109 protein-coding genes, 1 tRNA gene and 2 pseudogenes (2 of these 112 running past the window's edge) are annotated in these 109,306 nt (G+C 66.8%); 70 read left to right on the forward strand and 42 right to left on the reverse strand.

The window, feature by feature from the left end:
- Nucleotides 1–33: the end of a 3-oxo-tetronate 4-phosphate decarboxylase gene (otnC, locus tag QLQ86_RS06460; RefSeq protein ID WP_282736055.1), read on the forward strand. It extends 615 nt beyond the left edge of the window; only the last 33 of its 648 coding nucleotides appear in the window; its start codon lies off the left edge, out of view; its stop codon occupies nt 31–33.
- A 45-nt stretch (nt 34–78) separates the two neighbouring features.
- Here the strand turns inward: otnC and QLQ86_RS20140 are convergent.
- From QLQ86_RS20140 to QLQ86_RS06475, 5 genes and pseudogenes are all read right to left on the reverse strand, one after another.
- Nucleotides 79–195, reverse strand: a pseudogene (locus QLQ86_RS20140) (hypothetical protein); the annotation flags it as partial.
- Nucleotides 171–356, reverse strand: a complete 186-nt coding sequence (locus QLQ86_RS20145) for a transposase (protein WP_407650050.1) — start codon at nt 354–356, stop codon at nt 171–173. The pseudogene QLQ86_RS20140 and the gene QLQ86_RS20145, both read right to left, overlap by 25 nt.
- 52 nt (nt 357–408) lie before the next feature.
- Nucleotides 409–1,530: an agmatine deiminase gene (gene aguA, locus QLQ86_RS06465; RefSeq protein ID WP_282816286.1), complete on the reverse strand. Its 1,122-nt coding sequence runs from the start codon at nt 1,528–1,530 to the stop codon at nt 409–411.
- 8 nt (nt 1,531–1,538) lie between these two features.
- Complete coding sequence (locus QLQ86_RS06470; protein ID WP_282816287.1) at nt 1,539–2,882, reverse strand: Na+/H+ antiporter NhaC family protein; 1,344 nt, start codon at nt 2,880–2,882, stop codon at nt 1,539–1,541.
- Between the two features lie 77 nt (nt 2,883–2,959).
- Nucleotides 2,960–4,378, reverse strand: a complete 1,419-nt coding sequence (locus tag QLQ86_RS06475; RefSeq protein WP_282816288.1) for an aminotransferase — start codon at nt 4,376–4,378, stop codon at nt 2,960–2,962.
- A 268-nt stretch (nt 4,379–4,646) separates the two neighbouring features.
- On the opposite strand from QLQ86_RS06475, the gene QLQ86_RS06480 reads away from it, so the two are divergent.
- Complete coding sequence (locus QLQ86_RS06480) at nt 4,647–5,885, forward strand: M20 family metallo-hydrolase (RefSeq protein ID WP_282736051.1); 1,239 nt, start codon at nt 4,647–4,649, stop codon at nt 5,883–5,885.
- A gap of 15 nt (nt 5,886–5,900) precedes the next feature.
- Entirely contained in the window at nt 5,901–7,406 is a 1,506-nt protein-coding gene (locus QLQ86_RS06485) for an aldehyde dehydrogenase (protein ID WP_282816289.1), read from the forward strand.
- Nucleotides 7,407–7,578: 172 nt separating this feature from the next.
- On the opposite strand, the gene QLQ86_RS06490 is transcribed toward QLQ86_RS06485, so the two are convergent.
- The 3 genes from QLQ86_RS06490 to QLQ86_RS06500 form a co-directional block, all read right to left on the reverse strand.
- Complete coding sequence (locus tag QLQ86_RS06490; protein WP_282816290.1) at nt 7,579–8,397, reverse strand: helix-turn-helix transcriptional regulator; 819 nt, start codon at nt 8,395–8,397, stop codon at nt 7,579–7,581.
- A 544-nt stretch (nt 8,398–8,941) separates the two neighbouring features.
- Nucleotides 8,942–9,625, reverse strand: coding sequence for a LuxR C-terminal-related transcriptional regulator (locus tag QLQ86_RS06495; RefSeq protein WP_282816291.1), 684 nt, complete (start codon nt 9,623–9,625; stop codon nt 8,942–8,944).
- A 136-nt stretch (nt 9,626–9,761) separates the two neighbouring features.
- Nucleotides 9,762–10,319, reverse strand: a complete 558-nt coding sequence (locus QLQ86_RS06500) for a response regulator (RefSeq protein WP_282816292.1) — start codon at nt 10,317–10,319, stop codon at nt 9,762–9,764.
- A 394-nt stretch (nt 10,320–10,713) separates the two neighbouring features.
- Here QLQ86_RS06500 and QLQ86_RS06505 point away from each other — a divergent pair, with 394 nt between their 5' ends.
- The 3 genes from QLQ86_RS06505 to QLQ86_RS06515 all read left to right on the forward strand — a co-directional run bounded on the left by QLQ86_RS06505 (nt 10,714) and on the right by QLQ86_RS06515 (nt 15,542).
- Nucleotides 10,714–12,549, forward strand: coding sequence for a putative bifunctional diguanylate cyclase/phosphodiesterase (locus QLQ86_RS06505; protein ID WP_282816293.1), 1,836 nt, complete (start codon nt 10,714–10,716; stop codon nt 12,547–12,549).
- 106 nt (nt 12,550–12,655) lie between these two features.
- Nucleotides 12,656–13,633 (forward strand): GGDEF domain-containing protein, encoded by a 978-nt coding sequence (locus QLQ86_RS06510; protein WP_282816294.1) that lies wholly within the window; start codon nt 12,656–12,658, stop codon nt 13,631–13,633.
- A gap of 241 nt (nt 13,634–13,874) precedes the next feature.
- Nucleotides 13,875–15,542, forward strand: coding sequence for a putative bifunctional diguanylate cyclase/phosphodiesterase (locus QLQ86_RS06515; protein WP_282816295.1), 1,668 nt, complete (start codon nt 13,875–13,877; stop codon nt 15,540–15,542).
- A 256-nt stretch (nt 15,543–15,798) separates the two neighbouring features.
- Here QLQ86_RS06515 and QLQ86_RS20095 read toward each other — a convergent pair whose 3' ends face one another.
- The 3 genes and pseudogenes from QLQ86_RS20095 to QLQ86_RS06525 form a co-directional block, all read right to left on the reverse strand.
- Nucleotides 15,799–16,218 (reverse strand): DinB/UmuC family translesion DNA polymerase, encoded by a 420-nt coding sequence (locus QLQ86_RS20095; protein WP_326521270.1) that lies wholly within the window; start codon nt 16,216–16,218, stop codon nt 15,799–15,801.
- Nucleotides 16,219–16,521: 303 nt separating this feature from the next.
- A pseudogene (locus tag QLQ86_RS20100) lies at nt 16,522–16,956 on the reverse strand (Y-family DNA polymerase); the annotation flags it as partial.
- 8 nt (nt 16,957–16,964) lie between these two features.
- Nucleotides 16,965–17,405, reverse strand: a complete 441-nt coding sequence (locus QLQ86_RS06525; protein WP_282816296.1) for a LexA family protein — start codon at nt 17,403–17,405, stop codon at nt 16,965–16,967.
- Nucleotides 17,406–17,560: 155 nt separating this feature from the next.
- On the opposite strand from QLQ86_RS06525, the gene QLQ86_RS06530 reads away from it, so the two are divergent.
- Entirely contained in the window at nt 17,561–17,899 is a 339-nt protein-coding gene (locus QLQ86_RS06530) for a LexA family transcriptional regulator (protein WP_282816297.1), read from the forward strand.
- Nucleotides 17,900–17,929: 30 nt separating this feature from the next.
- Here QLQ86_RS06530 and QLQ86_RS06535 read toward each other — a convergent pair.
- Nucleotides 17,930–18,006: transfer RNA gene (locus tag QLQ86_RS06535), tRNA-Pro, on the reverse strand.
- Between the two features lie 211 nt (nt 18,007–18,217).
- Between QLQ86_RS06535 and QLQ86_RS06540 the strand changes: the two genes are divergently transcribed.
- Both QLQ86_RS06540 and QLQ86_RS06545 read left to right on the forward strand, forming a co-directional pair.
- Nucleotides 18,218–18,595, forward strand: a complete 378-nt coding sequence (locus QLQ86_RS06540; RefSeq protein ID WP_282816298.1) for a CidA/LrgA family protein — start codon at nt 18,218–18,220, stop codon at nt 18,593–18,595.
- Nucleotides 18,592–19,323 (forward strand): LrgB family protein, encoded by a 732-nt coding sequence (locus QLQ86_RS06545; RefSeq protein WP_282736045.1) that lies wholly within the window; start codon nt 18,592–18,594, stop codon nt 19,321–19,323. Before QLQ86_RS06540 ends, QLQ86_RS06545 begins: the two co-directional genes overlap by 4 nt.
- A 34-nt stretch (nt 19,324–19,357) precedes the next feature.
- Here the strand turns inward: QLQ86_RS06545 and QLQ86_RS06550 are convergent, their stop codons facing one another.
- Entirely contained in the window at nt 19,358–19,714 is a 357-nt protein-coding gene (locus QLQ86_RS06550) for a hypothetical protein (RefSeq protein WP_282816299.1), read from the reverse strand.
- Between the two features lie 204 nt (nt 19,715–19,918).
- Between QLQ86_RS06550 and QLQ86_RS06555 the strand changes: the two genes are divergently transcribed.
- From QLQ86_RS06555 to QLQ86_RS06575, 5 genes are all read left to right on the forward strand, one after another.
- Nucleotides 19,919–20,092 (forward strand): DUF2970 domain-containing protein, encoded by a 174-nt coding sequence (locus QLQ86_RS06555; protein ID WP_106230980.1) that lies wholly within the window; start codon nt 19,919–19,921, stop codon nt 20,090–20,092.
- A gap of 120 nt (nt 20,093–20,212) precedes the next feature.
- The gene (gene coxB, locus QLQ86_RS06560; protein ID WP_282736043.1) at nt 20,213–21,340 is read left to right on the forward strand and encodes a cytochrome c oxidase subunit II; all 1,128 of its coding nucleotides are present in this window, start codon (nt 20,213–20,215) and stop codon (nt 21,338–21,340) included.
- A 47-nt stretch (nt 21,341–21,387) separates the two neighbouring features.
- The gene (gene ctaD / locus QLQ86_RS06565) at nt 21,388–23,022 is read left to right on the forward strand and encodes a cytochrome c oxidase subunit I (RefSeq protein ID WP_282736042.1); all 1,635 of its coding nucleotides are present in this window, start codon (nt 21,388–21,390) and stop codon (nt 23,020–23,022) included.
- Between the two features lie 30 nt (nt 23,023–23,052).
- A complete protein-coding gene (locus tag QLQ86_RS06570; RefSeq protein WP_282816300.1) occupies nt 23,053–23,649 on the forward strand; it encodes a cytochrome c oxidase assembly protein in 597 nt (198 codons plus the stop codon).
- Nucleotides 23,646–24,509 carry a cytochrome c oxidase subunit 3 gene (locus QLQ86_RS06575; RefSeq protein WP_282816301.1) on the forward strand — a complete coding sequence of 288 codons (864 nt, stop codon included), beginning with the start codon at nt 23,646–23,648 and terminating at the stop codon, nt 24,507–24,509. Before QLQ86_RS06570 ends, QLQ86_RS06575 begins: the two co-directional genes overlap by 4 nt.
- Nucleotides 24,510–24,534: 25 nt before the next feature.
- Here QLQ86_RS06575 and QLQ86_RS06580 read toward each other — a convergent pair whose 3' ends face one another.
- Complete coding sequence (locus tag QLQ86_RS06580; protein WP_282736039.1) at nt 24,535–24,729, reverse strand: DUF2909 family protein; 195 nt, start codon at nt 24,727–24,729, stop codon at nt 24,535–24,537.
- Between the two features lie 61 nt (nt 24,730–24,790).
- Between QLQ86_RS06580 and QLQ86_RS06585 the strand changes: the two genes are divergently transcribed.
- Genes QLQ86_RS06585 through QLQ86_RS06600 form a run of 4 tightly spaced genes read left to right on the forward strand, consistent with a single transcriptional unit; the run spans nt 24,791 to nt 28,016 of the window.
- Nucleotides 24,791–25,474 carry an SURF1 family protein gene (locus QLQ86_RS06585; RefSeq protein WP_282736038.1) on the forward strand — a complete coding sequence of 228 codons (684 nt, stop codon included), beginning with the start codon at nt 24,791–24,793 and terminating at the stop codon, nt 25,472–25,474.
- Nucleotides 25,471–26,031 carry a hypothetical protein gene (locus QLQ86_RS06590; RefSeq protein WP_282816302.1) on the forward strand — a complete coding sequence of 187 codons (561 nt, stop codon included), beginning with the start codon at nt 25,471–25,473 and terminating at the stop codon, nt 26,029–26,031. Before QLQ86_RS06585 ends, QLQ86_RS06590 begins: the two co-directional genes overlap by 4 nt.
- Complete coding sequence (locus QLQ86_RS06595; protein WP_282816303.1) at nt 26,021–27,103, forward strand: COX15/CtaA family protein; 1,083 nt, start codon at nt 26,021–26,023, stop codon at nt 27,101–27,103. The genes QLQ86_RS06590 and QLQ86_RS06595 overlap by 11 nt, the downstream gene beginning before the upstream one ends.
- Nucleotides 27,096–28,016 (forward strand): heme o synthase, encoded by a 921-nt coding sequence (locus tag QLQ86_RS06600; protein ID WP_282736035.1) that lies wholly within the window; start codon nt 27,096–27,098, stop codon nt 28,014–28,016. The genes QLQ86_RS06595 and QLQ86_RS06600 overlap by 8 nt, the downstream gene beginning before the upstream one ends.
- Before the next feature lie 90 nt (nt 28,017–28,106).
- Here the strand turns inward: QLQ86_RS06600 and QLQ86_RS06605 are convergent, their stop codons facing one another.
- Nucleotides 28,107–29,564, reverse strand: coding sequence for an SLC13 family permease (locus QLQ86_RS06605; RefSeq protein WP_407650053.1), 1,458 nt, complete (start codon nt 29,562–29,564; stop codon nt 28,107–28,109).
- Between the two features lie 180 nt (nt 29,565–29,744).
- Between QLQ86_RS06605 and QLQ86_RS06610 the strand changes: the two genes are divergently transcribed.
- The 9 genes from QLQ86_RS06610 (at nt 29,745) to ihfA (ending at nt 38,595) form a co-directional block, all read left to right on the forward strand.
- Nucleotides 29,745–30,212, forward strand: coding sequence for a DUF2489 domain-containing protein (locus tag QLQ86_RS06610; protein ID WP_282736033.1), 468 nt, complete (start codon nt 29,745–29,747; stop codon nt 30,210–30,212).
- Nucleotides 30,213–30,512: 300 nt separating this feature from the next.
- Nucleotides 30,513–31,328: an OmpA family protein gene (locus QLQ86_RS06615; RefSeq protein ID WP_282736032.1), complete on the forward strand. Its 816-nt coding sequence runs from the start codon at nt 30,513–30,515 to the stop codon at nt 31,326–31,328.
- A gap of 218 nt (nt 31,329–31,546) precedes the next feature.
- Complete coding sequence (thrS, locus tag QLQ86_RS06620) at nt 31,547–33,448, forward strand: threonine--tRNA ligase (RefSeq protein WP_282816305.1); 1,902 nt, start codon at nt 31,547–31,549, stop codon at nt 33,446–33,448.
- A 34-nt stretch (nt 33,449–33,482) separates the two neighbouring features.
- Nucleotides 33,483–34,022, forward strand: coding sequence for a translation initiation factor IF-3 (gene infC, locus QLQ86_RS06625; RefSeq protein ID WP_282736163.1), 540 nt, complete (start codon nt 33,483–33,485; stop codon nt 34,020–34,022).
- Nucleotides 34,023–34,109: 87 nt separating this feature from the next.
- Nucleotides 34,110–34,304, forward strand: coding sequence for a 50S ribosomal protein L35 (gene rpmI / locus QLQ86_RS06630; RefSeq protein ID WP_016854829.1), 195 nt, complete (start codon nt 34,110–34,112; stop codon nt 34,302–34,304).
- A gap of 36 nt (nt 34,305–34,340) precedes the next feature.
- Nucleotides 34,341–34,694, forward strand: a complete 354-nt coding sequence (gene rplT / locus QLQ86_RS06635; RefSeq protein ID WP_021817421.1) for a 50S ribosomal protein L20 — start codon at nt 34,341–34,343, stop codon at nt 34,692–34,694.
- Nucleotides 34,695–34,809: 115 nt separating this feature from the next.
- Nucleotides 34,810–35,829 (forward strand): phenylalanine--tRNA ligase subunit alpha, encoded by a 1,020-nt coding sequence (gene pheS / locus QLQ86_RS06640; protein ID WP_282816306.1) that lies wholly within the window; start codon nt 34,810–34,812, stop codon nt 35,827–35,829.
- Nucleotides 35,830–35,863: 34 nt separating this feature from the next.
- A complete protein-coding gene (gene pheT / locus QLQ86_RS06645; protein ID WP_282816307.1) occupies nt 35,864–38,242 on the forward strand; it encodes a phenylalanine--tRNA ligase subunit beta in 2,379 nt (792 codons plus the stop codon).
- A 50-nt stretch (nt 38,243–38,292) separates the two neighbouring features.
- The gene (gene ihfA / locus QLQ86_RS06650; RefSeq protein WP_282736162.1) at nt 38,293–38,595 is read left to right on the forward strand and encodes an integration host factor subunit alpha; all 303 of its coding nucleotides are present in this window, start codon (nt 38,293–38,295) and stop codon (nt 38,593–38,595) included.
- Between the two features lie 70 nt (nt 38,596–38,665).
- Here the strand turns inward: ihfA and QLQ86_RS06655 are convergent, their stop codons facing one another.
- On the reverse strand, nt 38,666–38,875 hold the full coding sequence (locus tag QLQ86_RS06655; protein ID WP_282816308.1) for a DUF2788 domain-containing protein: 210 nt from the start codon (nt 38,873–38,875) through the stop codon (nt 38,666–38,668).
- 134 nt (nt 38,876–39,009) lie between these two features.
- Here QLQ86_RS06655 and QLQ86_RS06660 point away from each other — a divergent pair, with 134 nt between their 5' ends.
- Both QLQ86_RS06660 and QLQ86_RS06665 read left to right on the forward strand, forming a co-directional pair.
- Complete coding sequence (locus tag QLQ86_RS06660) at nt 39,010–39,474, forward strand: flavodoxin (protein ID WP_282736027.1); 465 nt, start codon at nt 39,010–39,012, stop codon at nt 39,472–39,474.
- A gap of 1 nt (nt 39,475) precedes the next feature.
- Nucleotides 39,476–39,841 carry a hypothetical protein gene (locus QLQ86_RS06665; RefSeq protein WP_282816309.1) on the forward strand — a complete coding sequence of 122 codons (366 nt, stop codon included), beginning with the start codon at nt 39,476–39,478 and terminating at the stop codon, nt 39,839–39,841.
- Nucleotides 39,842–39,995: 154 nt separating this feature from the next.
- On the opposite strand, the gene ppnN is transcribed toward QLQ86_RS06665, so the two are convergent.
- On the reverse strand, nt 39,996–41,357 hold the full coding sequence (gene ppnN, locus QLQ86_RS06670; protein WP_282736025.1) for a nucleotide 5'-monophosphate nucleosidase PpnN: 1,362 nt from the start codon (nt 41,355–41,357) through the stop codon (nt 39,996–39,998).
- A 141-nt stretch (nt 41,358–41,498) separates the two neighbouring features.
- Here ppnN and QLQ86_RS06675 point away from each other — a divergent pair, with 141 nt between their 5' ends.
- Complete coding sequence (locus QLQ86_RS06675) at nt 41,499–42,416, forward strand: LysR family transcriptional regulator (RefSeq protein ID WP_282736024.1); 918 nt, start codon at nt 41,499–41,501, stop codon at nt 42,414–42,416.
- A gap of 74 nt (nt 42,417–42,490) precedes the next feature.
- Here the strand turns inward: QLQ86_RS06675 and gcvP are convergent, their stop codons facing one another.
- Nucleotides 42,491–45,394, reverse strand: coding sequence for an aminomethyl-transferring glycine dehydrogenase (gene gcvP / locus QLQ86_RS06680; protein ID WP_282816310.1), 2,904 nt, complete (start codon nt 45,392–45,394; stop codon nt 42,491–42,493).
- A 146-nt stretch (nt 45,395–45,540) separates the two neighbouring features.
- Nucleotides 45,541–45,933, reverse strand: coding sequence for a glycine cleavage system protein GcvH (gene gcvH / locus QLQ86_RS06685; protein WP_282816311.1), 393 nt, complete (start codon nt 45,931–45,933; stop codon nt 45,541–45,543).
- A gap of 511 nt (nt 45,934–46,444) precedes the next feature.
- On the opposite strand from gcvH, the gene QLQ86_RS06690 reads away from it, so the two are divergent.
- Complete coding sequence (locus QLQ86_RS06690) at nt 46,445–47,851, forward strand: alanine/glycine:cation symporter family protein (RefSeq protein ID WP_282736021.1); 1,407 nt, start codon at nt 46,445–46,447, stop codon at nt 47,849–47,851.
- A gap of 76 nt (nt 47,852–47,927) precedes the next feature.
- Entirely contained in the window at nt 47,928–49,037 is a 1,110-nt protein-coding gene (gcvT, locus tag QLQ86_RS06695) for a glycine cleavage system aminomethyltransferase GcvT (RefSeq protein WP_282816312.1), read from the forward strand.
- Nucleotides 49,038–49,141: 104 nt separating this feature from the next.
- Here gcvT and QLQ86_RS06700 read toward each other — a convergent pair whose 3' ends face one another.
- The 6 genes from QLQ86_RS06700 to QLQ86_RS06725 all read right to left on the reverse strand — a co-directional run bounded on the left by QLQ86_RS06700 (nt 49,142) and on the right by QLQ86_RS06725 (nt 54,372).
- Complete coding sequence (locus QLQ86_RS06700) at nt 49,142–49,771, reverse strand: alpha-ketoglutarate-dependent dioxygenase AlkB family protein (RefSeq protein ID WP_282816313.1); 630 nt, start codon at nt 49,769–49,771, stop codon at nt 49,142–49,144.
- 46 nt (nt 49,772–49,817) lie between these two features.
- Nucleotides 49,818–50,360 (reverse strand): phosphatase PAP2 family protein, encoded by a 543-nt coding sequence (locus QLQ86_RS06705; protein ID WP_282816314.1) that lies wholly within the window; start codon nt 50,358–50,360, stop codon nt 49,818–49,820.
- Complete coding sequence (locus tag QLQ86_RS06710; protein ID WP_282736017.1) at nt 50,332–51,492, reverse strand: glycosyltransferase family 4 protein; 1,161 nt, start codon at nt 51,490–51,492, stop codon at nt 50,332–50,334. Before QLQ86_RS06710 ends, QLQ86_RS06705 begins: the two co-directional genes overlap by 29 nt.
- Nucleotides 51,493–51,631: 139 nt before the next feature.
- Complete coding sequence (locus QLQ86_RS06715; protein WP_282736016.1) at nt 51,632–52,576, reverse strand: M23 family metallopeptidase; 945 nt, start codon at nt 52,574–52,576, stop codon at nt 51,632–51,634.
- A complete protein-coding gene (locus QLQ86_RS06720) occupies nt 52,522–53,394 on the reverse strand; it encodes an acyltransferase (RefSeq protein WP_282816315.1) in 873 nt (290 codons plus the stop codon). The genes QLQ86_RS06715 and QLQ86_RS06720 overlap by 55 nt, the downstream gene beginning before the upstream one ends.
- Before the next feature lie 72 nt (nt 53,395–53,466).
- Nucleotides 53,467–54,372, reverse strand: a complete 906-nt coding sequence (locus QLQ86_RS06725) for a LysR family transcriptional regulator (RefSeq protein ID WP_282736014.1) — start codon at nt 54,370–54,372, stop codon at nt 53,467–53,469.
- A 147-nt stretch (nt 54,373–54,519) separates the two neighbouring features.
- On the opposite strand from QLQ86_RS06725, the gene QLQ86_RS06730 reads away from it, so the two are divergent.
- Nucleotides 54,520–55,221 carry a CoA transferase subunit A gene (locus QLQ86_RS06730; RefSeq protein ID WP_282736013.1) on the forward strand — a complete coding sequence of 234 codons (702 nt, stop codon included), beginning with the start codon at nt 54,520–54,522 and terminating at the stop codon, nt 55,219–55,221.
- A gap of 83 nt (nt 55,222–55,304) precedes the next feature.
- Nucleotides 55,305–55,967 carry a CoA transferase subunit B gene (locus QLQ86_RS06735; protein WP_282736012.1) on the forward strand — a complete coding sequence of 221 codons (663 nt, stop codon included), beginning with the start codon at nt 55,305–55,307 and terminating at the stop codon, nt 55,965–55,967.
- Nucleotides 55,968–56,149: 182 nt separating this feature from the next.
- Here the strand turns inward: QLQ86_RS06735 and QLQ86_RS06740 are convergent, their stop codons facing one another.
- From QLQ86_RS06740 to QLQ86_RS06760, 5 genes are all read right to left on the reverse strand, one after another.
- Nucleotides 56,150–56,917 (reverse strand): VOC family protein, encoded by a 768-nt coding sequence (locus tag QLQ86_RS06740; RefSeq protein WP_282816316.1) that lies wholly within the window; start codon nt 56,915–56,917, stop codon nt 56,150–56,152.
- Between the two features lie 107 nt (nt 56,918–57,024).
- A complete protein-coding gene (locus tag QLQ86_RS06745) occupies nt 57,025–58,182 on the reverse strand; it encodes an acetate/propionate family kinase (RefSeq protein WP_282816317.1) in 1,158 nt (385 codons plus the stop codon).
- Nucleotides 58,179–59,150: a bifunctional enoyl-CoA hydratase/phosphate acetyltransferase gene (locus QLQ86_RS06750; protein WP_282816318.1), complete on the reverse strand. Its 972-nt coding sequence runs from the start codon at nt 59,148–59,150 to the stop codon at nt 58,179–58,181. The genes QLQ86_RS06745 and QLQ86_RS06750 overlap by 4 nt, the downstream gene beginning before the upstream one ends.
- A 106-nt stretch (nt 59,151–59,256) precedes the next feature.
- Complete coding sequence (locus QLQ86_RS06755; protein WP_282736008.1) at nt 59,257–59,526, reverse strand: GrxA family glutaredoxin; 270 nt, start codon at nt 59,524–59,526, stop codon at nt 59,257–59,259.
- Between the two features lie 130 nt (nt 59,527–59,656).
- A complete protein-coding gene (locus QLQ86_RS06760) occupies nt 59,657–60,475 on the reverse strand; it encodes an inositol monophosphatase family protein (RefSeq protein ID WP_282816319.1) in 819 nt (272 codons plus the stop codon).
- Between the two features lie 124 nt (nt 60,476–60,599).
- Between QLQ86_RS06760 and hybE the strand changes: the two genes are divergently transcribed.
- Both hybE and QLQ86_RS06770 read left to right on the forward strand, forming a co-directional pair.
- Nucleotides 60,600–61,031, forward strand: a complete 432-nt coding sequence (gene hybE / locus QLQ86_RS06765) for a [NiFe]-hydrogenase assembly chaperone HybE (protein WP_282816320.1) — start codon at nt 60,600–60,602, stop codon at nt 61,029–61,031.
- A 123-nt stretch (nt 61,032–61,154) separates the two neighbouring features.
- On the forward strand, nt 61,155–61,925 hold the full coding sequence (locus QLQ86_RS06770) for a 3-hydroxybutyrate dehydrogenase (protein WP_282816321.1): 771 nt from the start codon (nt 61,155–61,157) through the stop codon (nt 61,923–61,925).
- Between the two features lie 124 nt (nt 61,926–62,049).
- On the opposite strand, the gene QLQ86_RS06775 is transcribed toward QLQ86_RS06770, so the two are convergent.
- Together QLQ86_RS06775 and QLQ86_RS06780 are read right to left on the reverse strand one after the other, a co-directional pair.
- A complete protein-coding gene (locus tag QLQ86_RS06775; protein WP_282816322.1) occupies nt 62,050–62,589 on the reverse strand; it encodes a response regulator transcription factor in 540 nt (179 codons plus the stop codon).
- 43 nt (nt 62,590–62,632) lie between these two features.
- Nucleotides 62,633–63,904, reverse strand: a complete 1,272-nt coding sequence (locus QLQ86_RS06780; protein WP_282816323.1) for an ATP-binding protein — start codon at nt 63,902–63,904, stop codon at nt 62,633–62,635.
- A 166-nt stretch (nt 63,905–64,070) separates the two neighbouring features.
- Between QLQ86_RS06780 and QLQ86_RS06785 the strand changes: the two genes are divergently transcribed.
- Genes QLQ86_RS06785 through QLQ86_RS06795 form a run of 3 tightly spaced genes read left to right on the forward strand, consistent with a single transcriptional unit; the run spans nt 64,071 to nt 69,809 of the window.
- Nucleotides 64,071–65,309, forward strand: coding sequence for an efflux RND transporter periplasmic adaptor subunit (locus QLQ86_RS06785; RefSeq protein ID WP_282816324.1), 1,239 nt, complete (start codon nt 64,071–64,073; stop codon nt 65,307–65,309).
- Nucleotides 65,306–68,455 (forward strand): efflux RND transporter permease subunit, encoded by a 3,150-nt coding sequence (locus QLQ86_RS06790; protein ID WP_282816325.1) that lies wholly within the window; start codon nt 65,306–65,308, stop codon nt 68,453–68,455. The genes QLQ86_RS06785 and QLQ86_RS06790 overlap by 4 nt, the downstream gene beginning before the upstream one ends.
- Nucleotides 68,456–68,486: 31 nt before the next feature.
- Nucleotides 68,487–69,809: an erythromycin esterase family protein gene (locus tag QLQ86_RS06795; RefSeq protein ID WP_282816326.1), complete on the forward strand. Its 1,323-nt coding sequence runs from the start codon at nt 68,487–68,489 to the stop codon at nt 69,807–69,809.
- A 15-nt stretch (nt 69,810–69,824) separates the two neighbouring features.
- Here the strand turns inward: QLQ86_RS06795 and ftsH are convergent, their stop codons facing one another.
- On the reverse strand, nt 69,825–71,663 hold the full coding sequence (ftsH, locus tag QLQ86_RS06800; protein WP_282816327.1) for an ATP-dependent zinc metalloprotease FtsH: 1,839 nt from the start codon (nt 71,661–71,663) through the stop codon (nt 69,825–69,827).
- A gap of 179 nt (nt 71,664–71,842) precedes the next feature.
- Between ftsH and dkgB the strand changes: the two genes are divergently transcribed.
- The 5 genes from dkgB to QLQ86_RS06825 all read left to right on the forward strand — a co-directional run bounded on the left by dkgB (nt 71,843) and on the right by QLQ86_RS06825 (nt 76,746).
- Nucleotides 71,843–72,652 carry a 2,5-didehydrogluconate reductase DkgB gene (gene dkgB / locus QLQ86_RS06805; protein WP_282816328.1) on the forward strand — a complete coding sequence of 270 codons (810 nt, stop codon included), beginning with the start codon at nt 71,843–71,845 and terminating at the stop codon, nt 72,650–72,652.
- 36 nt (nt 72,653–72,688) lie between these two features.
- The gene (locus QLQ86_RS06810; RefSeq protein ID WP_282816329.1) at nt 72,689–73,354 is read left to right on the forward strand and encodes an SDR family oxidoreductase; all 666 of its coding nucleotides are present in this window, start codon (nt 72,689–72,691) and stop codon (nt 73,352–73,354) included.
- A gap of 295 nt (nt 73,355–73,649) precedes the next feature.
- Complete coding sequence (locus QLQ86_RS06815) at nt 73,650–74,192, forward strand: DUF6647 family protein (RefSeq protein WP_407650060.1); 543 nt, start codon at nt 73,650–73,652, stop codon at nt 74,190–74,192.
- A 115-nt stretch (nt 74,193–74,307) separates the two neighbouring features.
- Nucleotides 74,308–75,897, forward strand: a complete 1,590-nt coding sequence (locus QLQ86_RS06820) for a peptide chain release factor 3 (protein WP_282816331.1) — start codon at nt 74,308–74,310, stop codon at nt 75,895–75,897.
- A 90-nt stretch (nt 75,898–75,987) separates the two neighbouring features.
- On the forward strand, nt 75,988–76,746 hold the full coding sequence (locus QLQ86_RS06825; RefSeq protein ID WP_282816332.1) for a TatD family hydrolase: 759 nt from the start codon (nt 75,988–75,990) through the stop codon (nt 76,744–76,746).
- On the opposite strand, the gene ygfZ is transcribed toward QLQ86_RS06825, so the two are convergent.
- A complete protein-coding gene (gene ygfZ, locus QLQ86_RS06830) occupies nt 76,747–77,784 on the reverse strand; it encodes a CAF17-like 4Fe-4S cluster assembly/insertion protein YgfZ (protein ID WP_282816333.1) in 1,038 nt (345 codons plus the stop codon).
- Nucleotides 77,785–77,929: 145 nt separating this feature from the next.
- On the opposite strand from ygfZ, the gene QLQ86_RS06835 reads away from it, so the two are divergent.
- The 7 genes from QLQ86_RS06835 (at nt 77,930) to QLQ86_RS06865 (ending at nt 85,716) form a co-directional block, all read left to right on the forward strand.
- Nucleotides 77,930–78,127 carry a hypothetical protein gene (locus tag QLQ86_RS06835; RefSeq protein ID WP_282816334.1) on the forward strand — a complete coding sequence of 66 codons (198 nt, stop codon included), beginning with the start codon at nt 77,930–77,932 and terminating at the stop codon, nt 78,125–78,127.
- A complete protein-coding gene (locus QLQ86_RS06840) occupies nt 78,127–78,552 on the forward strand; it encodes an OsmC family protein (RefSeq protein ID WP_282816335.1) in 426 nt (141 codons plus the stop codon). The genes QLQ86_RS06835 and QLQ86_RS06840 overlap by 1 nt, the downstream gene beginning before the upstream one ends.
- A 64-nt stretch (nt 78,553–78,616) precedes the next feature.
- The gene (gene uvrB / locus QLQ86_RS06845) at nt 78,617–80,641 is read left to right on the forward strand and encodes an excinuclease ABC subunit UvrB (RefSeq protein ID WP_282816336.1); all 2,025 of its coding nucleotides are present in this window, start codon (nt 78,617–78,619) and stop codon (nt 80,639–80,641) included.
- Between the two features lie 12 nt (nt 80,642–80,653).
- Nucleotides 80,654–81,478 (forward strand): endonuclease VIII, encoded by an 825-nt coding sequence (gene nei / locus QLQ86_RS06850; protein ID WP_282816337.1) that lies wholly within the window; start codon nt 80,654–80,656, stop codon nt 81,476–81,478.
- Between the two features lie 185 nt (nt 81,479–81,663).
- Nucleotides 81,664–83,169 (forward strand): fumarate hydratase, encoded by a 1,506-nt coding sequence (locus QLQ86_RS06855; protein ID WP_282816338.1) that lies wholly within the window; start codon nt 81,664–81,666, stop codon nt 83,167–83,169.
- A gap of 117 nt (nt 83,170–83,286) precedes the next feature.
- Entirely contained in the window at nt 83,287–84,705 is a 1,419-nt protein-coding gene (gene cls / locus QLQ86_RS06860; RefSeq protein ID WP_282816339.1) for a cardiolipin synthase, read from the forward strand.
- Nucleotides 84,706–84,798: 93 nt separating this feature from the next.
- Nucleotides 84,799–85,716 carry a LysR substrate-binding domain-containing protein gene (locus QLQ86_RS06865; protein WP_282735986.1) on the forward strand — a complete coding sequence of 306 codons (918 nt, stop codon included), beginning with the start codon at nt 84,799–84,801 and terminating at the stop codon, nt 85,714–85,716.
- A gap of 33 nt (nt 85,717–85,749) precedes the next feature.
- Here the strand turns inward: QLQ86_RS06865 and QLQ86_RS06870 are convergent, their stop codons facing one another.
- Nucleotides 85,750–86,841, reverse strand: coding sequence for a bifunctional nicotinamide-nucleotide adenylyltransferase/Nudix hydroxylase (locus QLQ86_RS06870; RefSeq protein WP_282816340.1), 1,092 nt, complete (start codon nt 86,839–86,841; stop codon nt 85,750–85,752).
- Nucleotides 86,842–86,980: 139 nt separating this feature from the next.
- On the opposite strand from QLQ86_RS06870, the gene QLQ86_RS06875 reads away from it, so the two are divergent.
- The gene (locus tag QLQ86_RS06875; protein ID WP_282816341.1) at nt 86,981–87,907 is read left to right on the forward strand and encodes a YihY/virulence factor BrkB family protein; all 927 of its coding nucleotides are present in this window, start codon (nt 86,981–86,983) and stop codon (nt 87,905–87,907) included.
- 83 nt (nt 87,908–87,990) lie between these two features.
- Here QLQ86_RS06875 and QLQ86_RS06880 read toward each other — a convergent pair whose 3' ends face one another.
- Nucleotides 87,991–89,037, reverse strand: a complete 1,047-nt coding sequence (locus QLQ86_RS06880; RefSeq protein ID WP_282816342.1) for a Glu/Leu/Phe/Val family dehydrogenase — start codon at nt 89,035–89,037, stop codon at nt 87,991–87,993.
- 213 nt (nt 89,038–89,250) lie between these two features.
- Between QLQ86_RS06880 and QLQ86_RS06885 the strand changes: the two genes are divergently transcribed.
- Nucleotides 89,251–89,523, forward strand: a complete 273-nt coding sequence (locus QLQ86_RS06885; protein ID WP_282735982.1) for an acylphosphatase — start codon at nt 89,251–89,253, stop codon at nt 89,521–89,523.
- Between the two features lie 56 nt (nt 89,524–89,579).
- On the opposite strand, the gene QLQ86_RS06890 is transcribed toward QLQ86_RS06885, so the two are convergent.
- Genes QLQ86_RS06890 through QLQ86_RS06900 form a run of 3 tightly spaced genes read right to left on the reverse strand, consistent with a single transcriptional unit; the run spans nt 89,580 to nt 92,400 of the window.
- Entirely contained in the window at nt 89,580–90,521 is a 942-nt protein-coding gene (locus QLQ86_RS06890) for a nucleoside hydrolase (RefSeq protein WP_282816343.1), read from the reverse strand.
- Complete coding sequence (locus QLQ86_RS06895; RefSeq protein ID WP_326521268.1) at nt 90,518–91,462, reverse strand: ribokinase; 945 nt, start codon at nt 91,460–91,462, stop codon at nt 90,518–90,520. The genes QLQ86_RS06890 and QLQ86_RS06895 overlap by 4 nt, the downstream gene beginning before the upstream one ends.
- A 2-nt stretch (nt 91,463–91,464) precedes the next feature.
- Complete coding sequence (locus QLQ86_RS06900) at nt 91,465–92,400, reverse strand: D-2-hydroxyacid dehydrogenase (RefSeq protein WP_282735980.1); 936 nt, start codon at nt 92,398–92,400, stop codon at nt 91,465–91,467.
- Nucleotides 92,401–92,612: 212 nt separating this feature from the next.
- Here QLQ86_RS06900 and QLQ86_RS06905 point away from each other — a divergent pair, with 212 nt between their 5' ends.
- From QLQ86_RS06905 to QLQ86_RS06965, 13 genes are all read left to right on the forward strand, one after another.
- Nucleotides 92,613–92,870: an FmdB family zinc ribbon protein gene (locus QLQ86_RS06905; RefSeq protein ID WP_133634210.1), complete on the forward strand. Its 258-nt coding sequence runs from the start codon at nt 92,613–92,615 to the stop codon at nt 92,868–92,870.
- A gap of 50 nt (nt 92,871–92,920) precedes the next feature.
- Nucleotides 92,921–94,702 (forward strand): aspartate--tRNA ligase, encoded by a 1,782-nt coding sequence (aspS, locus tag QLQ86_RS06910; RefSeq protein ID WP_282816344.1) that lies wholly within the window; start codon nt 92,921–92,923, stop codon nt 94,700–94,702.
- Nucleotides 94,703–94,832: 130 nt separating this feature from the next.
- Nucleotides 94,833–95,582, forward strand: a complete 750-nt coding sequence (locus QLQ86_RS06915) for a YebC/PmpR family DNA-binding transcriptional regulator (protein WP_282735978.1) — start codon at nt 94,833–94,835, stop codon at nt 95,580–95,582.
- Between the two features lie 9 nt (nt 95,583–95,591).
- On the forward strand, nt 95,592–96,131 hold the full coding sequence (ruvC, locus tag QLQ86_RS06920) for a crossover junction endodeoxyribonuclease RuvC (protein WP_282736160.1): 540 nt from the start codon (nt 95,592–95,594) through the stop codon (nt 96,129–96,131).
- Nucleotides 96,132–96,271: 140 nt separating this feature from the next.
- A complete protein-coding gene (gene ruvA, locus QLQ86_RS06925) occupies nt 96,272–96,886 on the forward strand; it encodes a Holliday junction branch migration protein RuvA (RefSeq protein ID WP_282735977.1) in 615 nt (204 codons plus the stop codon).
- Between the two features lie 44 nt (nt 96,887–96,930).
- Nucleotides 96,931–97,947, forward strand: a complete 1,017-nt coding sequence (ruvB, locus tag QLQ86_RS06930) for a Holliday junction branch migration DNA helicase RuvB (RefSeq protein ID WP_282735976.1) — start codon at nt 96,931–96,933, stop codon at nt 97,945–97,947.
- A 59-nt stretch (nt 97,948–98,006) separates the two neighbouring features.
- Nucleotides 98,007–98,684 carry a protein TolQ gene (tolQ, locus tag QLQ86_RS06935; protein WP_284047698.1) on the forward strand — a complete coding sequence of 226 codons (678 nt, stop codon included), beginning with the start codon at nt 98,007–98,009 and terminating at the stop codon, nt 98,682–98,684.
- A 13-nt stretch (nt 98,685–98,697) separates the two neighbouring features.
- The gene (gene tolR, locus QLQ86_RS06940) at nt 98,698–99,138 is read left to right on the forward strand and encodes a protein TolR (RefSeq protein WP_282735975.1); all 441 of its coding nucleotides are present in this window, start codon (nt 98,698–98,700) and stop codon (nt 99,136–99,138) included.
- A 9-nt stretch (nt 99,139–99,147) separates the two neighbouring features.
- The gene (tolA, locus tag QLQ86_RS06945) at nt 99,148–100,296 is read left to right on the forward strand and encodes a cell envelope integrity protein TolA (RefSeq protein ID WP_282735974.1); all 1,149 of its coding nucleotides are present in this window, start codon (nt 99,148–99,150) and stop codon (nt 100,294–100,296) included.
- Nucleotides 100,296–101,585, forward strand: a complete 1,290-nt coding sequence (tolB, locus tag QLQ86_RS06950) for a Tol-Pal system beta propeller repeat protein TolB (protein ID WP_282816345.1) — start codon at nt 100,296–100,298, stop codon at nt 101,583–101,585. The genes tolA and tolB overlap by 1 nt, the downstream gene beginning before the upstream one ends.
- A 23-nt stretch (nt 101,586–101,608) precedes the next feature.
- Nucleotides 101,609–102,145, forward strand: a complete 537-nt coding sequence (gene pal, locus QLQ86_RS06955) for a peptidoglycan-associated lipoprotein Pal (RefSeq protein ID WP_282735972.1) — start codon at nt 101,609–101,611, stop codon at nt 102,143–102,145.
- A 29-nt stretch (nt 102,146–102,174) separates the two neighbouring features.
- A complete protein-coding gene (gene ybgF, locus QLQ86_RS06960) occupies nt 102,175–102,954 on the forward strand; it encodes a tol-pal system protein YbgF (protein WP_282816346.1) in 780 nt (259 codons plus the stop codon).
- 17 nt (nt 102,955–102,971) lie between these two features.
- Nucleotides 102,972–103,736, forward strand: a complete 765-nt coding sequence (locus tag QLQ86_RS06965) for a YciK family oxidoreductase (RefSeq protein ID WP_282735970.1) — start codon at nt 102,972–102,974, stop codon at nt 103,734–103,736.
- A 30-nt stretch (nt 103,737–103,766) separates the two neighbouring features.
- On the opposite strand, the gene QLQ86_RS06970 is transcribed toward QLQ86_RS06965, so the two are convergent.
- Both QLQ86_RS06970 and ubiG read right to left on the reverse strand, forming a co-directional pair.
- Nucleotides 103,767–104,441: an HAD-IA family hydrolase gene (locus tag QLQ86_RS06970; protein WP_282735969.1), complete on the reverse strand. Its 675-nt coding sequence runs from the start codon at nt 104,439–104,441 to the stop codon at nt 103,767–103,769.
- A complete protein-coding gene (gene ubiG / locus QLQ86_RS06975) occupies nt 104,441–105,166 on the reverse strand; it encodes a bifunctional 2-polyprenyl-6-hydroxyphenol methylase/3-demethylubiquinol 3-O-methyltransferase UbiG (RefSeq protein WP_282735968.1) in 726 nt (241 codons plus the stop codon). Before ubiG ends, QLQ86_RS06970 begins: the two co-directional genes overlap by 1 nt.
- 142 nt (nt 105,167–105,308) lie before the next feature.
- On the opposite strand from ubiG, the gene galU reads away from it, so the two are divergent.
- Nucleotides 105,309–106,199: a UTP--glucose-1-phosphate uridylyltransferase GalU gene (galU, locus tag QLQ86_RS06980; protein WP_282735967.1), complete on the forward strand. Its 891-nt coding sequence runs from the start codon at nt 105,309–105,311 to the stop codon at nt 106,197–106,199.
- 5 nt (nt 106,200–106,204) lie between these two features.
- On the forward strand, nt 106,205–107,494 hold the full coding sequence (locus tag QLQ86_RS06985; RefSeq protein WP_282816347.1) for a nucleotide sugar dehydrogenase: 1,290 nt from the start codon (nt 106,205–106,207) through the stop codon (nt 107,492–107,494).
- Between the two features lie 115 nt (nt 107,495–107,609).
- Here QLQ86_RS06985 and QLQ86_RS06990 read toward each other — a convergent pair whose 3' ends face one another.
- Nucleotides 107,610–108,188, reverse strand: a complete 579-nt coding sequence (locus QLQ86_RS06990; RefSeq protein WP_133634177.1) for a superoxide dismutase — start codon at nt 108,186–108,188, stop codon at nt 107,610–107,612.
- Between the two features lie 233 nt (nt 108,189–108,421).
- On the opposite strand from QLQ86_RS06990, the gene QLQ86_RS06995 reads away from it, so the two are divergent.
- Together QLQ86_RS06995 and tamA are read left to right on the forward strand one after the other, a co-directional pair.
- Nucleotides 108,422–109,264, forward strand: coding sequence for a coiled-coil domain-containing protein (locus QLQ86_RS06995; protein WP_282816348.1), 843 nt, complete (start codon nt 108,422–108,424; stop codon nt 109,262–109,264).
- Nucleotides 109,265–109,291: 27 nt separating this feature from the next.
- A protein-coding gene (gene tamA / locus QLQ86_RS07000) for an autotransporter assembly complex protein TamA (RefSeq protein WP_282816349.1) crosses the window boundary here: on the forward strand, nt 109,292–109,306 show its beginning. The gene runs 1,839 nt beyond the window's last position; only the first 15 of its 1,854 coding nucleotides appear in the window; the start codon lies at nt 109,292–109,294; its stop codon lies beyond the right edge, outside the window.

The raw sequence follows: 109,306 nt of genomic DNA on the forward strand, positions 1-109,306 counted from the left end.
GCCGATCTGGAAGCGCGCTTCCCTCGCAATTGAGCAAATCAGCCGCACATCCTGCGCATCGACGCGAAGCGTGATGCGCTAGTCAAGCGGCTGCCCGAGCTTGCGAGGATCGTCCTGGTTTTCTATGTAGCGCAGCAGCGTCTCGATGTTGTGCCGGCCGCCAACGCTGATCAGGGCATAAGCCCGATTCCAGAAGTAGGGCTTCCAATCTCAGCGGCCAACTCTCTGCGCATCCGGCGGGCTGTGACGGACTTTAGGTTCTTGACCAGGTCGGAAAGCTTCACGGTCGGAGGAATCTCGAATAGCAGATGCACATGGCCAGCTTCGCCGCCAAATTCAACCAGCTCACCCCCCACCGGACCAGCAGGTCACGCAGCATCCCCTCCAGTCGCTCCAGCATCGCTCCCCTCAGGGCCGCGGCTGCTGCTGGGTGATGCAGTGGATATTGCCGCCACCGAGCAAGATCTCCCGAGCCGGCACTCCGATCACCCTCTTGTCGGGGAAGAGCCCTTGCAGGATCTCACGGGCTTGTTCGTCATGGGCGGCGTCCAAGAAGGGCATCACCACTACTGAGTTGCCGATATAGAAATTGACATAGGAGCCCGCCATGCGATCACCTGGCTGGCGCGGATGAGAGCTGCTCAGGCGGTCCAGGCCGCTGGCCTCGTCCTCGGCGATATAGAGGGGGGCAGGCTGGGGCAGCTTGTGCACGGCCAGTGGCCTACCCCTAGCGTCGCGGGCAGCCTCCAGCACCTTCAGGGCTTCTCTTGTGATGGTGTATTGGGGATCCGTCTCGTCGTCGCACCACGTCAGGGCTACTTGGCCTGGGGCGACGAAGCAGCAGAGGTTGTCCACGTGGCCATCGGTCTCGTCCAAGTGGCAGCCTCGAGGCAGCCAGATCACCTTCTCCACGCCGAGGTAGTCCCAGAGCAAAGCTTCCATCGTGGCGCGGTCCAGTTCCGGGTTGCGGTTAGCGTTGAGTAGGCACTCCTCGGTGGTGATCAAGGTGCCCTCGCCATCCACATGGAATGCGCCGCCCTCGATCACCGCCGGCGCTACGAAGCGCGGGATGCCCAGCATCTCGGCGATCTTGGTGCGGATGCGCTTGTCCTTGTCCCAGGGAAAGTAGAGGCCCCCCTCGAGGCCGCCCCAAGCGTTAAAGACCCAGTCCACCATGGCCAGGCGGCCGTCGGGGTGGGTCAGGAAGGTGGGGCCCATGTCTCTCATCCAGGCATCGTTGCTGGAAAGCTCTATCACGCGGATATGGTCGGGCAGCTGGTTGCGAGCATTCTCGTACTGTTCGTCGTTGACGCCGACGAACACCGTCTCGCTCTCGGCGATGGCACAGGCTACCTCGGCGAAGGCCAGCTGGGCCGGCTTGGCCCCATAGCGCCAGGTGTCGGGTCGCTGTGGCCAGAGCATCCAGCAAGCGTCGTGGGGGGCAAACTCGGCCGGCATGGCAAAGCCCTGTTCGGCCGGGGTCCCGTGGGAGGCGCCCGCCGGGACGCCCAGATGATCGTGTGTTGTCATGGCATCTCTCACAGGTGGCCGACTATCAGGAATACAACAGTGGCAATGGCTGCGGCAATCAGCACATAGGGCAACTGGGTCAGGGCGTGGGCCATGGGAGTGCAGCCGCTGCCCTGGGCGGACAGCACAGTGGAGTCACCGTAGAAGCAGGCGTGGCTGCCGAATGCGCTGGCGGAGATCAGCGCACCGATCACCAGGGGCATATGGGCATCCATGCTCGACGCCAGCGGCAGCACGATGGGCATTGCCACGGCGAACAGTCCCCAGAAGGACCCGGTAGCAAAGGCCAAGAAGGCCATGGTCACGAAGACCACCGCCGGCAGCATCCCCGGGCTCATTAGCGGCTGCACCGTGGTGATCACGAAGTCGGTCAGCCCCAGCACGTCGTTGACTTCCTTGAGGGTGAATCCGGCCACCAGGGTGCCGAGCGGCATGATCATGGCCTTGAAGCCATCGAGGGCGGTATCGAAGGTATCGTGAAAGCTCAGCAGCCGCTGGATGCCGATCAGCACCAGGGTAACTGCGAGGGCGACGATCACGCCGCGCAGGATGTCGATATCGAAGTACCAGGTGAAGAAGATCAGGCTGGCGATGGGCAACAGGAAATTTAGCAGGTGCGGGCGTGGCTGGTTCTCGTCTACCTCCAGCGCGTCGTCGTCGACGCCCGCTGGCATCAATTGGCCGCCGGCGGCACGGGCCTCGGCGGCCTTCATCGGCCCGATGTCGGGAATCAAGCCAACCGCCACCAGCGGGACGATGGCCGCGGCCACCCAGGCATAGAACATGTAGGGAATGGCCGATATGTACAGGCCCATGCCATTGCCGGTCACGTCGTTTTCCTCCAGCAGGCCACCGAAGAACACCGCCCAGGTGGAGAAGGGTACCAGGATGCACACCGGAGCCGCCGTGGAGTCTACGATGTAGGCCAGTTTTTCCCGGGAGATGTTGAAGCGGTCGGTGATCTTCTTCATCGAGGCGCTGATGGTCAGGGCATTCAAGTAATCGTCGACGAAAATGATCAGGCCCAGGAACCAGGTGGTCAGCAGGCTCTGGTGCTTGGTGTGGATGCGCCGGGTCATGGTGTCGCCGAAGCTGAGCACTCCGCCGGTCTTCACCAGCAGGGCGATCAGGCTTCCGAACAGGCCGCAGACCAGAATTATCCAGGTGACGGTATCGTTGCCCAGCACGCCGAGCAGGATGTCAGATCCTTGGGTGATCACGGTGGTCGGGTCGATCATCAGCAGGCCGACCAGGGTGCCGGCCAGCAGCGATTCAATGGTACGTCGTGTCAGGATGGCCATGCCCAGCACCACCAGGGTGGGGAGCAAGCTCCAGGCGCCGAAGATTTCCATGGTTCGTCTCTAGTTGTCGTTGTCGGGTAAGCGGGATGGGAAAGGGCGGCGTCCCCGCCGGGACGCCGCGACGGCGGTCAGAGGTAGCCGTCCTCGCGCAGAGAGGCTGTGGCAGCCGTCAGCGCCTCGTCGAGGATCGCGACCACCCGGTCGACGGTTTCGCGGGTCCAGATCAGCGGCGGCGAGACGATGTTCAGATGGCCCACCGGACGGATGATCAAGCCGCGTTTCTGAGCCTCGAAGGCGATCCGGTCCCCGACCCGCGCCTCTACTGGCAGCAGCTCCTTGGTGGCCTTGTCGGCCACATTCTCCAGGCACATCATGAAGTGGCTGCCGCGCACGTCACCCACTGTGGTGTGGTGCGACAGGGTCCGGAGCTGTTCCTCGAGGTAGGGCCCCACCTCGCGGACATTCTTGCAGATCCCCTCGCGCTCGATGATCTCGATGTTCTTGAGGGCAGCGGCACAGCTCACCGGATGGCCTGAGTAGGTGAAGCCGGTGCTCAGCACGCCCCCCTTGCGTTGAGGCGTGCCCAGCACCTCGTAGATTTCGTCGGAGATCAGGGTCGCGCCCAGTGGGGCATAGCCCGAGGACAGTCCCTTGGCGCAGTTGATGATGTCAGGCCGGGTCTCGAACACCGCCTCGGAGGCGAAGAAGTGCCCCAGGCGACCGAAGCCGGTGACCACCTCGTCGGCGATGAACAGGATGTTGTTGGCGCGGCAGACCGCCTGCATGCGTGCATGATATCCCCTTGGCGCCACCAGCACTCCGCCGGCGCCCATGATCGGCTCGGCGATGAAGGCGGCAATATTCTCTGCCCCGATGCGCTCGATCGCCTCCTCGAATTCTGCCACCAGGTGGTCGCAGTACTCTGCCTCGCTCATGCCTTCGGGGCGGCGATAGCAGTTGGCCTCGCTGAGGTGGGTCACCAGGTGGTCGAGGGTGTCGAAGTCCCAGTTGTTGCTCGCGATGCCGGTCAGGGTGGCGGCCAGGTAGGTGGTGCCATGGTAGGCGTTGTTACGCGAGAGGATGCGTTTCTTTTCCGGCTTGCCCAGGCGGTTGAAGTAGTAGTGCACCAGGCGAATGGTGGCGTCGTTGGCCGCCGAGCCACCACAGCTGTAGAAGACGTGATTGAGATGCTCGGGTGCCAGCTCAGCGAGCTTGGCGGCAAGTTCCGCGGCCGGGGCGTTGGACAGGTTGTTGAAGGTCGAGAAGTAGGCCATGCGAGTGGCCTGATCGGCCATGGCCTGGCCGATTTCGGCACGTCCGTGACCGACGTTGACGCACCATAGCCCGGCGATCCCGTCGATGAAGCGGTTGCCCTTGGCATCCTCGACGTAGATGCCGTCGCTATCGGTGATCAGGTCGCAGCCTTGGTCATGGAAGACGCTGAAGTCGGTGAAGGGGTGGATGAAGTGGTCCTTGTCCTTTCGCCACAGGGCCTTGGCATCGAGTTTGGCGCGGTCGGTCGTCGGACGGGTGCTTGTTGTGGTCATGGCGTTGCCTCCTGTCGTGTGGAGGTCAGCCTAGTCAGAGCCGGGGAGGGCGGAACATATCCTAATTGGGGTATATCGGGGGCTCACCCCTCCCTCATAAGGTGATTCCCAGACACGCAATGCTCCCTATCAACAGGGCTATCGCTTGTGTTGTCGCTTGGTACAGATCCGTCGACAGGTCAACGTCTCACTGTTGACCTGACACCAGTGCCAATCGACGCGTGCAGCGGTGGTTGCCCTGCTCTAACAACGACCGGAGAGGCAAACCATGACGATTTCCATCGACGGCCAGCGGCTGTGGAGCACGCTGATGGCCATGGCCGAAATCGGCCCCACCGCCAATGGCGGCAATTGCCGCCTGGCCCTGACTCCCGAAGACGCTGCCGGCCGACGACTTCTGCTCGATTGGTGCGAGGCGATCGGCTGCACCTGGCGGGTGGATCAAGTCGGTAACCTTTTCATCCGCCGCGAGGGCCGTCATTCGGATCTCGCTCCGGTCGCGACGGGTAGCCATCTGGATACTCAGCCCAAGGGCGGTCGCTTCGATGGCATCCTCGGCGTGCTGGGCGGGCTCGAGGTCTTCCGCTGTCTGCACGACCGGGGCATCGTCACCGAACGTCCCCTCGAACTGGTGGTGTGGACCAACGAGGAGGGTAGCCGCTTTGCGCCGGCGATGGTCGCCTCGGGCACCTACGCCGGTGAGTTCTCCGTCGACGATACCCTGAGTCGCCGTGATGCCGATGGCGTGACGCTAGGCGAGGCGCTGGAGAGCTGTGGCTTCGCCGGCGACATGCCGGTAGGCGAGCCACGGCTGGACGGATTCTTCGAACTGCATATCGAGCAGGGGCCCGTGCTCGAGGAGGCAGGCGAGTCTGTCGGCGTGGTTACCGGCGTCCAGGGCATGCGGTGGTTCGATGTCACCTTTTCCGGCCAGTCGGCCCATGCCGGTCCCACTCCGATGCGGTTGCGTCATGACGCCCTGGCAGCGGCAGCACGGCTGATCGACCGGCTGCAGGTCCACGCCTTGTCCGATACCAGCGGGGCCACTAAGGTCACTTGCGGCTGCCTGGACATCACCGCTGCCTCTCGCAACGTCATCCCGGGGGAGGTGCACCTCACCGTTGACCTGAGGCACGTGGTGGAGGCCGAGCTGGATGCCCTCCAGTCATGGTTCGAGTGCGAGATGGCTGCCGCGGGCGAAGCCTTCGGTGTGGCCGTGTCCCAGCAGCGCATCTGGGCCTCGCCGGTGGTGGAATTCGCCCCCGAGTGTATCGCAGCCGTGGAAGCCGCGACCCAGGCACTGGGTGTGCGCTATCGACGCATGATGAGCGGCGCCGGGCATGACGCCGTTTATGTGTCGCGCGTTGCTCCCACCTCGATGATCTTCATCCCCTGCCGTGACGGCATCAGCCACAACGAGGCTGAGTACGCCACCCCGGAGCACTGCGCCCTGGGCACCCAGGTGCTCTGCGACGCCATGCTGGCGCGTGCCAACCGTCCGACCTGATCACGGGAGCCCGTTATGACCGAACATCGCAAATCTCCTCGGAGCCGTGCCGAATGGCAGGCACTGGCCGACTCGCTGGTCCTCGAGACCCGCGCCTATATCGATGATGCCTTCGTCGATGCCGCCGACGGCGCGACCCTCTCCACCACCAACCCGGCTACCGGCGAGGTTCTCGCCGAGGTGGCGAGCTGCGACGTCGCCGATGCCGAGGCTGCCGTGTCTGCCGCCCGGCAGGCCTTTGATGGCGGCGCCTGGTCGCGGCTGGCACCGGGGCGGCGAAAGAAGGTGCTGCTGCGACTGGCCGACCTGATGGAGGCCAACCGGCACGAGCTGGCACTGCTCGACACCCTGGACATGGGCAAGCCGGTCGGAAGCTCGCTTGGCGATATGTCCGGCGCCGTAGCCTGCCTGCGCCATCACGCCGAGTCCATCGACAAGCTCTACGGCGAGGTCGCCCCCACCGGTGACGACGCTTTGGGCCTGGTGCTACGCGAGCCGCTGGGCGTGGTGGCCTCCATCGTGCCCTGGAACTTCCCGCTGATGATGACTGCCTGGAAGATCGCCCCAGCGCTCGCCGCCGGTAACAGCGTCATCTTGAAGCCCTCGGAGAAGTCGCCGCTTTCCGCGCTGCGCCTGGCCCAGCTGGCCCGTGAGGCGGGGCTGCCCCGCGGCGTCTTCCAGGTGCTGCCGGGCTATGGCCACAGTGTGGGAAAGGCGCTGGCGCTATCGATGGATGTCGACTGCCTGGCCTTCACCGGCTCCACCGGCGTTGGCAAGCAGTTGATGCAGTACGCCGGCCAGTCGAACCTCAAGAAGGTCTTTCTGGAATGCGGTGGCAAGAGCCCCAATATCGTCTTTGCCGATTGCAAGAACCTGGACCGGGTGGCCGAACATGCCGCTGCGGCAATCTTCCACAACCAGGGCGAAGTATGCATCGCCGGCTCGCGGCTGCTGGTCGAGAATACGATCCGTGAAGCCTTCGTGGAGAAAGTGCTGGCCGCCGCCGAGCGCATGCAGCCCGGTGACCCGCTGGACCCTGCCAGTTTCATGGGGGCGATTGTCGACCAAGCTCAGTATGAGCGGGTGCTCGACTATATTCGCCGTGGGGTGGAGGAGGGGGCGACCCTCCGCACCCGCGGCCAGCCACTGGATGGTCCGGGGCTGTTTATTCCGCCGACGGTGTTCGACGATGTCACCGACGCCATGGCCATTGGCCGCGAGGAGATCTTCGGCCCGGTGCTGTCGGTGTTCGGCTTCGACAGCGAGGACGAGGCCGTACGGCTCGCCAACGACAGCGATTACGGTCTGGCGGCCGGGCTGTGGAGCCAGGACATCGACCGCATCATGCGCGTCACTCGTCGGCTGCGCTCGGGCCAGGTGTTCGTCAACAACTGGGCGGACATGGACCAGACGGTGCCCTTTGGCGGCGTCAAGCAGTCGGGCAACGGCCGGGACAAGTCCCACCACTCGTTGGAGGAGTACTCCGATCTCAAGAGCGTTTGGATGACACTCTCGCCCTGAACATTTTCGTTTGTTGCATGCTTCCCTTGTTCAGCTGGCTTCCCCTCGAGGTCGCCAGCTGATTTATCGTGTGCCAGGCATGGCGGGCGATATCTGATTAGCGGTGTTGCCAACAATGGTGCTCGGCGAGGCATGACGCTTCACGATTCGCCGAGGTCGCTTGACAAGCCGCCTACCGCTGGCGTGAGACCAGCGCCACATGATCCAGGAACAGCCGGAACAACTGCGATTGGCTGGAGATGTTGAGGCGCTGGTAAATGTGCTTGCGGTGGACCCTGACGGTCCCGTCGCTGATGTCGAGCTCACGGGCCGCCGACTTGGTGGAGTGCCCCGCCAGCAGATACCGCACGATCTCCCGTTCGCGCTGTGTCAGTGCTTCCTGGCCAAAGCTTTCGAAGGCGGCCTCTACCGGTTCACGCTCTTCCAGGCTTGCCTGGAAGCTATGACCCTGCCATTTCCAGTATTCGCTCAGAAGAGCGTCAATGACAGGTGTGACGTGTCGCAGCGCGAGCATGACGCGCCGTGTCACTCGGGCCCCGTCGCCGCGGAAGCCAAGGGATACGACCATCACCACGTCGCCGTCGACCCGAGCAAAGAGGCCGACCTCGTCAGTGAGGCCAAGGGCGCGGTAGTAGTGGTGGAAGTAGTCGCTGTTCTCGAAACGGTCTGGGGCCAGTTCGCGAAGACGGTGGGCACTGCGATCAAGACCATCGTGGACGGCCATGAAGAAGGGGTCGAGGAGGTACGCCTCGCTCAAGTAGCGCTCGATACCCTGCTCCCGGCGCTCCGGTGGGTAGTTGTCATGGATCAGCAGGGGACGGTGCTGGCCTTTATAGGTATTGATCAGAATGGTGTCAAAGCCTGCCAGCTCGTTGAGAGCCTGCTCTAGCAGAGAGGGAAAACTGCTGCTGCCGGCGTTTCGGATCAGCTGGGCTAGGCGCTGGTGCCAGGCCTGGGAGTCGGCGGTGGCAAAAGGGTCGGGAGAGATCACGTTGATGGGCCCCGGCAGAGCGTCTAGGTATAGGTCTGATCGAGCATACCATGTTCGCTATTCTCCGTGAGTCCGAACAGGGAAGGCAGGAATTCCTTGTTAGCCGGGCATGATCAAGCTGTTACACGATGTGTAGCCGAGCGGGCGCCTATAAAGCCACAGAATGAACGCTTGCAGCGTGGCGTCCCCGTCGAGTGCATCACGATGAACTCCGACTGCAACGGCAGCCAGCAAGAGTTCGACGTCCAGGGGGGGCTTTATCGGCATGCGGGGGTATGTACTACCACCTTGTTCGAGGATTGGCAGCGTCTGGTGAGCGAGGAGGTGCAACCATGTGAGCAAGCCTTGGGACTGATCGCACGGATCCCAAGTACTGGGAATGAACGTCCTGCCCTAGGCCATGATGCTGACATGCGCCTGCTCAACAACGCGCTTCACCCTTGCCAGGCTGTTCTAACGGCAGGCCTGTGGCATTGCCGCATGAGCACCTTTCCCAATGCTAGTCCTTCGACCCAGCGGGACACGGCCTCACTGCTGGCGCACGTCAGTCCGAGTGGTCTCGGTTTCGTGTCAGGGGCAGGAGGCCAAGGCGAATGGCTTCATGCACCAGGCCGGCCGTGTGGCGCACGCCAAGGCGCCGCATGATGTCGGCGCGGTGAGTCTCGACGGTCTTGACACTGACATTGAGCTGCTCGGCAATGGACTTGCTGCGAAAGCCGGTCGCCACCAGCATCAGTACCTCGCGTTGGCGCGATGTCAGAGGATTTTCCTGGCCAACGGCATGACCTGCCACCAAGGAGGTATCGATGAACGGCTCCGGTTCCATGGCCGTAAAGACGAAGCGTTCCCCTTGAGCGGCTTTCTGGATGGCCGTTTCCAGTTCATTGACATCCGCATTCCTGTGCAGAAAGCCACAGACACCCCCGTTCAGGAGGTGATGAATATAGGTGTCACTGGAATAGGCGGAGAGCGCTACCACCCGAATACCGGGACACAGATCGTCGAGACGGGTCAGCAACTCCAGGCTCTTGAACGAAGCGACCGCCGTATCGATCAATGCCACATCGGCCTCATGATGGGCAGCTACGCTCAGGAGTTCATGCTCCGACCCTGCCTCGGCGACCACCACCATGTTATCGAAGCTCTCGATCAGGTAGCGGATCGCAGACCGCACCAGCCGATGTTCATCGACGAGCAGGACCCGGATATTGTCGGTTGGAGGTCTCATGAAAATATGCCAGATCCCTTGACATGGAGAAACACGAGAGGAGACAAGGGCCTCTCGTTAGCACGAATTCTGCTGAGATGGATAGATGTATAAGGTATCGCACAGACTACAAAAGCAGTATACGTAAAAACCCTGATCAGACATCCCCTCTCAATATACCCAGACGCAAAGCGGAATTGATGATGGCATCAACCTGTTCGTGGCCCTGCGCCATGCCCTCATCAGCGGCCACCCGCTTAGAAACATCCTCGGGAGCAGCCCCCTCGGTCAGCTGCCTGATGATCGTTGGACAAAGAAACTTCTTTCCCGTTGCAGCGGCATGGAGGGCCATCTCGAGTTCGGTGGGACCGGCGTCCTGCAGCAGAAAGCCACTGGCACCCGATTCCAGGGCACGCCTCACATCGTGGATCCCGTTACTGACCGACAGGATGACGACGCGTATTGTCGAGCCATTCTCCCGCAACTGTCGAGTTGCTTGGAAGCACGACTCCTGGGGCAACAGCGCATCGACCAGGGCGACATCGATGTGCTGTTGTCGAGCTATCTCCCCCAGGTCATGAAGATGGTCGGTACTGGCAACCACTTGGATATCAGGAAAACTCTCGAGTAATCGACAGAACCCCTCGCGGATCATGCCACTGTTGTTGACGACTAGGACCCTGATCGATTTTTCGGATTCGCCATGTGGAGCCATTCCCTCCCCCTTCTCAGCTGATACCTGTGACGCGGTACGCCCTACCGAAGCCGAGCGACTCCTGTTGATGCCGGGCAGGAAACCATCGATAGCCGCCCTCCGATGATCGTCACCGGTGCTGCAACGCCGCAATCCGTGATCATCAGTATGACTCCCAATATACACAAAAACCCCTAGATAGGCTTTCAGGATACCACTATGACTGGTTAAATAGACCTAGACATCCTGATAAGCCATGAGCAACGCCTTATTCCGGCCACCTGCATTATCCCTCGAATATTGATCGGAAGCACTCGCATTAAAATATATGTAAATCAATCGGTTGAGAGGAAATCGCCTGCCGAGATTTGAGTGATATCCCCCCATATTGGCGTTTTCCCCGCAGGAGAGCCCCATGAATGACATTTCTTCCGGCAGCACCCTCGACATCGACGAGCATACGCGGCTTGCCGAACTCCGTGCCCTCGACATCCTGGACACACCCCCGGAAGAACGCTTCGACCGCTACACCCGCCTGGTGTCCCAGATATTCGATGTCCCTACAGCGTTGATTTCCTTGATCGATGAAGATCGACAGTGGTTCAAGTCGTCTGTGGGTATGGAGGCCTCTGAAACCTCGTACGACCTCTCCTTCTGCGTCCACGCCCTGGGCAAGAGCTATCTGGAGGTTCCTGATGCCCTTCAGGATGACTTCTTCCGCAGCCATAAAGCGGTGGTGTCATCTCCGTATATCCGCTTCTACGCTGGCGTCGTGCTGCATGGTCCGGTGGGTCACCCCATCGGGACTTTGTGCATTACCGACACAAAACCACGCCAGATCAACGATGTAGAGCGATCTTGGCTGAAAAATTTTGGCAAGATCGTCGAGGAGCAGATCCACCTCTATGCCGAACTGGTCAACGTCCGCCGGCACGTCAATCATGTGACCCAACGCAATGTCCGCACGGGACTTCCCAACGAGGTTCTGTTCGGGGACACCCTGGATAACCTGATTCGCCTGGCCGAAACGGAGTCCCACCACCTGGCGGTACTGCACCTGCGCCTCAACAATCTCGACGAGATCAGCCGTATCCATGGGCGTGGCAACCGGGACGCCGTCCTGCAGTCTCTGGCGGATCGTCTGACGGCCCCGGACATCAAGATCCAGGCAGCGGGTCACATGGGAGATGATCGCTTCGCGGCGGTCGTCTCGATGTTCTCGGTGCGTGACCTCTTCAGCGTGATAACGCCCATCGTCAACAAGCTGAACAGGGCGATTGACCTGGAGGGTCATACGCTACGACCGGACATCGATGTCGGCGTCAGCGTCTCCCCCGATGATGGCACCAGTCCCGATGACCTGCTGGAACGGGCCAGGGCCGCCCTCAAGGGCCCCAGTACCCTGGAAGGCATGCATGTCTTCACCCATGAGACCGAGGCCAGTGCCGTACGCCGGCACTGGATAGAACAACGCCTCGAACCGGCCCTGCGGGATGGCAAGCTGATCCAGCACTATCAACCCATCATGCTGGCTGACGGCAGCGACGTGATCGGTTTCGAGGCGCTGGCACGCTGGCACGATGCGGAGCTCGGCCATGTGAGTCCCGGGGAGTTCGTTCCGATTGCCGAACGCAATCCCCGATTGTCACGGCTACTGACGGACTGGTCGCTCCGGGTCGTCTGCCAGAACGCGATGGACTGGCCCCTCAAGCCGGGCGATCCCCCCCTGAGGCTGGCGATCAATATTCCCGCCAACCAGTTCTATCAGCCGAATTTCGTCGACCACGTCCTCCAGACGCTCAAGGAGCACAACCTGGCGCCTGAACGACTGATGCTGGAGCTGACCGAGGAAAGCCTGCTCACCGATATCGATCAGGCGGTCCAGACCATGTGCCGCCTCCAGGGTCACGGCATCGCCCTGGCTCTGGATGACTTCGGCACCGGCTATTCCTCCCTGAACTATCTCAAGCGATTGCCCATCGACACGCTCAAGATCGACAAGAGTTTCATCGATGGGCTGACCCATGACCAGAAGGCCGTCGACCTGGTCACGGGCATCATTCGCATTTCCCACGGACTCGGCCTCAAGGTCGTCGGCGAGGGCGTCGAGTCCGCGGCGCAACATGGCCTACTCCACGAACTGGGCTGCGATGCACTGCAGGGGTACCTGTTCAGCCGCCCAGTCGATGCCGGCAAGATCCAGGGGTTTCTCGACTCCCGGCCAGGGCACAGCAGGTCGGAAAATTGGTGACTGACGACGTGGTGTCGCCTGTCATGACCGATCGGGATGGCTTTCCGCTACAAGAAAGCTTCCCTCCCTGGTGTTTTTCCTTTCCTCAACCCTGGTGGGAGTCGCCATGACTAAACCTTCGTCATCCTCAACAAGCAGAAATAACAGTGCCTCGGGGCGTTCCCAATCCTTCGATGAACCCTCGACACTGGAAGAGTGGCAAGTGCATGCCCGCACGCTCCAGGAGGTCCTGAGAGTCGAGAAGCTTGGCTACTGGAAAAAAACTCTGTCGACGGGCGAAGTATTCTGGTCCGATGTCGTATACGAGCTCTTTGGTGTTGACCCTCTGACCTTTTCCCCCGACAACGGTGCGTTCCTGACCATGGTTCACCCACATGACAGGGAGAGGGTGGAAAAAAGTCTGTACCCCATGCGCCTAACCGGTTTCCATGACATCACGTACCGCATCATTCCCCCTGATGGCAGTGTCCGTTGGTTACGTGAAGTTTCGGACAATACTCCTCCCGACGACCTGGGTATCCTGGTCGGTGTGGTGCGCGATATTACCGAGCACAAGGAACTCGAGGAAAAGCTGAGAACACAGGCCATCACCGATGACATGACCGGCATCTACAACCGACGTTATTTCATGAAGAGGCTCAAGCAAGCCTTCGCCCATTATCAGCGTAGCGATCAAAATGCCGTCGTTCTTCTCCTGGATATTGATCACTTCAAAATGGTCAATGATACCTACGGTCATGCCATGGGAGATCGGGTACTGAAGGAGCTCAGCGCTCTTTTCAAGGCGCGCTTCAGACAAACGGATGTTGTGGGACGCCTGGGCGGCGAGGAATTTTCGGTACTGCTGTTCGATATTTCGGTGGATGATGCTGCCGGGGTGGCGGAAGAGATCCGGGAAGCACTCGCCGAGATGGCCTTCAGCACCGATGCAGGCGAAGTTTTCTACGTATCCGTTACCTGTGGCATTGCCGATTTTGCCGAGGATGACGATACGGAAGGGGGTATCCTGCAGCGAGCCGATGACTCTCTTTACCTCGGCAAACGCCGCGGGCGCAATCAGGTCGTCGTCGAGCATCTCACATGATTCACCTGACCACTAAAATCACGAGACGGCTTCGATCAGTGAGTGCCTGGGTAGATTCCAATGCCTTCAAACGGCAGCACAGAATCCTTACTGCCTACATTCCCTCAATCGCCCACACACGTGTCCTGAGTGCCATATGCGCACGAAAAAAATGGGCGTCGGCTATGCAGCGAGGATTATGGTCAATAACTAACACAGCCTTAAGGCATGCTCTTACTCAGACAAATTGTAGAGATATTATATGAAATCTACAGGCATGAGCTTGAAAGGGTTCCAGTCTCTGGAGTGGGGGCGTCTTCTGGTGAGTCGCCATGCCTTGAAATGTAGCTTAATCGTGCTGCTGCTAGGGATAGGGACCGCTATCGTTTATATAACGGGAGGCACGGCCTTTTCCTACCCCTATCTGATGCTGATTCCAGTGCTGATCGCCGCCTCCTGGTATAGTTTGGCGGGTGGCTTGATTACCGCTCTCGCTGCAGGAATTTTGATGGCATTCATGCCTCTGGATACCATGCTGGGTAGCGATCAAAGTACCTTTAACTATCTTCTTCGTATCGTATTGTATTTGCTTCTGGGTGGTGTCGCTGGCTGGCTCTTTCAGTCGAGGCGCAATGCATTCGCCAGTCATCGAGAGGTTTCCCGTACAGATCTTCATTCTGGACTATTCAATCAGGTCGCACTCAATGAGGATCTTCTAGAGTGTCTATCTCGACCGGAGGTGGCTGCTGGAAAAACCGGCGTGATAAAGGTGAAGATCACTGATATGGCAGACGTTATCGAGGCCCTGGGCCTGAAAGCTGCCGACGACCTGGTGGTTACGCTGAGTCAGAGGCTCAGTGAGGTCCTTCGCAGGGGGAGTCAAACCTACCGTATTAGTCCGGATGAACTGGCTTTGGTCGTGCCAGATATCGAGGCAACTGACCTCGACATCATCAGCCACCGGCTGATGGAGGTCGGTGAAGAAAGTTTCTTGGTTCAAGAGGTGCCGGTTCGTGTGCAATTGGCGATGGGTAGTTCCATCACCTCAGAGGATAAGACGACAGAAGAAATCCTGCGAGAAGCCCGAATCGCGCTGTTGACGTCCGTCCGGAAGCGTCGGGAGTTTACGCATTTCGACCCTGTCCTGGACCAACGATCCCTTGATTCCTTCAAGTTGATCGCCCGGGTACGAGACGGCTTGGCCGCCAGGGAGTTCGAGCTATTCTACCAACCCAAGATACGTCTCGCCGATGGTCAGGTCTGTGGATGCGAAGGATTGATCCGCTGGCGAGGTGATAACGGTAAGTTGATACCGCCCGGCCAGTTTATGCCCAAGGTGGAGAGTACCTCACTAATTGGCCCGCTAACCTATTTCGTGATTCAGGCTGCCGGTGCATTTTCCCGGAATCCTGGCTGTGAGAGCGTAGTCAGTATCAATATATCGGTCCATAATCTCTACGATGAAAAACTTCACGACCTGCTCGTGGATCTCGTCAAGAAGGCCAACGTAAGCCCTGAGCGGCTGGAGGTGGAAATCACCGAGAGTGCATTTGTCGGTGATATTGAGTCCGCTCGCGATGCCATTCAACGCATTCGTGATCTCGGGTTTGGTGTAAGCATTGACGACTTCGGTACTGGCTTTGCCTCGTTCGAGTACTTAAAGCATCTGCCAATTACAGGTCTAAAAATCGATCGTACCTTTGTCGCCAATCTAGGTAGTGATACACAAGCGCGAAAGCTGATGGGGTGCATGATCGATATCGGGCATGCCTTGGGATTGGTTGTAACCGCGGAAGGTGTGGAAACTCTGCAGCAAGAGGCGGTCCTGCGTGAGTTGGGGTGTGATCAAGCTCAGGGTTTTGTTTATTCACCGGCCCTTCCCGCTAAAGAGTACTTTGCATTGTATAAAAATAATAAGCGTTATACTTAGTGCTGAATTGCATTTTGTTTTTTGCTGTTGTGGTTTAGCTGTAGGGTCCCGGAGTGATCAATTATCCGGGGCCCTACACCTATATGGCAGCGCAGAGTGGGGAGATCATTGCCTACCTTCATGGTGGCTACACCCTGACCATCCCGGAGCATTTTTACCTTCGCCGTTCTGGCAACGACGTTACTCTCGTGTCTCCTGAAGAGAACGACATAGTGTGTGCAGAGGTTGAAGAGTGGATACGCTCTAGACTAACCGCTCACGTGAAGGGTTTCACCCAATCAGTGGCCATCAGGCAGTCGCTACGTTCGCGTTCGGCTTGGCGCTGTGGGGTATCCAGCAGCGAGAGCTGCTGCCGGTTAGCGTCGACCAGGTCCAGCAGCATCACCCCAGCTTTCATGAATCGGTACCCGGGGCGGTAGATGGCGGCCAGGCTCTCCTGTGCAGCGGCAAGGATGGATCGGCTGTTGTCGGTGGGGCAGGGCAGCTCGACCACAACGCTCGGGGAGTATTGGGCGAGATCCGCCCGGTGCCGGTTGGTCTTGAGGAACACGTAAACCGCGCGGGCGTGGCTGTCCTGGGCACGGAGTTTCTCAGCGCTGCGCTGGGCATGCTGGCGGATGGCGGCCTGTACCTCGCCCAGTTCGCCGGTGAGGCGGCCGAAGGAGCGCGAGGTCATGATGCGGTCACGCGGCCGGTCGGCATCGTTGAGCTCGATGCAGGGCCTGCCCTGGAGCTCGCGCACGGTTCGCTCGAGGGTGACGGAGTAGCGCCGGCGGATGGCCTTGGGGTCGGCCTGGCGGAGATCCCAGGCGGTCTCGATGCCCTGCAGGGTCAGGCGCTCGACTAGGCGCCGCCCGACGCCCCATACGTCGCCCAGGGCGGTGCGCTGGAGCAGGCAGCGGGTGGCGTCGCTCTCGGCATGTAGCACGCACACGCCCTGGTATTCCGGCAGCTTCTTGGCGGCGCGGTTGGCCAGCTTGGCCAGCGTGCGCGTGGGTGCCACGCCCACGCAGACGGGGATGCCGGTGAACTGGCGCACCTTGTGGTGCAGGGTGCGGCTCAGGGTGAGCGTGGTGGCGTGGTCGAAGCCATCGAAGCGCACGAACATCTCATCGATGGAGTAGGGCTCGACGCCGGCGGAGAACTCCTCGAGGACCTCACGCACCCTGGCGGACATGTCGCCTTAGAGCTCGTAGTTGGAGGAGAGCAGGCGGATCTGCCCGCGCTGCACCAAGGGCTGCAGCTCGAAGGCGGGGGTGCCCATCTCCACGCCCAGGGCCTTGAGCTCGTTGGATCGGGCAATCACGCAGCCGTCGTTGTTGGACATCACCCCCACCGGTACGCCTTCGAGCCGCGGCTGGAAGACCCGCTCGCAGCTCACGTAGAAGTTGTTGCAGTCCACCAGGCCAATCATGGGGCCGCTCACACCGGGTACTCGTGGATGACCGAGCGCACCACGCCCCACACCTGGCAATCCAGGTCGGTGAGGGGAATGGGGGCGTTGCGCGAGTTGCCGGAGCACAGCAACGGCCGGCCCTGGCGTTTCTCGTAGCGTTTCACGATCACTTCGCCATCGACCAGGGCGACCAGGATGTGCCCAGGGCGCGGATCGATGGAGCGATCGACCACCAGGGTGTCGCCATCCTGGATGCCGAAGCCGTCCATGCTGTCGCCCTTCACGCTCATGAAGAAAGTAGCCGAGGGGCGCTTCACCAGCCGCTCGTTGAGGTCCAGCGTGCGGCCGACGTAGTCCTCGGCTGGCGAAGGAAAGCCGGAGATACCGGCACGGATGGTGGTGAGGGGGAAGGGCAGCGGCCGCAGCGGCGGGGCCGGCAGCGGGTAGTGGATCTCGGGATCGCGCATCGGAAGGTCTCTTGCCAAAGACTGTCTATTTGCACAGTATTCGGCAGGCACGCTCTGTAAGGCAAACACTAATGCAACGCGGGAGCGTGGCAACCGGCGGCCAGAGCCCGGCATGGCGGGGCTGAGCGATGAGAGAGCAACAAGGCAGGGACGACATGCGTGTGAACTACCTCGGCCCGCTGTGCGCGGGCATTTCGCACCCCGCGCTGGAGGGCTATGACCTGAAGCGCTTCAAACCCACGTGCTACCTGGTGGAGGTCAGCGAGGAGGCCGGTGTGTTTGGCCCGCTGAGGGAAGGCGACCTGCTGGTGGTGGACGAGCAGAAGCCCGCCCAGCACGCCGACCTGGTAATCGGTGGAGGTGATCGCGAGGGCAGCACAGGTTCTTCATGCACGGGAAGGTGTAGAGCGCTAAGCGTTGCTGGCGGTTTCCGACGCTTGTCACTTATATGTCACCTAGCACCAGGCACAACGAAAAACCGCCACCCGGCATGATCCGTAAATGGCGGTTTCTCTAGATGTTTCTGGTCGGAGCGACAGGATTCGAACCTGCGACCTTTGCAACCCCATTGCAACGCGCTACCAAGCTGCGCCACGCTCCGATGCTGTTTTCGGGATGGCTGGCCTGTGGATCCTGGCCCCCGAGAACGAGGCGTATACTAGCGCGTCGCGGGGCAAATGAAAAGTCCCTTTTGCGCTTCCGTTTCAATTGCTTGGCTGGTTGTCGCGACGAGGCCCCGGATCCCGCCGCTTCTGTCACACTGTCTGCAATGAGAACCTGCTCCCCGGGGAGCTGCCGAGAGGAGGGCGGAGATGCCGTTGATCATGGGAATGAGCATGCTGCTGGCCTGTCAGTTTGCCGGCGAACTGGTGGCCAGGGGGCTCACGCTGCCGATCCCGGGGCCGGTGATCGGCATGGTGATCCTGCTGATGGCATTGATGATCCGCGGCAAGGTGCCGTCGAGCCTGCGCCTGACGGGCGAGGGGCTGCTGCGCTACCTGACGCTGCTGTTCGTGCCCGCCGGGGTGGGGCTGATGGTGCACTTCGAGCTCATCGCTGCCGACCTCTGGCCGATCGTGGTCACCCTGGTGGTATCCACGGCGGTGACCCTGGGCGTGACGGCCTGGGTGCTGGAGCGCCTGCAGCATGGCCATTCCCGGCGTAACGGCCAGCCGGAGGGCAAGGCATGAATGTCGCCACCCTTGACCAGCTGTGGGTCTACCTCTCGGGCAATCCGCTGCTCTCGCTGCTGGCGACCCTGCTGGTCTTTACCCTGGCGGTGAGGGTCAATCGCGCCGTGGGCGGCACCCCGCTGCTGCATCCGGTCACGCTCTCCATCATCATGCTGATCGCCCTGCTGCTGCTGGTGGACATGGACTACCGTACCTACTTCGAGGGGGCCCAGTTCATCCACTTCCTGCTGGGGCCGGCCACGGTGGCCCTGGCGATCCCCCTATATGACCATCGCGAGCGAGTGCGCCGCCTGCTGTGGCCTCTGTTGCTGGCCTGCGGGGCAGGTATCGTCACGGCGGTGGCGTCCACCCTGGGACTGGCCATGCTGCTTGGCGCGCGCACCGAGACACTCTTGTCGCTGGCGCCACGCTCGGTTACCTCGCCGATCGCCATGGGTATCGCCGAGCAGATCGGCGGCATTCCCTCCCTGGCCGCCGGTCTGGTGCTCTTGACCGGCTCGATCGGCTGCGCTCTGGGGCCCTGGATCTTCCGCCTGCTACGAATCAAGGATCCGGTGGTGCAGGGCTTCACCCTGGGGTTGGCGGCCCATGGCTTCGGCACCGCCCACGCCTTCGCTCGCCTGGGAGCCGTGGCCGGTGCCTTCTCTGGCCTGGCCATGGGGCTGACGGGGCTGCTGACAGCCTTCCTGTTGCCCCTGATCACTCGGCTCTTCGGCTTTTCTTGAGCGGGATGGCCGAGAATCACATGGGCGACTCGCCTCAGATCTCTTCCCAGAGACGCTTCCGGAAGTCATGGGAGAGTTCTGCAGCTTTCTGCATCCGTTCCATCTGGGCTTCGGTCACCTCGGTAATAAGCTGCTGGTAGCGCTCCTGCATCTCGGCCGGTGTCTGCGGGGCCTCCCCCTCGAAGGACTGGGCGATCTTCTGGCTGCTCTCGGCGAGTGCCTGCAGGAACTGGGCCTCGAACTGCATGGCGTCGGCCATGCTCTCCATCCAGGCCAGCTGCATGCGCGCCATGGGCGTGGTCCCCTGGGTGAACTGTTTTTGCCACCACTCCATCATCGGCTGGGCCGCGGCCAGAGCGGGGTTGGCCTTGGTGTCTTTGGGCTTGGTCATGGTCGATCTCCTTGGGGTCCCTGGCGGGATGTTGGGTCATGCTCGGCTTTCAGTTTAAGTGTAGAAGATGAACCTGGTTTTGTGCGTTGCAGCGAAGGGGGGCGTCACCCCGGCGCTCGGCGTGGAATGCGTCCACGGGTCAGTCGTGGCGGCATGGTCTAGGGTTGATTGGAAGCTCGACGCCATTGCACGGAGGAGAGACGGATGTGGCAAGCGATCAAGTCGGTGCTGGCGGCCTTCCTGGGGGTGCAGAAGGATGCGCGACGGCGCGAGGATTTCGCGTCCAACCGCCCCGGCACCTTCATCGCTGCGGGGCTGCTCATGGGGGTGGTGTTTGTGGTGCTGGTGGCTCTCGTGGCGGTGCTCGCCGCGCGCTGACCGGCTCAGCGTTGACGATGCCGTTTACCTGCCCCCGGGCGGCCGGGGTGACGAACTGCCGCACTCTTCTATACTGCTGCAAGCGCTCGCTAATACAACAATCACCCTGAGGAGGCGCCGATGCGCACGTTGCTCGTGTGGATGGCGGGGGGGCTGACCTCCGCAGCCCTGACCCCGATCGCGTTGGCCAATGGCTGGAACATGCCGGTCGGTGTCACGGCGCTCAGCCGTGACATCTACTCCCTGCATATGATCATCTTCTGGATCTGCGTGATCATCGGGGTGATTGTCTTCGGTGCGATGTTCTACTCGCTTTTCCGCTATCGACATTCGCGTGGCGCCAAGTCGGCGACCTTCCATGAACATACCAGCGTGGAAGTGATCTGGACGGCGATCCCGTTGCTGATCCTGGTGGCCATGGCGGTGCCTGCCACCGCTACCCTCAAGAACATGTACGACGTCTCCGAGGCCGACCTCGACATCATGGTCACCGGGCAGCAGTGGCGCTGGCGCTACGAGTACCTCGGGGAGGACGTTGCCTTCACCTCCAATCTGGGGACGCCCCGCGAGCAGATCAGCGGCGCCGACGAGAAGGGGGAACACTACCTGCTCGAGGTGGACGAGCCGCTGGTGCTGCCGGTAGGGCAGAAGGTACGCCTCCTGCTGACCTCCGATGACGTCATCCACTCCTGGTGGGTGCCCGAATTGGCGGTCAAGCAGGACGCCATTCCCGGTTTCGTCAACGAGAACTGGGTGCGCATCGAGGAGCCCGGCATCTATCGCGGCCAGTGCGCTGAGCTGTGCGGCAAGGACCATGCCTTCATGCCGGTGGTGGTCGAGGCCGTCGAGCAGGAGCGCTTCGACGAATGGCTGGCCGAGCGCAAGGAGGCCGCCGCCCAGGAGGCCCAGGGCGTCGATCGCGAGTGGGGCATGGACGAGCTGATGGAGCGTGGCGAGCAGGTCTACGGCTCAGTGTGTGCCTCCTGTCACCAGCCGGACGGCAGCGGCAACCCGCCAGCCTTCCCGGCACTGGCCGGCAATCAGCAGATGCTCGATGATCTTGATTGGCACGTCGATACCGTGGTCAACGGTGTGTCGGGGGCGGCGATGCCGGCCTTCCGTAGCACACTGAACCCTGTGGAGATTGCCGCGGTGGTCACCTACGAACGCAATGCCTGGGGCAACGAGTCCGGCGACAGCGTGCAACCGTCGGAAATCGCCGAGCGCCTCGCCGACCAGGGCGAGTGACCGGCCTTTCCGTTTCTCTTTCGTGATTGCCAACAGGGAGATTTCCGATGGCTTCCCACCTGCCTCCCAAGCCCACCCCGCAGCACAGCACGGCCACTGCCGGTGGCATGGCCGAGGCCGGTCATGCCCGCCCCGGTGGGCTGATGCGCTGGCTGCTGACCACCAACCACAAGGAGATCGGTAGCCTCTACCTGATCTTCTCGCTGACCATGTTCTTCATCGGGGGGATCTTCGCCCTGGTGGTGCGCGCCGAGCTGTTCCAGCCCGGCCTGCAGCTGGTCCAGCCCGAGTTCTTCAACCAGATGACCACCATGCATGGCCTGATCATGGTGTTCGGGGCGATCATGCCCGCCTTCGTGGGGTTGGCGAACTGGATGGTGCCGTTGCAGATCGGCGCCCCCGACATGGCCCTGCCCCGCTTGAACAACTTCAGTTTCTGGCTGCTACCGGTGGCCTTCACGCTGCTGCTCAGCACCCTGCTGATGCCGGGCGGCGGGCCCAACTTCGGCTGGACCTTCTATGCGCCGCTCTCCACCACCTACGCACCGCCGTCCACCACCTTCTTCATCCTCTCGCTGCATATCGCCGGGATCAGCTCGATCCTCGGTGCCATCAACATCATCGCCACCATCCTCAATCTGCGCGCGCCGGGAATGCGCATGATGGACATGCCGCTGTTCGTCTGGACCTGGCTGATCACCGCCTTCCTGCTGATCGCTGTGATGCCGGTGCTGGCCGGGGTGATCACCATGATGCTGATGGACATCAACTTCGGCACCAGCTTCTTCAACGCGGCCGGCGGCGGTGATCCGGTACTGTTCCAGCACCTGTTCTGGTTCTTCGGGCATCCCGAGGTCTACATCATGATCCTGCCGGCCTTCGGCATCGTCTCGGCGATCATCCCCACCTTCTCCCGCAAGCGGCTGTTTGGCTATGCCTCCATGGTCTACGCCACGGCGGCGATCGCCATCCTCTCCTTCCTGGTCTGGGCCCACCATATGTTCGTGGTCGGGCTGCCGCTGGTGGCCGAGCTGTTCTTCATGTACACCACCATGCTGATCGCGGTGCCCACCGGGGTGAAGGTCTTCAACTGGGTGGCGACGATGTTCCGCGGCTCCATCAGCTTCGAGCCACCGATGCTGTTCGCACTGGCCTTCGTGGTGCAGTTCACGGTCGGTGGCTTCTCGGGACTGATGCTGGCCATCTCGCCGGCCGACTTCCAGTATCACGACACCTACTTCGTGGTGGCGCACTTCCATTACGTGCTGGTGCCCGGTGCGCTCTTCGCGATCCTTGCCGGGGCCTACTACTGGCTGCCCAAGTGGACCGGCCACTACCCGCACCTGCGGCTCTCCCAGTGGCACTTCTGGCTGTCGGTGATCGGCGTCAACCTGACCTTCTTCCCGATGCACTTCTCTGGGCTCGCCGGCATGCCGCGACGCATCCCCGACTATGCCCTGCAGTTCGCTGACTTCAACGTGGCCTCTAGCCTGGGGGCCTTCCTGTTCGGTGTCTCCCAACTGCTCTTCGTGCTGGTGATCATCAAGTGCGTGCGCGGTGGCGAGAAGGCCCCGGCCAAGGCCTGGGAGGGCGCCGAGGACCTGGAGTGGAGCGTGCCGAGCCCGGCACCGCTGCATACCTTCGAGACGCCCCCGGACTTTCATCCCCATCGGCAGCACTGAGTAGCGTCGACAGCGACGCGGGAGGCAGGCATGGCCAGCCATGACGAACAGACAACGGGCCGGGAAGGGGTGCGCCGGACCGTGACACGCACCCTGGTGGTGCTGGCCGGCATGTTCGCCTTCGCCTTCGCGCTGGTGCCACTCTATGACGTCTTCTGCGAGGTCACCGGCCTCAACGGCAAGACCAGCAACAGTGCCCAGATGCTGGTGCATGAGGAGGTCGACACCTCGCGGATGGTGACGGTGCAGTTCATCACCCGGGCCAGCGCCGGCCTGCCCTGGGAGCTCGACGTCCAGACGCGCCAGGTCCGGGTCCACCCGGGACAGAGCAACGAGGTGTCTTTCACCTTCCGCAACCGGGGGGGCGATGCCAGCGAGGCCAGGGCGGTACCCAGTGTCTCGCCCTCGGAGGCCTCGGTGCACCTGCGCAAGCTCAGCTGCTTCTGCTTCCAGGAGCAGCGCCTGGAGGGCGGTGAGCGCCTGGAGGCTCCGCTGGTGTTCCAGCTGACCCGGGACCTGCCGCCCGACATCAAGACGGTGACCCTAGTCTACACCCTCTATCCCGTGCAGCCGGCGCAGGCAGCGGTGTCGCCCCGCAGGCCGATCAAAGAAGGAGACAGCGCATGAGTGGTGGCAGCTACTATGTTCCCGAGTCCAGCAAGTGGCCGATCCTGGCGTCACTGGCGCTGGGGGCGATGATGATCGGCACCGGCACGGTGCTGGTGCATGGCACGGCCGGCATGCCGGTCATGGCAATCGGGCTGGTCGGCGTGCTCGCGGTGATGGCCCTGTGGTTCCGCGATGTCATCGTCGAGTCGCGGGGCGGGCTCTACGACGACCAGATGGACCGCTCCTTCCGCTGGGGGATGGGCTGGTTCATCTTCTCGGAGGTGATGTTCTTCGCCGCCTTCTTCGGCGCGCTCTTCTATGTGCGGACCTTTGCGCTGCCCTGGCTCGACGGCGAGGGCGCCAAGGGGGTAGCGGCCCTGCTGTGGCCGGACTTCACTGCCAGCTGGCCGTTGCTCAATCCGCCTGACACCTCCATCGAGGGGCCGACGGAGACCTTCAGCCCCTGGCACCTGCCGCTGGTCAATACCCTGATCCTGGTCTCCTCCAGCATCACCCTGACCATCGCTCACGAGGGCATCAAGGAAGGGTTCCGCGACAGTGCCCGCTTCTGGCTCTTGGTGACCGTGCTGCTGGGGCTGTGCTTCATCACCATCCAGGGGGTGGAGTACTACGAGGCCTATGCCCATTACGGCATCACCCTGCAGGCGGGCATCTATGGCGCCACCTTCTTCCTGCTCACCGGCTTCCACGGGCTGCACGTGATCATCGGCACCATCATCCTGGCGGTGATGCTGTGGCGAGTGTTCCGTGGGCACTTCACGGCCGACGACCACTTCGGCTTCGAGGCCGCGGCCTGGTACTGGCACTTCGTCGACGTGGTATGGCTCGGGCTGTTCATCTTCGTCTATGTGTTCTGAACCCCCGGGGCGGCAGGTTCGTGGATCAGCCGCCGAGGCCGCCGAGATAGAAACCGTAGCCGAGAAGGGCGAGCAGGGCGGCGGCCAGGGCCACGCGGACCTTCAGGGAGACCAGCACGCGCCGCGAGCGGCTGCCGTCCCGGACCAGGAAGCCGGCACCCACGGCCAGGCTCGTCACCATGGCCAGAAAGACAAGGGCAATCAATATCTTGAGTAACATTCACGGCTCCAAGAAAGGATCGATATCCGGCGCGAAACGCGGCCCCTCAGCGACGCGTCGGATGGGCTGGTGGGGGTTCTGGTCCTGCCTGGTGGTGCTGGGCCTCGCACTGGGACTATGGCAGTGGGAGCGTGCCGCGGACAAGCGCGACTACCTGGCTCGCCTGGCGGCCGCGCCGCGCATCGAGGCGCCGGCGGCAGCTCCGCCGAGCGGCTCGCAACTGGTCCTGCAGGGCGAATACCTCGCCGAGGAGACCCTGTTCCTCGACAACCGCACCCATGAGGGGCGCCTCGGGGTGGCGCCTCTGACGCCGTTTCGCGACATCAATGGACGCATCTGGCTGGTCCAGCGTGGCTTCCTGTCGACCGGCCCCAGCCGCGCGGCCCCCTCGGTCGAGACCCCCGCCGGCGTGGTCACCCTGGAAGGCCGCTGGCAGACGGCCGGCGAGTCAGCGCCGCTGTTCGGCCCCAACCGGGAGGGCAATCGCCTGCAGCGCATCGACCTCTCGGCCTGGGACCTGGAGCCGACATTCGCCCATCCGGGCTGGCTGCACCTCGAGCAGGGGCCGGGCCATCTCGCGTCCTGGTGGCAGCCCAGCGTGGTGCCGCCGGAGCGCCATCTGGGCTATGCCCTGCAGTGGTGGGGGCTGGCCCTGGCCGCCCTGGTGATCATGCTGGTGGGGGCGCGTCGCCAGGCACGCAGCCCCGAGCCGGTGTCCATCCCGAGCAAGGAGACTCCCCGATGACTCATGCCGGACGTCAACGCCTCAAGCTGTTGGCCTTCTTCGCGATCTTTGGACTGCCGGTGGCAGTGGCCTGGGGCATGGTGGAGTGGCGCATCGGTATTCCCGAGGGACGCACCGCCCATGGCGAGCTTCAACCCTCGTTGCCCGTCCTTTCGCAATGGCCGTTGACGGACGTGGCGAAGCAGGGGGAGAGCGACTGGCTGCTGGCGTTCGACTGCCCAGAGGCGTGTGACGACAATGCCGATCGCTGGTGGCGCCTGCACCGTGCCCTGGGTCGCGAGGCCGACCGGGTCAGCCGCCTGCGCATCGGCGGTGGCGGTGAGCCGCTACCCGGCGCGGCCCTGGCACAGTGGACGGGTGAGGCCGACTGGCGTTCTCCCCATCGCCTCTGGATCCTCGACCCCGAAGGGCGGCCGGTGCTCGGCTATGCTCCGGAGGTCGCCACCGCCGACGTGCTCGATGACCTGCGCCGCCTGTTGCGGATGAACCCCGAGCCGCCCATGGCGCGGTTCGACCAGGCCTCGACCGTGGTGGGGGGCGGCGCCGATGGCCAGTAGTGCGCGTGCAGTAAGCACTGACGGCCGCCATCGATGGCTGGTGGGGCTGAGCCTGGCTGGGGTCGTCTTCACCGCCGTGGTGGTGCTGGTGGGGGCCTGGACGCGGCTGGTGGATGCCGGCCTGGGATGTCCCGACTGGCCAGGGTGCTACGGGGCGCTGGTGGTGCCGGACGCCGAACGGGCCCTTGCTCATTCCCCTGGGGTGCCGCTGGAGTCCACCAAGGCCTGGGTGGAGATGGTGCACCGCTATCTGGCCTCGACCCTGGGGCTGCTGGTCATTGCCCTTGTGCTGCTGGGCGCGCGGTGGCGCCGGGAAGTCGGCTATCCCTGGGCCATCAGCCTGGCGCTGCTGGCGGTGATCCTGCTGCAGGGCGCCTTCGGGGCCTTCACGGTGACCCTCAAGCTATGGCCCCAGGTGGTGACCCTGCACCTGCTGGGTGGCCTGACGGTGTTGGTGCTGTTCCTGTGGCTGCATCTACGCCTGCGCCGTTTCTCGTCCGGCGCGGCCGCCCCCTTTCCACGCCGACGCCTGACGCCGCTGTGGGGGCTGGTCATGCTCCTGCTGGTGGGGCAGCTGGCGCTGGGCGGCTGGACCTCGAGCAACTATGCCGGGATCGCCTGTCAGGGCTTTCCCACCTGCAACGGCCAGTGGTGGCCGGCGATGGACTGGAGCGAGGGCTTCCACCTGACCCAGACGGTGGGCCCCAACTACCTGCACGGCCAGTTGCATGCCGAGGCGCGCAGTGCCATCCAGGTCGGGCACCGGCTCGGCGCGCTGGCCCTGGGGCTGAGCCTGCTGCTGCTCGGCATGCGCCATCTGCGGGCGTCCGGCATGCGTCCCTGGCTGGCGTTGCTGGGCGGGGCCTATGGCGTTCAGGTGGTGATCGGCATCGCCAACGTGCTGGCCTGGCTGCCCCTGTGGCTGGCCCTGCTGCACACCGCCGGGGCGGTGCTGCTGGTCGTGGCCATGACCCTGGCGCTGTGGCACTGGCGCTGGTCGACGGTCCCGACGGCGGTCGAGCCGTCGGGCGCCGGAGAAACTGCAACGAAGGAGGAGTTGGCTCATGTCTGAAGTCATGATGGAGCGTGCGACCGTCGGCCATCTCTCCGGCTGGGGCTGGCGAGACCTCTACACGCTGTGCAAGCCCCGCGTCGTGGCCGTGATGCTGGTCTGCACGCTGGTCGGCATGCTGCTGGCCGCCCCGCTGCCGGACCCCGGGGCCGTGGTGTTCGGCTTGATCGGCATCGGCCTGGCCGCCGGTGGGGCCGCGGCCTTCAACCATGTGGTCGACCGACGCCTGGATGCGCTGATGCTGCGCACCGCCCGCCGGCCGCTGGCCACCCAGCGCATGCCTACGCCGCTGGCCCTGGTCTGGGCGACGCTGCTGTCGGCCTGCGGCATCGGGCTGCTGGCCTGGCAGGTCAACCTGCTGACGGCCTGGCTGACCCTGGGCTCGCTGATCGGCTATGCCCTCATCTACACCGCCTTCCTCAAGCATGCCACGCCGCAGAACATCGTCATCGGCGGGGTGGCGGGGGCCGCGCCGCCGCTGCTGGGCTGGACGGCGGTCACCGGCCAACTGGGCCCCGAGCCGCTGCTGCTGATGCTGATCATCTTCGCCTGGACGCCGCCGCACTTCTGGGCACTGGCCATCCACAAGCGCGACGAGTATGCCCGGGCCGGGGTGCCGATGCTGCCGGTCACCCATGGCGAGGCCTTCACGCGATTGCAGGTGTGGCTCTATGGCTGGCTGACCGTGGCGGTGACCCTGCTGCCCTTCACCATCGGCATGAGCGGGGCGCTCTACCTGGTGGGGGTGATGGCGCTCAACCTGCGCTTCATGGTGTGGAACTGGCGCGTCTGGCGCGGCCATGATCCGCAGGCCCCGCTGGCGGCCTTCTGGTTCTCCATCCGCTACATCCTGGGCGTCTTCGGCGTGCTGCTGCTGGACCACTATGCCGCCGCCTGGATGTTGGCCGCCTGAGGCCTTGCCGGGCGGCCCATCGTCTTTCTTACAATGTCACGTGCCCGGCCGGATGGCCGGGCTCCGCATTAGATGGCCGTCGTCGTCGGATCACCAGAGCGTCATGATCAGGAAGTAGGCCATCAGGGTCACCAGCACCGTGCTGATCAGGTTGAGCACGAAACCGGCACGGATCATCGACTGGATCCGCATGTGACCGGTGGCGAAGACGATCGCGTTGGGGGGCGTGGCCACCGGCATCATGAAGGCGCAGCTGGCGGCGATGGCGGCGGGCACCGTGATCAGCAGTGGCGAGATGTCCAGTGACAGGGCCAGCGCCCCGAGCAGCGGCAGGAAGGCGGCGGCGGTGGCGGTGTTGGAGGTCACCTCGGTGAGGAAGATGATCACCAGCACTACCACGCCGACCATCGCCAACAGCGGGAAGGTGCCGAACACGCCGAGCTGCTGGGCGATCCATTCCGCCAGTCCCGAGCGACTGATGGAGCCGGCCAGGGCCAGGCCACCCCCGAACAGCAGCAGGATGCCCCAGGGCAGCTCGTGCGCCGCGTCCCAGTCCATCAGGCGCTCGCCCGGCTGGCGGCCGGCCGGCACCAGGAAGAGTGAAATGCCCGCGATGATGGCGATGCCCGTGTCGGAGAGCCAGTCGAGCCCTGCGTCATTGAGCAGGGGGCGCAGCATCCAGGCCACCGCGGCGAGCAGGAAGACGACGCCCACGCGTCGCTCTGCCGGGTTGGTCCGGCCGAGCTTGGCCAGTTCGTCGCGGACCATGCCGGCACTGTCCTCGCCGGCATCCAGGGCGAAGTCGCGACGGGTCAGCCACCACCAGGCGCTGACCATCATGGCGGCACTGATCGGCAGGCCGATCATCATCCACTGGGCGAAACCGATGTCGATGCCGCGGTCCTCGGCCAGGTAGCCGGCCAGCAGGGCATTGGGCGGCGTGCCGATCAGGGTGGCCACGCCGCCGATGCTGGCGGAGTAGGCGATGGCCAGCAGCAGGGCCGTGGCGTAGCGGCGTAGCTCTTCGGGGTCGCTGTCGTCCAGCAGGCTGATCACCGACATGCCGATCGGCAGCATCATGATGGCCGTGGCCGTGTTGGACACCCACATGCTGAGGAAGCCCGTGGCCAGCATGAAGCCGCCGATCTGCTGGCGAGGCTTGTGGCCGACGACCCGCAGCACGTGCAGGGCTAGGCGTTTGTGAAGGCTCCAGCGCTGCATGGCGATGCCGAGCAGGAAGCCGCCGAGGAACAGGTAGATGATCGGGTTGGCATAGCTGGCGGCCGTCTCGCTCATGCCGCCGATCCCCAGCGCCGGCACCAGTGCCAGCGGCAGCAGCGAGGTGGCGGGGATCGGGATCGCCTCGGTGGACCACCAGGTGGCCATCAGCAGGGCGAGGCCCAGGCAGGCCCAGGCCGATTCGGCCATGCCGGCCGGGGCGGGCAGCAACAGGGTCATCAGCACCCAGAGGGGCCCCAGCCACAGGCCGATACGCGCGGAGAGGGGAGGCGCCGAGGGCTTGTCTTGAGAGTCGTCGGTGGGGGACATCATCGCTCCTTGCCGGGGTGGGAGGGGAGGAGATAATACGGAGATTGAAGGTGTCGAGCAGGGCCTGGTATGCAACACGACGCCTTCATCTCGGTCACAATCGGCACTGCGGTTAATATAGGGAGGCACCTTGATCGTGTATAATATCTGTACATGCACTGAACCGACGGGGATACGCCCATGAGCTCTACCCTGGCACTGACGCTTCTCGGCCTGGCGCTGGCCATCATCGCCGGCCTCGGGGCTTACGCCTACACCCTCTGGAAGGAGGTGCAGCGGCGCAAGGCCTTCCGCGAGGAGGAACTGCAGCGCGCCCATCGGAACTGCCTGGAGAACCTGGAAATGGTCGCCTCGGCGCTGGTGCAGGAGCAGGTCGATATCACCGAGGGTAGTTGGCGCTGCAAGGTGCTGCTGGAGATCCTCGACCAGAAGCTGACCGAGCGCCCCGACTTTCAGGCCTTCGACGAGGTGCATCGGCGTACCCGCCACCTGCACACCCACTCCGCGCGCCAGGCGCTCAGTCCCCGTGACCGCTTCCGTGAGGATCGCGAGCGCCTGGCCGTGGAGGAAGAGTTCCGCGAGCCGGTGCTCAAGGCCGCGGCGGCAGTGGTGGAATTTCGCCGCGGCTGGCCGGGTAGCCTGCACTGAGCGAAGCTCGCCGTTCGGCCCGGTTCGTCACGAGCCGATATTTCGTGCGCTAGCGCACCATCTTCGATTGCAACCTACGGGCCTCTGCTGCAAGCTTGTCGAGCGTCGTAGATGGCTGATATATGGCTGGAGGCCACGGCCATCGGAGGACCGGACTGGCCGAGAAGGCACTTACGTGCTTTCTTGGTAGGTGCAGGAAGTGGATCGGGGACCGCTTCCCTTGGGTCATTCCTCGGAACCCCGGGTGATGAGGGCATTGCCTGTCACACCGGGATGTAGTCAAGAAGAAGGAGTCTTAACATGAAAAAATCCACGACTGGCTTGTTGCTCGGTTCCGCGCTGGTGGTCGGCCTGTCCGGCTGCGCCAGCTCCGCTTCCCAATCCAGTGACGGTGCGGGCGCGTCGTCCGATCGCGCCTGGTACCAGCATCCGACCGTCTGCGGCCTGGCCGGTGGCCTGATCGGCGGTGGCATCGGCTACGGTACCAGCGGCGAGTCCGACGAGGACCAGGGCGCGGCCATCGGTGCCACGGCGGGTGCCACCATTGGTGCCATGCTGTGTGCCGACACCTCGCCGGCACCGGCGGAACCGGCGCCGCGCGACACCGACGGTGACGGCGTCATCGATGCCGATGACGAGTGCCCGGGAACCCCGGCCGGCGTGGCCGTGGATGCCGTGGGGTGCCCGCTGGACTCCGACAACGACGGCGTGCCGGACTACCAGGACCAGTGTCCGGGAACCCCGGCCGGTGCCGAGGTCAACGCCCTGGGCTGCGAGGAGGACCTGGTCCTGCGTGACGTCAACTTCGAGTTCGACTCCGCCACCCTGACCATGGGTGCCGAGCAGATCCTCGACGACGTCGCCGAGAAGCTGCGCGCCAACGAGAACGTCCGCGTGCGCATCGAGGGTCATACCGACTCCGTGGGTAGCGCTGCCTACAATGAGCAGCTGTCCCAGGAGCGCGCCGATTCCGTCGCCGACTACCTGGCCAGCCAGGGCGTCGATCGGGATCGCATGCAGACCACCGGTTTCGGCGAGTCCCAACCGGTGGCGACCAACGACACCGATGCGGGTCGTGCCGAGAACCGTCGCGTGGAACTGGGCGAGTGGGAGTGATCCTGCCCTGACCCGATCCATGGCCCCGGGCGCGTCCCGGGGCTGACGGCCGAACGAGAGAAGGCGCCTTCGGGCGCCTTCTCTCTTTTCGGGCGCCGCGTTCCGCCATGGCGCCGAAGGGGACGCTTCTGCTAGGCTAGGCGTCGTTTTTCCACGACCATTCTTCTGGCGACACGTGATCCCTGGTATGGATCACCACTGCGCACAAGGAACCCTTCATGCCCATCGTGACCCTGCCTGACGGCAGTCAGAGATCCTTCGACGCCCCCCTTACCGTGATGCAGCTGGCCGAGAGCATCGGCCCCGGTCTCGCCAAGGCCTGTGTGGCCGGCAAGATCGACGGCGTGCAGGTGGACGCCGCCGATGTCATCGACCGCGACGCCGAGGTGGCGATCCTCACCGCCCGCGACCCGGAAGGCCTGGAGGTCATCCGCCACTCCTGCGCCCACCTGATCGGTCATGCCGTCAAGCAACTCTATCCCGATGCCAAGATGGCCATCGGTCCGGTGATCGAGGACGGCTTCTACTACGACGTCGACTTCGGGCGGTCGGTGACCCCCGATGACCTCGAGGCCATCGAGGCCCGCATGAAGGCGCTGATCGACCACGAGTACGACGTGGTGCGCGAGTACGTCGACCGTGACCAGGCGATGCTGACCTTCCTGCATCGCGAGGAGCCCTACAAGCAGGAGATCGTGCGCGAGATCCCCGAGGGAGAGACCATTCGTCTCTACCATCACGAGGAGTACGTGGACATGTGCCGGGGGCCCCACGTGCCCAATACCCGGCACCTGAAGGCGTTCAAGCTGACCAAGCTGGCCGGTGCCTACTGGCGCGGTAACGCCGAGAACCCGATGCTGACGCGGATCTACGGCACGGCCTGGCCCGACAGGAAGCAGCTCAAGGCCTACCTGAAGCGGCTCGAGGAGGCCGAGAAGCGCGACCATCGCAAGCTGGCGAAGAGGATGGACCTCTTCCACCTCCAGGAGGAGGCGCCGGGGATGGTCTTCTGGCACCCCAACGGCTGGACCATCTACCAGGCCCTGGAGCAGTACATGCGCCGGGTCCAGGTCGAGAACGGCTACCAGGAGATCAAGACGCCGCAGATCGTCGATCTCTCGCTGTGGAAGGCCTCCGGTCACTGGGGGCACTACAGCGACATGATGTTCACCACCGAGTCGGAGAAGCGTGACTACGCGGTCAAGCCGATGAACTGCCCCTGCCACGTGCAGGTCTTCAACCAGGGGCTGAAGAGCTACCGTGACCTGCCGCTGCGCCTGGCCGAGTTCGGCAGCTGTCACCGCAACGAGCCCTCCGGCGCGCTGCACGGCCTGATGCGGGTGCGCGGCTTCACCCAGGACGATGCGCACATCTTCTGCACCGAGGGGCAGATCCAGTCCGAGGCCGAGGCCTTCATCGCCCTGACCATGAAGGTCTACCGGGAGCTGGGCTTCGATGACGTGGAGCTCAAGCTCTCCACGCGACCCGACGACGACTTCCTGGGTGAACCGGAGCTCTGGGACCGCGCCGAGGCAGGTCTCGAGGCCGCGCTCGACGCCACCGGCCTCGACTGGGAGCTGCAGCCGGGCGAGGGGGCCTTCTACGGACCCAAGATCGAGTTCTCGCTGCGTGACTGTCTCAACCGGGTCTGGCAGTGCGGGACCCTGCAGCTGGACTTCAACCTGCCGGGGCGGCTGGGGGCGCAGTTCGTCGACGAGGACGGTGTCCGCAAGACGCCGGTGATGCTGCATCGGGCGATCCTCGGTTCCTTCGAGCGCTTCCTCGGTATTCTCATCGAGCACTATGCCGGGGCCATGCCGCTGTGGCTGGCACCCCAGCAGGTGGTGGTCATGACCATCACCGATGCGCAGCGCGACTATGCCATGTCGCTGGTGAAGCGTTTGCAGAAAGTCGGTCTGCGCGTCAAGTCGGACTTGAGGAACGAGAAGATCGGCTTTAAAATCCGCGAGCATACGTTGCAGAAGGTCCCCTATCTCCTGGTGGTGGGAGATAAGGAAGTCGAGTCCGACTCGGTGGCCGTGCGTACGCGCAGTGGCGAGAACCTTGGTACGATGGTGGTGGATGCCTTCATCGACCGTGTTCGGGCCGAGCGGCAATAGCGACATCTTCCCAAGCTGAAGTGGAGACGGAACCATCAAGCGAAGCAACCCAAGAGGGCGTGTTCAAGACAAGCGCCCCCCCATGAACGAGCGGATTACCGAGGATCAGGTTCGCCTGATCGACAGTGACGGCGAGCAGTTGGGCATCGTGCCCACCAGCGAGGCGCTGGAGCGAGCCGAAGCGGCCGGTATGGACCTCGTGCAGATTTCCAACGCCGATCCGATCGTCTGCAAGATCATGGATTACGGCAAGTTCGTCTTCGAGCAGAAGAAGCAGAAGGCTGCTCAGAAGAAGAAGACGAAGCAGATCCAGGTCAAGGAAGTGAAATTCCGGCCTGGCACCGACGAGGGCGACTATCAGGTCAAGATGAAGAACTTGATCCGTTTCCTCGAAGGTGGCGACAAGGGCAAGGTCACGCTGCGCTTCCGCGGTCGCGAGATGGCGCACCAGGACATCGGTCGCAAGCTGATGGAGCGGATCGCCGCCGATCTCGAGGAGATCGGGACCGTGGAGTCCTTCCCCAAGATGGAAGGGCGCCAGATGATCATGATCATTGCCCCCAAGAAGAAGTGATCCGACGGCCAGTCCAACGGGCGGAAGGCGAGAAGGCCTTCCGTCGGCCACGGATTTTCTGAAAAAGCCTCGAGCGGAGTTAACCTCATGCCGAAAATCAAGAGCAACAGCGGCGCTGCCAAGCGCTTCAAGAAGACGGCCAACGGCTTCAAGCACAAGCAGTCGTTCCGCAGCCACATCCTGACCAAGAAGTCCACCAAGCGGAAGCGTCAGCTGCGTGGGATGAAGCAGATCCACGACGCCGACAAGCAGCTCGTGCAGCGCATGCTGCCGAACCTGTAACGCCCGGGTGAACCCCTCTAACGTCAGGAGAAAGCCATGACTCGTGTCAAGCGTGGTGTCGTCGCCCGTCGTCGTCACAAGAAGATTCTCAAGCAGGCCAAGGGCTACTACGGTGCCCGTTCACGCGTCTTCCGCGTGGCCAAGCAGGCCGTCATCAAGGCCGGCCAGTACGCCTACCGTGACCGCCGCCAGCGCAAGCGCCAGTTCCGCGCCCTGTGGATCCAGCGCATCAACGCCGGTGCCCGTCAGCACGGCCTGTCCTACAGCCGCTTCGTCGGTGGCCTGAAGAAGGCCGGTATCGAGATCGACCGCAAGGTGCTGGCCGATCTGGCCGTTCACGAGAAGGCTGCCTTTGCCGCCATCGTCGAGAAGGCCAAGGCTGCCCAGTAAGGGACGTCGACCCTTGGCCGGCCACGGCGCACGCCGAGAGGCCGGACCATGATCGTCGCAGGGGAAGAGCAGCCGCTCTTCCCCTGTTTTTTTGAAAGACTTCGGAGCTCAACGGATGGACCACCTTCCCACTCTGGTTGCCGAGGCTCGCGACGCCATCCACGCCGCCGACAGCCTGGCCGTGCTGGACGAACTGCGCGTCCGCTATCTCGGCAAGAAGGGCGAGATCACCGCGCTGCTCAAGGGGCTCGGCAAGCTGCCTGCCGAGGAGCGCCCGGCCGCGGGCGAGCGCATCAACCAGGCCAAGCAGGCCCTGGGCAAGGAACTGGACGAGCGGCGTCAGGCGCTGGAAAAGGCGGCCCTCGAGGCGCGCCTGGCCGCCGAGCGCCTCGACGTGACCCTGCCGGGGCGCGGTCAGCCCAGCGGTGGCCTGCACCCGGTGACCCTGACCCTGGAGCGCATCGAGGGGCTCTTCACCCGTATCGGCTACGACGTGGCGGTCGGTCCCGAGATCGAGGACGATTACCACAACTTCGAGGCCCTCAATATCCCCGCGCACCACCCCGCAAGGGGCATGGCCGATACCTTCTACTTCGATGCCACCCGGTTGCTGAGGACCCATACCTCGCCGGTGCAGGTACGGACCATGAAGGAGGCCGAGCCGCCGATCCGCATCGTCTGTCCCGGGCGCGTCTACCGCAGCGATTCCGACCTGACCCACACCCCCATGTTCCATCAGGTCGAGGGGTTGCTGGTCGACGAGGACGTCAGCTTCGCCGACCTCAAGGGCACCATCCAGGACTTCCTGCACGCCTTCTTCGAGCGTGATGACCTCTCGGTGCGCTTCCGGCCCTCCTACTTCCCCTTCACCGAGCCCTCGGCGGAGGTCGACATCCAGTGCGTGATGTGTGGTGGCGATGGCTGCCGGGTCTGCTCCCATAGCGGCTGGCTGGAAGTGATGGGCTGCGGGATGGTGCATCCCGAGGTGTTCCGCCACTCCGGCATCGACGCCGAGCGCTACACGGGCTTTGCCTTCGGCATGGGCGCCGAGCGCCTGGCCATGCTGCGCTACGGCGTCAACGACCTGCGGCTGTTCTTCGACAACGACCTGCGCTTCCTGCGCCAGTTCGCCTGATCGACCCCCGGATAAGCAGAACACAGGATACGTCATGAAATTTTCCGAACAGTGGCTGCGTGACTGGGTCTCGCCGGCGCTCTCCACCCAGGCCCTGGCCGACCAGATCACCATGGCCGGCCTGGAAGTCGATGCCGTGGACCCGGTGGCCGCCGCCTTCAGCGAGGTCGTCGTGGCGGAGGTGGTCGGCAAGGAGCCCCATCCCGATGCCGACAAGCTCAATGTCTGCCGGGTCGACGACGGCAGTGGCGAGCCCGTCCAGGTGGTATGCGGGGCGCCCAATGTGGCCGTGGGGCAGAAGGTGCCCTTCGCCCGGGTCGGTGCGGTTCTGCCCGGTGACTTCACGATCAAGCAGGCTCGGCTGCGCGGTGTCGAGTCCCGCGGCATGATCTGCTCGGCCTCCGAGCTGGGCCTCGAGGAGGAGACCTCCGCGGGGATCCTCGTGCTGCCCCCGGGGGCGCCGGTCGGCGAGGGATTCCGTGACTACATGGGCCTGGACGACCACACCATCGAGGTGGACCTGACGCCGAACCGCGGGGACTGCCTTAGCCTCAAGGGGCTGGCCCGCGAGGTCGGGGTGCTCAATCGACTGGCCGTCTCGGGCCCCGACCTGCCCCCCGTGGCGCCCACCGTCGATGAGACCTTCCCGGTGCGGGTCGAGGACGCCGAGCGCTGTCCGCGCTACATCGGCCGCCTCATCAAGGGCGTCGACGTCACCGCCGAGACACCGCTGTGGATGGTCGAACGGCTGCGCCGCAGCGGCATCCGCTCCATCGACCCGGTGGTGGATGTCACCAACTACGTGATGCTCGAACTGGGCCAGCCGCTGCATGCCTTCGATCGCGCCAACCTGCACGGCAGCGTGGTCGTGCGGCTGGCACGGGAGGGGGAGCGCCTGGTGCTGCTCGACGGTCAGGAGATCACCCTGGACGGCTCCACGCTGGTCATCGCTGACGAGCGGGGCCCGCTGGCCATCGCGGGCGTCATGGGTGGCGAGCACTCCGGCGTGACCCCAGAGACCCGCGACATCTTCCTCGAGTCGGCCTTCTTCTCGCCGCTGGCGATCGCCGGCCAGTCGCGCGCCTATGGCCTGCATACCGACGCCTCGCACCGCTTCGAGCGCGGTGTCGACCCCTGCCTGGCCCGCGAGGCCGCCGAGCGGGCCACCGCCCTGCTGCTGGCGATCACCGGTGGCGAGCCGGGGCCGCTGGTCGAGGTGGCGAGCGTTGAACATCTGCCGGACGGCCGTGAGGCGACCCTGCGGGCGTCTCGCCTGGAGCAGGCGCTTGGCAAGTCGCTGCCCCGTGGCGAGGTCACCGAGATCCTCGAGCGCCTCGGCCTGGCGGTCGAGGCCTCCGGGCAGGGCTGGACCGTGCGGGTCCCGAGCTGGCGCTTCGACATCGCCATCGAGGAGGACCTGATCGAGGAGGTGGCGCGCATCCACGGCTACAATCGCCTGCCGGTGCGCCGTCCCCTGGTCCGCCTGGCCCTGCGCCCGGCCCACGAGGCGCACACGCCGCTGGCGCGGCTGCGGCGCCAGATGGTCGCGCGCGGCTACCAGGAGGCCGTGACCTACAGCTTCGTCGCCCCCGAGCTGCAGCAGGCGCTGCATCCCGAGGCGGTATCGCCGACGCTGGCCAACCCCATCTCCAGCGATCTCTCGGTGATGCGCGCGAGCCTCTTTCCCGGCCTGGTGCGGGCCCTGCAGCACAACCTCAACCGCCAGCAGGACCGGGTGCGACTGTTCGAGACCGGCCTCACCTTTCGTGGCGAGCTCGACCACTTGCACCAGACCCCGATGCTCGGCGCGCTGGTCTGCGGTCCTCGCGAGCCGGAGGGCTGGACCGGCGGCAGGGAGCCGGTCGACTTCTTCGACCTCAAGGGGGACCTGGAAAGCCTGCTGGCCCTCGGCGAGCCCCAGGCCTGGCGCTTCGAGCCCGGCGAGCACCCGGCCCTGCATCCCGGCCAGTGCGCCCGCCTCCTGCATCGTGGTGAGGAGGCCGGCTGGATCGGCACCCTGCACCCCGCGGTGCGCGCCAGACTTGGCCTCAAGGTCGACGCGCTGCTCTTCGAGGTGCGCCTCGATGCCCTGACCCAGGGTCGGGTGCCGGCCTTCACGCCGCTCTCACGCCATCCCGAGGTGCGCCGCGACCTGGCCTTCCTGGTCGAGGAGGGGCTGCCGGTGCAGTCGCTGCTCGACACCATCCGGGCCCAGGCCGGCGAGTGGCTGGTGGAGTCTCACCTGTTCGATGTCTACCAGGGCAAGGGGGTGCCGGAAGGCCTCAAGAGCGTGGCCCTGGGCTTGACCTGGCAGCATCCATCGCGCACGCTTAATGACGAGGAAATCAATCAGTTGGTTGATGCCATCGTCGCGGAGTCACGTCAGCATCTGGGGGCGGAGTTGCGCGCATGAGGCCTGGGCGTCTCGTCGATCGGCAGGACCAGCGCCATGAGGACGACAACATGGGTGCGTTGACCAAGGCGGAACTGGCCGAACATCTGCACGCGGAATTGGGCCTCTCCAAGCGCGAGGCGAAGTCCATGGTGGAGGCCTTCTTCGAGGAGATTCGCGGCTGCCTTCGCGAGAACGAGCAGGTCAAGCTCTCGGGCTTCGGCAACTTCGACCTGCGCGACAAGCGTGAACGACCCGGTCGCAACCCCAAGACCGGCGAGGAGATCCCGATCTCGGCGCGGCGGGTGGTCACCTTCCGGCCCGGCCAGAAGCTCAAGAGCCAGGTCGAGGGGTACCGCGGCGAGTCCCACTGACCCCCTTGCCGTCCATCAAGAACGCCACTCCGCGGAGTGGCGTTTTTCGTCGACGGTGCCCGGCGTCTCGTCACACGCCGTTGCCGTTCTCCAGCATCCAGGTGATGACCACCTTCAGGACATAGCCCAGCATCCCGGCACCCAGCACCACGAACAGCATGATGGTGCCGAAGCGGCCGGCCTGGGACTTCTTCGCCAGGTCCCAGATGATGAAGCACATGAAGAGGATCAGGCCGCCGATCATGATCGGGGTGATCCAGGTCTCGAAGGTCTGCTGCATGATGCCTCCGTGCATGCCTCAGGGAAATCCGACCATTATACTCGGGCTTAGGCGGCACTGCAGGCCCCAGGGCGTGGCCCCATGCCGCACCCCCATGTTAATATCCGACCGAAATCCTCAGGTAAATCCATGACATGCCCATGCTCAAGATCTTCGTAGGTACCATGTATGGCGGTGCCCTGGACGTCGCCGAGCAGGTCAAGCCGCTGTTCGAGGAGGCCGGGTACGAGGTGGCCATCTTCGACCAGCCGACCCTCGACGACCTCATCGGCTCGCCCACCGACCTGGCGCTGTTCTGCGTCTCGACCACCGGCAGCGGCGACCTGCCCGGCAACATCGTGCCCTTCGCCCGGGACCTCGAGGAGCAGAGTCCCGGCCTCGCCGGACTCCGTTACGGCCTCATCGCCCTGGGCGACAGCTCCTACGGCGACACCTTCTGTGGCGCGGGGCGCTATCTTGACGAGCTGCTCGAGGGACAGGGGGCGCAGCGCCTCGGTGAGCGCCTCGAGGTGGATGCCATGGAGACCTTCATGGCGGACGACGAGGCCCTGCCCTGGGTCGAACAGTGGATCGATGTCCAGCAGCTGAAGGTGGCCTGACGTGGGGGCGACGCCGACAGCGGAGCGCCTCAGCCTGCTGCTGGGGCTCGGGACGTTGATGCTGGCGACCTTGCCACGCTACCTGGCCGGAGGGCACGAGACACGTCTCTCGCTGATGCTGATGGCGCTGGCGGTGGTGACCGTGGTGAGCGTACTGCAGTGGCGGCTGCTCCCGGGCGAGGCGCGCTCGCGCCTTCCCACGCTGTTGCGTCGACTGGGGCTCTGCCTGGGCGTGGGGCTGATCGTGATGGCTGCCTGGCACGCCCTGACCAGTGACTTCTTCGGCTGGGAACTGCTGCTCTCTCACGGCGCAACGCTGGGGCTGCTGCTGCATGCCCTGGGGCTGTGGGTCAGGGTGCCTCGCTGAACTCGGCCCCAGCTACAAGGTTCAAGGAGCAAGTCACGAGGAAACCCTACAAAGACAGCCTTGTAGCCTGTCGGAGTGTGGGCGCACAGTACTTGCCCCTTGCCCCTTGCCCCTTGCCCCTTGCCCCTTGCCCCTTGTTCCTTGTTCCTTGTTCCTAGCCCAGCGTATAGCAGGGCACGTAGTCCCCGGCGAGCTTCATGCGGCCCTGGTCGACGAAGGAGGCCAGCAGCTCGTCGAGGCGGGCCATCAGCTCCGGTTCGGCGTGCAGGCGGAAGGGGCCATGGGCCTCGATCGCGCGGATACCCTTCTCCTTGACGTTGCCGGCGACGATGCCCGAGAAGGCGCGGCGCAGATTGGCGGCCAGTTCGTGGACCGGCTGCTCCTGGTGGAGTGCCAGGCCGGCCATGGCCTCGTGGGTGGGCTCGAAGGGCTCCTGGAAGTCCCGGGCCACGGTGAGTCGCCAGTTGTAGTAGAAGGCGTCCTGGCGGCTGCGGCGATACTCGGTCACCGCGTCGATGTTCTTGCGCATAGTGCGGGCGACCTCGACGGCGTCGTCGACGACAATGCGGTAGAGCCGGCGCACCTCTTCGCCCAGGGTGTAGACCAGGAACTCGTCGATGCGCCTGAAATAGTCGGCAGAGTCGGCGGGCCCGGTAAGGATCACCGGCAGCGCCATGTCGGCATTGTCCGGGTGCAGCAGGATCCCCAGCAGGTAGAGGATCTCCTCGGCAGTGCCCACGCCGCCCGGGAAGACGATGATGCCGTGGCCCAGGCGCACGAACGCCTCGAGGCGTTTCTCGATGTCGGGCATCACCACCAGCTCGTTGACGATGGGGTTGGGCGCCTCGGCAGCGATGATGCCGGGCTCCGAGACCCCCAGGTAGCGTCCCTGGGTGCGACGCTGCTTGGCATGGGCCACGTTGGCGCCCTTCATGGGTCCCTTCATGGCGCCGGGGCCGCAGCCGGTGCAGATGTCCAGCTCACGAAGCCCCAGGTGGTAGCCGACGGACTTGGTGTAGTCGTACTCCTCGCGGGAGATAGAGTGGCCGCCCCAGCAGACGACCAGGCTGGGGTCGCGTCCCGGCTTGAGGGTCCCGGCCTTGCGCAGGATATGGAAGACCGCGTTGGTGGTGCCCTCGGCGGTCCGCAGGTCGAAACGGTGGCGGGTCTGGATCTCGTTGTAGACGTAGACGATGTCGCGCAGCACCGCGGAGAGGTGCTCGCGGATGCCGCGGATCATCTTGCCGTCGACGAAGGCCTCGGCGGGGGCGTTGGTAATCTTGAGGCGAACCCCGCGGTCCTGCTGCAGCACCTCGATGTCGAAGTCCCGATAGGTCTCGAGCAGGGCCAGGCCATCATCGGTGGGATTGCCGCAGTTGAGTACCGCCAGCGAACAGTTACGCAGCAGCTCGTGCAGGCCGCTCCGGGAGGTATCGTGGAGGCGCTCGACCTCCTGCTGGGAGAGAATCTCGAGGCTGCCTTCCGGCGAGATGGTGGTGGAAATGGTGTCGGGCATGCTTGGCGTTCCCTGTCGTCATGGCGGCATTGCTCGTCCTGCGATGCTACCACGCCGCGCCTCGGCCGGGCATCGCTGCGGCCCCTGCGGCGAACTGGTAGAATCCGTGCTGCCAGGCCATCGCCCGCCACGTGACGCCCCATGTTCAACGCCCGATACTTCCGCACCTTCATCACCCTGGTCGAGACCGGCAGCTTCACGCGCACCGCCCGCCGCCTGGAGATGACCCAGCCCGGGGTCAGCCAGCACGTGCGCAAGCTTGAGGAGTACCTCGGCAAGCCGCTGCTGGATCGCCAGGGGAGGCGTTTCGTACTCACCGAGACCGGCCGGCGGGCCTACGACTACGCGCTCAAGCTGTTCGCCGAGCACGAGCAGTTCCGCCACTCCCTGGACGATGACAGCCTGGACAGCGGCGAGTGCCGCCTCGCCTCGCCGGGGAGCGTCGGCCTGATGCTCTATCCCTTCATCCTCGGCCAGCAGCAGATGCAGCCCGGTCTCACGGTGAGCTACAGCTTCGCCTTCAACGGCGAGATCGTCGCCGACGTGCTGGGAGGCCGTCATGACCTGGGGATCATCACCGAGGCCGTGCGCCATCCCGACCTCGACTGCGAGCCCTGGCACCAGGAGCCGCTCTGCCTGGTGGTGCCGGCGGACTTCGCCGGCAATGGCCTGGCCGACCTGATGGGGATCGGCTTCATCAGCTACTCGGGTGGGGAGGATCACGCCGGGGCCCTGCTGAAGGCCAACTTTCCCGACTTCCGCTCCATGAGCCACTTCCGGCGCCAGGGCTTTACCAACGAGGTGAGCATGGTGCTGGATGCCGTGGCGCGCGGGCTCGGCTTCACCGTGGTCTCCCGAGTGGTGCTGGAGACCTCGCCCTGGCAGCGCCAGGTCAAGGAGCTCTCTCTGAACCAGCCGGTCCACGAGACCCTGCATCTGGTCATGCGTGCCGGCGAGCAGATGCCACGGCGCTACGTGCGGCTGCTCGAGGGCTATCGCGAGCAGCGCCGTCACGAACGCTTCGGTTTCGGCGAGGGGCCGGAACGCCAGGAGGCCTGAACGCAGCAGGCCCCGCTGGGGGCGGGGCCTGTGCAATGCGTTGGTGCATGCGGGCAATGCGGCGTGCCCGTCAGTCACGTCGTTCCGTCGCGGTACTCGTCGATGCTCGGGCAGGAGCAGATCAGCTGCCGGTCGCCGAAGACGTTGTCGACCCGGTTGACCGCCGGCCAGTATTTGGCGGCCTTGACCGCCTCGGAAGGGAAGGCGCCGAGCTCTCTGGAGTAGGGGCGTTCCCAGGCGTCGTCCATCAGGTCGGCCATGGTGTGCGGGGCGTTGACCAGGGGGTTGTCGTCCGCCGGCCAGTCGCCGCGCTGCACGGAGGCGATCTCCTCGCGAATGGCGATCATGGCGTCGCAGAAGCGGTCGATCTCGTAGCGCGACTCCGATTCGGTGGGCTCGATCATCAGCGTGCCGGGTACCGGGAAGGACATGGTCGGGGCGTGGAAGCCGTAGTCCATCAGGCGCTTGGCGATGTCTTCCTCGCTGATGCCCGACTCGGCCTTGAGCGGGCGGATGTCGATGATGCACTCGTGGGCCACGGTACCGTTGCGCCCCTTGTAGAGCACCGGGTAGTGGCGCTCCAGGCGCGCCGCGACGTAGTTGGCGTTGAGGATCGCCAGCTCGGTGGCCTCACGCAGGCCACGGGCCCCCATCATCTTGATGTAGGCCCAGGAGATCGGCAGGATCGAGGCCGAGCCGAAGGGCGCGGCCGAGACCGCCCCACAGCTTGCCTCGACGCCGTCCAGTGGCGTCACCACATGGTTGGAGACGAAGGGGGCCAGGTGGGCCTTGACCCCGATCGGCCCCATCCCCGGGCCGCCGCCGCCGTGGGGAATGCAGAAGGTCTTGTGCAGGTTGAGGTGGCTGACGTCGCCGCCGAAGTCGCCGGGGCGGGTCAGGCCCACCTGGGCATTCATGTTGGCGCCGTCGATGTACACCTGGCCGCCGTGGGCATGCACGAGGTCGCACACCTCGCGCACGCTCTCCTCGAAGACCCCGTGGGTGGAGGGATAGGTGATCATGATCGCCGAGAGGGCGTCACGGTGCTGCTCGGCCTTGGCGCGCAGGTCCTCGAGGTCGATGTTGCCGTCGCTGTCGCACTCCACCACCACCACCTTCATCCGCGCCATGGCGGCGGAGGCCGGGTTGGTGCCGTGGGCGGAGCTCGGGATCAGGCAGACATCGCGGTGCCCCTCGCCCTGGGCAGCCTGATAGCGGCGGATCGCCACCAGGCCGGCGTACTCGCCCTGGGCGCCGGAGTTGGGCTGCATGGAGATATGGTCGTAGCCGGTGACCTCCACCAGGAAGGCGGCCAGCTCGTCGATCATCTGCCGGTAGCCCGCCACCTGGTCACGGGGCGCGAAGGGGTGGATGCGCGCAAACTCCGGCCAGGTGATGGGGATCATCTCGCTGGTCGCGTTGAGCTTCATGGTGCAGGAGCCCAGCGGGATCATGGCGTGGGCCAGCGACAGGTCCTTGTTCTCCAGGCGCTTGAGGTAGCGCAGCATCTCCGTCTCGCTTTGGTAGCGGCGGAAGGTCGGGTGGGTCAGGAAGTCCGACTGGCGACGGCAGGCCGCCGGGATGCCGGTGAGTCCCTCTGCCAGCACCCGGTCGTCGAGCTCGCGCACCGAGAGGCCGTGCTCCTCGCCGAGCAGCACGTCGAACAGCACGTCCACATCATGGGCGGTGGTGGTCTCGTCGAGGCTCAGGCCCACGTCGCCATTGGCGAAGTAGCGCAGGTTGAGGTCGTGGGTCATGGCCCGGCCATGGAGCTTGCCGGCGTCCACGCCGGTCAGGCGCAGTGTGTCGAACCAGCTGTCATGGGCCAGGGAGATGCCCTTGGCCTTGAGCCCCTCGGCGAGGATCGTGGTCAGGCGGTGGATGCGCGAGGCGATGGTGGTGAGCCCCTTGGCGCCATGGTAGACGGCGTAGAAGCCGGCGATGTTGGCCAGCAGCGCCTGAGCGGTGCAGATGTTGGAGGTGGCCTTCTCGCGGCGGATGTGCTGCTCGCGGGTCTGCATGGCCATGCGCAGCGCGGTGTTGCCGCGGCTGTCCCGCGAGACGCCGATGATGCGGCCAGGGATCGAGCGCTTGAGCTTGTCCGTGGTGGCGAAGAAGGCGGCATGCGGGCCACCGTAGCCCATGGGCACGCCGAAGCGCTGCGAGGAGCCCACCACCATGTCGGCGCCGATGGCCCCTGGCTCCTTGAGCAGCACCAGGCCCATGATGTCGGCGACCACGCAGGTCATCACGCCGCGCTCGCGGGCCGCGGTAACCAGCGGCGCCAGGTCACGGACCTGACCGCTGTCACCCGGGTACTGCAGCAGGGCACCGAAGACCTCATGGTCGGCGAGTTCCTCGGCCGGGGCCACCACCAGGTCGAAGCCGAACCAGGCGGCGCGGGTGCGCACCACGTCGAGGGTCTGGGGGAAGACGTCCTCGGCGACGAAGAAGGTGTCGCTCTTGGCCTTCTTGTTGGCGCGTTTGCACAGCGCCATGGCTTCGGCGGCGGCCGTCGCCTCATCGAGCAGCGAGGCGTTGGCCAGTTCCATGCCGGTGAGGTCCATGACCATCTGCTGGAAATTCAGCAGGCCTTCCAGCCGACCCTGGGAGATCTCCGGCTGGTAGGGCGTATAGGCGGTGTACCAGCCGGGGTTCTCCAGCACGTTGCGCTGGATCACGGTCGGCAGATGGGTGTCGTAGTAGCCCTGGCCGATGTAGCTCTTGACGACCCGGTTCTGGCGGGCGAGGCGCTGCAGGTAGTCCAGGGCCTCGGCCTCGCTCTTCGGCGGATCCAGGTCCAGCTCACGCCCCAGCCGGATGCCGGCGGGAACGGTCGCCTCGATCAGCGAGGGCAGGTTCTCCATGCCCAGGGTGGTGAGCATGCCATCCACGTCGGCACCGGCCGGTCCGTTGTGGCGCTGGAGGAAGGCATCGTGAGCGGCCAGATCGGCCAGGCGGCGGTTGTCGAAAGCCATGGAACACCCTGTGTGCGTGACGGGGCCTCGCCCCGGGGATCGTCGAAAGGGGCCGGCCCCGTCAGGGACGAGGCCGGGCGTGGCGCCCGTCGCGTCAGCGGCCGGCACGATCCGGTCGGTCCCGACGGGGGCGCCAGGGGCGAGGATCACTCCTCGGCGGCGGCCACTGCCTGGTAGGCGTCGGCATCGAGCAGGTCGTCGAGGACGCTGGCGTCCTCGAGACGCACCTTCATGATCCAGCCATCCTCGTAGGGCGACTCGTTGACGGTCTCGGGGGCATCCTCGAGCGTCTCGTTGACCTCGAGGATCTCGCCGGCCACCGGGGCGTAGAGGTCGGAAGCGGCCTTGACCGATTCGATGACGCCGAACTCGTCGCCCACGGCCAGGGTACGGCCCACCTCGGGCAGTTCGACGAAGACCACGTCGCCCAGCGCCTCCTGGGCATGGTCGGTGATGCCGATGGTCACGGTGCCGTCGCCATTGTCGAGGACCCATTCATGGCTTTCGGCATAGCGCAGGTTGGCGGGGATAGAGCTCATCGTGATTTCCTATACGAAAAAGGTTTTCGGATCCGCGAATGCTAACGCCATTGGCAGCATTTGGCGAGTCCTCCCGGCGGGTCGGTTCGGCGCCTGGCGCTCCTCGACCCGTTCACAGGTTGGTTCGCCGCAGCCGGTTCGTCCAGTACCGGCCCCGCAGGAGGAACGGCTGCTGTTCGGCGTGGACCAGGACGGCGGGATCCAGGCTGAGAGAGAGGCGGAGGGGTGATGCCAGGCGTCATCCTCTTGCTCCCAGGCGTTGCCGACAGTAGGCTTGCCGCGTTTCCGATCGGAAACAGGCGGCGTCATCCTGCGCGGTGCCGCTGTGGTGTCTCCCCCGGCTCATCGGGCTGGTGCATCAGTGGCATGATCCGCTATCGTGAAGGCGTTCGTCCTGTCGATCTTTCGTCGAAGCCTGGCCCGGCCATGCCATTTCGTCTTTCCCGAGGTCAGGCGAGCCCGGAAGCGCATGGCGGGTCACAACAACAAGCGTGAATTAAGGGAGACTCTCGTGGAAACCTTGAACAGTATCTTCGGTGCCATCAATGGCGTGGTATGGGGGCCATTGATGCTCATCCTGCTGCTGGGGGTGGGCCTCTACCTGCAGCTCGGCCTGAAGCTGATGCCGATCCGCAAGCTCGGCACCGGCTTCAAGCTGATGTGGCAGGGGCGTGACAAGAAACCCGAGCCGGGCAAGAAGGCCGAGAAGCTCGAAGACGGTGAGATCTCGCCCTTCAATGCCTTGATGACGGCGCTCTCCGCCACCATCGGGACCGGCAACATCGCCGGGGTGGCCACCGCCATCGCCCTGGGTGGCCCGGGGGCGGTGTTCTGGATGTGGATCACGGCCCTGGTGGGCATGGCGACGAAGTTCGCCGAGGCGGTGCTGGCGGTGCGTTACCGCGAGACCGACAGCACCGGCTACCATGTCGGCGGCCCGATGTTCTACATCAAGAACGGACTGGGCAAGAAGTGGCTGTGGCTGGGCGGTGCCTTCGCCTTCTTCGGCGCCGTGGCGGCCTTCGGCATCGGTAACACCGTGCAGTCGAACTCCGTGGCGGATGCCCTGGACTCCACCTTCGGCCTGCCGCACTGGATCACCGGGGTGGTGATCATGGTGCTGGCCGGGGCCGTGATCCTCGGCGGCATCAAGCGTATCGCCAAGGTGGCGGGCAAGCTGGTGCCGGTCATGGGCATCCTCTACGTGCTGGCCGGCCTGGTCGTGCTGGCGATCAACGCCGGCCAGATCGGTGAGGCGTTCAGCATGATCTTCTACTACGCCTTCAACCCGCATGCGGCCATGGGCGGCTTCGCCGGCGCGGCGGTGATGGCGGCGATCCGCTTCGGTGTGGCCCGCGGCATCTTCTCCAACGAGGCTGGCCTGGGTAGCGCGCCCATCGCCCACGCCGCGGCCCAGACCAAGAACCCGGTTCGCCAGGGCCTGATCGCCATGCTGGGTACCTTCATCGACACCATCATCGTCTGCTCCATCACCGCGCTGGTCATCCTGACCGCGGGTGTCTGGGAGACCGGGGAGGCCGGGGCGTCGCTGACCGCGCTCTCCTTCGACGAGGCCCTGCCCGGCATGGGCAACCAGATCGTGTCGCTGGCGCTGGCGGTGTTCGCCTTCACCACCATCCTGGGCTGGTCCTTCTACGGGGAGAAGTGCTTCCAGTTCCTGTTCGGTACCCGATCGATCATGCTCTACCGGGTGCTGTTCGTGCTGGCAATCCCGCTGGGTGCCATGGCCCAGCTGGGCTTCATCTGGCTGATGGCCGACACCTTCAATGCCATGATGGCCATCCCCAACCTGATCGCCCTGGCGCTGCTGTCGCCGGTGGTCTTCAAGCTGGCCCGTGACTACTTCGACGGCAAGGAGATCCTGCCGGGCGAGGAACTGGACCACGACAAATCCTGAGGGTGCGTCACGCCGGAGAGGTGTCCCGAGGGGCACCTCTCTTGCGTTGGCCCCCCAAGCCATGAGTGGTGACGACATGAGTGAACTCAAGCATACCCCCCTGCACGCCCTGCACGTGGAACTGGGGGGCAAGATGGTGCCCTTCGCCGGCTACGACATGCCGGTGCAGTATCCGCTGGGGGTCAAGCGCGAGCATGAGCATACCCGCCGCGCCTGTGGGCTCTTCGATGTCTCCCATATGGGGCAGATCCTGCTGCGGGGCCCGCGGCCGGCCGAGGCGCTGGAGACCCTGGTGCCGGCGGACATCGTCGGGCTGGCCGAGGGCATGCAGCGCTACGCGCTGTTCACCGCCGAGGAGGGCGGCATCCTCGATGACCTGATGGTGGTCAATGGCGGGGATCACCTCTACCTGGTGGTCAACGCCGCCTGCCGGGAACAGGACATCGCCCACCTGCGTCGCGGCCTGCCCGACCACGAGGTCGAGGTGGTCGACCGGGGCCTGCTGGCGCTGCAGGGACCGGCGGCGGCGGAGGTGATGCAGCGCCTGTGCCCCGAGGCCTGCGAGATGGTCTTCATGCAGCATGGCCACTTCACCATCGAGGGCATCGACGTCTGGGTCAGCCGCAGCGGCTACACCGGCGAGGACGGCTTCGAGATGTCGGTGGCCGCCGAGCAGACCGAGGCCCTGGCGCGTCGCCTGCTGGGGGAAGAGGAGGTCGAGGCGATCGGCCTGGGGGCCCGTGACTCGCTGCGCCTCGAGGCGGGCCTGTGCCTCTATGGCCACGATATCGACACCGAGACGACGCCGGTGGAAGCGGGACTGATTTGGGCCATCGGCAAGCCTCGCCGGCGCGGGGGCGAGCGTGCCGGTGGTTTCCCCGGCGCCGACCTGATCCTGCATCAGGTGGCCGAGAAGGACCATCGCCGCAAGCGGGTCGGGCTGCTCGGCGAGGGCCGCGCCCCGGTGCGCGAGGGGGCCGAGCTCTATGATGCCGAGGATAACCGGCTGGGTCACGTGACCTCGGGAGGCTTCGGCCCCAGCGTCGGGCGGCCGGTGGCGATGGGCTACGTGGCCATCGAGGCCAGCGAGGTCGGCACCACGGTGTATGCCGAGGTGCGCGGCAAGCGCCTGCCGATGACGGTGACCAGGATGCCCTTCGTCACGCCCGGCTACCATCGGGGTTGATGCCCGCCTTTTTATACCGTTATCTATCGAGCCTCCCTCAGCGGCCATCCCGATCCGGGGTGGCCGTTCTGCCGTAAGGAGCGTCCATCAAGGACGGCAGGGTGTCAGGCAGGCGACGCCGCCAGGTGAACCCGGCGGAAGGTCAGGCTGATACGCAACCCGGGCAACCGGCGCGGCAGCAGGGCATGCTGCAGCCTCTCCTGCACGCCGGCCCCCATCAGCAGCAGGCTGTCATGGGGCAGCCAGACGTTGAAGGCCGCATGCGAGCGATCCTTCCAGCGGAAGCGCAGCGGCCGTTCGCTGCCCAGGCTCACCGCGGCGATCAGCGGGTCCGGGCCAAGCTCGGGTTCGTCGTCGCTGTGCCAGCCCATGCGCTCCTCGCCGCCGGCATAGCGATTGAGCAGCACGCTGTTGAAGCGGGCCGCGAGGCCGGCATCCGCCAGGCGCCGGATCACGGCCGCACGCAGGGTCGAGACCGCGGGATGCCAGGGCTCGGGCAGGAAGTCCCGGCCCGAATAGCGGTAGCGGGCGTCGAGGTCGCCCATCCAGAGCTGGCGGCGCGGGATCGGATGCTCGCGTCCGTAGAGACGCAGGGTAGGTCGCTGCCACGCCAGCGCCTGGTCGAGCTCGTTCAGCAGCCGGGTTGCGGTCGGCTCGCCGAGCAGGCCGGTGAAGAGGGTCAGGGACGGCGAGTCGAGCAGGGGCTCGCCCGGCAGGGTGGGGGGAGAGGTCATGACGTCAGGATGCCAGCCCGAGCCGCTGGCGGCCAATGGTGTCCTGTCAGCCGGCCAGCTGCAGGCTGGCCAGGGCAAAGCCCAGCCCGAGAAGGGCACCGGCCGCCACATCGCTGATGTAGTGCAGCCCCAGGCCCACCCGCGACACGGCAATCAGCAGGGCGACGGGAACCAGCCCCGGTAGCAGCCAGGGGGCATGGGCGGCGGTCAGGGAGCAGAACAGCACCGCATGCATGGTATGGCCGCTGGGAAAGCTGTAGCGGTCCCTTGCGGGCTCGCTGCAGCGGATGATGCCGCTGAAGGTGATGAAGGGGCGCTCGCGACACAGGCGGGTCTTCAGTAGCCGGTAGATCCCGATGGCCAGCAGGGCCGTCGCGGTGTATTGCACCACCCGCTGACCGCCACCGGCGGGGTGGAGCAGCGGCTGGGCGAGGATCAGTCCGACCCAGAGCGGCCAGTCCCCCAGCCTGCTGGCCAGCCGCAGCAGGGCCAGCCAGGGCGGGTGGACGTTGAACCCAGCCAGGCGCTGGCAGAGCTGCCACTCGATGAGGTCGAGACGTTCAAACACGGCAGGAGGCTGCGGCTTCATCGTGGTGCTCCCGTGGTTGGGCCAGGGTGGCGAGGAAGGTATCGGCAATCGCCGACCAGCGGTACCTCAGGGCGCGCTCCCTGGCGGCGCGACCCAGGCGGGCATAGCGGGCAGGCTGCTGGCAGAGGGTCGCGGCGGCTTCCCGGAAGCCGGCCTCGTCGCCCACCGGCAGGCTGATGCCGGTGAGGTCGTCATCTATCAGCTCGGCGCCGGCGGCATGGCGGAAGGCCACCACGGCCAGGCCGCTGGCCATGGCCTCGAGCACCACATTGCCCCAGGTCTCGGAGATCGAGGGAAAGACGAAGAGGTCGGCACTGGCGTAATGGCGTACCAGGCTTTCCCGGTCGATGAAGCCGGTGAAATGGGCCTGGGGCAGGGCACGCTGCAGCGCGGCGCGCCCCGGGCCGTCGCCGACCACCACCAGGCTGATGTCCGGGCGGGCGGCAAGCATCGCCGTGAAGGTGTCGCGCAGCAGGTCGAGGTTCTTCTCCGCGGCGAGGCGTCCCACGTGCAGCGCCACCGGACGATGGGCATCGCTGCCCCAGGCGGCGCGCAGCACCGTGTCACGATGGGCCGGGGAGAAGCGCTCGCCGTCGATGCCACGGGCCATGACCCGCACGTTGGCAAATCCGCGGCCACCCAGCGCCTCGGCCTGGGCACGGGTCGGCACCAGGGTGGCGGCCGTGCGGTTGTGGAAGTGTCTCAGGCGACGCAGCACCAGCGGCGCCAGCCAGGGCAGCCCGTAGTCGCGGCAGTAGTGGTCGAAGTTGGTGTGCCAGCCGCTGACCACCGGTATGCCCAGCCGCTCGGCAGCGCGCAGGGCCGACCAGCCCAGCGGTCCCTGGGTGGCCAGGTAGACGGCCGTCGGGCGCTGTTGTCGCCACAGGCGCTGGATGGCCGCCGTGGCCGGCAGGCCGATACGCACCTGGCGATAGCCGGGCAGGCCCAGCCCGCGCACCCGGAGCTCCGCCTCCATCCCCTCGGTCCGCGGCGCGGACCCGTTTGCCGGCCGGGGCCGGATCAGCTGAAGGGCCACGCCACGTCGACGCAGTTCCATGCCGAGTTGGCCCAGGGTATGGGCGACGCCGTTGATCTCGGGGGACCAGGTTTCACTGACCAGGCAGATGCGCATGGGGTTCCTCGTGCGGTGGCAGGCCCGGAGGGGGCTGACACCGTCGAGGATGCCGGCTGGCCATGACAGCCGCACGACACGGCGATGAAGGCCGGATGACGGCTGCCCGGCAATTCAACGCAGGGCACCGCCGCCTCCGTCAGCGCAGCACCCGCGCCGGGTCGATGGGCTTGCCGCCATGGCGCATGTCGAAGAGCAGCCGCGGACTGCCATCCTGCTGGCCGACCTCGCACACCGGGGTCCCGCGGGTGACCGCGTCGCCGCTGGCCACCAGCGGCCTCGCGCAGAGGGCATAGACGCTCTGCAGGTTGTCGGCATGGTGGACGATCACCACCTGGCCGAGCTGGCGCATGCTGTCGGCGAACCGTACCTCGCCATCGGCCACGGCACGGGCCCGGCTCCCCCGGCCGGTGGCCAGCAGCATGGGCTGCAAGGTGCCACGCCCATCGGTGCCGAAGGCACGCTCGACCCGGTACTCCTCCAGCGGCCAGGGCCAGCCCCGCGAGGAGGCGGACAGCTTCCCGGGGTCCGGCAGGCGCTTGCTCGGCGGCCGGGCGGCCTGGGGCTTGCCTGATGCCTTGCTGCCGGTGCTTCCCCCTGACGTGTCCGTGGCAGCCGCCTGCCGGCCTCCCAGCGGCACCTGGATCAACTGATCGACCCTCAGGCCGGTGGGTGACAGGCCGGGATTGGCCGCCTGGATCCGGTCGGCGCGGCCGCCGAAGCGCCGCGCGATGGCGCTGTAGGTATCCCCCGGGCGTACCCGGTAGCGATAGGGGCCTCCCGACGGGGCCCGCTCGTCACGTCCGGGGACCAGCAGGCGCTGGCCCACGGCCAGGTGCCGGGCATCGACGCCGGGGTTGAAGCGCTCCAGGCGCACCAGGGGCACCTCGGCGCGACGGGCGATCTCGCCCAGGGTGTCGCCGCGCTGGATGGTGACCCACTCGCCGGCGATCTCCTCGACCGGACGCCCCTCGCCACCGCGCCCGGCGCAGCCGGCCAGCAGCAGCGCCAGGGTGACCAGCAGCAGGGTCAGCGCGATGAGTCGAGACGGTGATCCTTGTCCTGCCACAGGGCGTTGAGCCATGACTGGAAGCGTTCCTTGTAGTCCGTGTCGTCGTGATAGTCGCCCTCGAGCATCCAGGCCGGGACCGCCAGGCGGCGGGCCTCCAGCCGCACTCGTCCCTCGCGGCCGCAGAGGAAGCCCCAGAAGCTCGGGTCGGGATTGTCGTAGTGCAGGGTGACATCCAGGATGCCGCCGAGGCGGTCGCCGAGCAGGCTCACCACCTGGGCGATGCCGCCGGCGCGAGGCCTCAGCAGGTGGCGATAGGGAGCGTCCTGGGCGGCATGCTTGGCAGGGGTAAAACGGGTGCCCTCGACGAAGTTGTAGATGGCGATGGGGCGCTCCCGAGCGTGGCGGCACATGCGCTCGGTGGCCTCGCGGTCGCGGCGCGCCAGCTGCGGGTTGCGCTCGCGCTGTTCGCGGGTCAGGCGGCGCAGCATGGGGAACTCCATGGCCCAGAAGGCCAGGCCGACGATGGGGATCCAGATCAGCTGGCGCTTGACGAAGAAGTGAGGCATGGGAATGCGCCGATGCAGGGCGAAGAACAGCAGGAAGATGTCGGTCCAGCTGCGATGGTTCGAGAGCACCAGCCACCACTGGTCGCGGGACAGTCCCTCGGGCAGCGCCATCTCCAGCCGCGGCCTCAGCCAGCGACGCATCCACCAGAGGTTGCTGCCCACCCAGTTGAGCGCGACCCAGTTGAGGGCCGTCAGCACCCGGCGGCGCAGCCGACGCCCCGGGGTCACCAGCTTGATCAGGGTGAGCAGGATCAGCGGAACCCCCCAGGCGAGGGTAGTGAGAGTCAGCAGCAGGATGCTGACGAACCCCCTGAGGGTCGGCATGCCTGTCTCCTCGGCCGGATTGACGAGCTGCCCATGCTAATGGATCGACCGCGGACTGCCCAGCCGCCGGGGTCAACGTCCCACGGTGAGGCGAGGGGTGCGGATGGTCTCGGCGAGCACCTCCTGCAGCGCCAGGGCGGCCACCGACAGCTCGTGGTTGTTCCAGGTCAGCACGCCGACGTCGCGTTCGATCACCGGATCCTCGAGGGGCACGCAGACGGCGCCGAGCTCCTGCATCTGGGCAATGCACAGCGACGGGACCGCGCTGACCCCCAGGCCGCTGGCGACCATGCGCCCTACGGTGGCCAGCTGGTGGCACTCGAAGGCGGCGGGAAGCGTCACGCCGCGACTCTGTAGCTGCTGTTCCAGCAGCCGGCGCACCATGGAGGGGCGCTGCAGAGCGATGAAGTCGCGGGTCATCAGTGTCGCCCAGCCGAGCCGTGCCCGCTCGGCCAGACGCGAATCGGCCGGCACCACTGCAACGAAGCGGTCGCGAAACAGCGGGGTGAAGGTGAGGCTACCGGTGGCCTCCGGCTCGAACACCAGCCCCAGCTCGACCTGGCGGGCACGCACCATCTCGATCACCTGCTCGTTGATGACGTCATGTACCGTGACGTTGACCCTCGGATGACGCTGGCGGAAGACGCGCAGGGCGGGGGGCAGCAGGTTGCTGGCAAAGGAGGGCATGGTGGCCACCGCCAGGCGGCCGAGCTGCAGGGTGAAGCGCTGGCGCAACAGCTCCTCGGTGTTGTCCCATTCGGCGATCAGCCGCTTGGCCAGGGGCACCAGCGACTCGCCTTCCGGGGTGAGCCGTACGCTGCGAGTACTGCGGATCAGCAGGCGACCGCCCAGACTCTCCTCGAGCCCCTTGATCGCCAGGCTCAGGGCGGGCTGGGAGAGATGAAGGTGCTCGCAGGCCTGGGTGAAGCTCAGGGTCCGGGCCACGGCGAGGAAGGCGCGAAGCTGCTTGACGGTCATGGCATGCTACCAAGGTCAAATTTATGAGCAAAACGGATCAATCGATAAATAAAACAAACTTAACAAATATATTGGCAGCGGCAACACTGGCCTGACATTCTGCCCACTCACTCCACAACTCACTCCACAACAACGCGAGGCGCCACTATGGCCGGATTCGACAAGCGTGTGTATTCCTACGAAGAGGCAATGGACGGCATCGAGAGCGGCATGACCGTGATCGCCGGCGGCTTCGGTCTCTGCGGCATCCCCGAGAACCTGATCGCCGAGATCAAGCGTCGCGGCGTCAAGGACCTGACGGTATGGTCCAACAACTGCGGCGTCGACGGCTTCGGCCTGGGCCTGCTGCTCGAGGACAAGCAGATCAGCCGGATCCATGCCTCCTACGTCGGCGAGAATGCGCTCTTCGAGCAGCAGATGCTCAACGATGAGATCGAGGTGGTCCTCACCCCTCAGGGCACCCTGGCGGAGAAGATGCGTGCCGGCGGCGCCGGCATCCCGGCCTTCTATACCGCCACCGGCTACGGCACGCCGATCGGCGAAGGCAAGGAGGTGCGCGAGTTCAACGGTCGCCACTATATCCTCGAGGAGTCAGTGGTAGGGGATTTCGCCATCGTCAAGGGCTGGAAGGCCGACCGCTACGGCAACGTCGTGTATCGCGACACCGCCCAGAACTTCAATCCGATGGCCGCCACCGCGGGCAAGATCACCGTGGTCGAGGTCGAGGAGATCGTCGAGCCCGGCGAGCTCAAGCCCGACCAGATCCACACCCCGGGTATCTATGTCGACCGCCTGATCCAGGGCAGCTTCGAGAAGCGCATCGAGAAGCGCACCGTCCGCAAGGGTTGAACGCCCTTCGCGTCCGTGACGCCCGGCAACCAACGCCGGCGCTTCCTGCAACCGCTTCTCCAACGAACACAAGAGGCAACAAGATGGCACTGACTCGCGAACAGATGGCAATGCGCGTGGCGCGCGAACTCGAGGATGGCTTCTACGTCAACCTGGGCATCGGCATCCCGACCCTGGTGGCCAACTATATCCCCGACGGTATCGACGTGATGCTGCAGTCCGAGAACGGCCTGCTGGGCATGGGGCGCTATCCCTCCGAGGAGGAGGTCGACCCGGACATGATCAACGCCGGCAAGGAGACGGTCACCGCCCGTCCGGGCGCGGCGATCTTTTCGTCGGCGGAATCCTTCGCCATGATCCGCGGCGGCCATGTGGACCTGACCGTGCTGGGCGCCTTCGAGGTGGACCAGAACGGCAACATCGCTTCCTGGATGATCCCCGGCAAGCTGATCAAGGGCATGGGCGGCGCCATGGACCTGGTGGCCGGCGCCGAGAACATCATCTGCACCATGACCCACGCCTCCAAGCACGGCGAGTCCAAGCTGCTCGAATCCTGCAACCTGCCGCTGACTGGCGCGGGCTGCATCAACCGGGTGCTGACCGACCTCGCCTACCTGGAGATCAAGGACGGTGCCTTCCACCTCAAGGAACGGGCGCCGGGGGTCTCCGTGGAGGAGATCGAGTCGCTGACCGCGGGCAAGCTGGTAGTGCCCGACCACGTCCCGGAGATGACCTTCGAGGAGTGATCTCCCCGTTTTTGGCAAGGCCTGCGGCCCGGACTGGAGTCCGGGCCGCTTTCGTCAGGGACATCGAAAAATGGCTGTCGAAAAACTGACCATTCCGAGCCAGGCCCTCTGGCATCCCGCCCGGGCGGCCTTCCCCGGGGATGATGCACAGCGTTATCCACAGAATCTGTGGATGACCGGGGTCAGGAGAGCTCGCAGCGGGTGTGGTGGGGCAGCAGAAGCTCGGCGGCACGCTCCTGGTTGGCGCTGACCTGCTTCTGGACGAGGGCGAGCCCGCCGAGGCCGACGCGATGCTCGTCGCCCTCGGCGAAGGCCAGTCGCCTCGAGCTGGTGGCATAGAAGCGGTAGTCGAGCAGCGGGGAGACGGGGAAGAGGCCGTGATGGCGGTCGCTGCTGCCGGCGAGGCCCGCCTGGCGCAGCTGGCCGTCGAGTTCGATAATGTCGTGCCCCAGACGTTGGCAGTCGAAGCCGGCGTGATGCATCCGCGGCCCCATCACCGAGAGCCAGCCGGCCAGCGGGTGGGCCATGTGGAGGGCCTGATAGGTGTCCCAGTCGGGCATCGGCCAGGGGCGGCCATGGCAGAGCAGCGCCTGGCTGCGGGCCTCGCGGGAGTCGGCATTGCCGACCAGCTGCTGGAGGCGCTCGCGGGGCTGGCGCGACAGGGTGCCGAGCTGGAGCTCGGCGAGCAGTACCCAGGCGCCGTCATCCGGTGCGGTGAGCAGGGTGGCAAGCAGGCCGCGATCGGCCATGGCGTAGCGCTGATGCGGACGATAGCCGTAGCGCACCAGGGTCGGCAGGAGGGCCTCCATGGCCCAGGGGCCATGGTTCAGCGTCAGGATTGCCAGGTACTCCGCCGGCGCTTCCACGGGCCAGAGCCGTAGTCCGCCCACGTCCGGATGCTGGTGGATATAGTCCAGCCATAGCTGCTGGACGAACTCTTCCCGTTGCATCGTGCCTCGTCCCTCTGTCGTGATGCCCTGTGCGCCTGCACGCCGCCAGTATAGGCAGCGGGTCCGGAGCGGCATTCAACGCGGGGAAGACGTTCGTCGTGACGGGATCACCTCGTATCGAGGCAGGCGAGGGTGCCGCGGGCCATCTCGCCCTCCTCGTCGGTGGGGACCACGGCCACGGCCGGGCCCTTCTTGCCATCGATACGCAGGGCGTGGCGGGCATTGGCCGGCGCGTCGAGGTGGATGCCCAGCCAGCCCAGGGCATTCAGGGTGCGGGCGCGGATCTCGGCGGCGTGCTCGCCGATGCCACCGGTGAAGACCAGCGCATCGAGACCACCGAGCAGTGCCACCGAGGCACCGATTTCCTCCAGCAGCCGATCGACGAATAGCGCCACAGCCTCCTCGGCATGGGGCGAGGGGCTTGCCAGCAGGTCGCGCATGTCGGCGGAGATCCCCGAGACGCCGAGCAGGCCGCTGTCGCGGTAGAGCAGCCGCTCCACCTCGGCGACGCTCATGCCCCGCTGCTGCTGCAGGTAGAGCACCACGCCGGGATCGAGGCGGCCGCAGCGGCTGCCCATCATCATGCCGTCGAGCGCCGTGAAACCCATCGACGTCGCCACGCTGCGGCCGTTCTCCAGTGCGCAGAGGCTGCATCCCTGGCCCAGGTGGGCCACCACCACCCGGCCCCGTGCGGCCGCCTCGCCGACCACGGCCGGCAGCTGGCGGGCCACGTGGGCATAGGAGAGGCCGTGGAAGCCGTAGCGTAGTACCCCCTCGTTGGCGAGATGCCGCGGCAGGGCGAAGAGCTGCCGGACTCGCGGCTGGGTGCGGTGGAAGGCGGTGTCGAAGCAAGCCACCTGGGGCAGGCTCGGATGCCGCGCCATCAGGTCGCGAATTATCGCCAGCGACTGGGGCTGGTGCAGGGGTGCCAGGGGCTCCAGGCTTTCCAGGTAGGCCAGGCGGTCGGCATCCAGGCGTACCGGCTCGGTCAGTCGGGTGCCGCCGTGGACCACCCGGTGGCCGACGCCGGCGAGCCCCTCGAGGTCGAAATGGTTGCCCAGCCAGTCGAGCAGCGCCTCGGCCACGCCGGCGTGGCCGCTGTCCGCCGGGGCGAAGCCGTCGGTATCGAGGTCGCCGCTGACCAGCCGCAGTGCCGGAGCGTCGCCGATGCGCTCCACCTCGCCGCGCAGACGGCAGTCCGCCGCTTCGTAGAGCCCGAACTTGAGGGTCGCCGAGCCGGCATTGAGGACCAGGGCTCGGCTCATGGCCCGGCCCCCTCGGCCTGACGGCGCACCAGCAGCTGGGCCAGGGCGGCGGAGGCCAGTCGCGTGTCCACGTCGTCGGCGCGGCTGGTGAGCATGATCGGCACCTGCGCGCCGACCACCAGCCCCGCGGCCTGGGCGCCGGCCAGATGGATCAGCAGCTTGGCGATCATGTTGGCGGCCTCGAGGTCCGGGGCGATCAGGATGTCGGCCTGGCCGGCCACGGGGGAGTCGAGCCCCTTCTGGCGAGCGGCACTCAGCGAGACGGCATTGTCGATGGCCAGTGGGCCGTCGAGCTCGCCGCCCTCGATCTGGCCGCGTTCGGCCATCTTGCACAGTGCCGCGGCCTCGATGGTGGAGGGCAGGGTGGCGCGCACCGTTTCCACTGCCGAGAGCACGGCCACCCGCGGGCGGTCGATGCCGATGGCCCGCGCCAGGTCGATGGCGTTCTGGATGATGTCGGCCTTGGTGGCCAGGTCCGGCGAGATGTGCAGGGCGGCGTCGGAGATCAGCAGCGGGCGCGGATAGCTGGGGACGTCCAGGGCATAGACATGGCTCATCTGGCGTTCGGTGCGCAACCCCGCCTGCCGAGCGACCGCTGCGCTCATCAGCTCATCGGTATGCAGGGCGCCCTTCATCAGCGCCTCCGCTTCCCCGTCGGCGGCGAGGCGCACGGCCCGTTCTGCCGAGGCATGGCTGTGCGGCGTGTCGATCAGCCTCAGCGCGTCGAGGGTCTCGCCCAGCTCCTCGGCGGTGGCCTCGATGCGCGCCCGAGGACCGACCAGCAGGGGCTCGATCAGCCCCTCGCGCCAGGCGGCCAGGGCACCGGCCAGGGACGGCGTGTCGCAGGGGTGGACCACCGCGGTGCGCAGCGGTGAAAGGTCGCGGGTGGCCTCGATCAGCCGGCGGTGCTGGGCGCCGGTCTGGTGCCAGTGGCGGTCGGGGTCGGGGACGGTGAGGGGGCGGTCCATGGGCGGCTCCGGGCAGGGGGACTGCTCCAAGGGTAGCACCGCGGGAAACGGCGACGCCGCGACCCGGGCGAGTGGCGGCGTCAGAGGTGGCCGAGGGGCTGGCGGCTCAGCCGGAGACGGTCAGTAGGGCCTGGTCACGCACGTAGCGGTCGAACTCGGTGAAGCCGCCGACATGGGTCTGGTCGACGAAGATCTGCGGCACGGTGTGCACCGGCTTGCCGATGGTCTTCTCCATGTCGGCCTTGGTGATGCCCTCGGCATGGATGTCGACATAGCGATGACCCTCGATGGCCCCGGTACTCTCGAGCCGGGCCGCGAGGGCCTTGGCACGGTCGCAGAAGGGGCAGGCGGGGCGACCGAAGATGACGATGAACATGCAGCGACTCCTTGCACGGCAGGGTGCGTGAAGAGGGACGGAAAAAAGTGCCGGCCATTGTGACCGAGCAGACGAGATTTCGCCAATAGTCGCCCCCTTGTGGGGTGATGGCGCGCCGCTATCGCGGCGTTCAGCGCTCGACCTCCCCGGTATCGGCCCGGCGCAGCAGGTCGCCGAGTGGGGCATGGAGATCCGGGCTGGTCACCAGCAAGTTCTCCCCGTAGAGGTCCTCGGGAATCCCGGCCGGGCCGGGATAGAGGTGTCCGGTGCGGGCGCCCGCCTCCCGGGCGATCAGCCAGCCGGCGGCGCAATCCCAGGGGGAGACGCTCTCGTAGTAGGCATCCAGTCGGCCGCAGGCCACGTCGCACAGATCCAGGGCCGCCGAGCCGTTGCGGCGCACGTCCTGGCAGTGAGATAGCACGGCGGTGAGGCGACGCATCAGTGGCGGCCGGCTGTCGCGGCGGTAGGGGAAGCCGGTGCCCACCAGGGCGTGGGCCATCTCGCTGGTGCGACTGGCGTGGATCGCCTCGCCGTTGCACCAGGCCCCCTGGCCGTCGAGCGCGGTGAAGGTCTCGCCGAGGAAGGGGGCATGCACCACGCCCAGGCGGGTGCGGCCCCCGCTGGCCCAGCCGATGGACACCGCCACATGGCGCAGCCCATGGGCGAAGTTGACCGTGCCATCGATGGGGTCCACCACCCATAGCGCCCGGGGGCTGGCCAGTACCTCGCGATCCGGGGCCAGTTCCTCGCTGAGGCGCGCCTCCCCGGCGAAGTGCTGCTCGAGGCGCTCGCCGATGCGCGTATCCACCTCGACATCGGTATCGGTGACCAGCTCGTGGCCATGCTTGTAGCGATGGCCGAAGACCTGGCGTTCACGGGCCTCGACGATCATCCGGCCGGCCTCGTGGGCGATGTCGACGGCGATCTCCAGTCGCTGGGCGGGGGTCATGGTGGTTCCTCGGCAGGGGAAGGGCCTGTCATGCTAGCAGCTCGCTACGCCCCTGCCGAATGCCTGGTGCGAAGGCCAGAGAGCGGCGGCTATACTGGCGCCCCCCGCCGCCCTGGAGGACACCATGCAGGCACTGACTGTCGACCAGTATGCCCGGCTTCGCCAGCTGGCCGAGGCCTGGAGCCGCCACCACCTGAAGGCCGCCAAGCGCGATCCCCGCTTCAACCCGCGGCTGGGCGTGGATGCCCTCTGCTTCCAGCCCCATTCGCTTAAGGATGGCCGCAGCGGGCTGCTCGGTGCCCTGGTCACGCCCGTTTCGCTGTCGCTGGCCCTGGTCCTCGACGAACCGGCCGCCCCGCCGAAGACGGAGCACCTGGTGCTGGCCCTTCCCTCCGGGCGCTACCCCTTCGTGCTCGAATCCCTGGGCGAAGCGGACTGGTGGTGGCGCTGCAAGCTGCTCGAGGACCTCTCCGACGTCGGCTCCCTGCAGGAGGGCAGTCGTCTCGCCCAGCAGCTGATGGAGCGGGTCATGACCCCGGCCGCGCCGAACCCGTGAGCGGATGACGCGCTGCGCCATCCGCCTTATGCTGGTGGCGGAGTTCGACAATGCCACCCGGTCCCGAGAGAGGGGCCTGCCCGGCGCCATCCCGGCCCGGATGACTGGACAGAGGAGTCATGCATGACCGCCAACGCTTCCATCCCCCGCGTCGCCCTGGTCACCGGCACCAGCAGCGGCATCGGCGAGGCCGTGGTTCGTCATTTCTGCGAGCAGGGCCATCAGGTGCTGGCCGTGGACTTCAACCCGGCCGGCAAGGAGGTTGCCGAACAGGCGGGCGCCGCCTTCTTCCAGGCCGACCTCACCGACGGCGAGGCCTGCAAGGCGGCGGTGGCCGAGGCGGTCAAGCGCTTCGGACGTGTCGACATCCTGGTCAACAATGCCGGCATCCAGCACGTCTCGCCCATCGAGGAATTCCCGGAGGACAAGTGGCGCCAGATCATCGACCTGATGCTCACCGCGCCCTTCCTGCTCACCCAGGCCGCCTGGCCCTCCATGCGCGAGAACGGCTGGGGCCGCATCGTCAACATCGCCTCGGTCCATGCCCAGGTGGCCTCGCCGGGCAAGTCGGCCTACATCAGCGCCAAGCACGGCATGATCGGCCTGACCAAGACGGCGGCGCTGGAGGGCGGCAGCCAGGGCATCACCGCCAATGCCATCTGCCCCGCCTACGTCAAGACGCCGCTGGTCGATAACCAGATCGCCGACCAGGCGAGGATGCACGGCATGGAGGAGCAGGAGGTGATCGAGAAGATCATGCTCAAGAACGCGGCCGTGAAGCGCCTCATCGAGCCCGCCGAGGTGGCCGAGCTGGTCGGCTACCTGGCCTCCAACCTCGCCGGTGCCGTCACCGGGGCCAGCTGGAACATCGACCTGGGCTGGACGGCCCAATAAGCGCCTTAGGCCAGGTACAAGTGGCAAGGAGAAAGTGACAAGGAACCCCCCTTGGGTTGCCTATAGCTAATTGGCAACGTCCTTGCTCCTTGCTCCTTGCTCCTTGCTCCTTGCTCCTTGCTTTTCATCTCCTCACCGGCCGCTTCTGCAGCTTGCGCTGCAGGGTGCGGCGGTGCATCCCCAGGGCGCGGGCGGTGGCGGAGATGTTGCCGTCGTGCTCCTGCAGCACCTTCTGTATGTGCTCCCAGGTGATGCGGTTGATCGACGGCGGATTGTCGGCCACCTCGGTCTCCGGGTCGCCCTCCGCCCGGGACAGGGCCAGCAGCACCTCGTCGGCATCCGCCGGCTTGCAGAGGTAGTTCACCGCGCCCAGCTTGATCGCCTCCACCGCGGTGGCGATGCTCGAGTAGCCGGTCAGCACCACCACCCGGCAGTCCGGCACGATCTCCAGCAGTTCCGGCAGCAGCTTCAGTCCCGACTCGTGTTCCAGCTTGAGGTCCAGGGTGGCCAGCTGGGGCTGGTGGCGGCGCGCCAGGGAGAGGGCCTGGGCGGCGTCATGGGCCACCAGGACCTCGAAGCCCCGGCGGCTCAGGGCGCGGTCGAGCACGTGGCAGAACATCTCGTCGTCATCGATGATCAGCAGGCGTTCGGCGGTCTCTTGCATGTTGTCCTCGCAGGGGGTCACGGGGTCCGGCAACCATCGGGTGTCAGGCTTCGGGCTGGCTGCGCGGCAGGGTCACCTCGGTCAGGGTGCCGCCCTCCGGGTGATTGTACAGGCTCACGCCGCCCCCGAAGCGGTTGATGGTGGCGTGGGTCAGGAAGAGGCCGATCCCCAGCCCCCTGCTCTTGGTGGAGACGAAGGTCTCGCCCAGCTGGTCGGCGATCGACATCGCCACGCCGGGACCGTGGTCGCGGATGTCGATGATCACCTCGTCGGTGTTCCAGTCGAGCCGGATGGTGACGTCGTCCGGGTTGGCGTCGGCGGCGTTGTTGAGCAGGTTGGTCAGCGCCTGGTCGAGGGTGGCATCCACCGCCAGCCAGGGATGGCCGCGCCGCTCGGCGACCTCCAGGTGGTGGCTGACATCGGGGCGCAGCACCAGCCAGCGCTGGACCACCCCGGCCAGCCAGACCTGGGCGTCGTGGATCTCGGGTTCGGCCATGCGTCGGCGGTCGGCACTCTCCACCAGGTGACGCAGCCGCGACTTGCAGGTATCGACCTGCTGGCGCAGCAGCTCGATGTCCCGGATCAGGGCCGGGTGGTCCCTGGCGTCCTCGCGCATCTCGCTGAGCAGCACCGCCATGGTGGAGAGCGGCGTGCCCAGTTCGTGGGCGGTACCCGCTGCCTGGGTGGCCACGGCCAGCACCTGCTCGTTGCGCAGGGCGGCCTCGCGGGTGCGCGAGAGCGCCTGGTCGCGACTACGCAGGGCGCGGGCCATCTTGTAGATGAAGAAGGTGACGAGTCCTGCCGAGAGCCCGAAGTTGAGCCACATGCCCAGCACGTGAAGGCTGAGGGTCGCCCCGCCGTGGCCTTGGGCGAATTGCGGTACCGGCTGATAGGCCACCATCAGGAAGCTGTAGGCGGCCATGGAGGCGGCGGCGATCACCCAGGCATGCCGCCAGGGGAGGGTCGCCGCGGCGATGGTGACCGGCACCAGGTAGTAGTTGATGAAGGGGTTGTGGGAGCCGCCGGTAAAGTAGAACAGCAGCGTGAGGCCCGTCACGTCGATCAGCAGGTGGACCAGGTACTCGCCGTGGGTCACCGCCCGCGGGCGGCCCATGCGCCACCAGGTGGCGATGTTGATCGCCCCCATGGCGACGATCACCGCGATCACAGCAGGCACCTCCAGCGAGAAGCCCAGCACCTCGATGCCGATGATGATCGCGGCCAGGAAGCCGGTCCAGGTGATGCCGCGCACGATGGTCAGCCGCACCAGGTTGCGGTTGGGTGTGGAGAGCGGCAGGGGCAGGGCGGCTGGCATGGCGACTCCATGAGGTGCGTTGGCCCGATGATACCCGATCCGGGCGACGCCGTGCCCGGGCGTGCCCCCTGAGGCACAGTGTCGCCCGTCGGCCTCGGGCGCCGACAATCGCCTGTCGATGGCGGTATATTGGGGCCTGTTGATATGACCGGTGGACCCCTGCCCGATGCTCAGACGCCTGCTTCCCCTGCTGATCCTGGCCCTCGGTGTGGCGGCCTTCCTGTGGCTGCGGGCCACCCGCCCGGAGAGCGCCAGCGTCACTCCGGAGGAGCGCAGCTGGCGGGTCGAGACCCTGGTGGCCGCGCCCGGCCGCCATGCGCCGGCCCTGCCGCTCTATGGCGAGGTGACGGCCCCCGAGATGCTCACCGTCACCGCGCCGCTGGCCGGGCGGATCGCCGAGCGACCGGTTCGCGAGGGTCAGCGGGTCGCCCGTGGTGAGCTGCTGGTCGCCCTGGACGAGGCCGACGTGCGCCCCCCGCTGGTGCAGGCCGAGGCCGAGGTGGCCGATCGCCGGGCCCAGCTTTCGAGCGAGCGGGTGCGCCATGACAGCGACCTCGCGACCCTGGAGCGCGAGCGAGAGCTGCTCGACACCGCCCGTCGCCAGCTGGAGCGCACTCGCTCCCTGGTGGGGCGCAACCTCGCCTCGCAGTCCGACCTGGATGCGGCCCGCAACGAGCTGGCCCGGGCCCGGGTGACGGTGGCGGCCCGAGAGCGCGCCATCGCCGAGCACCCCGCCCGCCTCGAGGGCCTGGAGGCCGGCCTGGCGCGCGCCTCGGCCGCCCTGGCCGCGGCACGCCGCGATGCCGAGCGCAGCCGCGTCGAGGCGCCCTTCGACGGCATCGTCACGCGCATCCGGGTGGCCCCGGGCGACCAGGTGGCCGCCCGCGGCGAGCTGCTCAGCGTCTACCCCGAGGAGGGGCTGGAGCTGCGGGCGCGCATCCCGCGGCGCCACCAGGCCGAGCTGCTTCACGCCCTGGACGAGGGCCTGCGGCTCGAGGCCACCGGCGAGGGCGGTGCCCGCTTCGCGCTGGTCGGGCTGGCCGGGGAGAGCGACCCCGCGGGCACCGAGGCGATCTTCCGCCTCGCGGCTGGCGGGGCAGGGTTGCGTCCCGGCAGCCTGCTGGCCGTGTCGCTGGCGAGGCCCGCGGTGCCCGACAGCCTGCCCGTCCCCGACAGCGCCCTGTATGGCAACGATGCCCTCTACCTGATGGACGACGAGGGCCGGATGCGGCGCCTGGCGGTGACCCGTCACGGTGAGGTGGTCCGCGACGACGGTGAGCGCTGGGCGCTGGTCAGCGGCGACTCGCTCGGCGAGGGCGACCGGGTGATCACCACCCACCTGCCCAATGCCATCCAGGGCCTGCGGGTCGAGACCGCTGACGCCGGCGACGAGGGCCGGCCATGAGCCGACGGCGCGGGCTGATCGGCTTCTTCGTCCACCACCGGGTCGCCGCCAACCTGGTCATGCTGGTGATGCTGCTCGGCGGGGTGCTGGGCCTGTCACGCATGAACATCCAGTTCTTCCCCTCCTTCGCCCTGGATGTGGTCAGCGTGCGCACGGTATGGAGCGGCGCCTCGGCGGAAGACATCGAGCAGGGCATCACCGTGCCCCTCGAGCAGCGCCTGCGCAGCATCGACGGCCTCTCGCGGATGACCTCCACCTCGGCCCAGGGGGTTTCCAGCATCACCCTGGAGTTCACGGAGGGCAGCGACCCGATCCTGGCCCTGGATGACGTCCGTCAGCAGGTCGACGAGTTCACCAACCTGCCGGCCGACGCCGAGGAGCCGCGGGTCGCCCGGGCCGCCCGCTACGAGCCGGTGGCCCGACTGCTGGTGCATGGCGAGGTGAGCCACGAGGAGCTGCGTCACCTGGCCAATCGCTACGAGGACCAGCTATTGCAGCGGGGCATCGATCGGGTGGAGATCAGCGGCCTGCCCGAGCAGCAGATCAGCATCGAGGTGCCCGCGGAGCGGCTCCAGGGGCTGCAGCTGAGTCTCGCGGAAATAGCCGAGCGGGTCGAGGGCATGTCCCGGGACCTGCCGGCCGGACTGCTCGGCCAGCAGGACAGCACACGCGAGCTGCGTGCCGTTGAGCAGCGTCGAGACGAGCGTGCCTTCGCCGACCTGCCGGTGCTCAGCGGCGAGCGGGTGCAGCTGAGGCTGGGCGACATCGCCACCATTCGCCAGGAGTCCCGCGAGCAGCAGGTGACCCTGAGCCGTGGTGGCCATCCGGCGGTGGAACTGATGCTGCAGCGAAGCGAAGACGGCAATTCCCTGGCCGCCGCCGACGTGCTGGCGAACTGGCTGGCGGAGACCCGTCCCCAGCTGCCGCCCACCGTGGCGCTCGAAGTCCACGACGAGACCTGGCAGCTGATCGCCGACCGTATCGGGTTGCTGATCAGCAACGGTCTCGGTGGCCTGGTGCTGGTCCTGCTGTTGCTCTACTTCTTCCTGCCCGCCCGGGTAGCCCTGTGGGTGGCCATCGGCATCCCCACGGCCTTCATGGCGGCCATGGCAGTGTTCTGGGGGATCGGCGGGTCGATCAACATGATGTCGCTGTTCGCGTTGATCATGGCCCTGGGGGTGATCGTCGATGACGCCATCGTGGTGGGCGAGGACGCCGACGCCCACTTCCGCATGGGCGAGCCTGCCCGTCACGCCTCCGAGGGGGCGGCCAGGCGCATGTTCTGGCCGGTGCTGGCCTCGTCGCTGACCACGGTGGCCGCCTTCATGCCGCTGCTGCTGGTGGGTGGCGTGATCGGTAACATCCTCGGCGACATCCCGGTGATCATGATCTGCGTGCTGATCGCCTCGCTGCTGGAGTGCTTCGTGGTGCTGCCGGCCCACCTGCGCAACGCCTTCGTGCCGGGCCAGACGCGTCGGCGCCACCCGCTGTCGCGGCCTCGGGAGCGCTTCGAGGCGGCCTTCGACCGCTTCCGCGAGGGACCCTTTCGGCGCTTCTCGGCGCTGACCCTGCGCCACCGCGGCGCCACCCTGGCCTCGGCCGCGGCGGTGGTGCTCTTCACCCTGGGCCTGCTGGCCGGCGGGCGTCTGGAGTTCAACTTCTTTCCCACGCCCGAGCCCAACGTGCTCTATGCCAATGCCAGCTTCGTGGCGGGGACCGACAGCGAGCGCGTCGATGAGCTGCTGGCCCGCATGCAGGCGGCGCTGGAGGAGACCGAGCAGGCCCTGGGGGGCAACCTGGTCCAGCACGCCGTGACCCGCCACGGAGCGACGCTCGCCAGCGGCATGCAGGCGCGCAGCGGCGACAACGTAGGCTCGATGATGGTGGAGCTGACCCCCTCGGACGACCGCGAGGTGCGCAATGCCGAGTTCATCCGCGCCTGGCGCTCGCGCCTCGCCGATCCGGCGGGGCTGGAGAACCTGACCATCAACGAGCGCGCCGCGGGCCCGCCGGGCAAGGACGTCAACATCCGTCTGACCGGCGAGGAGGCCGGTGCCCTCAAGGCCGCCGCCGAGTCGCTCTCCCGTTCGCTGCGCGAGCTGCCCGGCGTGCTCGATACCGAGGACGACATGCCCTGGGGGCGTGAGCAGCTGATCTACCGGGTCAACGCCCAGGGCGAGGCCCTGGGGCTGACCACCGCCGATCTCGGCCGGCAGCTCAGGGATGCCTTCGATGGCCGGCTGGTGCAGATCTACCAGGACGGCGCCGACGAGATCGAGGTGCGGGTGCTGCTGCCCCGGGCGCAGCGCGAGCGGCTCTCGACCCTGTCGCGTCTCGCCGTGCGCGTCCCCGACGGACGCTTCGTGCCGCTGGATCAGGTCATGGCCCTGGACCATCGCCAGGGCTTCGAGGCACTGCGCCATGCCGATGGCCGCCTGGCGGTGGAGGTTACCGCCGAGCTCGACACCGAGACGACCTCCGCCGAGCGCGTGCTCGATGCGGTCTCCGCCGAGGTGCTGCCGAGTCTTGCCAGCACGCACCGCCTGCGCTACAGCTTCGAGGGGCGCGCCGCCGACCAGCGCGAGACCTTCGCCGACATGCGCACCGGGCTGATGATTGGCCTGGGGCTGATGTACGTGGTGCTGGCCTGGGTCTTCGCCTCCTGGAGCCTGCCGCTGATCGTCATGACGATCATCCCGCTGGCGCTGGTCGGCGCCCTGCTGGGGCACTGGGTGCTGGGCCTCAACCTGACCATGCTCTCGCTGTTCGGGCTCTTCGGCCTCTCGGGCATCGTGGTCAACAACGCCATCATCCTGGTGGCCTTCTACCGCCACCAGCGTCACCAGGGGCTGGCCATCGAGGCGGCGCTCAACGAGGCGGTGGTGCAGCGCGTGCGCGCCGTGCTGCTCACCTCGCTGACCACCATCGGCGGGCTCACGCCGCTGCTCTTCGAGACCTCGCTGCAGGCGCAGTTCCTGATCCCCATGGCGGTCTCCATCGCCTTCGGCCTGGCCTTCTCGACCCTGCTGGTGCTGGCCGTGATCCCGGTGCTGCTCAGCTACCTGGAGCGACTGCGAGTGCGCCTGGGGCGTACCGGACAGGAACACCTGCCGTCCGGCGCCGCTCGGACTAGACTCCCGGAGTAGGGCTCGATGCGTTCTCCCGGAGGTGCCTGCCATGACGACCCCCCTTGCCTGTGTCCGTGAGCGCGCCCTGCGGCTCGACGGCCGTGCCAGCGACCATGATGCGCTGCTGGAACGGGTCGGTGACCGTCCCTTCGTGCTGCTCGGCGAGGCCTCCCACGGCACGGCCGAGTTCTACCGCCTGCGCGCGGCGATCAGTCGGCGGCTGATCGAGGAGAAGGGCTTCCAGGCGGTGCTGGTGGAGGCCGACTGGCCCGATGCCCTGCGTCTTGACCGCTACGTGCGTGGCGGGAGCGAGGATTCCCTGGACGGGGCCTTCGAGGACTTCCAGCGCTTTCCCCACTGGATGTGGTGCAACCAGGAGGTGCGCGACTTCATCGCCTGGCTGCGTCAGCACAACGCCCGCCAGCCCCTGGCGAAGAAGGCCGGCTTCCACGGGATGGATCTCTACAGCCTGCATCGCTCGGCCGAGGCGGTGATCGACTACCTGGCGCGCGTCGACCCCGAGCAGGCCGAGGTCGCTCGCCGGGGCTATGCCTGTCTCGACCATCGCGGCGATCCGTTCCACTACGGACGCAACGTGGCCTTCGGCCTGAGCCCCTCCTGCGAGCGGGCGGCCGTGGGCCTGCAGGTCCGGCTGATGGAGCGGGCCGCAGCGTACCTCAAGGCGGATGGGCGACGGGCCGTCGACGAGCAGTTCTTCGCCGAGCAGAACGCCCGGGTGGTGGTCAATGCCGAGGCCTACTATCGGGCCATGTTCGGCGCCCGGGTGGATACCTGGAACCTGCGCGATGAGCACATGGCCGAGACCCTCGCCGAACTGCATGGCCACCTGCGTCGTCAGGGGGGAGCGGGCAAGGTGGTGGTGTGGGCCCACAACTCGCACCTGGGTGACGCCCGTGCCACCGAGATGGGCTGGCGCCAGGCGCAGCACAACGTCGGCCAGCTGGCGCGGCAGCGCTTCGGTGCCGAGCGGGTGCTGCTGGTGGGGTTCACCACGCATACCGGCCATGTCACGGCCGCCCGCGACTGGGATGGACCCGCCGAGCATCGCTGGGTACGCCCGTCGCTCGAGGGCAGCGTCGAGCGGCTCTTCCATCGCAGCGGGCTCGACCGCTTCTACCTGCCTCTCTCGCCGACGCGGGCCGAGCCGCTCGAGGAGAGTCTGCTGGAGCGGGCGATCGGGGTGATCTATCGCCCGGAGACGGAGCGGGGCAGCCACTATTTTCGCGCCTGCCTGGCCGAGCAGTTCGATGCCCTCTACCACCTGGACGAGACCACGGCCGTCGAGCCGCTGGCACCGGGATCAAGCTGGCAGCGCGAGGCCATCCCCGACACCTATCCCTTCGGGGTGTGAGGCGCGGCCGCGGCGTCATGGACCGGCGTCGGAGGCGTTCCCGGCGGGGAGGGATGGCTTCATCGGCGGGTACTCGTCGGCGGTGAGCGTCTCGCGCTCGAGCAGCAGGGCGGCGCCCTGGAGCAGGTCCTGGCGGCGCGCGCCGAGGGTCTCGCGGGCCAGGGCATAGGCCTCGTCCACCAGCTGGCGGACCGAGAGGTCGATCTCCCGGGCGGTGGCCTCGGAGTAGTCATGTCGTTGGCTGGTGCCGTAGACATCGCCCAGGAAGGCCTGGCGGTCCTTCTCGTAGACCACCTGGCCGGCCTCGTCCGCCATCCCGAAGCGGGTCGCCATGTCACGCGCGATCTCGGTGACCTTGGCCAGGTCGTCGGCGGCCCCGGTGGAGACCTCGTCGAAGACCAGCCGTTCGGCGGCGCGGCCGCCCATCAGTACGGCCATGCGGTATTTCAGGTCGCTGACGGTCTGCAGGAAACGGTCCTCGGTGGGCCGCTGGATGGTGTAGCCCAGTGCGCCGACGCCGCGGGGGATGATCGACACCTTGTGCACCGGGTCCATGCCCGGCAGGGAGGCGGCCACCAGGGCGTGGCCCATCTCGTGGTGGGCCACCACGGACCGCTCGTGGTCGTTGAGCAGGCGGCTCTTCTTCTCCAGGCCGGCGACGATGCGCTCGATGGCGTTGGTGAAGTCCTCCATGGCCACCTCCTCGCTGTCCCGGCGGGTCGCCAGCAGGGCGGCCTCGTTGACCAGGTTGGCAAGATCGGCCCCGGTGAAGCCGGGGGTCAGCGAGGCGATATGGTCCAGGTCCACGTCGGCCGCCAGCGAGTGGATCTTGCCGATATGCACCTCGAGGATCTGCCGACGGCCCTTGCGCTCGGGGCGGTCGACCAGTACCTGGCGGTCGAAGCGGCCGGCACGCAGCAGGGCGGGGTCGAGGATCTCCGGCCGGTTGGTGGCGGCCAGCAGCACGATGCCCGTGGAAGGGTCGAAACCGTCGAGCTCGGAGAGCAGCTGGTTGAGGGTCTGCTCCTTCTCGTCCTGGCCGCCCATGATGCCCGGCCCCCTGGCGCGGCCCAGGGCATCCAGCTCGTCGATGAAGATGATGCACGGCTTGGCCTTGCCGGCCTGCTCGAAGAGGTCGCGGACCCGCGCGGCGCCGACCCCGACGAACATCTCGACGAACTCCGAGCCGGAGATGGAGAAGAAGGGGACCCCGGCTTCCCCCGCCACGGCCCTGGCCAGGAGGGTCTTGCCGGTACCCGGCGGGCCGACCAGCAGGATGCCCTTGGGAATATGGGCGCCGAGCCGGCCGTAGCGCTCGGGGTCGCGCAGGAAGGCCACTACCTCCTGGAGTTCGTTCTTGGCCTCGTCGACCCCGGCGACATCCTCGAAGGTCACCTTGGTGGCGGTCTCCACGTAGACCTTGGCCTTGGATTTGCCGATGGACATCATCCCGCCGATCCCGCCGCCACCGGTCATCCGGCGGATCAGCAGGGACCAGATCGCGAACAGCAGCACCAGCGGCAGGAACCACGACAGCAGGACGGTCAGGAAGGGACTCTCCGGACGGCCGTTGAAGGTGACGTCGTGCTGCGCCAGCCGGTCGGCCAGATCAGGCGGGACGCGGTTGGTGGTGAAGGCGGTGCGGCCGTCGGGAAGGGGGGCGGTGAAGGTGCCGGTGAGGCGGTCGTCGCCGACCTGCACCTCGGCGATCCGTCCCTCCTCCAGCAGCCGGGTGAATTCCGAGTAGGGGATGGGTTCGGTGGTCTGCCAGTCGCGATAGACGCTCTGGAACGTCAGGAAGAGCATCACGGCGATGATCACGTAGATCACGTTGAAGCGGTGATTGGGTTCCATGCCGATGTCCCGTCCCGTGGCCGTGCCGCAGGGCTTCGCTATGCCCCGATGATGGCCTTCAGTGTAGGTCACGCCCGGCAGCCGGGATGGCCCCGGGCAGGCGGGCCCTTGAAGTCGGCCGTCGAGCGCCGCACCTAGGAGGGAGTCGCACCGACACCATGGCACGAGAAGGAGATCCCATGAGCACCCCGATATTGCCCAATCCCGGCCTCGGTACCTTCCGCCTCAAGGGCGATACCCTGAAGCGGGTGATCCACGATGCCCTGGCACTGGGATTCCGCCACATCGACACCGCCCAGATGTACGACAACGAGCAGGACGTGGGCGAGGCCATCGCCGAGAGCGAGGTGTCGCGCGAGTCGCTCTTCGTCACCACCAAGGTCTGGCACGACCGCCTCGCGCCCGCGTCCCTCAAGGCCAGCGTCCAGGAGAGCCTGGAGAAACTCGGCACCGATTACGTCGACCTGCTGCTGATCCACTGGCCCTCGCCGGACGACGCCGTGCCCATGGCCGACTACCTGACGGCCCTGCGCGAGGTACAGCAGGCCGGCCAGGCGCGTCACATCGGGGTCTCCAACTTCACCATCGCCCAGGTCGACCGGGCCCTCGAGATCCTCGGTCCGGACGCGCTGTTGACCAATCAGGTCGAGGTGCATCCCTTCCTGCAGAACCGTGCGGTAGTGGAGCACTGCCAGGCGCGCGGCCTGACCGTCACCGGGTACATGCCGCTCGCCGTGGGCAAGGTGCTGGAGGACGAGACCCTGAAGGGCATCGCCGAGGCCCATGGCGTCTCGCCGGCCCAGGTGGCTCTGGCCTGGACCCGGTCGCGTGGCGTGGTGACCATCCCGTCGTCCACCCGTCGCGAGCACCTGGCGGGCAACCTGGCGGCCCTCGACCTTAGCCTGGGCGAGGACGAACTCGAGGCGATCGCGGGCCTGGATCGCGGCGAGCGCATCGCCGATCCGGACTTCGCCCCGGCGTGGGACTGATCCCGGCCGGCCCCCAGACCTTCGAGAGGAGATGACATGGCTTCCACCGTACTGATCACCGGCGCCAACCGCGGCGTCGGCCTGGCGCTGGCCCGTCACTATCACCAGGCGGGCTGGCAGGTGATCGGCGTCTGTCGCCACGCTTCCGCCGAGCTCGCCGAGGTGGCGAGCCGGGTCATCGACGGCATCGACGTCACCCGGGAAGCGGACGTCGCCCGACTCGCCGAGGCACTCGCCGGCCGGCCGCTGGACCTGCTGATCAACAATGCCGGGATGCTCCACGACGAGTCGCTGGGGGCGCTCGATTTCGATGCCATCCGGGCGCAGATGGAAATCAATGCCTATGCCCCGCTGCGGGTGACCGAGGTGCTGCTGCCCTGCCTGGGCGAGGGCGCCAAGGTCGCCAACATCACCAGCCGCATGGGCTCCATCGCCGACAACGACTCCGGCGGTCGCTATGGCTACCGCGCCTCCAAGGCGGCGCTGAACGCCTTCGGCAAGTCGCTGGCGGTGGACCTGGCGCCTCGGGGCATTGCCGTGGCCCAGCTGCATCCGGGCTATGTGCAGACGCGCATGGTCAACTTCGGCGGCCTGATCACCCCGGAGGAGGCCGCCGAAGGGATTGCCGAGCGCATCACGGCACTCACCCTGGCGACCAGTGGCGGCTTCTGGCACAGCAACGGCGAGTCGCTGCCCTGGTAGGCGGCCCTGAGGATCATCGATGGAGGATATCGCGGGGCGGTCGTCCAGCGGGCACGGCTGGGCTCTTCGCCAGGCACGCCGCCAGGCGATGAGCCTGGTCGGCCGGTTCGCGATGCGTCATGGGATTTCTCCCCTGCCTGCTGCGGTCAACTAGACTGCAGTGATGTCTCAACGAGGTATCTGCAGGGCGGGCAGACACCGGCGTTTTCCTTCCGGGCCGCAGAGTGTGGGGATGTTACGTTCGTTCACGGCGGCTGTACTGGCGACAGGCTGGCCTCTCGCGGTCGTTGCAGTCATGCCGTCATGGCGAGGCCGGCACACGTGCTGGCTGCTTGTCGCCATGCTGTTGCTGGCGGCTCCTCTCGCGTCATCGGGGTCGCCTGAACTCCCGGAGGGAAGGCCAGCCCCTTCCCTTGAGCCCCTGGTCAGGAACATGAGTGCCTGGCTGGCGGCACGGACGGCTTACCGGGAACCCCCGATACCCGGGATCCTGTTCGAGAGCCAGTCCCGACTTCAGCAGCGATGCTTTCCCGACTTCCCCGAGCCGCTGGCCACCCTGATCAAGGGCGCCTACGCCCCTGCCGAGAAGATCATTTATCTCGATAACGCGTTCGACCGTGACGATCCTGTCGACAGGAGTTATCTGCTTCACGAGCTGACCCACCATTTCCAGGTCCATAACCGGGACGATACCGATGTGCGGACCCCCGGCATCCTCGAGGGGGAAGCCTACCGGCTGCAGCTGCGCTGGCTCGGAGAAGCGGGAGTCTCGGATCCCTTAGGGACACTGGGACTCGATGAAAAGACCCTGCGCATCATCGAACGTTGCCCCCGATAGGGGGCGAGCACTGAACCGTGCCTGCGGTTGGTGCGGGGTGCAGACCCACCGGCTGTCGCGGTATCATGGTTGCCTATTCGAGATCCCATTCGAGTCCTGACCAGGCACCGCATTGATGTCAAACCCCACCCTGGCCCGTGAAGTCGGGCTTCGACGCACCTTTGCGATCATCTCGCACCCGGACGCCGGCAAGACCACCATCACCGAGAAGATGCTGCTGTTCGGCAATGCCATCCAGATGGCCGGCTCGGTGAAGAGCAAGCGCAACGACCGCCACGCCACCTCCGACTGGATGAAGATGGAGCAGGAACGCGGCATCTCGGTGACCACCTCGGTGATGCAGTTCCCCTATGGCGGGCGCATCGTCAACCTGCTCGACACGCCCGGCCACGAGGACTTCTCCGAGGATACCTACCGCACCCTGACCGCGGTGGACTCGGCGCTGATGGTGATCGACGGCGCCAAGGGCGTCGAGGCCCGGACCATCAAGCTGATGGAGGTGTGTCGCCTGCGCACCACGCCGATCCTCACCTTCATCAACAAGATGGACCGCGACGTCCGCGACCCCGTCGAGGTGATGGACGAGGTCGAGGAAGTGCTGAACATCCAGTGTGCCCCCATGACCTGGCCGATCGGCATGGGCCGCCACTTCAAGGGCGTCTATCACCTCCACAATGACGTGATCCACCTCTACACCCAGGGGCAGGGCAGCCAGATCCCCGATGACCGGCGCATCGAGGGGCTCGACAACCCCGAGGTGGACGCCGTGCTCGGCGAGGAGCAGGCCGAGGAGCTGCGCATGGAGGTGGAACTGGTGCGTGGCGCCTCCCATGAGTTCGACCACGAGGCCTACCTGCGCGGCGAGTTGTCGCCGGTCTACTTCGGGACCGCCATGGGCAACTTCGGGGTGCGCGAGATGCTGGACGGCTTCGTCGAGTACGCGCCGCCTCCCCAGCCGCGCGAGACCGATACCCGCACGGTGGAAGCCGAGGACGAGCGTTTCACCGGCTTCGTCTTCAAGATCCAGGCCAACATGGATCCCAACCACCGCGACCGCATCGCCTTCCTGCGGGTCTGCTCGGGCAAGTACGAGAAGCACATGAAGATGCGCCACGTGCGCATCGGCAAGGAGGTCAAGATCGCCGATGCCCTGACCTTCATGGCCTCGGACCGCTCCCAGGTGGAGGAGGCTTGGCCCGGGGACATCATCGGCCTGCACAACCACGGTACCATCCAGATCGGCGATACCTTCACCCAGGGGGAGGACATGCGCTTCACCGGCATTCCGCACTTCGCCCCGGAGCTCTTCAAGCGCGTGCGCCTCAAGGATCCGCTGAAGATGAAGGCGCTGCAGAAGGGGCTGCAGCAGCTTTCCGAGGAGGGGGCCACCCAGGTCTTCATGCCGCTGGACAACAACGACCTGATCCTCGGTGCCGTGGGTACCCTGCAGTTCGACGTCGTCGCCCATCGCCTCAAGGAGGAGTACAAGGTCGACTGTGTCTATGAAGGGGTGAACGTCAACACCGCCCGCTGGATCTACAGCGACGACGCAAAGAAGCTCGAGGAGTTCAAGCGCAAGGCCAGCGCCAACCTGGCCATCGACGGCGGCGGCTACCTGACCTATATCGCCCCCACGCGCGTGAACCTGCAGATGACCCAGGAGCGCTGGCCGGAGATCCGCTTCCAGCCCACCCGGGAGCACTGAAACTCCGGCCTTCGGCCAGCCACAAGCGACAAGGAGCAAGCCACAAGGAACCCCTTGCCCCTTGCCCCTTGCCCCTTGTAGCTTGTGTCCATGCTGATCGATGCCCACTGCCACCTCGACTTTCCCGACTTCGACGCCGACCGCGAGGCGGTGGTCGAGCGGGCCAGGGCGGAGGGTGTGGCGCATTTCGTCGTGCCGGGGACCACCCGGGCCCGCTGGCCCAATGTGCAGGCGCTGGGTGAGCGCGGCGACGTCAGCATCTGTCTGGGGTTGCACCCCTATTTCATGGACACCCATCGCGACGAGGACCTTGAGGCCCTGGCGCAGGCGCTGGAGGCGCATCCGGCGGTAGTGGCAGTGGGCGAGTGCGGCATCGATGCGCGCTTTGCCGAGACCCTGGATGCGCAGTGGCGACTGTTCGATGCCCAGCTTCGCCTGGCCAAGGCGCGGGAGCTGCCGGTAGTGATCCACTGCGTGCACGCCAACGACCAGGTGGCCAAGCGCCTTGGCCAGTTGGACCTCCGCGGCGGCGGGTTGATCCATGCCTTCGCCGGCTCCCCGGAGCAGGCCAGGAAGTTCCTCGACCTGGGGTTCGTCGTCGGCCTGGGCGGCGCCGTTACCTTCGATCGGGCAAAGCGGCTGCACCGCGCGGTGGCCTCGCTGCCCGACGACGGCTATGTGCTGGAGACCGACAGCCCCGACATGCCGCTGGCCGGCCATCGAGGCGAGCGCAACGAGCCGGCACGGGTCGCCGAGGTCTGCCGGGCGGTAGCCAGGCGGCGAGGTCAGGATACCGACAAGGTAGCGACGGACAGTACCGCTAACGCCCGCCGCCTGTTCCGCTGCTGACTAGGTCCTTTCCGCCAGACTCTCCGGGTCCAGGCGCTCGACGGGGTAGGGCAGCTTGAGCAGCTTGAGCTTCTGCCCGGCGCAACGCAGCGGCAGGGCGGGTTCCCGGGTGCTCATTACCGCCAGCACCTCGGCCTCACCGTAGGCGTCCAGTTCGGCGCACAGCACCTCGCCGAGTCGCCGGTCGTCGGCGTCCTCGATGGCGCTGCCGGCCTCCGGCAGCAGCCCGCCGTCGAGCTGGGCACGCACCATCCGCTTCTTGACCTGGCCGCGGAAGTGCGCGCGGGCGACCACTTCCTGGCCGGTATAGCACCCCTTCTTGAAGCTGATGCCGCCCAGCGCCTCCCAGTTGATCATCTGCGGCAGGTAGGTGTCGCGCTGGTCGGCCTCGAGCCAGGCCAGCCCCGCCTGGATGTCGTGCAGCCGCCACACGGCGTTGCCGACCGGCGTGGCGTGCGCCTTCAGCCACTGCCAGGCCCCCTCGGCCCGGTCGGCCGGCAGGCAGACCAGCAGGCGAGGTCGGGGTCCCGGATGCGCCAGCACCTGGAGTTCATCATCACCGGCCTGGTGCCAGGGCCGGGGCGGCAGGACATCGAAGCGCACCTCGGCGAGCGCGGAGGCCTCGCGGCCGATCAGTCCCAGCAGCGCCAGGTCGTCGCGCTCGCGCAGTTCGACCTTGTAGAAGGGGGCGAACTTCTTCAGGTGCTCGGCCAGCGAGGCGACCAGGCTGGCGTGCATCAGCAGGCGGTAGTGCGACGGGGCGACGCGCATCAGCTGGGCGTTGGCCAGCATCCGCCCCTTGGGCGTGCAGAAGCAGGTCAGCGGGGCGAGGCCGCCGTCGGCCAGCGAGACCTGGGCGCTGGTCTGGCCCTGCAGGAAGGTCTCGGCATCGGGACCCTCCACGTCGAGGATGCCGAGATGGGCGAGGGGCGTCATCACGCTGGTATCCAGGGCCAGCCGTGGGGCATCGGGGGTGTCGAACGTCACCCGGTATTCGGCCTCCTGCCGACCGCCTGTGGCAGCGATCCAATCCATCATTTCCGGGCTCCTCTTGGTTCGGCGTCAGGCATGGTCATCTGCACTAGTTGCGGGCGGGAGGGCGACATTGCAAGCGCTGCCCGGCGGCGGGTGGCATGCTAGACTCGGACCTTCCCGCTCATTCATGCCGCGTCAGGAGCCGCCCATGGCCCATCAGTCATTGAGCTTTCAGGGCGTCGAGAACGCCGATCAGGTCAACCGCATCACCACTGCCCTGATGATGCTGGACGGCGTCAACAGTGTCGAGGTTGGCCGCCACGGGGCCGAGGTGGAAGGACACGCCAGGCGTGAGGCGCTGATCAAGGCGGTGCAATCTCTCAACCTGGGTATCGAGGTCAAGTGATGAAGAAGACCATTGAAGTCGTCAGCGAACGCAACCATATCTACCGCCAGCGGGTCGAACTGGACGGCTTCGACGACCTCTACGTCGATGTGCCCGTGGCCTATGGCGGGGAGGGCAGTGCCCCGGATCCCCATGATTACTTCGACCTCTCGCTCGGTGCCTGCAAGGCGATCACTTCCATGATGTATGCCCGGCGCAAGCAGTGGCCGTTGACGGGGATCAGCGTCACGGTCAACCGGGACGACAGCCAGGAGCGCCACGGGACCTACCGGCTCGACGTGGCGATGACCTTTCATGGCATCGACGACCCCGAGCGACTGGTCCGCCTGGAGGAGATCAGCCACAAGTGCCCGATTCACCGGCTGATGACCACGTCCACCGTGGAGGTGACCACCCGCACCGTCGATAGCACCGCCGAGGCCTGACCCCGGCCTGAACTCGTCCCACCCCGGGCGCCAGACAGGCGCCCGCCCCGTCACTGGAGCCGCCATGAGCAAGCCCTTCCGCCTGCAGTCCAAGTTCCAGCCCGCCGGCGACCAGCCCACCGCCATCCGGGAGCTGGTCAGCGGGCTGGAGTCGGGGCTGGCGCACCAGACGCTGCTCGGCGTGACCGGCTCCGGCAAGACCTTCACCATGGCCAACGTGGTCGAGCACCTGCAGCGGCCGACCATCGTCATGGCGCCCAACAAGACCCTGGCGGCACAGCTCTACGGCGAGTTCAAGGCGTTCTTTCCCGACAACGCGGTGGAGTACTTCGTCTCCTACTACGACTACTACCAGCCCGAGGCGTACGTGCCCTCGTCGGACACCTTCATCGAGAAGGATGCCTCGATCAACGACCATATCGAGCAGATGCGCCTCTCGGCGACCAAGGCGCTGCTGGAGCGCCGCGACGCCATCATCGTGGTCTCGGTGTCGGCGATCTATGGCCTGGGGGATCCCGACCAGTACCTGAAGATGCGCCTGCATTTCACCCGCGGCGAGCTGATCGACCAGCGCAAGTTCCTGCGTCGCCTGGCGGAGCTGCAGTACACGCGCAACGACATGGACTTCAGGCGCGGCACCTACCGGGTGCGCGGCGATGTCATCGACATCTTCCCGGCAGACGCCGAGGACGAGGCGGTGCGCGTCGAGCTCTTCGATGACGAGATCGACACCATCAGCCTCTTCGACCCGCTCACCGGCGAGGTGCGGGGCCGGGTGCCGCGCATGACCATCTACCCCAAGTCGCACTACGTCACGCCCCGGGAGACCATCCTCGGCGCCATCGATGCGATCAAGGCGGAACTGGTGGAGCGACTGGACTGGCTGCGCAAGCACGACAGGCTGGTCGAGGCCCAGCGCCTGGAGCAGCGCACCCTCTACGACATCGAGATGATGCTCGAGCTCGGCTACTGCAACGGCATCGAGAACTACTCGCGCTACCTCTCCGGGCGCAACCCGGGCGAGCCGCCGCCGACCTTCTTCGACTACCTGCCCAGTGACGCCCTGCTGTTCATCGACGAGAGCCACGTCAGCGTTCCCCAGGTGGGCGGCATGTACAAGGGCGACCGCTCGCGCAAGGAAACGCTGGTGGAGTACGGCTTCCGGCTGCCCTCGGCGCTGGACAACCGCCCGATGACCTTCCAGGAGTGGGAGCGCATCTGCCCGCAGACCATCTTCGTTTCGGCCACTCCCGGGCCCTACGAGGCCGAGCATGCCGGCCAGGTGGTCGAGCAGGTGGTGCGCCCCACCGGCCTGCTCGACCCCGAGATCGAGGTGCGCCCGGCCTCCACCCAGGTGGACGATCTGCTCTCGGAGATCCGTCTGCGCAGCGAGGTGGGCGAGCGGGTGTTGGTGACCACCCTGACCAAGCGCATGGCCGAGGACCTCACCGAGTACCTGGATGAGCACGACGTGCGGGTACGCTACCTCCACTCCGATATCGACACCGTGGAGCGGGTAGAGATCATCCGTGACCTGCGCCTGGGCAAGTTCGACGTCCTGGTGGGGATCAACCTGCTGCGCGAGGGACTCGACATCCCCGAGGTGTCGCTGGTGGCGATCCTCGATGCAGACAAGGAGGGCTTCCTGCGCAACGAGCGCTCGCTGATCCAGACCATGGGCCGGGCGGCACGCAACGCCCACGGCAAGGCGATCCTCTACGGCGACCGGATCACCGACTCCATGCGCCGCGCCATGGACGAGACCCAGCGCCGCCGCGACAAGCAGGTCGCCCACAACGAGGCCCACGGCATCACGCCGACCACGGTGACGCGCTCGGTGGCCGACATCATGGAGGCCGCCCAGGCCCCGGGGAAGAAGAAGGGACGCAAGGGCGAGCGCAAGGTGGCCGAGCGCGAGGCCCTCTACGACCCTGCGGAGCTGTCACCGAGCGAACTGCTCAAGGAGATCTCGCGAACCGAGGACGGGATGCACGAGGCGGCGCAGAACCTGGCGTTCGAGGAAGCCGCCCGGCTGCGCGACCGCCTGCACGAGCTCAAGGAGCGCCAGCTGCTCCTGGGGTCCGCCTGACGGGCGCCCGCCATGCCCGAAGGCCCCGAGATCCGTCGTGCCGCGGACCGCGTGCATCGCCAGATTGCCGGCCGGCGGCTCGACGATGCCTGGTTCGCCTTTCCCGACTTGGCCGGGCAGGCCGCCTCGCTGATCGGGCGCGAGGTCATCGCCGTGGACAGCTGGGGCAAGGCGCTGCTGACGCGCTTCGACGACAACCGCGTGCTCTACTCCCACAACCAGCTCTACGGGGTCTGGAAGTTGCACGCGGCCGACCGCGAGCCGGACACCAACCGTTCGCTGCGTGTCCGCCTGGTGGCGCAGGGCAGGGCGGCGAGCCTCTTCAGCGCCTCGGACGTCTCCCTATGGGACGGGGAGAGGCTTGGCGACCACCCCTTCCTGTCGCGACTCGGCCCCGACCTGCTGACGCACGGCGTGACGATGGAGCAGGCCAGGGCGAGGCTTCTCGAGGCGCGCTTCCGGCGGCGCGGACTGGGCGGGCTGCTCCTCGACCAGTCGCTATTCGCCGGTATCGGCAACTACCTGCGCGCCGAGATCCTGTTCTTCGCCGGACTGCATTTCACGACCCGGCCGGGGGACCTGGAGGAGGGCGCCCTGACACGCCTGGCGGCCTGCATCCTGGAAGTGACGCGACAGGCCTACGAGCAGGCGGGGGTGACCAATCGGGCCGAGTGGGCCGCCGCCGACCGTGCCCGGGGAGCCAGTCGGCGGCGCTGGCGCTTTGCCGTGTTCGAGCGCGAGGGCCTGCCGTGCCACGCCTGCGGCACGGCCATCGAGCGGGTGATGGTGGCCTCCCGGCGGCTCTACCTTTGTCCATTCTGCCAGCCAGCGGGTTGATCCACCGGATAGTTTTATACCGTTATCTCCCCTCTGTAACTCACTTCCATAGACTCAGACCTTCGGCCATACCAATGTCGACAGCCAAAGGGGTGGGGTATAATGCCCGCCGTTCAAGCCCCGCCGCTGCGCCCTTCGAGCGCCCCGGCGCAGGCATGCCGACAACGCCAAGGAGCTCCTTGCCCATGACCGTGATTCGCCAGGACGACCTGATCCAGAGCGTCGCCGATGCCCTGCAGTACATCTCGTATTACCACCCGAAGGACTTCATCGACGCCATGGCGGCCGCCTACGAGCGCGAGGAGAACCCGGCGGCCAAGGACGCCATCGCCCAGATCCTGATCAACTCGCGGATGTGTGCCTTCGGCAAGCGGCCGATCTGCCAGGATACCGGCATCGTCACCGTCTTCGTGCACGTGGGGATGAACGTGCGTTTCGAGGCCGACAGGAGCCTCGACGACATGATCAACGAGGGCGTACGGCGCGCCTACCAGTTGCCCGACAACGTGCTGCGCGCCTCGGTGCTGGCCGACCCGGACGGCGCCCGCAAGAACACCGGTGACAACACCCCGGCCGTCATCCACCACAAGCTGGTGCCCGGCGACACCGTCGAGGTGCATGTGGCGGCCAAGGGGGGCGGCAGCGAGGCGAAGTCGAAGTTCGCCATGCTCAATCCCTCCGATAGCGTGGTCGACTGGGTGATGGAGCAGCTGCCCAAGATGGGCGCCGGCTGGTGCCCGCCGGGCATGCTCGGCATCGGCATCGGCGGCACCGCCGAGAAGGCCATGGAGATCGCCAAGGAGGCGCTGCTCGACCCCATCGACATCCAGGAGCTCCAGGCTCGCGGTCCCGCCAATCGTGCCGAGGAGCTTCGCCTGGAACTGTTCGACAGGGTCAACCGGAGCGGCATCGGCGCCCAGGGCCTCGGCGGCCTGACCACGGTGCTCGACATCAAGGTCAAGGAGTTCCCGACCCACGCCGCCAACAAGCCGGTGGCGATCATTCCCAACTGTGCCGCCACGCGCCACGCCCACTTCACCCTCGACGGTTCCGGTCCCGCGGCACTGCCGGCGCCGAAGCTCGAGGACTGGCCGGAGATCACCCGCGAGGCCGGTGACAACGTCAAGCGCGTCGACCTCGACAGCGTGACCCCGGAAGAGGTGCGGACCTGGCAGCCCGGCGATACCCTGTTGCTCAACGGCAAGCTGCTCACCGGTCGCGATGCCGCGCACAAGCGCATGGTCGACATGATCGCCAAGGGCGAGCCGCTGCCCGTGGACATGAAGGGACGTTTCATCTATTACGTGGGCCCGGTGGATCCGGTGCGTGACGAGGTCGTCGGGCCGGCTGGCCCGACCACGGCGACCCGCATGGACAAGTTCACCCGCACCATGCTCGAGGAGACCGGCCTGCTGGGCATGGTCGGCAAGGCCGAGCGGGGCGAGGCGGCCATCGAGGCGATCCGCGACAATCAGGCGGTCTACCTGATGGCCGTGGGCGGCTCCGCCTACCTGGTCGCCCAGGCGATCAAGAAGGCCCGCGTGGTCGGCTTCGAGGATCTGGGCATGGAAGCCATCTACGAGTTCGAGGTGGAGGACATGCCGGTGACCGTGGCCGTGGACAGCCAGGGCACCTCGGTGCACCAGACCGGTCCCGCCAAGTGGAAGGAGATCATCGCCGAGCGCGCCTGATCGTCCCGTGCTGACGACGGCCCCGCCATCTGGTGGGGCCGTCGTCGTTGGGGGTATGCTGCAAGTCACTGCTTTCCGGACGGCGCTGCCGTCCTCCCACGGAATGGGGATCCGACCATGACTTCCTGGCTGATCGGCCTGGCGATCTTCCTGACCTACCTGCTGGGCTTCGTCTCGGCGGTGCTGGCCCTGATGTCCAGCCGTACCTCCCAGGGCGCCATTGCCTGGATCATTTCGCTGATCACCATGCCCTACGTGGCGGTGCCAGCCTACTGGATCTTCGGCCGGCCGCGCTTCTATGGCTATGTCTCGGCCCGGGGCGAGCGCGACACCGTGCTGCGCCGCCTGCTGGAACGCTACCGCGACCGCTTCGATCCCTACCTGCCCGAGCCCGGCGATGCGGACATCCGCGCCGTGGAACAGCTGGCGATGATGCCGCTGACCCGGGGCAATCGGGCGGAGCTGCTGATCGACGGCGAGGACACCTTCGACAGCCTCTTCGCCGGGATCGAGGCGGCCGAGGAGTACGTTCTCATCCAGTTCTTCATCGTCCGCGACGATGCCCTGGGCATCGAGCTCAAGCATCGGCTGCAGCGGGCCGCCGAGCGCGACGTGCGCATCTACTTCCTGTATGACGAGATCGGCAGTCGCGGGCTCGGTGATCGCTTCCTCCGCGATCTCGCCGAGGCCGGCGTGGAAGTCAGCGCCTTCCGTTCCTCCCGCGGATTCAAGCATCGCTTCCAGCTCAACTTCCGCAACCACCGCAAGGTGCTGGTGGTCGATGGCCGGGAAGGGTGGCTGGGGGGCTTCAACGTCGGCACCGAGTACCTCGGACAGCACCCTCGCCACGGCCACTGGCGCGATACGCATCTCAAGCTCACCGGCCCCAGCGTGCTGGGGCTGCAGGAGGCCTTCTGGGAGGACTGGCACTGGGCCACCGGCGAGATGATCACCCTGACCTGGACGCCCCGGCCGAGCGGAGACGCCGACCAGAATGTGGTGATCGTGCCCTCCGGGCCGGCGGACTATCAGGAGACGGCGAGCCTGCTGGTGCAGCATGCGATCCACAGCGCCCACGAACGCTTCTGGGTCACCAGCCCCTATTTCGTGCCCGACCAGGGGGTGCAGGATGCCCTGCGCCTGGCGGCGATGCGTGGGGTGGACGTACGCATCATGATGCCCGAACGCCCCGACCATCTGCTGGTCTTCCTCTCGGCCTTCTCCTTCCTGCCCGACATGCTGCGTGCCGGGGTCAGGGTCTACCGATACCAGCCGGGGTTCCTGCACCAGAAGGTGATGCTGATCGACGATGCCGCCGCCAGTGTCGGCACGGTCAACCTGGACAACCGCTCCTTTCGTCTCAACTTCGAGATCACCGCCGTCGTGCCCGACCGGCAGTTCGCCGCCGAGGTGCGTCTGATGCTCGAGCATGACTTCACCAACTGCCGTCGCGTGGCCCTCGAGGAGCTGACCCGCCGTCCCCTGTGGCGCAAGCTGCTGTCCCGGGCGGCCTACCTGCTCTCGCCGATCCAGTAAGGCAGCTTGGGTCCCGGCCGCCGCTGGGGTACATTAGCGGGCTTCGAAGGCTCCCGGGGGGAGTCGTGCACGCAGACATCCTGGGGAGTCCTGGTGAACCTCGAGACCAAGTGGCTGGAAGACTTCGTCGCCCTGGCCAGTACGCGCAGCTTTTCCGCCTCGGCCCGTCAGCGGCATGTCACCCAGCCGGCCTTCAGCCGGCGCATCCGCTCCCTGGAGCAGGCGGTCGGCGTGACCCTGGTCGACCGCTCGACCACCCCGGTGGACCTGACACCCGAGGGGCAGCTGTTCCTGGTCACCGCCCGCAACATCGTCGAGCAGCTCAACGAGAGCCTCGGCCACCTGCGTGGCCTGGCCATGGCCAACGAGGCGCTGGATATCGTCGCCGCCCATTCCCTGGCGCTGAGCTTCTACCCCCAGTGGATCTCCCGCCTGCAGCAGGGCCTCGGCGAGCTGCCGACGCGCCTGGTGGCCATGAACGTGGGCGACGCGATCCATGTGCTGCGCGAGGGCAACTGCGACCTGATGCTCGCCTATTACGACCCCTACGCCAGCATGCAACTCGATGCCGAGGTCTTTCCCTCCTTCTCCATCGGCCAGGTCAAGATGCTGCCGGTCTGCCTGCCCGACGCGCAGGGCAGGCCACGCTTCCCGCTGGAAGGGCAGGAGTCGATTCCCTATCTGGCCTACACCCAGGGCGCCTTCCTGGGGCGCAGCGTGCGCATGCTGCTCAAGAACGACCCCTTGCGCATGCGCCTGAGAACCGTCTACGAGACGGCCATGGCCGAAGGACTCAAGGGCATGGTGATGCAGGGCATGGGCATGGCCTGGATACCCGACTTCTGCATCCGCCAGGAGCTCAAGGATGGGCGCCTGGTGCGGGCCGGTGGCGAGCAGTGGGACGTGCCTCTGGAGATCCGCCTCTATCGTTGCTCGCTGGTGCACAAGCCGGGGGTCGAGAAGCTGTGGCGGCAGATGATGAAGTTGCCCCGCGATTTCCTCCAGGCCTGATGGCGCCGGCTGCCGGCGCGTTGCCATGGCGCATCAGGGACGGTCGAAATCCGCCGGCAGTCCCAGGAAGTCCTGGATGATGAAGAAGTGGTCCTCGAACAGGCCCTCGGGGTCGAGGTCGGCCAGGGGGACCCAGCGCGCATGGTCACCACCCCGGACCGGCTTGAGCTGGGGCAGCTGCTGTTCGGGACGCAGAGCAAAGTAGAAGGCCTCGGCCAGGGTGCGCCCCCGCCAGCTGCGGTGGGGTTCGTCGAACAGCCGCTGGCCGCGCAACGAGCCCTTGAGCACGGCCTCGGGCACCTTGAGGCGCACCCGCTCGCGCAGCTCCCTCAGGCAGGCATCCATCAGGCGTTCATGGGGGCTGATGAAGCCGCCGGGCAGGGCATAGAGCCCCTTGCCGGGCGCGGCCGTACGCCTGACCAGCAGCACATGCCCGGACTGCACCACCACGGCATTCACGGTAACGAAGATCGGCGGGTAGGGGGCCTGGGACCAGGCCTGGCGGTACTGGTCCAGCAGGTGCTGCTCCTCGACCAGCTGCCCGTAGGGCGCCTCCTCCAGGAAGTCGCGTATCCGTGCCACCACCCCGGGGGGCAGGTCGTGGGCGGCGTGCGTGCTCAGGTAATCCTCCGCCGATGAGGCGGAGCGGAACAGTCGATCGCGGATGCGGCTGGCCGAGATGCCTTCCACTAGGGGCACGCTGACCGATTCCCATTGCGGGAACAGCGCAAGGTAGTAGCTGGACTGGCCCCGACTGGCGCCGATCAGGCCGATACGCGGCAGACGGGCGTGCTCGGGGCTGGCGATGTCGCGCACCTTGCGCTGGACGTCGCGCACCCAGACGTCGTTGTTGTAAAGGGCGTCGAGCAGCGGCACGACCTCGAGCCGGGCATTCTCCTCTTCTTCGAAGGCGCTGCGCAGCATGCGCAGGCGCTCCTCGTAGCGCCAGGGATTGCGCAGCGAGCGTGCCTGCCAGGCGGAGCCCACCAGCACGATGACCTGGCGCGCGTGGCGCAGGGCTTCGCGGATCACCGCCAGGTGCCCCAGGTGCGGAGGCTGGAAACGGCCGATGAACACCAGACAATCGAAGTCGGGCGGGCTGTCGGCGTCCGGTCGTGCGGTCATGGGCGCTCCTGGGAAGAGGGGGCGGGATGGGCGGAGCCCATTATGGTCAGGCCCGCCGGCTGCTGCAATTGGGGCCGGTCTCGGCGGGCTGGCTACATTCGGGTATGCTGAAGGAAACGACGGGGACGCGGGGAACGGCATGATCAAGGCGAGCATGACGACCATCAGGCAAGCGGGGCTGTTCTGGTGGCGGGTGGTGCGGGGGGCGGGCAAGCTCTGGCTGGAGCGCAACGCCTTCAGCTATGCCGGCTCGCTGGCCTTCTATACTCTCTTTTCCCTGGCCCCTACGATGATCATCGCCGTCACGGTGATCGGCGTGGTGCTCGGCGAGGAGGCCGCCCATGGACAGATCGTCGCCCAGCTGCAGGGCACCATGGGCCATGACGCCGCTGCCGCCATCGAGCAGGCGGTCGCCCAGTCGCGCATCGAGGAGTCCGGCCTGTTGCCGACGCTGCTCGGGGTGGGAGCCCTGCTGGTCGGTGCCACCACCGTCTTCGCTCAGATGCAGTTCTCGCTGAATACCCTCTGGGGCGTGACGGCTAGGCCCAGCAGCAACAGCGCCCTCAAGTTCCTCAAGAACCGCCTGCTGTCGCTGACCGTGGTGCTCTCCATCGGCTTCATTCTGCTGGTGTCGTTGGTACTCGGGGTGGTGATACGGGCAATGCTGAAGGCGGCCGATGACCTGCTGCCCTTCGTCGGGCTGCTGACCACCGGCGCCGAGTTCCTGGTCTCGCTGGCGGTGATCGCCGCGCTCTTCGCCACCATCTTCAAGGTATTGCCGGACGTGGTGCTGCGCTGGCAGGACGTGCTGGTCGGCGCCGTGGTCACCGCCGTACTGTTCGCGATCGGCCGTTGGGGCATCGCCATCTACCTGGCCTACACGGCCACGGCCTCCACCTACGGCGCCGCCGGGTCGGTGGTGATGATCCTGCTGTGGGTCTACTACAGCTCGCTGATCCTGCTGTTCGGCGCCGCCTTCACCAAGTGCCACCTGCTGGCTTTGGGCAAGGCGGTGGTGCCGCGCAATTCCGCGGTGCTGGTCCGCCACGAGCTGCTGGAGGAGTGAGCGCGCCCCCCCGAGCGCCCCACGCAACGAAGACCGGCGATGGCCGGCCTTCGGGGTCATGACACCAAGCAGGCGAGTCCGCCTCAGCCGGCGGGACGGAAACGCTCCCGGGCCAGATCGTCGGCCACGGTGGCGGGACTCAGGCCCTCGCGGTCGGCGCGAGCGAAGATCTCGTCCAGGGTGGCCCCGATGCCCTCGATATGCGCCATGACGGCATCGCGGCGGTAGTCATCGCGACGCTGCCAGGCGATCTCGATCACACCGCCGGCGTTGGCCACGTAGTCCGGGGTATAGAGGATGCCGCGGGCCATCAGCCGCTCGGCGATCGACGGGGAGGCCAGCTGGTTGTTGGCGGCCCCGCAGACTACCCTGGCCTTCAGGCGGTCGACCACCGCGTCCGAGAGGGCGGCCCCCAGGGCGCAGGGAGCGAACACGTCGACCTCGGCATCGGCGATCGCCGCCGGTGCCACGGCCTCGGCACCGAGCTCCTCGGCGAGCTTGGCCAGGGCGGCGGCATCGACATCGGTCAACACCAGCCGGGCGCCGGCGGCATGGAGGTGGCGTGCCAGGTGGGCGCCGACATTGCCGACCCCCTGCACCGCCACCCGCACCCCCGTCAGGTCATCGCGCCCCAGGCCATGGCGTACGGCGCTCTTGAGGGCACAGTACACCCCCCAGGCCGTGAACGGCGAGGGGTCGCCCGAGGCGGCGCCGTGGCGGGGCAGGCCGCCGACGTGTTCGGTGGCCTCGGCGATGAGCCGCATGTCGGCCTCGCCGGTGCCCGAGTCCTCGGCGGTGATGTAGGCGCCGCCCAGGCCATCGACCAGCCGGCCCATGGCACGCAGCAGTTCGGGCGTCTTGTCACGGCGCGGGTCGGCGATGATCACCGCCTTGCCGCCGCCCAGCGGCAGGTCGGCGAGGGCCGACTTGTAGGTCATGCCGCGGGAGAGGCGAAGAACGTCGGTCAGTGCCTCGGTATCACTGGCATAGGGAAAGATGCGCAGGCCGCCCAGGGCGGGGCCGCGAGCGGTATCGTGGATGGCGATGATGGCGCGCAGGCCGCTCGCCTCGTCGCTGCCGAAGACGATCTGCTGGTGGTGGTCGAACTCGGGGTGGTCGAAGACCGGCATGGCGGAACTCCCTCGTGAGGATGATCATTGTGGTTGTCTCGGCCCGGGTAGGGCGATCCTCGGCCGCGGAGGGCTTGTGGCCGTGTGGCGTCCGGGGATAGTGATAAGACTAGGGCATCGCTCCCCGGACGGGAAGCCCGGGGGCTGGCCCCGCACGTGGCCCGACTGGTAGAAAGGATCGCACCACCGATCGCGACGACAGAGGAGATGGCCATGGACAAGTGCTGCGCGAGAGCGCTGGTGACGGGCAAGGTGCAGGGGGTCTGGTACCGCCGGGCGACCCAGGAGCAGGCCCTCAGGGCCGGCATCACCGGCCATGCGATCAACCTGCCGGACGGGCGGGTCGAGGTGCTGATGTGCGGCAAGCGCGAGGCGGTCAAGCGACTCGCCGAGTGGCTATGGAAGGGGCCGGACGGGGCCCGGGTCACCCATGTGGAGTTCGAGGTGATCGAGACCCACGAGCCGGACGAGTTCCACGTCGGCTAGCGTCATCCCGAACCGGCATGGCCTGTGGCGCGCCGCACCGGTTCGGCCCTCGGACGTCAGGCCAGGGTGTCGGCGATCCAGTCGCTGACGGCTTCGCCGTCGACACCCAGGCACACCTCCACCAGCGGGGTGCGGGACCAGCGCGTCTCGATGAAGCCGCGCCCCTCGGGGGCGAAGATCGTCTGGCCCTCGGCATCACCGGCGGTCGCCACGGTCAGGTGGCCGCGGCTGGTGGTGAAGAGCTCCGGGCGCAGCAGCCAGGCCAGGGCACAGCTGTCGTGGGGACAGCAGCCATCGATGCCCAGGAACTCCCGGTAGAAGTCCCGGTAGAAGCCGTAGCTGCCCGCCAGCACCTTGCCGAGGGCGCCCTGGCCGGCCTCGATGCGCGCCATGTGCTCGCCGGTGAGCACGCAGCGATGGGTGACGTCCAGTCCCACCAGGGTCAGCGGCCAGCCGGCGGTGAGCACCCGGGCGGCGGCGTCCGGGTCATTGAACATGTTGGCCTCGGCCACCGGGGTGACGTTGCCGCTCTCGCGGATCGAGCCGCCCATGATCACCACCCGCTTGACCTTGCCGATGATCGTCGGGTCGAGCTGCAGGGCCGCGGCCAGGTTGCCCACCGGGCCCACTGCCACCAGGGTGACCTCGCCGGGCCGGGCATTCAGGGTGTCGACGATGAACTGCGCTGCGCTGCGGGGATCGGCCTTGCCCTGGACCGGCGGCAGTTCGATATCGCCCAGTCCGTTGGTGCCATGGATATGGGCGGGCGGGGGGTGGCGGGCCTTGACCAGCGGTGCCGCGGCGCCCTGGGCGACGGGGATCTCGCGCCCGGCGAGTTCGGAGAGCAGCAGGGCATTGTGGGTGGCGGTCTCCACGTCGACGTTGCCGTAGGTGGTGGTCAGCCCCAGCAGGTCGATCTCGGGATGGCGCAGCGCGATGGCGATGGCCTGGGCGTCGTCGACCCCCGGGTCGGTGTCGAAGATGATCGGATGGCTCACGGTGCCTCCTCGTCGTGGCGGTGGGGCGCGGGAAGGCCGTCGCGCAGGGCGCGCTCGACCGCCGTCGCCTCGGGAATGCTCTCGGCGGCGCCGGCGATCTGGACGCCCAGGGCGGCGGCGGTGGCGGCGCGCGTCAGGCAGTCGGTCACCGGCCGTCCCTGCTGCAGGGCGGCCAGGTAGTAGCCGATGAAGGTGTCGCCGGCCGCCGTGGTGTCCCGCGGCGTGACAGGCAGGGCCGGCTGGAAGTGGCGTTCGTCGCCGGACTGGTACCAGGCGCCGTCGCCGCCCAGGGTCAGCACCGTCTCGCCGTCGGGCAGGCGGCGAGCAAGGCCGTCCAGCAGGACCTCGGGCGGGGAGGCCTCGTCCAGGCCGGCCAGCCACGCGGCCTCGCCGCGATTGACGAACAGCAGCCGACAGTGGGCCAGGGGCAACTCGAGCACCGCATCGCTCATCGGGGCCGGGTTGAAGGCGACGTTCAGGCCCGCCTCGGCGGCGCGTTCCAGCACCCGGGGCAGGGCATTGCACTCGTTCTGGGCCAGCAGCCAGTCCCCGGGCGAGGCCGCGGCGAAGTGCGCGTCGAGGTCCTGCTCGGTGGTGCCGTGGTTGGCGCCCGGGAAGAGGATGATGGCGTTCTCGCCGCGGTCGTCCACCTGGATGATGGCGTGGCCGCTGGGCTCGTCGACCAGGGCGATCGCCTCTACCTCCACCCCGGCACGGCCCAGCAGGTCACGGGCCCAGGCGTCCTGGCGACCCAGCCGCCCCCAGTGGCGGACCCGCCCGCCGGCGCGTGCCATGGCCAGTGACTGGTTGGCCCCCTTGCCACCCAGGCCGACCCGGTAGTCGCGGCTGGCCAGGGTCTCGCCGGGACGCACCAGATGGGGAACGCGATAGAAGTGGTCGAGATTGATGGAGCCGAAGTTGTGCAGCATGCGGGTCTCCATGCTCAGCCTTCCTGCCAGCCGCGCAGGTTGTCGGCGGTGAGGGCCACGATGCGCTGGCGGGCCTCGGGGGTGATCCAGGCGTTGTGGGGCGTGACGATCAGGTTGAGCGGCTCGCCCAGGGCGTCGAGCAGCGGGTGCCCCTCGCGCGGTGGCTCCACGGGCAGCACGTCGACGCCGAGCCCGCCCAGGCGGCCCCGCCGCAGGGCCTCGAGCGCCGCCTCCTCGTCGATGATCCCGCCCCGGGCGCAGTTGACGAGCAGCACACCGGGCTTGAGGGTGGCCAGCAGGGCGGTATCGACCAGGTGGCGGGTGGCCTCGGTAAGCGGGCAGTGCAGGCTGATCACGTCCGCCTCGGGCGCCAGGTCGTGCAGGCCGGGGCGGCTGTCATGTGCCTCGTTGCCGGGGCGGGCGGCGAAGTCGACGTGCATGCCGAAGGCCTGGGCCAGGCGGGCCACCTTCGAGCCCAGCTCGCCCTGGCCGACGATCACCAGCCGCTTACCTTCCAACTGCAGGGTCGTGTGATCCATCAGGCAGAAGAAGGGGCTTTCGTTCCAGCGCCCCTCGGCCACGTCGCGCTGGTAGAGGGGCAGTCGGGTGGCCAGGGCCAGCATCAGCATCAGGGTGTGCTGGGCCACACTGGCCGTGCCATAGGCCGTGACGTTCTTCACGCTGATGCCCAGGCGTTCGGCCGCAGCCATGTCGATGTTGTTGGTGCCGGTGGCCAGCACGCAGATCAGCTTGAGCGCGGGCAGGGCATCGAGGGTCTGGGCGTCGAGCACCACCTTGTTGACGATGGCCACCTCGGCGCCGGCGAGCCGGTCGGCGGCCTGGTCGCGCGTGCTCTGATCATGCACGTCCAGGGTGTCGAGGTGCTGGCGGATCGGTTCCAGGTCGATGTCGGGCCCCAGGCTGGCGGCGTCGAGGATGACGGCTTTCATGAGATATTCCTTGTCGATGCAGGCGAGTCGGGCAACAGGCCCTGGCAGGGCTGGGCCTTGCCCGGCGCGACAGGCTATAATAGCCGGCTTTCGAGGCAGGCTTGGATTAACCGCGGGCCGGCCCTATATCGCACCACGGTAGCGCGAGGCGGTGGTCCCCCTGCCCGTGCTTGACCCATGGGACATGTCATTACATCGGGAGTGATCAAACCATGCCCATCTACGAATACGAGTGCAAGGCCTGCGGCCACCGCCTGGAGAAGCTTCAGAAGATCAGCGCCGAGCCGCTGAGGGACTGTCCCGCCTGCGAGGCGGCAGAGCTCAATCGCCTGGTTTCCGCGGCCGGGTTCCGGCTGGCCGGCGGCGGCTGGTACGAGACCGACTTCAAGACCGGCAGCAAGAAGAACCTGGCCGGCGGCGAGGGCGGCAAGGCCGACAAGACGCCGAGCAAGGACGGGGCGGCGGCCTGAGTCGCCCGGCCTTGCCTTTCACCATTTCATGCAACAGAACAGGATTTGACATGCGCAGCCATTATTGCGGCCAGCTGAACGAGACCCTGGTGGATCAGACGGTCACCCTGTGCGGCTGGGTCCATCGCCGCCGTGACCATGGGGGCGTGATCTTCCTCGACATGCGCGATCGCGACGGCATCGCCCAGGTCGTGGTCGACCCCGATACCGCCGAGGCCTTCGCCAATGCCGACCGCGCCCGCAGCGAGTATGTGCTGCGCATCGGCGGTCGCGTCAGGCTGCGCCCCGAGGGCACCCAGAACCCCAACATGCCCACCGGCATGATCGAGGTGCTGGCCAAGCAGGTGGAGGTGCTCAACACCGCCGCCACGCCGCCCTTTCAGCTCGACGAGCATGGCAAGGTGGGCGAGGAGGTACGACTCAAGCATCGCTACATCGACCTGCGTCGCCCGGAGATGATCGAGAAGCTGCGCCTGCGCTCGCGCATCTCCCACAGCGTACGCGCCTTCCTCGAGGGCCAGGGCTTCCTGGACATCGAGACCCCGATCCTGACCCGCGCCACCCCCGAGGGGGCCCGCGACTACCTGGTGCCGAGCCGCACCCATCCGGGCAGCTTCTTCGCGCTGCCCCAGTCGCCGCAGCTGTTCAAGCAGTTGTTGATGGTGTCGGGCTTCGACCGCTACTACCAGATCGCCAAGTGCTTCCGCGACGAGGACCTGCGCGCCGACCGCCAGCCCGAGTTCACCCAGATCGACCTCGAGGCCTCCTTCGTCGAGGAGGAGGACATCATGGCGATCACCGAGGCGATGGTCCGCCAGCTGTTCCAGGAGGTGCTCGAGGTCGAGCTGCCCGCCTTCCCGCGCATGCCCTATGCCGAGGCCATGAGCCGCTTCGGCTCCGACAAGCCGGACCTGCGCATCCCGCTCGAGCTCACCGACGTCGATGACCTGATGCAGGACGTCGACTTCAAGGTCTTCTCCGGCCCGGCCAACGCCGATGACGGTCGCGTCGCCGCCCTGAAGGTGACGGGCGGGGCCAGCCTGTCCCGCAAGGAGATCGACGACTACACCCGGTTCGTCGGCATCTACGGTGCTCGCGGGCTGGCCTGGATCAAGGTCAACGAGCGGGCCAAGGGCCTCGAGGGCCTGCAGTCGCCCATCGTCAAGTTCATGGAGGGCGTGGTCGAGCAGCTGCTGGACCGGGTGGGCGCCGAGGACGGCGATATCATCTTCTTCGGTGCCGACAAGGCACGCATCGTCAACGAGGCCCTCGGGGCGCTGCGCGTGCGCCTCGGCGAGGACCTCGACCTCTATACCGCCGACTGGGCCCCGCTGTGGGTGGTCGACTTCCCGATGTTCGAGGAGGACGGCAGCGCCCGCCTGCAGGCCCTGCACCATCCGTTCACCGCTCCCTCCTGCGACGCCGAGACCCTCAAGGCCCACCCGGCCTCCGCGCTCTCGCGGGCCTATGACATGGTGCTCAACGGCACCGAACTTGGCGGCGGCTCGATCCGTATCCACGACCAGGCGATGCAGCAGACCGTCCTCGAGGTGCTGGGCATCGGCGAGGAGGAGGCCCGCGAGAAGTTCGGCTTCCTGCTCGACGCCCTGCAGTACGGCGCGCCGCCCCACGGCGGCCTGGCCTTCGGCCTCGACCGCCTGGTGATGCTGATGAGCGGGGCGAAGACCATCCGCGAGGTGATCGCCTTCCCGAAGACCCAGAGCGCGGCCTGCCTGCTGACCGAGGCGCCGGGCGAGGTCAGCGCCGAGCAGCTCAAGGAGCTCAACATCCGCCTGCGCCAGAAGGCCAAGGCGGAGACCGCCGGCGAGTGACGGCGATTCCGACCCGATGACATCCACCGGCGCCCCAGGGCGCCGGTGGCGTCTGGAAACCTTGAGGAAGGAGGCGCTGTCGCCGAAATGGCCTCGAGCAGAGATAGCGCTACCACAGGAGGTTGTTGCAATGGCAGGCCATAGCAAGTGGGCCAATATCAAACATCGCAAGGCGGCCCAGGACGCCAGGCGCGGCAAGATCTTCAACAAGCTGATCCGTGAGCTGAGCGTGGCGGCACGCCAGGGCGGCGGTGAGCCGGCCGACAACCCGCGACTGCGCGCCGCCATCGACAAGGCGCTGGCCAACAACATGACCAAGGAGACCATCCAGCGTGCGGTGGACCGGGGCGCCGGCAACGCCGACGGCGACGCCATGGAGGAGTGCGTCTACGAGGGCTATGGGCCCGAGGGGGTCGCGGTGATGGTCGAGTGCATGACCGATAACCGCAATCGAACTGTCTCCGAGGTGCGACATGCCTTCGGCAAGCAGGGCGGCAACCTGGGTACCACCGGGTCGGTGGCCTTCATGTTCCACCGTCAGGGGCGCCTGCTGCTGCCCGAGGGGGTCACCGAGGAGGCCGCGATCGAGGCCACCCTGGACGCGGAGCCCGAGGAGATCGAGGTCCGTGACGATGGCCGCCTCGAGGTGGTCACCACGCCCGACTCCTTCGGCCGGGTGAAGGATGCCCTGGTCGCGGCGGGGATCGAGCCCGCGTACAGCGATGTGGGGCTCTATCCGGAAACCACCACGCCCATCGCCGAGGCGGAGCTCGCCAGCAAGGTCCTCAAGCTGCTCGACATGCTCGAGGACCTGGACGATGTCCAGAACGTCACCACCAACGCGGAGTTTGCCGATGATGTCCTCGACCTGCTCGACTGAACCTTGCCGATGCTGATCCTCGGCATCGACCCCGGCTCGCGGATCACCGGCTACGGGGTGCTGGACGTCACCACGCCCACGCCGCGCTATGTGGCCAGCGGCTGCATCCGCATCCAGGCCGACGACCTGGCCCAGCGCCTGGCCCAGGTCTACGCCGGGGTCAGCGAGCTGATCTCGGTGCATGGCCCCGGGGAGTTCGCCATCGAGCAGGTGTTCATGTCGAAGAATGCCGACTCCGCCCTCAAGCTCGGCCAGGCCCGCGGCACGGCCATCGTCTGTGCCGCCAACCATGGCTTGCCGGTCAGCGAGTACGGCCCTCGCCAGATCAAGCAGGCGGTGGCCGGCAGTGGCAGCGCCGACAAGGCCCAGGTGCAGCACATGGTGACGGCGATCCTCGGCCTCTCGGCCACGCCTCAGGCGGATGCCGCCGACGCCCTGGCCATTGCGCTCACCCATGCCCATGCCCGCATGGGGCTGATGCGTGAGGGGAGCTATGGCGGGCATCGCAGCCGTCGCAAGGGAGGCTCCTGGCGTGACTTTCGTCCGTGAGCTGTCGCCGTGAGGCGACGGTGCCAGATTGTCGAACGCTGTTCCCGCGGGCTGGCATGCGGCACGGGCGAACAGTATAGTGGCCCGATGACGGCCCCGCGGGCCGCGATGGACTCCAACCCAAGGGACAGCGAACTTCCATGATAGGACGCCTGCGAGGCACCCTGCTCGAGAAACAGCCCCCCTGGATGGTGGTGGAGGTGGCGGGTGTCGGCTACGAGCTGGAAGCCTCCATGACCACCCTGGTGGCCATGCCCGGCACCGGGGAGCCGGTATCGCTCTATACCCACCTGGTCATCCGGGAGGATGCCCACCTGCTCTACGGCTTCGCCCGGGAGCAGGAGCGTTCCCTCTTCCGTGCCCTGATCAAGGTCAATGGTATCGGCCCCAAGCTGGCACTGGGCATCCTCTCCGGCATGGACGAGGAGGCCTTCGTGCGCTGCGTGATGGACGATGACGTCAAGGCGCTGACCCGGCTGCCCGGGGTGGGCAAGAAGACCGCTGAGCGGTTGATCATCGAGATGCGCGACCGCTTCCCTCACTGGGAGCAGCCGGGCGAGCTGGCCATCGGCACCAGGGATCCGACGGGCAGCGTCTCCTCCGGCGCCGCGGACCCCGTCGCCGATGCCGAGGCGGCCCTGGTCAGCCTCGGCTACAAGCCCACCGAGGCGGCCCGCATGCTGCTCGGCCTAGAGACGTCCGGCTCCACCGAGGCCATGATCAAGGCGGCGCTGACCCGCCGCCTGGCGGGGTGATTCGATGCCGTATCCACGTTTTCACCTGATGCCGGATGGCCGCCATGCTCGAGACTGATCGCCTGATCGCCGCCGACCCCCGCGAGGGGGAGGGCAGCGTCGACCATGCCATCCGTCCCAAGCGGCTCGCCGACTATATCGGCCAGCCGCGGGTGCGCGAGCAGCTCGACATCTTCATCAGCGCCGCCCGCGGACGAGAGGAGAGCCTCGACCACACCCTGGTGTTCGGTCCGCCGGGGCTCGGCAAGACGACGCTCGCCAACATCGTCGCCGCCGAGATGGGGGTGGGGCTCAAGTCCACCTCGGGGCCGGTGCTGGAGCGGGCCGGCGACCTCGCCGCCATGCTCACCAACCTGCAGCCCGGCGATGTGCTGTTCATCGACGAGATCCACCGCCTGTCGCCGGTGGTGGAGGAGATCCTCTACCCCGCCATGGAGGACTTTCAGCTCGACATCGTCATCGGCGAGGGGCCGGCGGCGCGTTCGATCAAGCTCGACCTTCCCCCCTTCACCCTGGTCGGTGCCACCACCCGGGCGGGCCTTCTGACCTCGCCGCTGCGCGACCGCTTCGGCATCGTCCAGCGCCTGGAGTTCTACAGCATCGACGAGCTTACCGAGATCGTCGTGCGCTCTGCCCGGCTGCTGGGGGTCGAGAGCGACCGGGAAGGCGCCCGAGAGGTCGCACGCCGTTCCCGGGGCACCCCGCGCATCGCCAACCGGCTGCTGCGCCGGGTGCGGGACTTCGCCGAGGTGCGCGCCCAGGGGCGCGTGGATGCCGAGATAGCCGACTTGGCCCTGAACATGCTCCACGTCGACCACCACGGTCTCGATCATATGGACCGGCGCCTGCTGCTGGCGATGATCGAGAAGTTCGACGGGGGCCCGGTGGGCATCGACTCCCTGGCCGCGGCGATCGGCGAGGAGCGCGACACCATCGAGGACGTCATCGAACCCTACCTGATCCAGCAGGGCCTGATGATGCGCACCGCGCGTGGTCGGGTGGTGACCCGTCAGGCCTGGGATCACTTCGACATGGCGCCCCACGAGCGGGCGCCCCAATAGCGGACTCCCACTCCCGTGACGACTGACCAAGACCGACGAGGATCCCCGTGAACGACTCCATGTCCATACCCCACCTGATCATGAACGCCAGCGGCGTAGTGCAGATGGTGATGCTGATCCTGGTGATCGGCTCCATCCTCTCCTGGGTGGTGATCTTCCAGCGTACCTTCGTGATGCGCCGGGCACGCAAGGCACACCGTGCCTTCGAGGACCGCTTCTGGTCCGGTGTCGATCTCAACGAGCTCTATCGCGAGACCCCCGCCGAGCAGGAGACCCAGGGGGCCGAGCACGTCTTCCGTGCCGGCTTCCGCGAGTTCAACCGCCTGCTGGCCAAGACCCGCAGCCCCCAGGCGATCCTCGAGGGCGTCCAGCGCAGCATGCGTGTGGCGTGGTCCCGCGAGGAGGACCGCCTCAACCTGCACCTGGTGTTTCTGGCCACGGTCGCCTCGGCCAGTCCCTATATCGGGCTGTTCGGCACCGTCTGGGGCATCATGGGCTCCTTCCAGTCCCTCTCCATGGCCCAGCAGGCGACCCTGGCCACGGTGGCCCCCTGGATCGCCGAGGCCCTGATCGCCACCGCCATGGGGCTGTTCGCGGCGATTCCGGCGGTGATCTTCTACAACCGGCTTTCCGCCGAGTCTGGGCGCCTGCTGGGCAAGTACGAGGACTTCGCCGAGGAGTTCCATTCCATCCTGCACCGCAACCTGCAGGGCCGGACCGACCCCGGCGCCGACTGAGGGAGAGGCCGTCATGCTAGGACCCTTCAATCGTGGCGGGCGCAGCAAGCCCATGGGCGAGATCAACGTCGTGCCCTTCATCGACGTCATGCTGGTGCTGCTGGTGATCTTCATGATCACCGCGCCCATGCTCACCCAGGGCGTGCAGGTCGACCTGCCCCAGGTCAGTTCCGAACCCATCGAGGAGACCGAGGATCGCGAGCCGATCATCGTCTCGGTGGACCGTGACGGCCAGTACTTCATTTCCCTGGGCGAGGACGAGACACCGGTCAGCCTCGACGAGGTGAGCGAACGGGTGATCATCCTGCTGGAACGTCAGCCGGGCACCCCGGTGATGGTGCGCGGCGACCGCAATGTCCCCTACGGCCAGGTGGTGACGCTGATGAGCACCCTGCAGACCGCGGGGGTGACCAATGTCGGGCTGATCTCGGAACCGCCCCCCGGGGACAGTTGAGGAGCCCACATGGCCAGACATGACCGACGCGTGGGCTATGGCCTGCCGCTGGTGCTCGCCATCGCCCTGCACCTGGCGATCCTGGTGGCCAGCGTGATCCGCTTTCCCGAGCGGGAGACCGAGCCACCGAGCACCAATATCGTCCAGGCGACCCTCGTCAGTACCGAGACCACCACCGACCAGGCCCAGCGTGCCGAGGAGGCCCGGGCCCGGGCGGCGGCCCGACAGGCCGAGGAGGAGGCCGCGGCGGCTGCCGAGCAAGAAGAAGCTCGCGAGGCAGAGGCCGAGGCGGTCGAGGCCGCCGAGGAAGCTGCCCGTCAGGCCGAGGAGGCCGAACGTCAGCGTCAGGCGGAAAACGAGGCCCGCGAGGAGGCTCGTCGGGCTGCCGAGGAGGAGGCCGCCCGCCGCACCGAGCAGGCCGAACGGCAAGCCCGCGAACGCGAGCAGCAGGCCGAGCGTCGCCGTCAGGAGGAAGCCGAACGCCAGCGCCAGGCCGAAGAGGAAGCCGAACGCCAGCGCCAGGCCGAGGCGGAAGCCGAACGCCAGCGTCAGGCCGAGGCGGAAGCCGAACGCCAGCGTCAGGCCGAAGAGGAAGCCGAACGCCAGCGCCAGGCCGAGGCAGAAGCCGAGCGTCAGCGCCAGGCCGAGGCGGAAGCCGAACGCCAGCGCCAGGCCGAGGCGGAAGCCGAACGCCAGCGCCAGGCCGAGGCAGAAGCCGAACGCCAGCGCCAGGCCGAAGCGGAAGCCGAACGCCAGCGCCAGGCCGAGGAGCAGGCCCGCCGCGCTGCCGAGGCCGCCAACCAGGGCCTGGATCGTGCCATCGAGGGCGAAGCCGACAACGTGGCCAATGCCCGTCAGGCCACCGAAGCGGCCAACAGCTTCATCAACCTCGTGCGCCGGGCGGTGGAGCAGGCCTGGGTGATTCCGCCCAACGTGCCTGACGGGGCCAGCGCCGAGGTCTCGGTGCGACTGGGCCCCTCAGGTGAGCTGTTCGCGGCTACCATTGGTCAGAGCAGTGGCAACAGTGCCTTCGACCGTTCTGCGGTCCAGGCCGTGGAGGCCGCCGCGCCCTTCGCCGAGCTGCGCCAGTTGCCGGCGTCGGCCCAGCGCGACTACCGTCAATTCAACCTGCGATTCCGACCGGGGGATATCCGCTGATGAACATCCTGAAGACCACCTGGCTGGCCGCCATGCTGATGCTGTTCACCAGCCTGGCGCAGGCCGCCGACCTGACCATCGAGATCACCCGTGGCAGCGACCGCGCCACGCCCATCGCGATCGTGCCCTTCGCCGACGGCGACGACATGCCCCAGGACATTGCGCAGATCGTCTCCGATGACCTGGAGCGAAGCGGCTACTTCGAACCGCTGGAGCGTCGTGCCATGTTCGAGCGCCCCGCCTCGAGCGACGAGGTCCACTACGGCGACTGGCGCGCCCTGGACGTTCGCTACCTGGTGGCGGGGCGAATCAGTCGCGAGGGGGATGAGTATCGCATCCAGTACGAGCTGATGGACGTCAGTGGCGAGAGCCGCATGATCGCCGAGAGCGTGACGGCCGGTCGCCAGGGACTGCGCGATGCCGCGCACTACATCAGCGACCAGATCTTCGAGGAGATCACCGATATCCGGGGGGCCTTCTCGACCCGTATCGCCTACGTGACCTCCAGCGGCGTGGGGGACGAAACCCAGTATGCCCTCCACGTGGCCGATGCCGACGGGCGTAACAGCCAGCAGATCCTCTCGTCCGACGAGCCGATCATGTCGCCGGCCTGGTCGCCGGATGGCGGCAAGCTGGCTTACGTCTCCTTCGAGACCGAGCGCCCGGCGATCTACATCCAGGATCTCGCGTCCGGCCGGCGCGTGCGTGCCACCTCCTTCGAGGGGCTGAACAGTGCTCCGACCTGGTCACCGGATGGTCGCCGACTGGCGATGGCGCTCTCCAAGGATGGCCAGCCCGAGATCTACGTGATGGACATCGGCTCGCGGGACGTGCAGCGCGTCACCAACAACTCCAGCATCGACACCGAGCCCGCCTGGTCGCCGGATGGTCGCAGCCTGCTGTTCACCTCCGACCGCAGCGGGGGCCCGCAGATCTATCGCCTCGACCTGGGCAGCGGCGAGGAGGAGCGCCTCACCTTCACCGGCAACTACAATGCCCGGGCGCGCTTCGCGCCGGACGGCGAGGCGATCTTCCTGATCCACCGGGGCAACAATGGCTACCAGGTGGCGCGTCAGGACCTGGAAAGCGGGCGCCTGGTGGCCCTGAGCGACGCGGGGCAGGCCGAATCCCCCAGTGTCGCGCCCAATGGCACCATGGTAATCTTCGCCACCCAGCAGGGCGGCAACGGGGTGCTGGGCGGGGTCTCCGCCGATGGGCGCGCCTCTTTCCGTCTGCCGGCGGCACAGGGTGATGTCCGCGAACCCGCGTGGTCACCGTTTCTGAACTGATGTATCCAACAAGGAGTTTCACGATGCAGCTCAAGCCCCATGCCAGAATCCTGGCCATCGCCCTGTCCCTGGCCTTCGTGGCCGGCTGTTCCAGCACGGGGGGGGGCCAGGACGGCGACCTGACGGGAAGCGCCGGCGGCGCCGATCGCGACGGCGTGACCACGGACAGCGCCGATGGACGCGGCGTCAGCGGCGAGCGTGCCGGCCAGAGAGCCGATGCCGACGGTCGAATCCCCGAGACCCGCACCATCTACTTCGAGTACGACAGCGATGCCATTCGCAGCGAATTCGAGTCGGTGCTGACCGCCCATGCCCGCTTCCTGCAGAACAACCCCAATGCGAGCGTCGTCCTGCAGGGGCATACCGACGAGCGCGGTACCCGCGAATACAACCTGGCACTGGGTGAGCGTCGCGCCGGCGCCGTCGAGCGCTACCTCAACGTCCAGGGGGTGTCGCCCTCCCAGGTCGAGGTGGTCAGCTATGGCGAGGAGCGACCTGCGGCCCGTGGCCAGAACGAGGATGCCTACGCCCAGAACCGTCGGGTGGTCTTCGCCTACTGAGCGGGACTGACACGACGAGGGAGAGAACGATGAGACACGGTCTGAAGAGACTGTGCGGTGCGGGAGCTTTGCTGCTCCCGCTGACCGTAGCGGCACCGGCCCTGGCCCAGCAGCCGGTCATCGAGGACCTCACCGGGCAATCGGGTTCCGGTGGCTTCTATGACCAGGCGGCCACCCGCGAGGAATCCGGCGGCAGCCTGGTGATCTTCAATCAAGTCCAGCAGCATCAGGAGGAGATCCGCCAGCTGCGTGGGCAGGTGGAGGAGTTGCGTCACCAGCTGGAGCAGTTGCGCCGCCAGACTCGCCAGCAATATCTGGACATCGAGGATCGCCTGATGGCGGCGGGCAGCGGCGTCGACCAGGCCGCCCCCCCGGTGGACGAGGAGAGCGCTCGCCAGGTCGCCGAGACCCCCCCGCCGAGCGGTGACGATCCCGGCGCCCAGTCGGCCTACCAGGCGGCCTTCTCGCACGTTCAGGCCCGCGAGTTCGGCCAGGCCATCGGCGCCTTCGAGTCCTTCGTTGCCGATCATCCCGACAGCCGCCTGACCGCCAACGCCCACTACTGGCTCGGCGAGCTCTACTCGGCCGAGGGGGATCTGGATGCCGCCGATGCCGCCTTCCGGCGCGTCCTGCAGGACTTCCCGGAGAGCAGCAAGGTGCCTGATACCCTCTATAAGCTGGGGCTGCTGGAGGCGCGCCGTGGGCGCCCGGAAGAGAGCCGGGCGCTGCTCGACCGCGTGCGCGAGGAGCATCCCGGCAGCAGCGCCGCCGGGCTGGCCGACGACTTCCTGCGTCAGGCAGGCAACTGAGGGACAGAGGAGACGTGATGACCTGCAAGATCGACTACCAGCCAGCGGCCGACCTGCTCGACGGTCGCATCATCCTGGTGACCGGTGCCGGTGACGGCATCGGTCGGGCCGCGGCCCTGGCCTTCGCCGGCCACGGGGCCACCGTGATCCTGCTGGGACGCACCATTGCCAAGCTGGAGAAGGTCTACGACGAGATCGAGGCCGCCGGGGGGCCCCAGCCGGCCATCTTCCCGCTCAACTTCGAGGGGGCCACGCTCAAGGACTACCATGACATGGCCGAGACTCTCGACAAGGAGTTCGGCCGCCTCGACGGCATCCTGCACAACGCCGGGATCCTCGGGCGCATCACCCCCTTCGAGCAGTACAATCCCGAGCTCTGGGAGCAGGTGATGCAGGTCAACATCAACGGGCCGATCTGGATGACCCAGGCCCTGCTGCCGTTGCTGAAGAGTTCGCCGGACGCCTCGGTGGTGTTCACCTCCTCGAGCGTGGGACGACGTGGCCGGGCCTACTGGGGGGCCTACGCGGTGTCCAAGTTCGCCACCGAAGGCTTCGTCGAGGTGCTGGCCGACGAGGTCGAGCACCTGGGCACCCTGCGCGTCAACAGCCTGAACCCCGGGGCGACGCGAACCGCCATGCGCAAGACCGCCTATCCCGGGGAAGACGAGAGGACGCTGCGCGGCCCCGAGGAGATCATGCCCACCTACCTGTGGCTGATGGGGCCGGAGAGCCGCGGCCACAACGGCGAGAAGTTCGACGCCCAGCCGCCGAAACGCGGGTGACGGCGGTGCCCCGGGTCGCCCGGGGCACGGTTAATCCCCCCGCCCGGCGCCTCGCAGTGCCGCCACCAGCGCCTCGGCGGTATCGAACCACAGGTCGGCCGGCCATCCGCGGTAGTCGTCTCCCTCCTCGATATAGCCATAGCCCACCGCCACCGCGGCCATGCCGGCGGCGCGTGCCGCCTGCATGTCGCGCCGGTGATCGCCGATATACCAGCAGTCTGACGCTGTCGTCTGCAGGCGACGGGCGGCTTCTCTCAGGGGCTCGGGGTCCGGCTTCTTGACCGGCAGATCGTCGGCGCAGAGCAGGGCGCCGGGGACCAGCCCCAGCGCCTCGACCAGCGGCACGGCATAGGCCCGGGGCTTGTTGGTGACGATTCCCCAGGGGCGCTCGTTTCCCTCCCATTCGGCCAGCAGGTGCTCCAACGGGGCAAAGACCCGGCTCTCCTCGGCCACCGCCCGTCCATAGGCTTCGAGCAGGAAGGTGCGCGCCTCGCCATGGCCTTCCGCCTCCTTGGCGAGACCCAGAGCAAGGGTCACCAGGGCACTGCCGCCGTTGGAGACCTGGGCGCGGATCACCGGATAGGGCAGGGCGGGTAGGCCGTGGTGGCGCCTCAGGGCATTGGTGGCCCGCGCCAGGTCCGGCGCGGTGTCCACCAGGGTGCCGTCAAGGTCGAAGAGCAGGGCCCGAGGAGACCGTCCAGCCATCACGTCGCCTCCCGGCGACAGTGCATCAGGTAGTTGACCGAGACATCGCTCGTCGACAGGGCGTAGCGACGGGTCAGCGGATGGAAGACCAGGCCGTTCTGCTCACGCACGTCCAGGCCTGCCTCGCGGCACCAGGCGGCCAGTTCCGAGGGGCGGATGAAGCGGCGGTAGTCGTGGGTGCCGCGCGGCAGCATACGCAGCAGGTACTCGGCGCCGAGCACGGCCAGCGCATAGGCCTTGGGGTTGCGGTTCAGGGTCGAGAAGAACACCTGGCCACCGGGCTTGACCAGGGTGGCGCAGGCGCGCACGACCGAGCCGGGATCCGGCACGTGCTCGAGCATCTCCAGGCAGGTCACCACGTCGAACTCGCCGGGGTGGGCCGCGGCCATCTCCTCGACGCTGACGTGGCGGTAGCCGATGGCCACGCCGCTCTCCTTGGCGTGCTGCCGGGCCACGGCCAGTGGCGCCTCTCCCAGGTCGATGGCGGTGACGTCGGCGCCGCGGTGCGCCATGGCCTCGGCAAGGATGCCGCCGCCGCAGCCCACGTCGAGTACCCGTCGCCCGGCCAGTCCCGCCCGGGCATCGATGAAGTCCAGGCGCAGCGGGTTGATGTCGTGGAGCGGCTTGAACTCGCCCTGCGGATCCCACCAGCGGTCGGCCAGGGCCTCGAACTTGGCGATCTCTGCCTGGTCGACGTTGTCCGCTTCCGGGTGGCTTGCACTCATCTGCTCTCTCCATGGTGTCGCCGACCTGATACTCTGGCAGGCCAGGCTCGGTCCGGTATCATGAAGTATTGTACCCGCTCCCCGGAGGGCATTCCCACGCTTTCCTGGGGGCCACATCCTCAACAGTGACAGGGACCGCACCATGATCAACAAGGCTGTTCTTCCCGTTGCCGGGTTCGGCACGCGCTGTCTCCCGGCCTCCAAGGCCATTCCCAAGGAGATGATCACCATCGTCGACCGGCCGGTGATCCAGTATGTGGTCCAGGAGGCCGTCGCCGCCGGCATTCGCGACATCGTGCTGGTGACCCATGGCACCAAGAGCGCCATCGAGAACCATTTCGACAAGCACTTCGAGCTCGAGGCGAGCCTCGAGGCCAAGGGCAAGATCGAACTGCTGGAGGAACTGCGCTCCATCGTGCCCTCCGACGTCCATATCATCAGCGTGCGCCAGCCCGAGCCGCTGGGCCTGGGACACGCCGTGCTCTGCGCGCGCCCGGTAGTGGGCGACGACGAGCCCTTCGCGGTGCTGCTGCCCGACGTGCTGGTCGACAACGAAGGCCTCGAGCCCAACGACCTGGCCGGCATGATCGCCTCCTTCGAGGCCAGCCATCACAGCCAGCTGATGGTCGAGGAAGTGCCCCACGACATGGTCCACAAGTACGGCATTGTCGATACCGACGGCGAACTCCCCGGCCCCGGCGAGTCAAGACCCATCGCCGGGGTGGTGGAGAAGCCGCCCGTCGACGAGGCGCCCTCGAACCTGGCGGTGATCGGCCGCTATGTGCTGCCGGGTCGTATCTTCTCGCTGCTCGCCGATACGCCGCCGGGTGCCGGCAACGAGATCCAGCTCACCGATGCCATCGAGACGCTGCGTCGCGAGGAGGGGGTGGACGCCTGGCGAATGCGCGGCAAGACCTACGACTGCGGCCACCAGCTGGGTTACCTGGAGGCAATCCTCGCCTATGGTCGCCGCCATGCGCGCTACGGCCAAGGGTTCCGTGAACTGCTGACGCGCTACGCCGGAGAGGAGTGACGCTCATGCGGGTACTGATCCACGGCAGCGAACTGGCCGCCGCCACCGCCGCCGCGGCGCTCTCCTGGGTCGGCCACCGGGTCACCTGGCTGCCTCACGCCTCGGCCGACTGGCCGGCGCTCTCCACCAGCGGCTGGTTGACCAGCGAACCGGAGCTGATGCGACGGCTCGAGGAGGGGCTGAGCCAGGGCAGCCTGCGCCTGGTCGCCGACGAGCAGGATGCCGTGGGTGGCGAGCCCTTCGACGTGTTCTGGCTGGCTGTATCCCCGGACCAGCGCCTGGACGCGGCCGACAGTGTCGAGCGACTGATGACCGGCCTCTGCCCCGGGGCGGTGCTGGTCAACAATTCCACCTTCCCGGTGGGGGAGACCGAGCAGCTGGAATCGCGCATCGACGGCTGTCGGGCGGTGGCCCTGGCCGACCTGCTCGAGGAGGGGCGTGCCTGGGAGGCTTTCACCCGGCCCTCCCGCTGGTTGCTGGGCTGTGACGATGACGGAGCGGAGCGTCAGGTGCGCGAGCTGTTGCGCGCCTTCAACCGCCGCCGCGAGGTGGTCCAGCGCATGCCGCGGCGCGCCGCGGAGCTCACCAAGCTGGCCATCAACGGCATGCTCGCCACGCGCATCAGCTACATGAACGATATCGCCGGGCTGGCCGACAGCCTGGGAGTGGACGTGGAGCATGTCCGACAGGGCATGGGTGCCGACTCGCGCATTGGCTACGAGTACCTTTATCCCGGTTGCGGCTTCGGCGGCCCCAACTTCTCCCGCGACCTGATGCGCCTGGCTGACGTCCAGTCGGCGAGCGGGCGCCACTCGGCGCTGCTCGACCAGGTGCTCGACATCAATGAGCACAAGAAGGAGACGCTGTTCCGCAAGCTCTGGGCGCACTTCCATGGCCGCCTGGAGGGTCGCCGGGTGGCGATCTGGGGAGCGGCCTTCAAGCCCGGCACCGCCCGCATCGACCAGGCGCCGGTGCTCACGCTGCTGCGCGCGCTGTGGGCCCAGGGCGTGCGGGTTCGCCTGCATGACCCGGCGGCGATCCCGGCCGTGCTGGCCGAGGTCGGCGAGCACCCGCTGCTCGAGGTGTTCCGGGGGGATCCCCTGGAGGCCTGCGAGGGGGCCGATGCGCTGATGCTCGTCACCGAGTGGAAGGCCTACTGGAACCCCGACTGGCCGCGGCTGGCCGAGCGGCTCGGCGAGAAGTTGCTGCTCGACGGGCGCAACATCTATGACCCCGCCCATGTCGCCGCGTGCGGCATGCACTATCGGGGGATCGGGCGACGCGCCGACCCCTGAGCCAGCCCTCGCGATCCCGGCCGCGCCCGAGAGGGACCGACCAACGCAATCGGCCCCGCCAACTGGCGGGGCCGATTGCGTTGCGTCAGCCGGTCGGCGCAGAGGCGCCGGGCGATCAGCTGAAGTTCTGGGCGACGAAGTCCCAGTTGAGGACGCTCCAGACGTTCTCGAGGTACTTCGGACGCGCGTTGCGGTAATCGATGTAGTAGGCGTGTTCCCATACATCGATGGTCAGCAGCGGGGTCTGGCCATGGGCGATGGGGGTGTCGGCGTTGCTGGTGTTGACGATGTCGACGCCGCCGTCGTCGGTCTTGATCAGCCAGGTCCAGCCGGAACCGAAGTTGCCCGCGGCCTGGGCGTTGAAGGTTTCCTTGAACTTGTCGAAGGATCCAAACTTGGCATTGATGGCCTCGGCCAGCGCGCCGCTCGGCTCACCGCCACCGTTGGGCGACAGGCAGTGCCAGTAGAAGGTGTGGTTCCAGACCTGGGCCGCCTGGTTGAACAGGCCGCCGGAAGAGGACTTGATGATCTCCTCGAGGGACTTGTTGGCATCGTCGGTGCCGTCGGTCAGCTCGTTGAGCTTGTTCACGTAGGTCTGGTGGTGCTTGCCGTAGTGATACTCGAGGGTCTCGGCGGAGATGTGCGGTTCCAGCGCGTTCTTCTCGTAAGGCAGTGCGGGCAGTTCGAATGCCATCGAATCTCTCCTTGTCGTCAGCGGTGTCGGTACAGCACCCCATGGTGCGGCATCGGAACGTCGGGGTTCAAGGCCCGTCGGCTGGCGTTGACGGGCCCCGTGCGTTCCGATGACAAAAAACCTTACACTATCAGGATGATGTGTCGGTGCTGTCGCGGCATCATAGCACCCGGCCCCGGGGGCGCCAATCGACCGGGCCCCGGCCACCCCGTTCCCCAAAGAAGGAGTTCGCCATGGCAGAGCGCCCGGATGCCCCCCGGTACAGCCGGCCGATCGTACCGGACCCGGATGCCAGCCTGTCGGCGCCACGCAGGCATCAGCCCCCGCCCCCGCGGGTATGGCCGCTGTGGCTGCTGGTGCTGCTGCTCATCGCCGCTTGTGCCGCCCTCGCCTGGGCCGGCTGGCAGGAGCGCACTCGGCTGCAGGCCGAGATCGCCCGGGTCAGCGGCGAGCTCTCCAACGTGCATGCCCGCTTCGACGCGGAAGAGGGGCGGGGGGAGGCCCTCACCATGCTGCAGGACCGTCTGGACGAGCTGGCCAACCTGGAGGCCGAGCTCGACGCGGTCATCGACGAGCGCCTGGCCACGCTCGAGACGCGTCAGGAAGAGCGCCTGGCGCCCCTCGAGGAGGCGATCGATGCCCTCGAGGAACGGCTCGCCCGCCAGGACGACGAGGACGACACCCTGGCCGCGACCCTGGCCGCGACTCGCAGCTCCCTGGATGCCCTGGAGCGCGCGGGCGAGGAGGGGCGCGGCGCGCTGCGCGAGCAACTGGCCGGCCTGGACGCTGACCGCGAGACAGAGATCGAACGACGCGAGACCCTGGCCACGGCCCTGGAGGAGCTGGAGGGGCGTCTCGCCGACCATCGTGATGCCCAGCAGTCGCGCCTTGCGGACCTGGACGAGGCGCTGGCGGACCTGGAGGCCGACGTTGAAGCCCTGGCGGGATCACGCGATGATGCGCAGGAACGGATTGAGACGCTGGGCAACCGGCTTCGGGACATCGAGTCCGGGCTGCGCGAGCTGCGCCAGGCGCAGCTCGCCACGAGCGCCCAGCTCGAGGCCCTGCGCCAGTGACATGTCGCCAGTCAGGAAGCGCTACCAATGGATAATCGCGTG

Source organism: Halomonas rhizosphaerae, assembly GCF_030012485.1.
Classification (GTDB): domain Bacteria; phylum Pseudomonadota; class Gammaproteobacteria; order Pseudomonadales; family Halomonadaceae; genus Halomonas; species Halomonas rhizosphaerae.

What these genes read in the sequence shown, in the direction of transcription:
- QLQ86_RS06610 (WP_282736033.1), top strand. Translation starts at nt 29,745, where the DNA reads ATGAGCTCTACCCTGGCACTGACGCTTCTCGGCCTGGCGCTGGCCATC.
- galU (WP_282735967.1), top strand. Translation starts at nt 105,309, where the DNA reads ATGATCAACAAGGCTGTTCTTCCCGTTGCCGGGTTCGGCACGCGCTGT.
- QLQ86_RS06750 (WP_282816318.1), bottom strand. Translation starts at nt 59,150, where the DNA reads ATGGACCGCCCCCTCACCGTCCCCGACCCCGACCGCCACTGGCACCAG.
- ftsH (WP_282816327.1), bottom strand. Translation starts at nt 71,663, where the DNA reads ATGGAACCCAATCACCGCTTCAACGTGATCTACGTGATCATCGCCGTG.
- QLQ86_RS06840 (WP_282816335.1), top strand. Translation starts at nt 78,127, where the DNA reads ATGAAGAAGACCATTGAAGTCGTCAGCGAACGCAACCATATCTACCGC.
- QLQ86_RS06730 (WP_282736013.1), top strand. Translation starts at nt 54,520, where the DNA reads ATGGCCGGATTCGACAAGCGTGTGTATTCCTACGAAGAGGCAATGGAC.
- QLQ86_RS06875 (WP_282816341.1), top strand. Translation starts at nt 86,981, where the DNA reads ATGATCAAGGCGAGCATGACGACCATCAGGCAAGCGGGGCTGTTCTGG.
- QLQ86_RS06810 (WP_282816329.1), top strand. Translation starts at nt 72,689, where the DNA reads ATGGCTTCCACCGTACTGATCACCGGCGCCAACCGCGGCGTCGGCCTG.
- QLQ86_RS06495 (WP_282816291.1), bottom strand. Translation starts at nt 9,625, where the DNA reads ATGAGACCTCCAACCGACAATATCCGGGTCCTGCTCGTCGATGAACAT.
- ppnN (WP_282736025.1), bottom strand. Translation starts at nt 41,357, where the DNA reads ATGCCCGACACCATTTCCACCACCATCTCGCCGGAAGGCAGCCTCGAG.
- thrS (WP_282816305.1), top strand. Translation starts at nt 31,547, where the DNA reads ATGCCCATCGTGACCCTGCCTGACGGCAGTCAGAGATCCTTCGACGCC.
- coxB (WP_282736043.1), top strand. Translation starts at nt 20,213, where the DNA reads ATGCGCACGTTGCTCGTGTGGATGGCGGGGGGGCTGACCTCCGCAGCC.
- QLQ86_RS06500 (WP_282816292.1), bottom strand. Translation starts at nt 10,319, where the DNA reads ATGGCTCCACATGGCGAATCCGAAAAATCGATCAGGGTCCTAGTCGTC.
- QLQ86_RS06505 (WP_282816293.1), top strand. Translation starts at nt 10,714, where the DNA reads ATGAATGACATTTCTTCCGGCAGCACCCTCGACATCGACGAGCATACG.
- QLQ86_RS06770 (WP_282816321.1), top strand. Translation starts at nt 61,155, where the DNA reads ATGACCGCCAACGCTTCCATCCCCCGCGTCGCCCTGGTCACCGGCACC.
- ygfZ (WP_282816333.1), bottom strand. Translation starts at nt 77,784, where the DNA reads ATGATGGATTGGATCGCTGCCACAGGCGGTCGGCAGGAGGCCGAATAC.
- QLQ86_RS06485 (WP_282816289.1), top strand. Translation starts at nt 5,901, where the DNA reads ATGACCGAACATCGCAAATCTCCTCGGAGCCGTGCCGAATGGCAGGCA.
- QLQ86_RS06600 (WP_282736035.1), top strand. Translation starts at nt 27,096, where the DNA reads ATGTCTGAAGTCATGATGGAGCGTGCGACCGTCGGCCATCTCTCCGGC.
- QLQ86_RS06710 (WP_282736017.1), bottom strand. Translation starts at nt 51,492, where the DNA reads ATGCGCATCTGCCTGGTCAGTGAAACCTGGTCCCCCGAGATCAACGGC.
- QLQ86_RS06615 (WP_282736032.1), top strand. Translation starts at nt 30,513, where the DNA reads ATGAAAAAATCCACGACTGGCTTGTTGCTCGGTTCCGCGCTGGTGGTC.
- ybgF (WP_282816346.1), top strand. Translation starts at nt 102,175, where the DNA reads ATGAGACACGGTCTGAAGAGACTGTGCGGTGCGGGAGCTTTGCTGCTC.
- QLQ86_RS06915 (WP_282735978.1), top strand. Translation starts at nt 94,833, where the DNA reads ATGGCAGGCCATAGCAAGTGGGCCAATATCAAACATCGCAAGGCGGCC.
- QLQ86_RS06655 (WP_282816308.1), bottom strand. Translation starts at nt 38,875, where the DNA reads ATGCAGCAGACCTTCGAGACCTGGATCACCCCGATCATGATCGGCGGC.
- QLQ86_RS06475 (WP_282816288.1), bottom strand. Translation starts at nt 4,378, where the DNA reads ATGACCACAACAAGCACCCGTCCGACGACCGACCGCGCCAAACTCGAT.
- aguA (WP_282816286.1), bottom strand. Translation starts at nt 1,530, where the DNA reads ATGACAACACACGATCATCTGGGCGTCCCGGCGGGCGCCTCCCACGGG.
- QLQ86_RS06540 (WP_282816298.1), top strand. Translation starts at nt 18,218, where the DNA reads ATGCCGTTGATCATGGGAATGAGCATGCTGCTGGCCTGTCAGTTTGCC.
- pheT (WP_282816307.1), top strand. Translation starts at nt 35,864, where the DNA reads ATGAAATTTTCCGAACAGTGGCTGCGTGACTGGGTCTCGCCGGCGCTC.
- QLQ86_RS06740 (WP_282816316.1), bottom strand. Translation starts at nt 56,917, where the DNA reads ATGCAACGGGAAGAGTTCGTCCAGCAGCTATGGCTGGACTATATCCAC.
- QLQ86_RS06780 (WP_282816323.1), bottom strand. Translation starts at nt 63,904, where the DNA reads ATGCCAGCCGCCCTGCCCCTGCCGCTCTCCACACCCAACCGCAACCTG.
- QLQ86_RS06825 (WP_282816332.1), top strand. Translation starts at nt 75,988, where the DNA reads ATGCTGATCGATGCCCACTGCCACCTCGACTTTCCCGACTTCGACGCC.
- QLQ86_RS06705 (WP_282816314.1), bottom strand. Translation starts at nt 50,360, where the DNA reads ATGAAGCCGCAGCCTCCTGCCGTGTTTGAACGTCTCGACCTCATCGAG.
- ihfA (WP_282736162.1), top strand. Translation starts at nt 38,293, where the DNA reads ATGGGTGCGTTGACCAAGGCGGAACTGGCCGAACATCTGCACGCGGAA.
- QLQ86_RS06590 (WP_282816302.1), top strand. Translation starts at nt 25,471, where the DNA reads ATGACTCATGCCGGACGTCAACGCCTCAAGCTGTTGGCCTTCTTCGCG.
- QLQ86_RS06785 (WP_282816324.1), top strand. Translation starts at nt 64,071, where the DNA reads ATGCTCAGACGCCTGCTTCCCCTGCTGATCCTGGCCCTCGGTGTGGCG.
- QLQ86_RS06700 (WP_282816313.1), bottom strand. Translation starts at nt 49,771, where the DNA reads ATGACCTCTCCCCCCACCCTGCCGGGCGAGCCCCTGCTCGACTCGCCG.
- ubiG (WP_282735968.1), bottom strand. Translation starts at nt 105,166, where the DNA reads ATGAGTGCAAGCCACCCGGAAGCGGACAACGTCGACCAGGCAGAGATC.
- gcvP (WP_282816310.1), bottom strand. Translation starts at nt 45,394, where the DNA reads ATGGCTTTCGACAACCGCCGCCTGGCCGATCTGGCCGCTCACGATGCC.
- aspS (WP_282816344.1), top strand. Translation starts at nt 92,921, where the DNA reads ATGCGCAGCCATTATTGCGGCCAGCTGAACGAGACCCTGGTGGATCAG.
- QLQ86_RS06870 (WP_282816340.1), bottom strand. Translation starts at nt 86,841, where the DNA reads ATGACCGCACGACCGGACGCCGACAGCCCGCCCGACTTCGATTGTCTG.
- QLQ86_RS06660 (WP_282736027.1), top strand. Translation starts at nt 39,010, where the DNA reads ATGCCCATGCTCAAGATCTTCGTAGGTACCATGTATGGCGGTGCCCTG.
- QLQ86_RS06900 (WP_282735980.1), bottom strand. Translation starts at nt 92,400, where the DNA reads ATGAAAGCCGTCATCCTCGACGCCGCCAGCCTGGGGCCCGACATCGAC.
- QLQ86_RS06735 (WP_282736012.1), top strand. Translation starts at nt 55,305, where the DNA reads ATGGCACTGACTCGCGAACAGATGGCAATGCGCGTGGCGCGCGAACTC.
- QLQ86_RS06675 (WP_282736024.1), top strand. Translation starts at nt 41,499, where the DNA reads ATGTTCAACGCCCGATACTTCCGCACCTTCATCACCCTGGTCGAGACC.
- QLQ86_RS06720 (WP_282816315.1), bottom strand. Translation starts at nt 53,394, where the DNA reads ATGCCGACCCTCAGGGGGTTCGTCAGCATCCTGCTGCTGACTCTCACT.
- QLQ86_RS06470 (WP_282816287.1), bottom strand. Translation starts at nt 2,882, where the DNA reads ATGGAAATCTTCGGCGCCTGGAGCTTGCTCCCCACCCTGGTGGTGCTG.
- uvrB (WP_282816336.1), top strand. Translation starts at nt 78,617, where the DNA reads ATGAGCAAGCCCTTCCGCCTGCAGTCCAAGTTCCAGCCCGCCGGCGAC.
- QLQ86_RS06585 (WP_282736038.1), top strand. Translation starts at nt 24,791, where the DNA reads ATGGGCTGGTGGGGGTTCTGGTCCTGCCTGGTGGTGCTGGGCCTCGCA.
- dkgB (WP_282816328.1), top strand. Translation starts at nt 71,843, where the DNA reads ATGAGCACCCCGATATTGCCCAATCCCGGCCTCGGTACCTTCCGCCTC.
- QLQ86_RS06760 (WP_282816319.1), bottom strand. Translation starts at nt 60,475, where the DNA reads ATGACCCCCGCCCAGCGACTGGAGATCGCCGTCGACATCGCCCACGAG.
- QLQ86_RS06510 (WP_282816294.1), top strand. Translation starts at nt 12,656, where the DNA reads ATGACTAAACCTTCGTCATCCTCAACAAGCAGAAATAACAGTGCCTCG.
- tolQ (WP_284047698.1), top strand. Translation starts at nt 98,007, where the DNA reads ATGTCCATACCCCACCTGATCATGAACGCCAGCGGCGTAGTGCAGATG.
- QLQ86_RS06885 (WP_282735982.1), top strand. Translation starts at nt 89,251, where the DNA reads ATGGACAAGTGCTGCGCGAGAGCGCTGGTGACGGGCAAGGTGCAGGGG.
- QLQ86_RS06530 (WP_282816297.1), top strand. Translation starts at nt 17,561, where the DNA reads ATGCGTGTGAACTACCTCGGCCCGCTGTGCGCGGGCATTTCGCACCCC.
- tolR (WP_282735975.1), top strand. Translation starts at nt 98,698, where the DNA reads ATGCTAGGACCCTTCAATCGTGGCGGGCGCAGCAAGCCCATGGGCGAG.
- QLQ86_RS06480 (WP_282736051.1), top strand. Translation starts at nt 4,647, where the DNA reads ATGACGATTTCCATCGACGGCCAGCGGCTGTGGAGCACGCTGATGGCC.
- ctaD (WP_282736042.1), top strand. Translation starts at nt 21,388, where the DNA reads ATGGCTTCCCACCTGCCTCCCAAGCCCACCCCGCAGCACAGCACGGCC.
- tolA (WP_282735974.1), top strand. Translation starts at nt 99,148, where the DNA reads ATGGCCAGACATGACCGACGCGTGGGCTATGGCCTGCCGCTGGTGCTC.
- QLQ86_RS06965 (WP_282735970.1), top strand. Translation starts at nt 102,972, where the DNA reads ATGACCTGCAAGATCGACTACCAGCCAGCGGCCGACCTGCTCGACGGT.
- hybE (WP_282816320.1), top strand. Translation starts at nt 60,600, where the DNA reads ATGCAGGCACTGACTGTCGACCAGTATGCCCGGCTTCGCCAGCTGGCC.
- pal (WP_282735972.1), top strand. Translation starts at nt 101,609, where the DNA reads ATGCAGCTCAAGCCCCATGCCAGAATCCTGGCCATCGCCCTGTCCCTG.
- QLQ86_RS06905 (WP_133634210.1), top strand. Translation starts at nt 92,613, where the DNA reads ATGCCCATCTACGAATACGAGTGCAAGGCCTGCGGCCACCGCCTGGAG.
- QLQ86_RS06995 (WP_282816348.1), top strand. Translation starts at nt 108,422, where the DNA reads ATGGCAGAGCGCCCGGATGCCCCCCGGTACAGCCGGCCGATCGTACCG.
- QLQ86_RS06715 (WP_282736016.1), bottom strand. Translation starts at nt 52,576, where the DNA reads ATGGCTCAACGCCCTGTGGCAGGACAAGGATCACCGTCTCGACTCATC.
- QLQ86_RS06595 (WP_282816303.1), top strand. Translation starts at nt 26,021, where the DNA reads ATGGCCAGTAGTGCGCGTGCAGTAAGCACTGACGGCCGCCATCGATGG.
- QLQ86_RS06970 (WP_282735969.1), bottom strand. Translation starts at nt 104,441, where the DNA reads ATGGCTGGACGGTCTCCTCGGGCCCTGCTCTTCGACCTTGACGGCACC.
- QLQ86_RS06725 (WP_282736014.1), bottom strand. Translation starts at nt 54,372, where the DNA reads ATGACCGTCAAGCAGCTTCGCGCCTTCCTCGCCGTGGCCCGGACCCTG.
- QLQ86_RS06515 (WP_282816295.1), top strand. Translation starts at nt 13,875, where the DNA reads ATGAAATCTACAGGCATGAGCTTGAAAGGGTTCCAGTCTCTGGAGTGG.
- QLQ86_RS06580 (WP_282736039.1), bottom strand. Translation starts at nt 24,729, where the DNA reads ATGTTACTCAAGATATTGATTGCCCTTGTCTTTCTGGCCATGGTGACG.
- QLQ86_RS06990 (WP_133634177.1), bottom strand. Translation starts at nt 108,188, where the DNA reads ATGGCATTCGAACTGCCCGCACTGCCTTACGAGAAGAACGCGCTGGAA.
- QLQ86_RS06775 (WP_282816322.1), bottom strand. Translation starts at nt 62,589, where the DNA reads ATGCAAGAGACCGCCGAACGCCTGCTGATCATCGATGACGACGAGATG.
- nei (WP_282816337.1), top strand. Translation starts at nt 80,654, where the DNA reads ATGCCCGAAGGCCCCGAGATCCGTCGTGCCGCGGACCGCGTGCATCGC.
- QLQ86_RS06985 (WP_282816347.1), top strand. Translation starts at nt 106,205, where the DNA reads ATGCGGGTACTGATCCACGGCAGCGAACTGGCCGCCGCCACCGCCGCC.
- gcvT (WP_282816312.1), top strand. Translation starts at nt 47,928, where the DNA reads ATGAGTGAACTCAAGCATACCCCCCTGCACGCCCTGCACGTGGAACTG.
- QLQ86_RS06745 (WP_282816317.1), bottom strand. Translation starts at nt 58,182, where the DNA reads ATGAGCCGAGCCCTGGTCCTCAATGCCGGCTCGGCGACCCTCAAGTTC.
- QLQ86_RS06525 (WP_282816296.1), bottom strand. Translation starts at nt 17,405, where the DNA reads ATGCGCGATCCCGAGATCCACTACCCGCTGCCGGCCCCGCCGCTGCGG.
- QLQ86_RS06815 (WP_407650060.1), top strand. Translation starts at nt 73,650, where the DNA reads ATGCCGTCATGGCGAGGCCGGCACACGTGCTGGCTGCTTGTCGCCATG.
- pheS (WP_282816306.1), top strand. Translation starts at nt 34,810, where the DNA reads ATGGACCACCTTCCCACTCTGGTTGCCGAGGCTCGCGACGCCATCCAC.
- QLQ86_RS06575 (WP_282816301.1), top strand. Translation starts at nt 23,646, where the DNA reads ATGAGTGGTGGCAGCTACTATGTTCCCGAGTCCAGCAAGTGGCCGATC.
- QLQ86_RS06880 (WP_282816342.1), bottom strand. Translation starts at nt 89,037, where the DNA reads ATGCCGGTCTTCGACCACCCCGAGTTCGACCACCACCAGCAGATCGTC.
- QLQ86_RS06755 (WP_282736008.1), bottom strand. Translation starts at nt 59,526, where the DNA reads ATGTTCATCGTCATCTTCGGTCGCCCCGCCTGCCCCTTCTGCGACCGT.
- rplT (WP_021817421.1), top strand. Translation starts at nt 34,341, where the DNA reads ATGACTCGTGTCAAGCGTGGTGTCGTCGCCCGTCGTCGTCACAAGAAG.
- cls (WP_282816339.1), top strand. Translation starts at nt 83,287, where the DNA reads ATGACTTCCTGGCTGATCGGCCTGGCGATCTTCCTGACCTACCTGCTG.
- QLQ86_RS06550 (WP_282816299.1), bottom strand. Translation starts at nt 19,714, where the DNA reads ATGACCAAGCCCAAAGACACCAAGGCCAACCCCGCTCTGGCCGCGGCC.
- rpmI (WP_016854829.1), top strand. Translation starts at nt 34,110, where the DNA reads ATGCCGAAAATCAAGAGCAACAGCGGCGCTGCCAAGCGCTTCAAGAAG.
- QLQ86_RS06790 (WP_282816325.1), top strand. Translation starts at nt 65,306, where the DNA reads ATGAGCCGACGGCGCGGGCTGATCGGCTTCTTCGTCCACCACCGGGTC.
- tolB (WP_282816345.1), top strand. Translation starts at nt 100,296, where the DNA reads ATGAACATCCTGAAGACCACCTGGCTGGCCGCCATGCTGATGCTGTTC.
- QLQ86_RS06570 (WP_282816300.1), top strand. Translation starts at nt 23,053, where the DNA reads ATGGCCAGCCATGACGAACAGACAACGGGCCGGGAAGGGGTGCGCCGG.
- QLQ86_RS06555 (WP_106230980.1), top strand. Translation starts at nt 19,919, where the DNA reads ATGTGGCAAGCGATCAAGTCGGTGCTGGCGGCCTTCCTGGGGGTGCAG.
- ruvC (WP_282736160.1), top strand. Translation starts at nt 95,592, where the DNA reads ATGCTGATCCTCGGCATCGACCCCGGCTCGCGGATCACCGGCTACGGG.
- QLQ86_RS06835 (WP_282816334.1), top strand. Translation starts at nt 77,930, where the DNA reads ATGGCCCATCAGTCATTGAGCTTTCAGGGCGTCGAGAACGCCGATCAG.
- QLQ86_RS06795 (WP_282816326.1), top strand. Translation starts at nt 68,487, where the DNA reads ATGACGACCCCCCTTGCCTGTGTCCGTGAGCGCGCCCTGCGGCTCGAC.
- ruvB (WP_282735976.1), top strand. Translation starts at nt 96,931, where the DNA reads ATGCTCGAGACTGATCGCCTGATCGCCGCCGACCCCCGCGAGGGGGAG.
- QLQ86_RS06855 (WP_282816338.1), top strand. Translation starts at nt 81,664, where the DNA reads ATGACCGTGATTCGCCAGGACGACCTGATCCAGAGCGTCGCCGATGCC.
- QLQ86_RS06545 (WP_282736045.1), top strand. Translation starts at nt 18,592, where the DNA reads ATGAATGTCGCCACCCTTGACCAGCTGTGGGTCTACCTCTCGGGCAAT.
- QLQ86_RS20095 (WP_326521270.1), bottom strand. Translation starts at nt 16,218, where the DNA reads ATGACCTCGCGCTCCTTCGGCCGCCTCACCGGCGAACTGGGCGAGGTA.
- QLQ86_RS06895 (WP_326521268.1), bottom strand. Translation starts at nt 91,462, where the DNA reads ATGGAGACCCGCATGCTGCACAACTTCGGCTCCATCAATCTCGACCAC.
- ruvA (WP_282735977.1), top strand. Translation starts at nt 96,272, where the DNA reads ATGATAGGACGCCTGCGAGGCACCCTGCTCGAGAAACAGCCCCCCTGG.
- QLQ86_RS06605 (WP_407650053.1), bottom strand. Translation starts at nt 29,564, where the DNA reads ATGTCCCCCACCGACGACTCTCAAGACAAGCCCTCGGCGCCTCCCCTC.
- QLQ86_RS06820 (WP_282816331.1), top strand. Translation starts at nt 74,308, where the DNA reads ATGTCAAACCCCACCCTGGCCCGTGAAGTCGGGCTTCGACGCACCTTT.
- gcvH (WP_282816311.1), bottom strand. Translation starts at nt 45,933, where the DNA reads ATGAGCTCTATCCCCGCCAACCTGCGCTATGCCGAAAGCCATGAATGG.